The sequence below is a fragment of the Paraburkholderia rhynchosiae genome (assembly GCF_002879865.1).
GTDB classification, from domain to species: domain Bacteria; phylum Pseudomonadota; class Gammaproteobacteria; order Burkholderiales; family Burkholderiaceae; genus Paraburkholderia; species Paraburkholderia rhynchosiae.
In genome coordinates this window covers 57672-163497 of record NZ_PNXY01000016.1, presented here as the reverse complement: position 1 = coordinate 163497, position 105826 = coordinate 57672, and the positions used below count along the sequence as shown (strand labels likewise).

The following is a 105826-nucleotide window of genomic DNA, read 5'->3' as shown; positions in this document are numbered from 1 at the left end:
CACGACACGCGCGACGACAAAGACCGTGGGCGTGGGCGCCAGCGCCGCCGCAGCCATCATGGCCGAGAACAGCGCCACGCTGCCGAGTAATACCCAGCGCCGGCCGATCAGGTCGCTCACCGTGCCGGCACACATCGCGCCGATCATCATGCCCGCTAATGAGCAACTCGCAATCGCGCCCAACTGGAATGGCGAGAGCGACCAGTTCGTGCCATGGGTCAGCATGGGCAGCACGGCGCCGTAAATTGCGACGTCGTAACCTTCGGCGAGGATCATCGCCAGACAGATCGCGACGACGCGTATCGTTACCGGCAACGGTATGCTTACCGCGCCGGATTCGGTGTGATCGAGCGCCGTATCGTGCAAACGGGCCGCGCCCGCTTCACTGTTTCTGGATGACCAGGTATTCATGTTCGAGCGTCCCCTTTTGCACCACGCCTTTTTCAGGTCAGACCGCCATGCACAAATATTTGACGACGACATAATCGTCGATGCCGTAGTGCGAACCCTCGCGCCCCATGCCCGACTGCTTCACGCCACCGAACGGCGCGACTTCGTTCGAAATCAGGCCCGTGTTCACGCCGACCATCCCGTACTCCAACGCTTCCGCAACCCTCCAGACACGGCCAATATCTCGGCTGTAGAAGTACGATGCGAGACCGAACTCGGTGTCGTTCGCGAAGCGGATCACCTCGTCGTCGCTGCTGAATCTGAAGAGCGGCGCGAGTGGGCCGAAGGTCTCGTCTTTCGCGACTCGCATCGCCGGGGTGACGTCCCGGAGCACCGTCGGTTCGAAGAAGCCGTGGCCGAGCGCATGACGCTTGCCGCCCGTGACAACGGACGCGCCCTTCGCGAGTGCATCCGCGATATGGGCTTCAACTTTCTGCACCGCTGCCTCGTTGATGAGCGGGCCTTGCGCGACATCGGGTTCGGTGCCGCGTCCGACCTTCAGGCGGCTGACCGCTGCGGCGAGCTTTTCCGCGAACTGGTCGTACACCGTGTCGTGCACGTAGAAGCGGTTCGTGCACACGCACGTCTGCCCGCTGTTGCGGTACTTCGATGCGATGGCACCCTGGACGGCCGCATCGACGTCGGCATCGTCGAACACGATGAACGGCGCGTTGCCGCCGAGTTCGAGCGACACTTTCTTGACCGTCGACGCGCACTGGCTCATCAACAGGCGGCCAACCGGCGTCGATCCCGTGAACGAGAGCTTGCGCACGACGGGATTCGACGTCAGCTCCGCACCAATCGCCTTCGGGTCGCCCGTCACCACGCTGAACACACCGGACGGCACGCCCGCACGCTGGGCCAGCACGGCCAGCGCCAGCGCCGAGAACGGCGTCGCTTCGGCGGGTTTGACGACGATGGTGCAACCGGCGGCGAGCGCGGGTCCAACCTTGCGGGTAATCATCGCGGCCGGGAAATTCCACGGCGTGATCGCGGCGCACACACCCACCGGCTCCTTCACCACGACGATGCGCTTGTCGCTCGACGGCGTCGGAATCGTGTCTCCGTACACGCGCTTGCCTTCTTCCGCAAACCACTCGAAGAACGACGCGGCATAGCCGATTTCACCCTTCGCTTCCGCAAGCGACTTGCCCTGCTCCGTCGACAGGATCAGCGCAAGATCATCGGCGTTCTCCATCATCAGATCGTGCCATTTGCGCAGAATGGCGCCGCGTTCTTTCGCGGTCTTTTTGCGCCAGGCGGGCCAGGCCGCGTTCGCTGCGTCGATCGCCTGACGTGTTTCGCTCGCGCCCATCAAAGGAACGTTGCCGACGGTCGCGCCCGTTGCGGGATCGCGGACCTCGAATGTTTCTGCGCTCGCGGCGCTTTGCCATTCGCCGCTGACGTAAGCCTGTTGTCGAAACAGCAGCGGATCCTTCAACTGGGTTCCCAATTCCATGGTCATTCCTAAAGGGGTTGCGAAAAAGTGTCGCGCACCCCGATGCTGGTCAGGGCGCGCGATATCAAGCTGGGTCGAAACCGTGCTCCGCGCCAAGACGGAGCACGCTGCTATCAGAACTGGTGATACATTCCGATACGCACCGCGGTCTGATGATTGTTCGACGACGCCGATCCCACCGCGCCATCGAAGATGTCGGCATTCGACGCCGCGCCCGCTGCCTTTTGCCAGACGCCCATCGCGTATAGCGAGGTGCGCTTTGACAAGGCATAGGCCGTCGTGAGTCCCACCTGGTGGTAAATCGGAATCGACTGGTCGTAGCCGACGTTGCCGTGCGTGTACACGTACTGCGCACCGACGTACCACGCCGACGTCAGGTTGTAGCGGCCCCACGCTTCGTAGTTCGCAAAAATCACCGTGCCCTGCGTGCCGTTGGCGTCGTTGAACTTCGTGTTGGTGTAATCCAGACCGAGCGTCGCCGAACCCAGCGCGTAATTGATCGCCGCACCGAAGATCTGCTCATTGGCCGGATTGCCCACGTAGCTGAACGGGCCGCTCGCGCCAATCGCCGCGCCGGTGGTGTTGCTCACGTAATTTCCGTCGGTCAGAAGTGCCGCGGGATTCTTCGCGTACAGGTAAGCGCCCGCGATGTTGAACCCGCCAAAAGCGTAATTCGCCCCAAGGCTCCACAAGCCGGTCGTTCCACGGCCGGGCGCGTTCGTATTGGTGAACGAATAGAGGCCGCCAAATGTCAGGCCGCCGATCTTCGGACTCGCGTATTTGATCGAATTGTCGACGCGAAAAGAGTTGTCCGTGTTGTCGATGTCACCTGCATGAACGAGCGGTCCCCCGAGTTGTCCGGGCGCGGTGAGCGGTTGCAGATAATCGACCACCGAATCGTACTGGCGCCCGAGCGTGACCGTGCCGAGATGCGCATCCGAAAGCCCTACGTAGGCCTGACGGCCGAACAGGCGTCCGCCCTGGCGGCTTTGGCCGTTTTCCGTGCTGAAACCCGATTCCAGCTTGAACAGCGCGCTCAGACCGCCGCCGAGATCCTCGCTGCCCTTCAAACCCCAGCGGCTGCCATAGACGCCGTCATACGTACCGTCGCGCATGCGCCAAAGCGAATGGCCGCCGCTGTTGCTGACGTAGTCGATGCCCTCGTCGATCACGCCATACAGCGTGACGGACGATTGCGCGTGCGCGTTCAACGCGACGAAAGCGCTCCCCGCCAATAACCACATAGCAATGTTCTTCTTATCACGACGTTTCATGCCTTCTTCTCTCCTTGTCAAATGCGCTGTTAACCCGCCAAGAAACGTGGGGGCGTGTGGGTGAACGTGCTTTTTTCTTCTGAACGCTTCGTCGTACCGAGCCGTTTTATATTTTCTATCGCCGCTTCTGCGCAAGGAGCAACGGGCCCGAAGATTACCCCGCGCGTTTCAGGAGCAAGAGTCCCTGCCCTTCAACCAACAGCTTCCTGGCGATTTCCGCCACCCCGCTGATGTGCGTGACGGCGGCGCTGTGCGCGGCGACCGCGTCCCCCGCGCGTATCGCGGCCAGGATCTGACGCATTTCCAGAACTGCCTGGCTGCCGCGATCGTCGGACGCGATGGTCAACGCTCGCAGGCGGTTGATTCTTGCCGTCAGCGACTGGACGATTTCCCACGCGACATGTTTGTGGCCCGCGGTGAACATGCGCTCGTAAAACGCTGTCGTGAAGGACAGCACTGCGCGATAGTCCCGGTCGTCGAAAGCGAGCTGAATGCTGTCGATCAGTGCGTCCAGATCGTCGACGGTGCGTGTGTCGGCAAGCCGCGCACAGGCGGACGCCGCTTCGCCCTCCAGCAGGCCGCGAATTTCGTAAATCTCCGTTGCGGTCTTGAGATCGAGCACGGCAACGATGGGACCCTGATTCGGCAGGGTATCGACGAGCCCCTCCGTCTCCAGATGGCGCAGCACTTCGCGCACGACCGTGCGGCTCACGCCCAGCTCTTCACACAAGGTCCGCTCGACCAGCCGGGCGCCTGGCTGAAAACGCGCGTCCAGGATGGCGCTACGCATTTTCTCGAGCGCAAGCGCTCTGAGGGTGGTCGTTCGGCGCTCAACTTTCAGGGACGAGATCGGTTCGTGCATCGCTGTATCCGATCAAGCCTGCGCGAACAGCCTCGTGTCGCGCGCATCCCAGTCGATCCAGGCCTGCGTGCCGATGACGATCCCACTGTCCCGATGATCTCCCGCAGGCATCCGCACTGACATGTCCTGTGCCCACGGCGTCGTCACCGAGTAGTGCATGGCGTCGCCCAGATAGGTGATGTCTCGCACGGTAACTGGCAAGCCCGCCGTGTTTTTGGCCGCCCCGGCAGCGCGAATGCGGATCTGCTCGGGGCGAACCATTAGCGTGCCGTCGCCGCCCACCGAAAGCGTGGCATCGCCGGTGGCCGCGATTGCATGGCCGCTCGGGAAGACGGCGCTCGATTGCGCCGCGTCGCGCGCGGTGATGCGAACAGGCAGGAAGTTCGAATTGCCAATGAAGTTGGCGACGAAGCGCGAAGCCGGATTTTCATAGAGCTCTTCGCCGGTTCCGCATTGTTCGATGCAGCCCTTGTTGAACACAGCGATACGATCCGAAAGACGCAATGCCTCTTCCTGGTCGTGCGTCACGTAGAGAATCGTCACGCCGGTCTCCTGGTGGATGCGGCGCAATTCGAGCTGGATTTCCTCGCGAAGCTTCTTGTCGAGCGCGGACAACGGTTCGTCCATCAGCAGCACAGGCGGGTCGTACGCCAGCGCGCGCGCAATCGCCACTCGCTGTTGCTGGCCGCCCGAGAGCTGACCCGGCATGCGATCGCGGAACTCCGCGAGATGAAGCAGCGCGAGCATCTGCTCGACCTTCTTCTTGATCTCCGCCTCGGGGCGGCGGCGCACCCGCAAGGGGAAAGCCACGTTTTGCCCGACGGTGAGATGCGGAAACAGCGTGTAGCGCTGAAACACCATGCCAATGTTGCGTTTATTGGGCGCGACCGACAGCAGCGGTTTGCCGTCGAGCAGCACGCGACCCTCAGTCGGCTCCTGAAAACCCGCGACGATATAGAGCGTCGTGCTCTTGCCCGAGCCCGACGGCCCGAGGAAGGTCATGAACTCGCCCTTGCGCACATCGAGCGAAACCTGGTCGATGGCAACGACGTCGTCGTAGGTCTTACGCAGGCGCTGGATTTGCAGGAATGCGGAAGTCATGGCTAATCACCTCATTGTTCGGGCGTTATCGGGCGCGGCGCAGCACTGCGCCCGCCAACATCAAAACAGTCGTCAGTCCGACGAGCAGCGAGGATGCTGCCGCGACGACGGGAGTCAGGTCCTGCCGCAGCGTCGCCCAGATGCGCACGGGCAGCGTCTGCAAGGTCGGACTCGACATGAAGATCGACACCACCACCTCGTCCCACGACGCAAGGAACGCGAAGATCGCCGCGGCGAACAGGCCGAGCCGGATCGCCGGCAATGTCACGCGCAGCTTCACTTCGAGCGGCGATGCCCCGCAGATCAATGCTGCGTCTTCCAGTGCGGTATCGAAGCTCGACAGCGAGTTGCTGATTGAAATGATCGAAAACGGCAAGGCGATGATCAGATGGCCGATCACGAAGCCGGTCATCGTGCCGGTCAGGCCTATGCGCAGAAAGAACGCATAGAGCGCCACAGCCAGCACCACCACGGGCAGAACCATCGGCGTCAGAAAAAACGCCTTCACCGCGTTGCGGCCGCGAAACTTGCCGCGAACGAGCGCAAGCGATGCAAGAAAGCCGATCAGCACGGACAGCACTGTCACGATCACCGCAAGTTTGGCGCTCGTGAGCAGCGAGTCGAGCCATCCCGGGTCGGTGAAAAGCTGGCGGTACCACTCCAGCGTCCAGCCCGGCGGCGGAAAGATCAGCCACTGCGAATCGCCGAACGACAAGGCGACGATGAACACAATGGGCAACAGAAGGAAAAGTGCAACGGCAGCGCCGATTGCAAGCAGCGCCCAGCGCAACGCACCTAAACGGTCGAAATCGAGCAACATGTCAAAGGCCTCCAACAGTGGCGCGCGCGCCGCCTGTGAACCGCAGTTGAAGCGCGTAGAGCGAGAGCGTCACGGCGAGCAGCACGAAGGCGGCGGCACCGGCGAGACCCCAGTTCAGCAACTCCTGCACCAGCTGGGCCACCAGTTCGGCGAGCATCATGTATTGCGCGCCGCCGAGCAATGCTGGGGTCACGAAGTAGCCGAGGGCCATGACAAATACCATCAATGCGCCCGATGCGATGCCCGGCATCGCCAATGGCACAAGAACGCGCCAGAAGGCCTGCCAGCGACTCGCGCCGCAGACCGCCGCGGCGCGCAGTGTCGAGGGGTCGATGCTGCGCAGCGTCGCGTGCAGTGGCATGACGAGAAATGGCAGCATGATGTACGTCATGCCGATCGTCACACCGATCAGGTTGTTCACGAGCGGCAGCGGCTCGTGGATGAGGCCGATCGCCATTAACATGCGGTTGATCGGGCCCGTCGACTGAAGCAGAACCATCCAGGCAAACGTGCGCGCCAGCAGGTTGGTCCACATCGAAAGCAGCATGATCGAAAACAGCAGCGAACTCAGCCTGCGCGGCGCAATGGCGAGCAGCCATGCGGTCGGGAAACCGATCGCCACCGTCACCACGGTCACGACGGTCGCGACCAGGAACGTGTTGCCGAACACGCGCAGGTAGGTGGAAGAGCCGAGAAGCTGCTCGTAGTTGTGCAGCCCCGGTGTGGGCTCCAGCACGCTGCGCAGCAGGAGCGAAAGCACCGGCAGCATGAAGAAGATCACGAGGAGCACGAGCCCCGGTATCAACAGGCGAATGTTGCGCCAGTCGCGACGCCGACGTGTGGGTGTCGCCGGCGGATGGGCCGCGGTACTCAGAACATTGGGCATGGTATCTCCTGCATTCTCCAGTTGCTGCTACGCGCCTTCTGCCTGACCGCCGCTTCGGGGCACGCCTCTTTCGCTAACGCTTATTTCGATTGCCACGCGTACCAGCGCTTCGCGATCGCGTCGCGATTGTCCGCCCAGTACTTCATGTCCAGGTCGATCTGCGAGGTCTTGTACTGGTCCGGCATCGTCTTCGCGACTGCAGCGGGCATCAGCGCCGCCGACTTCACGTTGATCGGCGCGTAGCCCGTATCCTGCGCGAACTTTGCCTGCGCCTGCGGACTCGTCGCGACGGCGAGGAACTTCATCGCCTCGGCCTTGTGCTTCGCGCCCTTCGGGACCACGAGCATGTCCGCGGCAGTCAGGTTCTGGTTCCACGAAACGCCGACCGGCACGCCCGTCTGTTCGAGCGCATGCAGACGGCCGTTCCAGAACATGCCGACGGGCGCCTCTCCCGATGCGAGCAGTTGCTGCGACTGCGCGCCGCCGCTCCACCAGACGATGTCGCTCTTGATCGAGTCGAGCTTTTTGAATGCGCGATCGAGGTCGAGGGGATAGAGTTTGTCCGGCTGCACGCCGTCGGCAAGCAGCGCAATTTCGAGCACGCCAGGTGCGGACCACTTGTAGAACGTTCGTTTGCCGGGAAATTTCTTCGTGTCGAACAGATCGGCCCACGCCTGCGGCTGCGCGCCCTTGAAGCTCGATTTGTTATAGCCGAGTACGAACGAGTAATAGAAGCTGCCCACCGCATCGGCGCTCGAGAAGCGTGGATCGAGCTCGCCCTTCTTGACCACGGTGTAGTCGATAGGCTCGATCAGCCCTGCCTTTTGCGCGGCATAGGCAAAGTCGCCCTCGACGTCGACGACGTCCCAACTAACATTGCCGCTGTCCACCATCGCCTTGAGCTTGCCGTAGTCGGTCGGACCATCCATCAGCACGGTGATGCCGCTCCCCTGGGTGAAAGGCTGCGCCCAGTCCTTTTGCTGCGACGATTGCGTCGTGCCGCCCCAACTCGTGAACACGATGGGATCTGCGGCAAGCGCCGGCGTCGCCATGAACGCTGCCGCGCACAGCGCGAACAGCGGAGAAATCATCAGACTGCGGGTGCGGGTCATATCGGTATCCTTCAAGTCGGTTTGGTCGCGCTAAATTCAATGCGTGGTCGTCGAATCGGTCTTCTCTGCGGCCAACGGCGAAGAACGCGCTGGCTTCATGTTGCTGTTTTCCATCTTTTCCTTTGTCTCCCCACTGCGATGCTAGATTGATGGATCTTTTTGGTGGATTAACCCAAGACAAACCGGTCGTCGCAAAGCGTATCCGGATGACGGCGGCAGCCGTGCGACACCGGGCATCTCAATGTGCTGTCGCGAGCGTCTGGACTTGTCCTGCCTCTGTGTCGCCGACGTAGATGCCGAAGGCGTCTTCGCTGCGCTCGCGCACATAGCGCTGCAGCATCGAGCGCACGGCGTCGTCGCGCAGTTCGCTCCATGGAATCCGTGGCAGCGGGACGATGTGGATCGCGGTGTCCATCATTGCGGCGAGGCTGCTGCTCACGCGTCCCCGGTAATAGACGTGGACGCTCGCCGACGGACCACTACCCGATTCGAAAACGGCAAAAATGAAATCTAGATGCGCGATGAGTCCGAGCTTCGCCAGCACGCCGCGCAGGCTCCCCGCATCGCTTACGGGCTCGAGCTTGACGCCGGTCGGCAACTGCAAACCGTCTTTCGTTTCAAGCAGCACCACGCCGTCGCGATGTTCGAGAATTGCGCCCACCTGGGCGCGCGCGCCGGTTGCCGCGAGCGCGTCCTGCGAGAGACTGAAGTTCACGTACGCGCCGCGACAGTAACCCAACGGTGACGAATTCGTATGCACGAAGTCCACCACGCGCCCGATCAGAATGATGTGATCGCCGGCATCCACGACGTCGTGCGCCCTGCAATCGAACGTGGCCGCCGCGTTCTCCACGACCGGCGCGCCCGTTGCGCGGGCGCGCCATGAGACCTGCGCGAACTTGTCGACCGACTTCGACGCGAAGACGCCCGACACGGCCTTCTGGTCTCCCGCCAGCACGCTGACTGCGAAGTGATTCGCGGTGGCAAAGACCACATGGCTCGACGCGCTCTTCGCAATGCACACGAGGATCAGCGGCGGATCGAGCGAAACCGAGGCGAACGAGTTGGCCGTGAAGCCGCGCGGGGATCCATCCGGCTGGATCGTCGTGACAACAGTCACGCCGGTGGCGAAAGCGCCGAGTGCGCGGCGAAATTCGAGGGTGTCGAAAGTCTGTTCGACGCTCGGCTCAGACATGGTCGTCCCCCACGTTCGTTGCATTTGCCCCGTTTCGTTGCGCTGCTTCGGCGAAAAAAGCGAGCAGGCGTGCGGTGACTTCTTCTGGATGGCTAACGTTCATCATATGACGCGCACCCGCAATCACCTCGGCCCGACCGAACGGCGCGGCCTCTGCCATCGCCCACGACATGTCCGGACTCGAGTTCAGATCTAGCTCGGCGGTCAGGAACAAGGCGGGCACAGCGAGGCTCGTCAATCGACCGACGTGGACGTCGTCCGAGCAGGCGAAGAGACCGTAAGTCCGCGCATAGCCGACCGGATCGACCGAGAGCAGCAGGTGCCGCACCGCTTGCGCCGCCTGCGTCAGATGCGCCGGCACCGGATCGCCGAACCAGCGTTTGAGCGTGGCATCGACGCCAGCATTCCCGCCCCTATCTAGCGGTGCATCGCCCAGCGTCGCGGCGCGCGACATTACTGCTTCGCGTTGTGCAGGCGAGCGGTCGTAGACCGCGTTCAGTGCAGCGACGCTCAGCGTACGCGGCGCACGAGTCAGCGCGAACTCGAGTGCGACGAGTGCGCCCATCGAATGACCGGCGACGTGCGCCTGCTCGATGTCGAGGCCGTCGAGCAGGCGTTCGAGCTGGGCGGCGTAATCATCGAGCGTCGGCTCGGCCGGAGGCAGAGCACTGGCGCCATGACCGAGCATGTCGTAGACCACGACTTCGTAGTTCGCCGCCGTCAGCGGCTCGATCTGCGACGACCATACGCTCTGATTCATCCCCACGCCGTGAATCAGGACAACTGTTGCCGGCGCTTCGCCCGACTTCGGCGCATGCACGCTGTAGCTCGTCCCTGCAATCTCGCCGCGCGCTGCGGCAAGCCTGGGCGTCCGGTCAGGATTCATTCGGCTTATGCTCCACAAGATTATGGTATGCCATACTACAGCAAACTTTTCGCGTCAAAATATTATGGAATACCATAATTTCGAACGGAGAACTGGCCGGCATGGATGTTGCCAGCGGCACGCGGTTGACGGTCGGAGGCTCGCGCTGAAAAAACCAGGATCGCCTCGCGGCCGGGTCGAGCGAAGACAACGCCGCGAGGAACGGCGCGTTATGGGGAGTGGAGTGGGAGTGGTCTGGCGCTCGGAAGGAGCGCGCGGAGCGCGCCGCGGAACCGCGGCGCAGACAAGCGGTGGAGAATCGTCAGGCCGTTCGCGTCAAGCTTCGGCCGCCCCTTCGCTTCGTTGAGCAAGCGCCGCAAGCGCAAGCTCCGCCGTGCGCCTGATATGCGCGATCGAGGCGGAAGACGCGGCATCGCCGTCGCGCCGTTCGATGGCATCAAGCATCATGTTCATCTCGCGATTCGACTCCTGGCTGCGTCCCGGCGTGGCTATCGTGAGTGCGCGTAATCGATTAATCCGCGCATTGAGCGTCTTGACCACGGCCAGGGAGACGGTCCGTTGCGCGCCCTCGAACAACGCCTCGTAGAAGTGTTCCGTGTAGGCGAGCACCGCTGGCAAGTCTTTGACTTGGAACGCTGCTTCGATCTGTTTGCGGATCTCCCGCAGTCGCCTCACGAGTTCGGGTGTGGACTGCTCGGCACACGCGCGTGCGGCATTCGCCTCCAGTAGCCCGCGCAGTTCGTATATTTCGCTAACCTGGCCGGCATTCAGTTGCGCGACGACCGGCCCTTGGCGCGCGATAACATCCACCAGCCCCTCGGTCTCGAGGTGCCGCAATACTTCGCGCACAATCGTGCGGCTCACCCCCAACTCGTCGCACAGCGTGCGTTCGACGAGGCGTGCGCCCGGCTGGAAATACCCCTGCACAATTGCGTCGCGCAGCTTGTCCAGCGTTAGTTCACGAAGGGTTTTGGTTTCGCGGACAACTTTAAGATCTGACATAAGTAAAAAAGTGGACAGAGAAAGCTCGGGTCACACCATGGCGTGATCGGAGCGTGGAATGCCATATTATCCACCATAAAGGAAGAGTGTCCGATTATGAGAATGTTTGGTATCCCGCATAACGCGTCTCTGGGCCGGTCTTGCGATGGACCAAGCTGAACTGCTCACGGGTCGCGAGCTTGACATCATCTTCACATCTGAGCCTGGTGAAGACCAAGTCGGTTGGATATGACTCCGCTTGTCAAGAAGGGATCGGTTTTGGTTTGAGCTGCCATCTGGATTTCCTGAGGGCGACGTAGCAGTAAATCTCGACGGTGGATCATGATATCCGCGGATTCGTTACCGCATTACAGTCCGCCCAGCGAGCCTGCTGCTATCCAGTGTGCCGCAAGTCGAATCAAATCCGTTGCCTAACCGTTTCGCAGGTTGCTCGCGTACCGGGCTACACCGCATTCAGGAAACTCTTGCTCAGGTGGTGAGGTTGGTCTACATGTTGCTCAAGCCTTGCGTCACGCCATGCGCATCTCGGGCCGTACGGCAAGCCACATGGCGAGCTGGGTGCTGGCCCAAATGAAACCGGCGAGTTCGCGAGCGACCGCGACCACCGCAATATTCTTCCGCTTGCCGTGCGAGAAGCTTCCGGTAGCGCCGGAACAGGCGCATCTGCGGGTCGCAGGCGCGGTCAACGATGGGCTTGGCGATGCCTTCATGGCGACGCTGGATTTCGGGAGTCACGCGGGCCGGGTGCTGGTAGCTCTAGCCCGCTTCCACCAGCAACTTTCTTGCATAGCTGTTGCCGTTCTTGGTGATGCTGCCCTGACGGCGCTTGTCGCCCGATGAGTGTTCGGACGGCGTCACCCCCAGCCGGGCCATCAGCTGGCGCGGGTGGGCGAAGCGTGACAGATCCCAGAGCTCCACGAGCATGCCCGCTGCCGTGGTGAACTGCATGCCGCGCATCGTCTGCAGGCCCAACACGGCAGGGTAGAATCGGCAGTTGACGACGGCCTGGCGCAACGCGGCCTCCAGCCGGTCGCATTGCGCCAGGCGAGCCTCGATCTTGCGCCGGTACTCTTCGAACGCCAGTTGCTACCAGACGCTGTCGAAAGCATAGGCGCTCAGCCAGCGCCGGTGCGCAGGTCCCCAGTCGGCGCGGCCGGCATAGCGCACGCCATGCAAGAGCAGAAGGGCCTTTAGCCGTTGCCAGGCACGCTTAAGATCGTCCTTGGCGCTGACCCACGTGCGAGCCAGATCGCGGAATGCTTCGTCTTCCACGCTTGGCACGTACACCGCTGACAGGTCGCCGGCGGGCAGCGACCACACCAGCTTGATCGCATCACGCCGGTCAGTCTTGACCCCATCGCCCGGCTTTTTCGGAATCAGTGACGGCGCGCACACAATGCAGTCGGATCCCTTCTGCACGAGCTGACGGTAAAGTCCAAAGCCGCACGGGCCCGCCTCGTAGACGATGCGGACGTGTCGCGCCTTCGATTGCAGGCGCTTACATAGGCGATCAATATCTGCCTTCGTCGTGCCGATCTTGCTGAGCAGTTCAACCTCGCCTGTGCCCAGCGCATAGGCAACCGTGATCAAATCCATGTGGACGTCGAGCCTTGCGTACAGTGTGCTATCGTTTTCCACGTTGGCCTCCGTGATGGATATCGCACGGTGTGTCCCTGTCCACACCGTGCGGCTCTGGCAGAAATACCAACCCGCGTTTGAGTCCTCGCGGCGGGCCAGCCTCTACCTCGCCTAGTCATACTGACCAGTACGCCGGGAGTTATTCACCGAGCGGTTTGGCGTCGTTGCACCAGCAGCTTATCTTTCCGAGCTTAAGACGCTGGACCTGAAACGATTACCCTGTGGCCTCACTCTCATAAGGTTTGGCCCAAGGTCCAACTTCCAGGCGTCCATCGAGAGATATCTCCGTCGACGAAACATCATTCCCGAACGTCAGATTGAAATTGACGCGGGAGACGTCGCGATGGCAATGGTCGCCGGCGGTATGAGTTGGACAATTGCGACTCCCACTGTCGTGTTGCAGTATTGGTCGCACCTCCCCTCTCTCCGTGTCGCACAAATCGAAGGGCCGACGCTCCGGTGTCACGTCTTTCAGCTCTCGCGTGTTGGCGAAGTCGAGATCATGGCCACGGCCCTACATGAAGCAACACTCAGCATATTGAGAGAGGACGTCCAAAGGTGCGGAGGCTTTCTCCTCTGTCGTCAATCGATATCGCGTAACCGCCCAGGCGCATATTTGACCTCACTCTGTCTCGCGTACTGCGAGCTGCTTGAACACGGTTTCACAGGCACCGAGCCAAGCATCTGGACCTCCGCGTTCGCGCAACACCTCCAAGCCATTGGCAGTGTATGTCCCGGGCGTTGCAATCGACGCGCCCAGTTCGCCAACGGGAGTTTCGATTCGATAGTGCGAATAGGCTGCGCTATCCGCAACGCTACTGAGCACCAGTCGTCGCGCTGTTTCCGACGGTAGACCCTTCTTGCCGAGCCACTGCTGCATCTCGTCGATGAGGAAGTAGACCCAACCATTCATGCAGGCGCCTATCGTGGCGAGTTCAAAATCGCGCTCAGTATCCAGACTCACTAGCGTTCCAAGCGTTGACAACAGCTGCCCCGCCATCGATTGCGCTGGAAAAACGGCAACGGTCGACTGGTTGATTTCAGACGCGTAAGACAATATCGCGCGACTTACATCGCGCTCGCCAAAGAGACCAGTCAGCTGGCGTACCGTGACGCCAGCGGCAACCGAGATTATCGGCTGGCCGGTTCTTAGAACAAGCTGATGTGCCAGTTCTTCAAGCTGTGCCGGCCGGACACCGACAAGAACGACGTCCGCTTCATCCACGACCGCTTGATTACTCGTTCGCAATACGCACCCAAACTCTTCAACGAGAGCTATCGCCTTCTCTCTGTTTCGCCCCGATAGATAAAATGCGCTACCCGCAAACGCGCCACTGCGTATCAAGCCACGGACCATCTTTTCCGTCAGGTCTCCAACTCCCAAAATTCCCAATGTCGTCATGTATGCTCACCCAACTTGATTTACGTCGACGTGCGTCACTCGAAAGGGCGTTTTGTCGACTGGACGATAGTGACTTCCCAAAGAAACTCTGGAACTATCACGCTAGCCCGACGATGCCGAACAGCGCTATTCACTTTAGAAGCACGCGTGCGGAGAACCAGATGCCGGCCAGAACGAGCAAAGTACCCACCGCCTGCGACAACGGTGGCAGAGACTGATGATAGATGCAGGTATAGGCGATACCAAAATCGTCTCTAGGATTAGAAGCTGCCCCACAAGTCCCATGGGACGAGAGTGAGACGCGTAGTTGAACAAGGATGTGGCAAGCCACGACGTTCCAAAACCGAGAGCCAGCGAAACGACCACAAACAGAACCTTGCTTCGCTCATTGCCACGAAAATGAAAAACGGCGGCGCCGTCATGGGAGGCGGATATCGCAACGGCAATGCATACGAATGACAGAAGCAACGTCATTACACCTACGGCGCATGACCAGTGCGTTCCAGAAAGCGCCGGTTTTGCCTCAAAAAACTTTCATCAGACAGCGCGTACCACGTCCAAATCACAACCGTAGCCAACACCGCAGCGGCGCCATGTCAAGGAAAGCTGGCATGATGAGCCTCTCCGCCGCTCTGTACAAAAAGTAGTAGAGCCAGTCCAGTTACAAACACGCAAAACGGCAGAATCAGTCGCAGCCATTTGGCCAGCGGCAAAGCGCGGCTTCCAGCAAGCGAAACGCAAACCGGTAAGAATCCCGCGCTAGGAATAACAATCTCCGCCCCCGAGTCCTGAACGGCAAAGCTCAAGAGTACTGAGAGAGAATATTGCCTCCCATTGCGTAGATACCGCGCGGCACCATTCTGACCTGCTCAGCGGTCTGGCTCGATAACGCGCAAGCAGAAAACATACGGAGACTGACCCATAGCAGAGATAACGCGATAGCGTAATTTCAACCGGCGTGTATGCGCTCAGTAAAAGTGGTGCAATCAACGAGAAGGCCCATAGCGCAGTTGCAAAAGACCATTATGCCGGCCGCGCCTGCGTGTGACACTGGTTGGGGATGGCCTAACGGCGTAGCGCTCACATATCTCCCCACTCGGAGGACCGCCGAACCGGGAGGTCTTCGTCTATATGCGCCTGATACTCGCTAATCATGCAGCTTGGATAGACACCTGAGAGTTGTCCGATTACTCGTTCCTGCTGGCGCCAGCGCTCATAAAATTCAAACACAGCTGGCATCGTTCACAGATCTAATACTACGTCCGACGTTGGCGTGCTGCAACAAATCAAACACATGCCTTTGTCAATTTCTCTTTGACGGATCCCGCCGTTGTGTTTCATGTCGACAGTTCCTTCAAGGATGGACGTTTTACAGGTACCGCACATACCTTGACTGCACGACGACGCGACCTTTGCGCCCTCGCGCTTCGCAGCAACCAGGATGCTTTTCGCTCCATCCAGAGAGAAGGACTTTCCGGAGCGAGCCAGTCGAATCACGAAAGACTCTGAGGGAGCGATCGCCTCAGTTTTCGCTGACGACTCGGGAAAGTGAAGATTCTCGTATTCTTCCGCGTCTAGATTGAAGCTCTCTTCATGGTAGCGGGCCGGGTCGTGCCCACTCTTCTTCAGTATTTCTTTGACCGACTGCATGTACCCTGCAGGGCCGCAGATGAACACCTCTCGATTTCTAAAATCCGGCACCAACTGCTCCAGAAGCGTCGGAGTTAGCCGACCGATGCTCCCATTCCAATCTGGCTCCTCGCCTACTCCTTCGCAAACATGCAATATCTGCAGCCGGTCGGCTGTCGACAACGCAGCGTCAAGCTCACGACGGAAAACGATATCGAGAGGCGTGCGTGCGCTGTGCATGAAGACGATATCTCGGTCAAGCCCAAGGTCCATGCCAGCACGAAGCATCGACATCAGCGGGGTGACACCCGACCCTGCTGACAGGTAGAGGTACTTCGTCGCAGTCGGCGCGACCATCGGAGTAAAGGCCCCGGACGGCCCGTATGCCTCGACCGTTGTGCCCGGACGGATATTATCGTGCAACCAATTCGACACCATGCCGGACGGGACGCGTTTCACCGTGATAGAGAACGTGTGTGGCCGAGTTGGAGGCGAGGATATGGTGTAACACCGGTCTACCGCTTGCCCATCGATATTCAGCGACAAAGTCACGAACTGGCCCGGCTCGAAACTGAATGGGTGGCCGTCAAAGCCGGTAAAAAAGAAGCTCCTCACATCGCGAGTCTCCTGAACTACCCGGATGCAGACCAGAGGTTTCTTCTCTGCACTGCTCCAGCTTGCAGGAATCGCCGCCCATGTACCGCTCTCGGCCAATCGGTCGATTGCCGTCATCTGACTATGTGCCGTTTTAGAAATTTCAGTCAACATCGCTTGCCACTCAGATGCCATGCGCCTTGAGGCGCGCCGCGTACCAACGCGTGAATTGATAGACATATGTCTCGGTGAACGGCGAGTACGGCCCGGGTACGAATCCAGGGTCTTGCGTGCCCCGATGATTGACCGCAACAAGTCTCGCGTCTTGGGCATTTGTTGCCGTCCATACCTCGGTCAACCGATTGAGGTCGTAGTCCACACCCTCGACTGCGTCTGCGCGAACGAGCCACTTGGTTCGAACAAGCGTTTTGTCCGGCGAGAGCGGAATGAGGTACGAGATAACCGCGTGGTCACTCATCACGTGCGTCCACGAGTTGTGCGTCCAGAAGTGCGTGTCGCCGAGGTCAGGACGAGACAAATCGCCGAACAGTTTCGTGCAGGCAACCTTCGTGTCCATCGTCTGCGATTCGCCCGCTCCAGCGATTACGAGGCGCTGTGTTCGGAACTGCGTCGTCGCGTCCGCGTCCAAAAATTCAACAGCGGCGTGGATGTGGCCGCCCTCCTCCCAGCTTTGTTTGGTCGACACGTTGCGGGCATAGTACGTGTCGAGAGCTGCAAGCGACTCTTCGCTCATCTCTTCTTTGCTGAAGCCGAAGTCCTCAGGCAGGAACGAGACATTCAATTCGGGGTGCCCGGCGGAGCAATGGTAGCACTCGCGGTTGTTCTCAATCACCAACTTCCAGTTGCCGTTCTCGACAATCTCTGTCTCGTAGGCAATCTTTGAATTCTGGAGGTCGTAAGGAGCAAAGCGCGGCGCCATCGTTTCTTCAAGACGCGAAATATCGCTCGGGGTGTCTTCTGCGAAACAGACCAGAATATGTGCGCCAACAACCTTAACATGGACGGGGATGAGACTACGGCAGGTCTTATCGAAGTTCTTTCCCATGTGAGCGGCGTGGCGCAGTTCGCCCTCAAGGTCGTATGTCCATTGATGGTACGGACAGACCAACATCCCAACCGTCGATTTGCCGGGCTCTCGGAGGCGAGATCCACGGTGCCGACAGACATTTCGAAACGCGCGGATTTGCTCATCATCGTCCCGGACGACGATGACCGACGCGGACCCAATATCGACCGTTGAAACATCCCCCGGCTCGGGAACGTCTGCCGTCACACCGACCACAATCCAGTGCTTATTGAAAAAGATGTCTATGTCGCTTTCGAAGATATCCTGCCGTCCGTAGACGCCACCGGGCATTGCATCGCCCTCGTTCCGGTTGCGAAGCACTTCGCCATAGTTTTTCAAATCAGCCACAGACATGGAGGACCTCATAACAGTTCTTTTTGCCGAACTCGCTGCGCGGCTATCTGGAACCAGTATTGGAGAGTCGAAAAATGGTGTCAATGCGCTATCTTTTCCTTGTCCTATTACCGTAGCTTATGCGTCCATCGAGACCCTTCATGCGACGTGCTAACTACCCACTGCATGGTCACTAGCCTCTCGCCTCATCCAGTCAATCAGCTTTTCGACGGTCGGTGAAATGCTCCGTCCATGAGGCACGACTGCGTAGTACGCATCCTTTACCTTGAAAGACTCGTCGGTCACACGCACAAGCTCACCCGAGGCCAGCAGGTCTTGCAGCAGCCGCGCCCATCCGAGGGCAACGCCTTGCCCGTGACGGGCTGCCATAATCGCATCTGTGTACAACGTGCAGCGGAAGGAGAAATTCATCTGCGTCGGCACGGTTCCAACCGCCCTAAACCACTCCTCCCACGCCATCCAACCCTCGGATGTCGAGTCGTAGTCAATCAGGGAAGACTCCGCCAACTCTTTTAGGCTGCCGGGTGTTCCATGAGCCTCGAGCCACTGCGGCGAACAGACCGGGAAAACTTCTTCCTCAAAAAGCAGGAACGAGGTACCGTCCTGCCATTTACCATCACCATAACGGACGGCGACATCAATCTCTTTCTGTCGGAGGTCCGCCATAAACATCTGGGTGGTTAACCGTATCGTGAGATGAGGCATCAGTTCTCTGAGGCCACTCAGCTTCGTAAGAAGGCGGAAGTGAGAAAAGGCCGCCGTGGTGGCAAGCACAAGCTCTTGCGGCTCCGAGCCTCTACTTAGCCTGTCGAGGCCACCGGCGATGTTACGCAACGAGGTCGACACGATGTTGTAAAGCGCCTCGCCTTCCGACGTAAGGATGTTCGACCGGTGGAGACGGTGGAAGAGTCGAACTCCAAGGCCGTCTTCGAGCTCTCGAATCTGTCGACTAACGGCTGCCTGCGTGACGCCGATTTCGTTGGCCGCAAGTGTGAAACTTCCTAGACGGGCAACCGCCTCAAATTCGATGAGCGCTGTCATCGACGGAATCAAGCGTCGAAAACCCTTCGCTCCGTCAATCTCAGACTTCATAAGTCACAGCTATGTTGTATTTCTCGGAGAAAATCCAGGCAGCCATGCTTGATGCGGAACGGCCTTCATAACAGGCGGGAAGGACCACCGTGGCCGGCTCGGATGAGATTAGTCTCACGTGGAACCAAAAGTCAATCTATCAAAATGTAGTGTTAACCCGAGGCATCCTGCGCTTCGTAGAACAGTGAGCGTCATGGGGCGGCTCTTGAAGATTGCAGCCAGTTCCGTAGCGGTTGAATTTTGGGCAGAGCGGTCTTCCTGTTCGAGTAGACGAGGCAATACGCTGGTCCTTCATCCACCACGTCTTCAAACGGCGCCACTAACGTCCCAACCTCCTGGCACTCGTTCACAAGATTCATGTCGCCCAAGGCACCCCCATGCCCTCGAATCGCGGCCGATACTGCCAAGTCCCCGGTGTCGAACACGTGACCTTTACACGTCCTGCAGGCCATCGCCTAAATCGGCACCTACGGCCACCAATGGGATTTGGGAGCGGCGGCGGTAGGAACTCGTCTTGAGCGTTGGTCGCCACAAAAGGTGCACGTTCAGTCCGTCACTTCGCGAATCTTCGCAGCCAAGGCATCAGAAATTTCGACTTCATCGACCCGAGAACGAGTGCCCGGAATCCTCATGCCGTACCCCTTGAGACGTTCCAAGTGTGACTGAAGACGCGCAGCGAAGCCCGTAACCGGTGCGAGCGCCACAACAAACAGGCCAACCGCCGGCGACTCAGTCCCGACTGCAAACGACGGCGCGTCCAACGACCAATTGCCTCCGGTCAAGCCTGCAGCGAGGATTTCAATCATCAGCGCAATATTCGCGCCGCGCCAACCTCCAAACGGAAGCAAAGTACCCTCAACCGCATCGTCCGCATTCGTCGTCGGTTCGCCGGACTTGTCAAGGGCCCAGTCTTCGGGAATCGGCTCGCCATTAGCTGCCGCTTGCCTGACATTCACAAACGCTGTAGCGCTGCACGCCTGGTCTAAAACGAACGATGCCCCGTTCGTCATAGGTGCGGCAAAGGACAATGGATTGGTCCCATATACCGGCTGCCTGCTTTCAACGGTCCCCATGATTGCATGAGAATTGGTGCCTGCGATAGCGACAAGACCTTCCTCTGCCAATCGTGTCGTGTAGTAGCCGAGCTCGCCCGCGGTGTATCCGTTACTCTGCGCAAATACGCAAACGCCGTGCAACGTGGTGCGGCTCACCAATTGCTCAAAGGCGGAGTCAAAGCCGGCTTGAGCAATGCCGCCGCGAGCATCTACCTGAATCGAGGCATCGGTCGGAAAGCGAACCTCTGGCTGAGCCCGGCCATCAATGCGACCACGCGCCAAGCCATCGAGGTAGTCCAAAAGATGCTTGAATCCAACAGGATTCTTACCGCGCTCTTCAGCGGATACGGTGGCCCTCGCCAGCGAGGTTGCAACCTGCTCAGACGCTCCAGCTTTTCTGGCCGCCCGAAACGCAAATTCATGTGCGTCGTCAACGCTCAGTCGCATCTTTTTCATCGGCCCAACACGGCCCAAAATTGTCCAAATCCGCGGCTGTCAGGCTGAGTGTCAGTCGCTCGCAGCCTGAATGCGAGCGAGAGTACGGAGTCCTGCTTATAACGCTCGAAGAACGTGTTGTTTCGTCGCTTCGAGCGAATTTCATCAGAACTTGTGCATGATTGCGGCACGGACCAAGACCTGGTTGCTGCTGGACGACACATCCGCAGCGCCCGGTACATACGCAAAGTCAAGCACCGAGCCGTTCTTGTCGCCGCCCGCATGTTGATAGGCCGCTTGCAGATAAACGTCAGTGCGCTTCGACAGCAGATAGTCAAGCATCAAACCGCCTTGATGGTAGACAGGATGAGTGTTTGACGCGGACGTATTGAAACTCGCACGCGTGTAGGTGTAGACCGCGCCTAAGGAGAAAGCCGGCGTGAACTGATATCGGCCATTAACTTCGAAGTTCTGGAACCGCAGCGAGGACAGCGTGCCGACGGTCGGCGTAATGGCACCCACATAGCCAGAACTGACGGGTTGACCCACGTGCGTATTTGAGTAGGCAAACCCAAGCGTCGCTAGGCCAACGGTATAATTCACGCCCGCGCCAAAAATCCGGAGCCTTTGTCCGACAAAGTTCTCGTCGCCGCCATTGTTGATTGCGCCAGTCGCTGTGGCCGAAGGATTATTCGCCTGCAGGTAGGACGCTGCCACCAAGAGGCCACCAAGGGTATACTGCGCACCAACGCTGTACTGTCTGTTGTTCGCGAAATTCGTGTCGTTACTGAAGCTATATGTGCCGCCGAACTTCAATCCCGCGATTGTTGGACTTGTGTACTTCACGGTGTTGTTCACACGGAACGTGTTTGTGGCGTTGTCGTTATCGTACGGGTGAGCGAAGATATAGCCACCCCAGTTGCCGGTTACCGTCGTTTGTGCGAAGTAGTCGACTACTGAGTCATACTGGCGACCGAAAGTCACGCTTCCGAATTGGTCATTGACAATACCAACGTAAGCTTGGCGACCGAACTCAAGGCCTCCCTGTCCGAGTCGGCCAGTATTCAGGTCAAAACCGTTTTCGAGCTGGAACGTCGCTTTATATCCACCTCCAAGGTCCTCGGTACCCTTCAGTCCCCAGCGACTACCCGCCAAGTAGCCGCTTTCCATCTGATATGCTTTTTGCCCCTTTGCATTGTTGGTGTAATTGATACCCTCATCAACCAATCCGTACAGTGTCACACTGCTTTGCGCCATCGCAGGCGCAACGAACGCACACAAGACCGCTGCCGCGGCCAGATTTTTCTTCATCTCGTAATCTCCAAACTTGTGTTTTCTAAAGAAACTTGTGGTTAGTTTTGATTGTTTTAACTGGAACATCCATCCGTTGTACTAACTTAAATGCATAAAAAGACTTCAGTCCGGTAGCAAATTATCAGCTGGAAGATGGTCGGTAAACGAGCAGCACAGTACAGCCCGTTTCCGACCACGCGGTGTGGAGCGTCCCAGCTGCGCGGATGCAGTACTGCCCTTTGCCGTACCGGTTTCCCTCATCTGCGAACTCCCCATCTAAGACGAGAATCTCTTCCAGCGCTCCATGAGAGTGCGAGCCGGCGTATGCTCCGGGTGCGACTTTCATGAGCATTGTCGACTCGCCAGTTAGCCGATTCTCAAACAATGTCACAACCTCGAAACCGGCGACTTCCGACGTTTCCCACTCCAGGGAGGCCGGGTCAAGAAAGCGTGAACCGACCGTCTTTTCGTCAAACGCTGCTCGCGGCTCCATCATCTGCTCTCCCCGTTTCTTTCACTCAACCATACGCGGTGTGCCCACGTCACCCGCCGTCGGTTCCAGACCGTGCTCCTTCAAGATTCGCGCGATGTCGCCGGACTTGTGAAGCGCCTCGATATCAGCACTTAGAGCATCGCCGAGTGCTTGATTGGACTTGGTGAAGGGAAACGCGGTCTGACCCGGCTGGATAGATGCAGCGACTCGCTTATCAGGCTTGACCGTCGTAATCTTCATGCCCTTGTAACCTCCCTTTTTCTGGTTATACACAGAGACGGCGTAGCTGTCCGTGCCGACGTCAATACGGCCAGCCGCCAAGTCCTGCGCCATCGCAACGGGATTCGGATAAATTGTGAGCGAGCTAGAAAACACCTTTTGCAGGTCAGGCGTCCACAGATAGCCCTGCACAGCTCCCACTTTCTTGCCTTCCAAGGACGTAACCGTGTCGAGACCGTCCTTGGAAATGATTCCCATTTGGTCCAGATACATCGGTCCGCTCAATCCAAGTACCTTCGCGCGTTCAGCGGTCCGGTACCAATCGCCCATCGCAATGTCTGCCTTCCCGGACACGACGGATTGAATTACCGCCGCCGCATCCACGTTCGAGAACGACAGGGAGAGGCATTCTTTTGCTGCAATGAGCTTCAGAATGTCGCCGTCCACGCCCTTGACATCCATCTTGCTCACTGGAATCGAGTATGGTGCGAAGTCCCAACTTGCGACCGAGAGAACTCCAGGTTTGATGGTGGTGAATTTGTGTGCGGGGGTACACGCGTCGGCGGCATTAGCAGATGATGAAAGAGCGAAGGCACATCCTACGGACAACAACATAAAAAGTTTCGTTGCTTGATTCATGGTCTATCCCTTAAGGCGATTGGTTGGTGGATGTTGGGTATTGAACGAGTGGCCTTTACCGAATTGCATGTCGACCGAGTCGGCGCTCAAGCGCTGACACTGCAAACGTCGAGGGAACGCAGATAACGGCAAACAACAGGCCCGCGAGAATAAGAACACGCATGTACTCGAACGTAGCGGAGCCGATATTCGACGCCCGGCTCACGAGTTCGGGAAGTGCGATAGTGAAACACAGCGAAGTCGCCTGAAGCATCATGATTGAGAAGCCAAGCAGCGACGGTAAGGCTACCCGCATACCCTGCGGAACAATTACGTAGCGCAACGCGTCCAGACCGTTCAGCCCAATCACCAGCGCCGCTTCCTTCTGGCCGTATGGCACCGCATCAAATCCCGCCCGAATCATTTCACTTGTGTACGCACCGGTACAACATGCCAGCGCGACGACCGCGGAGGCGAACGAGGTAAGAGTCAGACCTGCAGTCGGAAGACCAAAATAGAAGAACTGCAGCAAAATCAGCGCGGGGGTGCCGCGACCAATCTCTACGAATGCCAATGCAACCGTTCGAACCGCTCGGGACTGCGCCGCTACCATGAGTGCAAGAGCGAGTCCCAGCGGAATCCCAATCGCCAAGCTCAGCCCAGTGACTTCAAGCGACAGTCGATACCCATCAAGCAGGCTAGGCAACCATTCTTTCCACTGTTCGAGAAGTCCATTCATCGTGACACCCGTGAACGAAGGCGGAGGTCGGCCCAGCGCGAAAGCCACGCAATGGGAAGGCTGAGAGCGATATACAGGAGCGCAGCTGCGCCGTAGACGCTAAGCCCTTGGAAGGTTTGCTGCGAAACGTGATATGCCTGAAACGCGAGTTCACTAACTCCAATCGTTGAAGCGACAGCTGAATCCTTTAACAAGCCAATCAGATAGGTAGCGGCAGTAGGCAGCGCGATGCGAATCAGCTGAGGAAAGACAACATCTCGGAACTGCTGAGCGCGGTTGAGATTGAGTACCCTCGCCGCCTCAAACTGTCCGGGATGAATCGCCGTCAAGGCTCCGCGATAGACTTCCGACATATTCGCTGCGGTCACAATACCCAGCCCCAGTGCTGCTGCAACGAACGGACTCATCGAAATGATGTCGTTGCCAATGCCGAAGAAGACGAAAAAGAGCCACACGATTGGTGGGATGGACCGGCAGATAACGACAATCCAAGTTGCAACCGCGCGAATCACGTAGAACTTCGAGAGTCGCATGGCGCAAAGGGGAAGGCCGAGGATCGCGCCAAGTAAAAACGTGATCGCCGTTAAGGCAACGGTCCATGGCACGCCTTCAATAATGGCCAAAATTGTGTCCTGCATTTATCGATCCCTCACGGCGTTGAGGAATTTGGCCGCCCGTTCAGTCGTCGGGCGACGCATTACCTGCTCACTCGGACCCTGCTCCAGTATGCGACCGTCCGCCATGATGATTACTCGGTCGGACACGCTTTCCGCGAAATGCATCTCGTGTGTCACGACAATCATGGTCATGCCCGAAGAAGCGAGCTCCTTCATCACACCGAGAACCTCCAATCCCAACTCCGGGTCAAGCGCTGAAGTCGGCTCGTCGAATAGCATGATTTCGGGCTCAAGCGCAAGCGCGCGAGCAATCGCGATTCGCTGCTGTTGTCCACCTGAGCAACGAACTGGGAACTGCGACGCCTTGCTGGCGAGTCCAACACGGTCCAGCAATTCGAGGGAGCGCTCATCCGCTTCTTTCCTGCTTCTACCCATAGTCCGCTCTTGCGCCAAGCTCACGTTTCGCAAGACCGAAAGATGGGGAAACAGGTTAAAGGATTGGAAGACCATCCCGATGCGACGACGCAGCGTCACCAACTCGCGGCGCGCTGGAGTGTGGCCCGCCTCAATGGTCACGTCCCCGATGGTTACTTTCCCCTCAGTCGGTGGTTCGAGTTGATTGATGCAGCGGAGCAACGTGCTCTTCCCCGAGCCGCTCGGTCCGATGATTGCAATCACCTCTCCTGCACGCATCTCGAAGCTCACGTCCTGAAGCACCCTGTGCGGACCGAAAGTTTTGCCGACGCTGTTGACACACAAGATGGGGGGACCCGAACTGACCTTGTGACTCCGTGCAGCTCCTGCATCAAGGAATGGGGATGCAATACTATTCATGACGCCTTCTCCATCAACCGATTCGCAATCTATGATCAAGCGAGCTGCTTGTTTGCACCGTTGTTATCGGCGTCTGCGGGGACGAAACATTTTCGAATTTCTCATGTCGACCTTTGACACCATTCGAGATGCATTGGACCCATCCAAAATACTTTGCTCAAGCGATGCTTTCGCATGACGTTGTGAATATTGCTCATCAAGTCAGTGGTTAGATATCCGAACTACACATACAACCTCGATAGCATTGGTCACCATTGGTGCCTCGAGCGCATCAACTTGTTGAGGATGAAGTCGAGAGTTTCACGCTCGTCCTTACTCAAGGAATCTAGCATTAAATTCTGGCGACTGACCGCGACGGGAAGTACCCGCTCGTACATGCGGCGACCGGCTTCGTTCAAAATGAGAACGCTCTCCCGTCGGTCACTGTCATTCGTCTTTCTCTTAAGCAGGTTCCTCTCTATCAAGCGGTTCACCGCTCGACTGATGCTGTTTTTTGGCCTTCCGGTAACGTCGCAAATTGTCCTTGCAACCATCGAGCCGTACGACGCAAGACAACTCAAAACGTTGAACTCGTCGCGACCCACATCGAACTCCAACGCTAATGCCGTAAAGATAGGCTCGTTGTAGCAGTTACCCCATAACGTCAGTCGCCATGCATCATTGATGGGCCCGTTCGTAACAACAGCATCGAACACTTCATCCACGTAAGTGGCGTTTTCACTGCTCTCAGCCACGACCGGGCCAAGCGATGTCTTGGGGTCACGCTCCATCTTCTTCCCTCCTTGTCCGGGTTGAGTGCGAGCGATTCTAGTACCTACGAATCCATATCGCGCAGTTGCCGCACGGATTGGACGACACTTCATACTAGAGTCGACTTTTAACGAACCAGGTTCCAATGCCACTTTCCAAGCCTGGAAAGCGGCAGCTCGGAAAGCGAATAGAGCTAGTTATTTTTCTGCTGTCCCTAGCTTTCACAGACTGAGAAGCGGGGTCTTTGCGAAGGGCACAGCACCTTTCGATGTGATCACAACTTGCTCCTCGAGCTTCACGCCTTCCTTTCCACCTTTATCACCGATGTAGCTCTCAACGGAGACCACCATATTCTCTTCCAGAATTCCGTCGTAGCCCCAAGCGTCAAAATCCACCGCATAGGCAATGCTCGGATATTCATCAACAAGGCCTACGCCATGGAGCATCATCATGTAACGATTGTGCAAGTAGCGCTCAGGCACTGGCCAGCAAAGCTCAGCAAACTCTCGGAAGGACATTCCGGCCTGCAGCAGACTGACGTTGTGCGCGATTTGGTCCGCTGCGAAGCCCAAAAGGTCGCGTTGCTCTCCCGATGCTTGCCGGCCAGGGCAAATAAATGTCCGCGAGATATCCGATAAGGCACCACCGGGCCCGACCATATCGGTGTCGAAGGCTACAACGTCGCCATGTTCGATGGCGCGGTTACTGGCATCTTGAAACCACGGGTTGGTCCGGGGGCCAGAAGTGAGTAGCCGCGATTCCGCCCACTCGCCACCATGGGCGATATTTGTCTGGTGGAAGACGCTCCATAGCTGGTTCTCAGTGATACCGGGTTGAAGAACCTGCTTCATTCTCGCAATCCCGAGGTCGCAAACCCGCATCGAAATTGCGTGTTGCTGGATTTCTTCGGGACCTTTGATAACTCGGGCTTGCTCGGTTAGAGGCTGCGCGTCAAACAGCTGAATACCCTTACTCTTCAACTTCTCGGCTCCCCACGGATCGCACCGGTCCACTGCAAGACGAAGATTCCCCCCTCCATAAGAGCGCACAACGTCGGCGATTTCTGTCGCCCACGCTTCGGCCTTCTCATCGACTCTCGGTCCTGCAAGAAAGTAAATCCAAGGCGTCGCTGGACGAATTTCGTCAATGGACTCTACGTGCGTGCTGTTGTGCTTACTGCTAGTGAAGTCGAACAAAATTACCGGTCCGTCAGTGGCAATGAAGACATAACGGCTCGGTGAATGCATCACCCACAGCCCAAGGTTGGTCGTGTCCGTCGCGTACCGAATGTTCAACGGGTCGGCCAGCAACATCCCCGCGTAGTCATGTTTTTTCAATTGCTCGCGCAGGCGATTCAATCGATAAGCACGCAGCCCCTTCCTGTCGACAGATACGTACTCAGCAATCAGCGAATTGTCCACAGTGCCAATTTGGTAGCCCTCAATGTGGGCCCACTGCGTCGCAGCGCAATTCTCTACGGAGGACGTCGCGTCGACGGAAACCATGTTGTTCACTTCAGCTCCTTGGGGGGACGAGGCTAGTCTTCTTGGCACGGACAAGCAGTTTCACGGTATGGCCAGATTAGTCCCACGTGGAACCAACGTCAACGAGTTAAAAAATGGTGTTTACCCGTGAGCCAACAAGCATCTGCGGTCGGCTGCTTGCGGCGGTTCGCGCCAAAGTTGCACTTTCCGCCATCCTTTAAACGTTCCGCGCCATTTACCACCAATGTCGCGATTGCATGAGCATCGCCATGCAATCATCCGGGCTTCCCCCAATCCAGAAAGTCACGGCAATGAAGACGAAAGCAGCTATTGCATGGACAGCAGGTCAACCGCTCACTATCGAAGAAGTCGACCTCGAGGGCCCCCGAGCTGGCGAAGTACTCATTGAAGTGAAGGCGACAGGAATCTGTCACACCGATTACTACACCCTGTCCGGGGCCGACCCGGAAGGTATCTTCCCTGCAATTTTGGGTCACGAAGGTGCAGGTGTGGTCGTAGATACGGGACCGGGCGTTGGCACACTGAAGAAGGGCGACCACGTCATCCCGCTCTACACACCGGAATGCCGCCAGTGCAAGTTCTGTTTGTCGCGTAAGACGAACCTCTGTCAGGCGATTCGCGCGACGCAAGGCAAGGGCCTGATGCCCGACGCCACCTCGCGCTTCTCTCTGGACGGCAAGCCTTTGTTTCACTACATGGGCACGTCCACGTTTTCGAACTACATTGTCGTGCCGGAAATCGCGGTCGCGAAAGTCCGTGAAGACGCGCCGTTCGACAAGATCTGCTACATCGGCTGCGGCGTGACGACGGGCGTCGGCGCTGTCGTGTATTCGGCGAAGGTCGAAGCGGGTGCGAACGTCGTCGTGTTTGGGCTCGGTGGCATCGGCCTGAACGTCATCCAGGGCGCAAAGATGGTCGGCGCCGACAAGATCATCGGCGTCGACATCAATCCGGGCCGCGTCGAACTGGCGAAGAAGTTCGGCATGACGCACTTCATCAATCCGAAAGAGGTGGAAAACGTGGTCGACCACATCGTGCAGTTAACCGGGGGGGGCGCAGATTACTCGTTCGAATGCGTTGGCAACACCAAGCTAATGCGCGAAGCGCTGGAATGCACCCACAAGGGTTGGGGACAGTCTTTCATCATCGGTGTTGCGGCAGCGGGACAGGAGATCAGCACGCGTCCGTTTCAGCTCGTGACAGGTCGTGAATGGAAGGGTTCGGCATTTGGCGGAGCGCGCGGCCGCACAGACGTGCCGAAGATTGTCGACTGGTACATGGAAGGGAAAATCAACATCGACGACCTCATCACACATCACCTCAAGCTCGAGCAAATCAACGACGGCTTCGATTTGATGAAAAAAGGCGAGTCGATTCGCTCCGTCGTCATCTATTAAGGGACGTGCAGAGATGTTGGAACTCGTGGAAGAGCATCGGTGCTTCGACGGCGTGCAGAAGATTTATCGGCATGAATCAAACGCCATCGGCCTGCCGATGCGCTTTTCAGTGTTTTTGCCAGGCCAGGCTTCATCGAATCTGGTCCCGGCTTTGTTCTATCTCGCTGGCCTGACTTGCACCGAAGAAACGTTTCCTATCAAGGCCGGAGCGCTGCGCTACGCGGCACAGCACGGCATCGCGCTCGTCTGTCCGGATACGAGCCCGCGCGGCGCCGAACTCCCGGGCGAAAGCGATGCATGGGACTTTGGAGTCGGTGCAGGGTTTTACGTCGATGCGACGCGCCTTCCCTGGGCATCGCACTACCGAATGTATTCGTACGTTACCGAGGATTTGCGCCACGCGGTTCTTGCGCACTGCCCAATCGATGAAAGACGTCTCGGCATTTTTGGCCATTCGATGGGTGGCCATGGGGCTCTTGTCCTTGCATTCCGCAACCCAGATGTCTATCGCAGCGTCTCGGCGTTCGCGCCGATAGCAGCGCCGTCGCTCTGTCCGTGGGGTGTAAAAGCATTTTCGGGATACCTCGGAGACGACCGTAGTGCATGGAAGCAGTACGACGCCAATGAACTAATCAAGGCGGGAGCAGCATCGCCCTTTTCTGGCCGCATCCTTATCGACCAAGGACTGGCCGACCAATTTCTCAGCGAACAGCTTCATCCCGATGTGCTCGAAGCGAGTGCCCGCGAGGCAGGATTGAGCCTCACGCTACGACGGCATGAAGGATACGACCACGGTTATTTCTTCATCACGAGCTTCATCGCCGAACATATGGCGCATCACGCGCAAATTCTTTTTTCAAAGTAGGCACTTCCATCATTTGGTGGGTATCCGCCAGCTTCTTTTTGGAGAAACACAATGACCGCATTTACTCATGTAACCGTAGGCACGAACGACCTGTCCCGTGCTCGTACCTTTTACGACGAAGTGCTCGGCAAGCTCGGTCTGTCCCGCGTCGCGGACCTTTCAGACAACGGCTCCATCTGGGGTGCCGGTGCTCCGTCGTTCTTCGTTCTGAAGCCTGCAAACGGCCAACCGGCGACCGTCGGTAACGGCGTGACTGTCTCCTTTGAAGCACCGAATCGCGCGAGCATCGACGAGTTTCATCGTGCAGCGGTGAACGCAGGTGCGAAGTGCGAGGGCGCTGCCGGCACGCGCGACTGGGCGCCTAATGCATATGCTGCATACGTCCGCGACCTGGACGGAAACAAGCTCGCGGCTTATTGCTTCAAAGCCGTGTAACAAAAAGGAGGGGTATGCAGAAGTGTGCCCTTCCTATTGACTCGTCAATATTACAAATCGCAACACATCTCAGCACGACACATCATCCGAGACGTCTATCCCATCGATATCCGCTCGGCCAGACGCCAAACGATAAGCGCGAGGTGAAACTCCAACACGCTCCAAAAAAACCTTGCGCAACGATGTGTAGGTCCCAAACCCGCTTCGACTTGCGATGGTTTTTATCGGGTGTGAAGTGCCTGCGAGGTCCCGGGTTGCCGCCTCGAATCGAACGTCGCAAAGATATTCGGACGGTGTCCTACCCGTCTCCCGCCGAAAAACTCGAACGAAGTTTCTTTCGCTCATTGCCGCCGCTTTCGCGATGTCTGACGTCCTAACGCGTTGGTGCGAGTTAGACAGAATCCACTGCTTGGCCCGCTCAATCGAATCGCAAATTGTTCGCGGATGATTTAAATGAGCGCTTAGTTGAGGTTCGGCACCCGGCCGCTTTGTGAAGAGAACAAGTTCCTTCGCGACGTCGGTAGCCAGTTGCAAGCCAAAATCCTCTTCGACGAACGCGAGGGCGAGGTCGATACCGGCCGTTACCCCTGCACAAGTCCACGCGTTACCGTGCCTGGTGAACAGGCGCCCCTCTTCAACCTGAATATGGGGGTGGGTCAATTGGAGCGACTTCGCGAAAGACCAATGGGTCACAGCAGGTCGCCCGTTAAGCATTCCCGCCTCGGCCAAAAGTAGCGTCCCAACACAGAGAGCACCGATGCGCTCGGCTCTGTGGCCTTCCCGTGCCAGCCATAATTTCAATTCAGACGCAGTTTCCAGCCCGAGAAACGAGACGTCAGTTGTACCGGGGATTATTACTGTATGTGCGACCAACGGTCCAAGTCCCTTGGTAGCGAAGACGTGAGTGTCGATATCGGAAGCCACAGTGCCAGTGCCGGTCGCCGCTATCTGGACGCTGTATCCCCCGGCTTGGTTTGTTTGCCGCAGACAGTCATTAGCCTGCTTGAACACCGTCAGGGGTCCAACTACCTCCAGTGCTCGAAACCCGGGATACACAACGATGTCTACAGAAACAGTTTTCATAGTTTGGGTCGCGCCGTCGGGCCTAACTCATCGTGAGACGAGAAGATTGGCGCGGCTGCGGAATCGCCCCTAGCGAAACTGCAGCCACGCTGCACGACCTGGACATTTCTCGAAAGGGTTACAGGTCTTTCGTCAGTCTCAGGGCATCGTATATTGCAGCATGCGTGTTGCGCGCCGACACTGCATCGCCGATGCGGAACAGTTGGAAGTGGCCATCCGGGTTCTTATCTTCGACCTGCGGCTTACCGTCGATAAGGTCCTCGTAGTTTACAGCCCCGAGGTTTCTCGACAACGGCTTGAGTTCGAAGTAAAGCTCATCCATCGGGATGGTCCCATGATTCACCACAATCTGGTCGTAGCGCTCTTCCTTCCGGATGCCACCGTAATCGCTCCCGATGGTCGCTACGAGATCGCTTCCTTCGCGGCGGACCGACTCGAGTCGATACGTCACCGTGAACTTCGTAGCCAGCTTCTGCAACGAGCGCATATACGGGACGAGGTTCATGCTCATCACTTCGGGCGAAAAAGTACGGTCCGGCGTCATGACTTCGACTTGCCCACCTGCCTGCGCAATCGTCTCGGCAGCCTGCAAGGCTGCGTGGTCGCCGGCGTCATCAAAAATGAGGACATTTGCACCTGGCTTGATGTCGCCCGAGATGATGTCCCACGACGAGATTACATACTCGTTTCCTTCGGCACATACCTCCGTATGGGGCATACCACCGGTCGCCACGATGACAACGTCTGGTTTCTCCGCGTTCACCACTCCAGCATCTGCAATTGTGTTGAAAACGAACCGCACGCCACGCTTTTCGCACTGGGCCATGCGCCAATCGATAATCCCCATCATCTCCTTTCGACGAAGATTCTGTGCCGTCAACCGAATCTGACCACCGGGATTGTTCATCGCTTCGAATACGACAACATCGTGGCCACGTTCGCCGGCAACTCGTGCCGCCTCAAGCCCGGCAGGACCGGCACCAATGATGACGACCTTCCGTTTTGTAGCGGCCGGTTTAATCGTCTGCGGCATCGTCACCTCACGACCGGTCGCCGCGTTGTGAATGCATAGCGCCATACCACCCTGATAAATGCGGTCCAGGCAGTAGTTAGCGCCAACGCACGGCCGAATGTCATCTTCCCTCTTCTCGATGATTTTTCGGACGATATGCGGGTCCGTCATATGCGCACGCGTCATGCCAATCATGTCGACCTTCCCGGCCTCGATTGCGTAGCGTGCAGTCGCAACGTCCTGGATACGCGCTGCGTGAAACGTCGGAAACTCCGTTTCCTTGCGAATTTCGCCCGCGAAGTCGAGGTGCGCCGCGCTCTTCATCCCCATAATCGGAATGATGTCGGTCAAACCTGCGTCAGTCTCGAGGTGACCACGAATGACGTTGAGGTAGTCGACGAGACCACTGTTCTTCAGTCGCTTCGAAATTTCAATACCCTCTTCCTTCGTGATTCCGCCCGGGATGATTTCGTCCGCCGTGTAGCGAATCCCGAGAAGGAAACGCTCCCCAACTCGCGCTCGAATCGCGCGCAGGACATCAAACGTAAAACGCAGACGATTGTCCAGTGACCCGCCGTACGGCCCCTCCAACGTGTTCGTGAGCGGGGACCAGAACTGGTCCATCAAATGGCCATACGATTCGATTTCGAGACCGTCGAGGCCTGCGGCCTTCATGCGCTCTGCCGCGTCCGCAAAGTCCTTGACGATGCGGTCAATGTCCCACTCTTCCATCTTCTTCGGGAACGCGCGGTGCGCGGGTTCGCGGTTGTGCGAGGGCGACACCGCCGGCAGCCAATCGCCCTTATCCCACCGAGTACGGCGTCCCAAGTGGGTCAACTGAATCATCACTTTGGCTCCGTGCTCATGACACTCATCCACGAGGTCCCTCATCCATGGCACAACTTCATCCTTATAGGCCAGGATGTTGTTGAATACCGGGGGACTGTCTTTCGAGATTGCTGCCGAGCCTGCCGTCATCGTCAACGCGATGCCGGCTTTGGCCCGCTCAACGTGATATGCACGGTAACGTTCTTTCGGCATGCCGTCTTCGGCGTACGCTGGCTCGTGCGACGTCGTCATGATTCGGTTGCGAAACGTGACGTGTTTGAGGGTGTAAGGCTGGAGAAGCGGGTCCGCGGACATGAGTGCCTCTTGGAGACGGTGGGAGCGATCACTGCTGTGAGTGACCGAAGATTAAGACCTATGTACACAGGTGTCAAGTGGAAGGACAATGTAGTACAGTCTGCATGACGGAGATGGATGACAGTTGCGCTGCGGCGCAGCAAAATGGAACTTTCGCTGCAGCACGGCAAGGCTCAATAGGGATCAGACGCAATGGAAGACGCACTCGACTCGGCAGACCAAACACTCGATTCCGTGCGCGGTTCGGCCGATTTGTGGCTTGAAGCTGCTTATGAATGTCTGCTCGAAGGAGGCGTCGACTCGGTTCGCGTTTTGACGCTCGGAAAGAAGCTCAACCTTTCACGCACAAGCTTCTATTGGTTCTTTAAGGACCGCAATGAACTCTTGGGTGCACTTCTCGATAAGTGGAAGCAGAAGAACACGGGTAACTGGATAGAGCGGACTGAGGCGTATGCCGAGAGCGTTGCCGAAGCGATATTGAACGTTTTCGATTGCTGGTTCGATGATGCAATCTTCGATTCTCGATTCGAAGCTGCAATCAGAAGCTGGGCTCAGCAATCTCCGGAAATCGCACGGAAATTGGCCGAAGACGATGCCGCTCGGATTACAGCGTTGACCGCCCTGTTCACGCGATTCAACTATGACCCGAAGGCAGCAGATGTACGTGCCAGAACCGCCTATTTCGTACAGGTCGGATACGTCTCCACACACCAGAGCGAGGAAATGTCGGTTCGCATGATGCGAATTCCAGAGTACGTCGAGGTGTTCACTGGCCGTCGCGCGAAGAAAAACGAACTTGAGCGCTTTTACTCACGACGCGGTTTTATATAGCTCGATTTTGACGCAGGAAAATCGGGCATTGCAATACGGCAGCTTTCTTAGAGAACATCAACTCGGTTATCAAGCAGGACGCAGAAGCGACAAATATGAAGCTCCGTTTTAGTTTGTCCAGGACGTTGAAAGTGCAGGATTTGCGAATCCCGGTTCCTATCCATTGGACACCGGAACATGGGACGCATCAGCTATCAGCCGAGAAAGCGCTCCGAAAGTGGCCAACAGAAAAAGGTTGGGCAGTGCCTGCCGAGATTCTGTTTTCCATTCACATTGAACCCGGGGTCCGCGGGTCTGCCTCGGGAACGCTGACCCTGTGCTCGTCAGACCTAGAGCGTGCCAACGGTCCAGATTGGTTTGCGCTCCATGATGCTTACCGACATAGCCGCTCGACATTTGGCAGCACTTTGGCTCGAGAGATGTTCCTGTTACCTGAACACCCATGGAACATTCAAGACGTGTCGGCGGTCATTGGGGTCATCCCGCGGGAATTGAGGTGCCGGCTTTTTCGTGAGGCTTACAGCTTTTCAGCATCATTACGACGTTGTCGCTTGCTCCATGTCTTCCTTTCCACACTCTCGCCAGACCACCCTTCTCGCGACCTGACCAAAGCGATGACATCCAATAGACATCATCTGGACACCACCTTCAAATCGACGCACCATGTGGCGCTCTCTTCCATTGCAAAGATGACCTTGCCCAACGTTTCGCCAGGGCATCTCCAAGAGCGCTTGCCACCGGCGACCAACGGCGCTTGTCTCCGTGGTTGAACGGTCGATTCGATTCTTTCGAAAGCGCATCCTAACGGTAAAAAGGTGCACCCAGGGCTGCAAAAAAAGCTGCTTTCCGACAATGTATCGCAAGATGCAAAGTCGCTGACTCGGCTAAGGAGTTACGCGCATGGAGAAATTTAGATAGTCAACGATGATTTAGAGTAGTTGACCATCTCAATGTAACTTGACGCGAGGCGCTGCCGCACGTCGCAGGAGCTGCGCGCACACGCTAAATACCATGCGCCTTACTCCTGAGACTGCAGCAATGTGCTTTCTGTAGAGTGATGCGTACATCAAGCGAGCGAGAAGCCCTTCCACGAGGATGTCTCTACCAATTATGCCGCCCATTAGACTGCCTACCGCGGATATGGAACCAAGCGAAACAAGCGACCCGTGGTCGATATACCGGAAATGCTTTACGGCGCGACCCGCGAGGCGAGCCTGCAGCGACTTCGCAAGATATTTCGCTTGCTGGTGTGCGGCTTGCGCGCGTGGAGGGACGAAGGTCTGTTCCGTCCAAACGCAACTGCAGCAATCACCGAGTGCGTAGACGCTCGCGTCGTGCTCGGCCTGTAGCTCACTGTTCACCTTGACCTGATTGATTCGATTGACTTCCAGTCCATCAAGCGACGAAAGGAAGTCTGGTGCCTTAATGCCAGCCGCCCAGATAGTGATATCAGCATCATGGCGTTGCCCGCTCTTCGTCACAACCGCATGCTGCTCGACTTTGGTGACTGCATCGCCTACTAGGACGGAAACCCCGAGCTTCTCCAGAAGTCGCGCCGTGGTCGCGGCAACACGTTCCGAAATGGCCGGAAGTATTCGAGGACCGGCCTCCATCAAAGTAACGCGAAAGCAGCTGTCATTCCCTCCAAGGCGCAATCCAAATTTCCGGAAGCCCTTTTCCATCCGAAGGAGCTCTGCTGAAAGTTCGACGCCCGTCGCTCCGCCACCAATAATCGCAACGTTCACCTGCTCTGGATTTCCGGCCTGGCTTGCATCGGTCCTTCGCATACAAAACTGTAGCAATCGACGCCGCAATCGCTCAGCTTGGTCCACCGTATCCAGCGGGACGGAGTGTATATCGGCGCCGGGAATCCCGAAAAAATGTGTTGAACTTCCCACCGCCAGAACCAGAGTATCGTAAAGCTGAATGCGTGGAGGCAACACTTCTTCATCGAAGTTATCGCCACCGACAACGGCTCCGATGGATAGTGTGCGGGTCTTTCTATCAAGCGCGACCATTTCTCCTCTGACAAAGTCGAAGAAATGCCAGTGCGCTTGTGCCGTGTAATCCAGCACATGTGTCTCGGTGTCAAGCGTCCCTGCAGCGACCTCATGAAGAAGCGGCTTCCATATGTGCGTGGGGTTTTTGTCGATGAGAGTAACGCGAGCCAACCCGCTTCGACCCAGAGTGTCTCCAAGGCGAGTGGCAAGTTCGAGCCCGCCGGCGCCGCCGCCTACTATTGCGATGCGATGCATGGACGTACCAAAACAGTTTAAGGAGAGAAACCCGCTTGGCTAAGTACTGGTTCTTGAGTGACCTAGCGGCTCTACATCTGCGAGCTACCGTATGCTCTCAGTTATATCCCCGAACTGCGGGATATTCTTCACCCGCGTCAGCCCCTTCTGCGGCGAGCCGCTCAAAGACCTTCGAAACGTAGCCTGGCGCCGCTGCAATCTGGGTAGAGAGGTGTTTGATTACTTCAAGCGGTAGTTCGTCGCCTACATCGTCCTGCATCGCAGTTGTCGCCATGTTTGCCTCCTGTCGTTCTGTTCGCACTGGTGTTGGGCGTGTCCTTAGACCGCGTAGAGCGAGGACACGTCGCTCCTTACGCGCTGAGTTTTGCAACCAATTGCGGCACGGCCTCGAAGAGGTCACCGACCAAGCCAACATCTGCTACCGCGAAAATCGGAGCTTCCGCATCTTTGTTGATGGCAATGATGGTCTTGGAATCTTTCATACCCGCCAAGTGCTGGATAGCACCCGAGATACCGACTGCTATGTAGACATCTGGAGCGACAATCTTCCCGGTCTGTCCTACCTGATAGTCATTCGGAACGTAACCAGCATCGACTGCTGCACGAGAGGCCCCGAGAGCAGCGTGGAGCTTGTCAGCGAGAGGCTCGAGCACCGCCTTGTACTGTTCGCCGGACCCTAACCCGCGGCCGCCCGAGACGATTACCTTAGCCCCCGAAAGGTCGGGCCGCTCAAGTTGCGTCAGCTCTCGCGAAACGAGCGAAGATAGACCTCTGTCTGCGGCCGCCTCGACCTTCTCAATGACCGCGTTCCCGCCGTTGTCACTGCCTCCTGCGAAAGCCGCAAGCCGCACGGTCAAGACCTTCACCTCGTCCAGCGACTGCACCGTTGCAATCGCATTACCCGCGTAGATTGGGCGCTCGAAAGTGTCTGCGCTGACAATGGTCGTGACGTCAGAAATCTGACTGGCTCCCAGCTTCGCTGCGACGCGTGGGGCAATGTTCTTGCCGAAGGCAGTCGCGGGGAAAACCAAGTGCGAGTACGCGGACGCAAGCGACGTCACGGTCGGCTCCACGTTCTCGGCAAGGCCTGCTGCAACATGTTCAGCGTCGGCAAGCAACACCTTTTCGACGCCTTCCAACTTCGCCGCCGCCGTCGCGACCTGACTTGCTTGATAGCCGGCGACAAGCACGTGGACTGGCTTGCCAATCTGGCGCGCTGCCGTCAATGCATGCAGTGTTGAGGCCTTGATTTCGATGTTGTCGTGTTCTGCAATAATTAATGTCGTCATTTCAAACCTCAATCCATCTTAACTGTATTTTTTACAGCGGTCGCCAGCGCGTCGGTGTCTTGGACAATCACACCAGCCTTGCGCTGCGGAGGTTCCGTGACCTTGAGTGTCTTGAGTCGTGGCACGATATCGACACCGAGTTCTGCAACCTCGACTACCGCAATCGGCTTTTTCTTCGCTTTCATGATGCTGGGAAGCGTCACATAGCGCGGCTCGTTCAGACGTAGGTCAGTCGTTACAACAGCCGGCAACCTGATGCTTACAGTTTCAGCACCGCCGTCGATTTCACGGCCAACCAGAACCGTGCCGCCCTCGATTTGAAGGCGTGATGCAAACGTCGCCTGCGGAAAGTCGGCCAAGGCGGCGAGCATCTGACCGGTCTGGTTTGCGTCGTCGTCAATCGCCTGCTTTCCGAGGATGATCAGGTCGGGGTTCTCGCGGGCAACAATCGCTTGGAGAATGCGTGCAACTCCAAGCTGCTGGAGTTCACCTTCCACCTTCACGTGAATGCCTCGGTCCGCGCCGATAGCCAAGGCGGTGCGAAGCGTCTCCTGACACTGCGCCGAGCCTGCGGAAACCGCTATGACCTCAGTCGCGCGCCCCGCTTCTTTCAGCCTGACCGCTTCCTCGACCGCAATCTCATCGAACGGGTTCATGGAGAACTTCACGTTCGCGAGTTCGACGCCAGATTGGTCGGCCTTGACTCGTACCTTCACATTCGCATCGACCACCCGCTTAACAGCAACCAAAATCTTCATTTCGAGCATCCTTTCGCGCAACTACGACTGGACAGATGAACTTTGAACTGCAAGCGCCTCGTCATACGCGCGCTTCAGCCGCCTAACACCCTCTTTAATATCTTCGACACCAGGGGCTGCGAACGAGAGCCGCAACGTGAATGGGTCAACCTTGTCTGCGAAAAAGGCCTTTCCTGGCACGAATATGACCTTGTTCTCGATGGCGCAGCTAAGTAGCGTCGCGGCGTCAACATCATCAATACGAGCCCAAACAAACATTCCACCTTCCGGCGGATGGAACTTAATGGCATCACCGAATTGGGCACGCAGCTCCCTGCAAAGCGCCTGGCTTTTGACACCGTACATAGAGGCGATACGAGACAGGTGGCGCTCAAGCCCGCCATCCATCAAATATTCAGCGACGGTTGCTTGGGTCCAGGGCGTGCTGCAAAGGTCGACTGTCTGCTTGGCCACAACGCAGCGTCGAGCGATTTCCGCAGGTGCAACCATCCAGCCGACCCGAAGGCCGGGCGCGACGATTTTCGAAAGGCTCGCGAAGTGAACAACCCAGTTTCGTGAGCCTTCCACTTGCGCAGTCAGCTCCAGAATCGACGGTAGCTTCTCGCCCGCAAAGCGAAGGTCGCCGTATGGGTCATCCTCCACGATAACGAACTTGTACTTCGCCGCGAGTTTGAGCAAAGCGACTCGACGTTCACGGCTTAAGCTCCCGCCAGTCGGGTTTGCGAAGGTTGGAACCGTGTACAACAACTTGGGAGCGTCTACCGCGCCCGATGAAAGAAGCGTCGAGAGTCGCTCTACGTCGAGCCCGGCGTTGTCCACGGGCACGGTAACTATTTGAGCCTGTTGAAGCTTGAACGCCTGCAAGGCCGCGGGATACGCTGGCTGCTCAGTCAATACCGCGTCACCAGGCGACACGAAGATTCGAAGCAAAAGGTCCAAACCTTGTTGAGAGCCGGTCGTGACGACGAGCTCATCGTTCGAACATGCAGTACCGCGACGGCCCATCAGAGCAAGGAGTTGGCTCTTAAGCTCCGGCAGACCATCGGTCGGCCCGTATTGCAGGCAGCGAGTTGGCGTCCGATACGCACGCGTGGCGGCCACATCAAGCCCCTGCACGTCGAAGAGGTCACTGGCTGGATATCCACCTGCGAATGAAATCATCCCAGGCAAGCTCAGATACTTGAACAGTTCGCGAATGGGAGAGCCTGAAGGGCTCTGGAACGGACTGGTGAACTCGTACATGAAATTACTCGATAAGTGACAAACGATGAGTTATGGCGTCGCCCTGTCTCAACTTCGTCCGGCGCAACACATTCAGACCCAACTCCGTCCGTCGACGCTTTTCGTATCAAACTAGAATTTGAGGATTCATTGTGAGCAGCCAATAGTCCCGTATCAAACGATATCTACGCACTATGTAATGCATAATCCTCATTACACGAACTGTGACGCGCAAGCCCTGTCGCAACGGTATTGAATTCAGGGGATAGGACCCACCCAGTCAATACCTTTCCTTTATAGCCGCACGGACTCGCGAACACCCTTGACATAAAACATTGGCCCGACGGAGTCGTGCCAACGCTTTAGCACTACTGAGAAGATGCTCGGATTAGACGACGTTCTTTTCAATGATTGGGCGATTCTCAAGAACTCGCTCCCAACTCAGCGAGGATAAATCGAGGCTGGAATACTTGCCGTTCAGAATCAATTCCGACACACCTCGGCCAGTTGCCGGCCCTTGCTGGAGCCCGTGTCCGCTGTAGCCATTGGCAAAGACGCAGTTGTCAATGTCCGGGTGGTATCCGATGATTGCGTTATGGTCAAACACGTTGTATTCGTAGTAACCAGACCAGCAGTTCTCGACGCGTAGCGCCTCAAACTCCGGAACGCGATTCGCAAGGGTTGGCCAAATGACCTCGTCGAAAATGTTGTGGTCAACTTCATCGAGCGGCAGGTCGTCGGGGTCGCTGTCTGCGGACGGGGAGGTTCCAGTGATGTACGTCTTGCCCTCTGGACGGAAATACACACCGGTCGGGTCAATCATCAACGGGGCATTCCTGAGACGCGCCGGCGACGATACGTTGAAGATGCTTCGGCGTCGTGCATAGACGGGAATGTTGATTCCCATCATCTCGGAAATCTTGCGAGTCCACGCACCGGCTGCGTTGACAAGCGTGTCGCAGGCATACTGCTGACCGTTGTTGGCAACTACGTGCGTGATTTTGTGACCTTGGCGCTCGAGTCCAATTACCTCGGCCGGCACGTAACGCGCACCCAGCGATTGAGCTTTCTTCCGAAGCGCTTGCACGAGTCCGTAACCGTCGAACCATCCTTCTCCACTCACGCCATATGCACCCGCCGCGAGGTCGTCAACGTTAAGCCACGGAAACTTATCTTGCAGCGCACTCGGCGAAAGAAAGTCAATGTTCGCGCCCAAGCTTCTTTGCAGGGCGTGGTTCTCGCGTAGGACGCCCTCGCCGGCAGGCGTCGCGAGGAACAGGTAACCACCTTCATGAAGGTCGATTGCAGGCTTGTTACCGTCAACCTCCAGAATGTCGCCAATGTTGCGTAGGAACCAGATTCCATACAGCGACATCTGAATGGAAAGAGGCGTTGAGAACTGCTGTCGAATGGATGCGGCCGATAACGCGGACGACGACCTCGCATAGCTCGGGTCCCGCTCAATCACTGTTACCTCAACTGCCGGGTCCGAAGCTCGCAAGAAAAATGCGATTGAACTGCCGATAACACCGCCGCCAACAATAACGACTCGAGAACTCACGTGTTACTCCATTTACCAATTGAAAACGCTCGTTATAGAGCGGAACGCAATCAATCACCGAACTGCGACTGCAAGTAGTTCAAGCATTCCCGGTAGCGAATGTCATTGCCTCCGGGAAAGGATGCTTAATCGATGTTGAAATCTATGCCTTGAGCCAGCGGAAGCGCCGACGAGAAGTTCACCGTGCTCGTCGCGCGGCGCATGTAACCCTTCCAGGCGTCGGAGCCCGACTCGCGGCCACCACCCGTTTCTTTCTCGCCGCCAAAGGCCCCGCCAATCTCAGCCCCGCTCGGGCCGATGTTGACGTTAGCGATTCCGCAATCACTGCCGGAGGCCGAGAGGAAGCGCTCGCTTTCACGCAAATCGGTCGTAAAAACACATGACGACAAGCCGTGATGCGCGGCGTTGTTCGCTTCGACGGCATCGTTGAATTCGCTGTACTTCATCACGTAGAGAATCGGTGCGAAAGTCTCTTGCAGCACGATTGAGGTTTGAAACGGCATCTCTGCAATCGCGGGACGGACGTAGAAGCCCTTCTCGTGTCCAGCAACCGTGTGACGCTCGCCGCCAAAGACTTTGCCGCCCTCGCTCTTCGCTTGCTCAAGCGCTGACTGCATACGATTGAACGACTGCTCGTCGATGAGCGGTCCCAACAGCATGCCCGGCTCCAGCGGATTACCAATCGCTACCTTGCCGTAGAACGTTTTCAGACGGTCAACTACCTTGTCATAGATGCTTTCATGCACGAAGAGTCGGCGCAGAGTCGTGCATCGTTGGCCAGCCGTACCAACTGCGGAGAACAAAATGCCGCGCAGCGCAAGTTCAATGTCTGCGGTATTCGAGACGATGCCAGCGTTGTTCCCACCGAGTTCGAGGATGGAGCGACCAAAGCGTCGGGCGACTTCGATGCCAACCGTGCGACCCATTTCGGTGCTGCCAGTCGCGCTCACGATGCTGGAGCGCGGGTCTGCGACCAGCTTGGCGCCGACGTCGCGGCCACCATTGATAAGTGCAGTGAGGCCATCAGGGGCGTCGCCAAAGTCCTTCAACGCATCCTTGAGAATCTGGTCCACCGCGAGCGCGGTCAACGGCGTCTTTTCCGAGGGCTTCCAAATGACAGCGTTGCCGCACACGAGAGCAAGTGCAGCATTCCAGGACCAAACCGCAGCTGGGAAATTAAATGCCGAAATGACTGTGCAAACGCCCATCGGGTGCCAGGTTTCAGCCATGCGATGGCCGGGACGTTCCGATGCGATAGTCAGGCCGTAAAGCTGACGAGACAGACCGATCGCAAAATCGCAGATGTCAATCATCTCTTGAACTTCACCAAGACCCTCTTGCAGGATTTTCCCCGTTTCGAGGGTAATGATGCTGCCTAGGGCCTGCTTGCGTTCACGGAGCTTGTTACCGAGCAATCGGACCAATTCCCCACGACGCGGAGCCGGCACGTTGCGCCAGACCTTGTAAGCCTTTTGTGCTTCCGTCAAAGCGGAGTCCACATCGGCCACAGTCTGACTTGCAACTCGGCCAACGAGGTCGCCATTGATGGGCGAATGAACAATGATGTCACCGGCTTCTGCCAGATGCGAGATGCGGAGGTCCGAGAGAATGGTCGATGCTTTCACGTTAATGCCCCTTATGTTTCCAATACGAAATTTCGGTAAGTTCGCAAACTCTACGCTTCCAACATTTACGCGACAACGCGAATTCAAGGTTTTCGCACGCTCGTTCGACAAGCCCCTCAATTGCGATGGGAGAACACTTGTTGAAATGGGAAACTGCATCTGCCGCGATGTAGATGTCCTTGAGGCCAAGGACGAGTGAGACTCGACACGAAGGGCTATGAACGAGCCTTACTTTTGCCTGCAGCGTGACAGCGCAAGTGCCCTGGGTCTTGAATACATCTCACCGCGTTGCCCCCGTTTTTGATGATTTGCTCGAGCTCTACCTCGCTTGTCGGTCCGACCCAGAAGCGCGCGCCACCGTACGTTGCAACTTCGAGCACCCCGATATTCTCGACCGTCTTGCCAGCCTTCACTGAATGCGCGCCGCAGGAATTATTGGCAATCATCCCGCCTAACGTACAACGACCATAAGTCAGTGGTTCCGGGCCAAAGGTCAGACCGTGCTATCGAGCCGCGTTCCGAAGAGTGTCGCAAATGACACTGGGCTGCATGATGGCTGTCTGCGTTGATGGGTCGACCGAGACGACTCGATTTACGTGCTTGCTTGAGTCCGCCACTGCTGCCACGTTGACGCACTGTGCATTCTGAGAATTGCCTCCTCCTCTCGTTAAGAAGGGAACGTCGTTGCGGCGGCAGACTTCCAACGCCTTAACGAGGTCGTCCACATCCGACGGCACGACCACATCAAGAGGAACCCGGCGACAGTTTGAGGCGTCAGATGCGTACAGGAACTTTGAGCCCGAGTCGAATCGAACTCAACTTGCTGCAGAAGTTTGCTCGCTTGCTTGAAACGGTGTAGCGACTTTCACATTATTTTGCTGCGTTTGCGGTCATCTTGAAGATACCGGTAGCGTTGCCTGCGTCAAAGCGCAGGTCCGTCTGCCAGCGATGTGACTGTTGGTCGAAGGTACGCTTGCGGGTGATGAACTCGTAGAACGAGCCAGGAACGTTGCGGCTCGTGAGCTTGCCGTCGGATGATTTGAACTGGCGCGTAACCATATCGGCTTTGTATGCGGTTTGGAACACCCGACCCGACCGCGACCGCTCAACATCCGGCTTCATCGGTCGGCCCTTCAGCTTCTCGTCATCGGAAAGCTTGAAAACGTCGTCCACGCGAGCCGTTGCATGATTGAACGCGTTGCCTTCTGTCGCAATCCAGGCCATCTCCGCCGACTCGAGAAGCAGCGTGTCATAGTCAACCTCATTTGGAAGGTCGTGCTGACGGGAGAACGCACCGACGATGACCGGCAAAAGCTGCTCAGCGGCATCAACAGGAAGCGACCCATCACGCTCAAGCTCAGACAGTTGCGATGCCGCCACCGGTGTAAGTGGGTCCTTCGATGAAGCGACCACGTTCGTGACCGCCTGCTGAAATTCCTTTGAGAATCGCTCAGGATGAAGCTCGCTAACGAAGAATTGTGCAATCTCGTCAGGCGCATCTTCGTGCGCGTAAGCGCGTCCGGTCATGCCCAGCTTGTCGAGCGGATAACGACCGTTCAGTTTGAACCCAAGCGGGCGGAGAATGCGGGTGAACGCAGCCTCGCCAGGCGGCAAAGCGCCGTTGCTCGACCAGCGGACCGTCCGCAATGCGCCGTGGTCGAAGAAAACCGAACCGCCGTTTGCTATCGCGTCCTTCGTGTAGATACGACCGTTTTCCGAACGCTGCAGCAAGTCTTCAAAGAGCGCCATGTTCATGGCCTGCGCCAGTTCAGCCCGAGTCACCGTCCCTTCTTCCCAGTCATCGAGAGCTGTCGGGAAGTTCAAAGTAGAAAAAAGTGTTTCGGTCTTCTCTTGACCAACCAGCTTCGTCAGAAGGCGTTCAACATTCGCATTGCGCATCGCTAATCTCTCGGGCACGCCCGCTCAAAAGCGGGAAAGGTTGAAAGAACAGCCTTTTGTTAGACAGGCGGTTCTGCATACCTCGAATTATTGAAAGACTTGCGCGCATAGTAAAGCGAGATTAAATTATCGCTTGATGAGTTTTAGGAACTAACATGCGTAGATTCAAGGTTCCCAACATGGGTGCGCTGATGGCTTTCGAGGCCGCCGCGCGTCATGAGAGTTTTACTCTCGCAGCGAAGGAACTTTTCCTGACTGAGAGCGCTGTCTCACGACAAATCGCCGCCCTAGAATCGAATCTCGCGGTCCGACTCTTTGTCCGGTCAAAGCAGCGGGTTGTATTGACTCGCGCGGGCGGCCTGTATGCAATGCAGGTACGCCGCTCACTTGAGACGCTGGACCGAGACACCCTCTCAATCATCGCTCATGGGACTGGCGGTGGTTTTCTCGAGCTCGCGGTTCTTCCCACATTCGCGTCGCAGTGGCTCATCCCCCGGCTAAGAAACTTCAATGACCGTAACCCAGATGTTCGCGTCAACATGAGCGTGCGAACGGACACGTTCTCGTTCGAGGACTCCCATTTTGAAGCAGCAATTCACTATGGAAAACCGACCTGGCCAGGAACGTCGTCCGACTACCTGTTCGGAGAAGAAGTCATTCCGGTCTGTTCGCCCTCGATCCTGACCAAGCCCCTCAAAAAAGCAAACGAGCTACTTGATTACCCGCTACTGCACTCCTCGACGCGGCCGGACGCTTGGCCGCAATGGTTTGCGAACGCGGGGATTGAAGACAACTCAACCATGCGAGGAGTCCGATTTGAACTTCACACTATGCTTATCGCAGGAGCAGCGGCTGGGTTGGGCGTAGCGCTTGTCCCTAAGTTTTTCGTTGAGGACCAACTTGAGCAATTGGGGCTCGTGATTCCCTTCCAAGCATCCGCAGTCACTGACTCAGCATACTACCTGGTCTACCCGACTGAGCTCAGTCACGGCACTCCACTCGAACTATTCAAGAACTGGCTTCTGGAGCAGGCGAGCACTTACAACGCCGCTCAAGGTCAGCCGACGTAGAGGTGCGTCGCGTCAATATCAGACGGTGTGTCGCGTCAATATCAGACCGGAAAAGGGGCCGCTCCACGAGAAATGTTCCTGTCGCCTGAGCATCCGCGGGCTATTGACGAAGTTTCAACGGTTATCGGAGTAACCGCTCGAGAATAGGGAGGCCGCCTCTTCCGCGAGACTTACAGCTTTTCAGCGTCGCTAAGACGCTGTCGCCTGTTGCATGTTTTCCTGTCCACCCTGTCGCAAGACTACCCGCACAGGGACCTGACGAGAACGATGACGGCCAACAGGCACCATCTGGATAGCATCTTCAAATCGACGCATCATGTGGCGCTTTCTTCCATTACAAAGATCACCTTGACCAATGTTTCGACGGTGCACCTTCACGAGCAGTTGCCGCCCGCGACCAATCAAGCGTGGCTTTTTAGTTGAACGCTCGGCTCTTTCCAAGGGCATCCAACGGAGTGCCGCTGTGCCTCGATACAGGCTTGAACGGCGGCAGGACACGTCTACGTGGCGAGAGCACTATTCTCGCCACTCCCGATCTGTTGAAGGTGTTCGGGTCCGCATGCCGGCCAGCGCAATGCCTCCGCCTTCGCTCAACGTGCAACCGTTGCCGTCTTTTTCGTGGATGTTTTCCGCTTCATTTGCTCGCACAGTTGTACGACATTCGGCACGTCGACGCCCAGCAGGGTATAGACATAACTGATGTGCTCCTGCGCGAAACGATCGTCGAGTGGACCATTTCCAACCAGCAGGCGCATGTAGACCGGCGCATACAGGAGTTCGCCCAACGTCTCGATGTTCGGCGGCACGCGCATGCGCGCCGAACTGCGCCACTCCTCGAGCATTTCCCGGATGAGCGCCCGACGTCCGTAGTGGAACCGCTCGCGGAATTCGCGCAGCACAGCTGGATCGGCCTGACCTTCGGCAATGATCTGTGCAACGATCCTGCCGGACCATCCGGCGTATTCGTGAATGAGCGAGATCAGATGCACCGCAATGGCCTCGCCGGGCGGCAAATTATGCGGCATCGGTGTCTTGACAACGTGGTGTTCGATGAACGCATCAATGACAACCAGGGCTTTCGAATTCCACCAGCGGTAGATCGTCGCCTTGCCGACGCCCGCCTCCTTGGCAATGGCTTCGATGGAGATCGACTGAATGGTGCGGGTCTCAAGCAGACGAACTGTCGCCGCAAGGATCCGCGTACGAGTTCCCTCGCTGCGCGGTCGGCCGACGCCTCGCGCGGCAGAAAGTGCTGTAACGGGACGCGGAGCGTTTGTCTTCATTTGCGTAACGGGAGGTCGGCGTGCAATATCGCCATAGTCTGGCGCACCGCCCGAGGCACCTGGGCGAAGGCGACAACAAGGCGGACAGTACATAATTATAAGACACATCGTATCTTAATTGCTTGTCGAACTGAAGCACACCCATCCGCAGCGTTCTCGCCGAACGTGCCAATGCCGCCAACGCGCCGCCTCAGGAAGGCGTTCGCGAAAGCGGCGGAGCATCGCGTGTACGTTCCGCCGCCCGCTATTGCTGAGGCCCCTGGCACGCACGGAGTCCGAAAATGGGCCGTGCGCCTTCTCCTGCGAGCGCCAAGCCTTCAAAGGCCGCCGAGCGCTACGTACTTGATCTCAAGATAGTCGTCGACACCATACTTCGAGCCTTCGCGACCGAGGCCGGAAGCTTTGACCCCGCCGAACGGCGCAACCTCCGTCGAGATCATCCCCTCATTAACACCAACCATGCCAAACTCAAGCTGGTCGACAACACGGAAGATACGCCCCACATCACGTGCGAATATATAGGAGGCGAGACCAAACGGGGTGTCGTTGGCCAGCGTGATGGCCTCTTCTTCCGTGTCGAAGCGGAACAGCGGCGCGACAGGTCCGAAAGTTTCGTCGTTGAAGATCAGCGCGTCGCGGGAGACATCGGCGAGCACGGTCGGTTCGAAGAAAAAGCCGCCGAGCGCGTGACGTTTGCCGCCTGTCAACACGCGAGCCCCCTTCGAGCGAGCATCGGCAATATGTTCTTCGACCTTCAGAACGGCGTCCTCGTTGATCAGCGGTCCCTGCGCCACGCCTTCATACATGCCATTGCCGACCTTCAGCGCGGCCGTCGCTTCGGCCAGCTTGCTGGCGAACGCATCGTAGATGCCCGACTGCACCAGCATGCGATTGGCCGCGACGCAAGCCTGCCCGGCGTTGCGATACTTGGCCGCGAGCGCGCCCTTGACGGCGGCGTCCAGGTCGGCATCGTCGAACACGATGAGCGGCGCGTTGCCCCCCAGTTCCATGCTGGTCTTCTTGATGGTTGGCGCGCACTGCGCTAGCAACTGCGCGCCAACCTCCGTCGACCCGGTGAACGAAAGCTTGCGCACCAGCGCACTCGATGTCAGTTCACCGCCGATCGCGCGCGCCGAGCCGGTGACGACGTTGCAGACGCCCCGCGGCAAGCCGGCCCGCTCGGCAAGCACCGCCAATGCCAACGCGGAGAGCGGCGTCTGGCTCGCCGGCTTGATGACGCCAGCGCAACCCACGGCCCATCCGGGGCCGGCCTTGCGCGTGATCATCGCGGAAGGAAAATTCCACGGCGTAATCGCGGCGAAAACGCCGATTGGTTCCTTCTGCACGAGAATGCGGCGGCCTTCGACGTTGCGCGGAACGATGTCGCCATAGACCCGCTTAGCTTCCTCGGAAAACCACTCGATAAAGCCCGCCGCGTACAGAATTTCACCGCGTGATTCGACCAGCGGCTTGCCTTGCTCCGCGGTCATGATGACCGCGAGGTCGTCGATATGCGCAAGCATCAGGTCGTAGAGCGCGCGCAGCACTTTGGCGCGCTCCTTCGGCAACGCCTTGCGCCAGCTTCGCGTTGCACGCGCTGCCGCTTCGATCGCGCGGCGCGCCTCGTCGGCGCCCCCATTCGGCACGCGCGCAAGCAGTTCGCCCGTCGCCGGATTGCGCACCTCGAGCGTCTCGCCGCTGTCGGCGTGCACCCATTCGCCGTCGATCAGCATGGCCTCGCGCAGCAGGCCAGAATCCTTCAACGGAAGCTTGACCGGTTGATTCATGACGTCGTCCTCACGATGGATTGCGCCCGACGAAGAAGGCCTCGTCGGGATCGCTGGTCGGATTGAGGCCGGCTAGTTCGAGCCCCTTGCGCAGGACGTTCATGTCGCGCTGAAACACGCGCTGCGTCGGATGCGGCATCGGCCCGCCGTTGTAGCCCTGCAACCATGCCTGATACTTCCACAGCATGCGGTTCAGCAGCCCGTTGGCCGCAATCGGCAAACTCGCAAAAGCCTTGCGCGCCGGGTCCATTGCGTACCAGAGCTGGGTCGCCTGATCATATTCGCCGGCGCGAATCAGCTTATGGATGCGCGGCAGCAGCGGTCCGTAGTAAGCGGAATAATTGGTGCCGCAAAACGGAATGTCCATTACCTGCGCGAGCGGCACGTATTCGTATTCCAGCGGCGACGAAATCACGACTTCCTCGTGGAATTCCCGATGCACTTCGATCGCCGACATGATATACGGCATGCCGCCTTCGGCCTTGATCGCGACGACGTTGGGAATCTCGTCGACCATCCGCCGGAGCACCGACAGCGGAATGTCGGCGGGATGCAGCCGCGAAAAGCCCCAGGCCGGCAGCGGGAAGACGATCACGCCGAGATTCGTCGCCGCGCAGATCGCCCTGGTGTACTCGAACACTTCGTCGTAGGACTTCGGATAGAAGTACGGCGGATAGCCGAGCAGCACGAGATCGGCGCCGGCCGCTTCCGCCAGTTTGACGGCCTCGATGTTGTCCTCGAGCGTGTTGAACACCGCGTGATGCACGACGATCAGACGGCCCGCAGCCTGGTCGGCCATGATGCCGCAGAACTCGCCATATTGCGCCTGCGTAATGGCGACTTCCGAGCAGGAAAGCGAGCCGACGAAGCCGTGTTCGATCGCCAGTTCGACGTCGTGGCGAATGGCTTTTTCGTTGATGTGCGTGAAGTCCCGGGTCATCGTCGGGATGGTCACGTTGGCGACGCCAACGAGGTGCTCGCGTGCCCATTCGCGGGCTTCGCTTCTGGTATAGCGAGACATGCTGTGCTCCCTTTGTTTCGTTCGTTGGTGTTGTGCCGAAGAACGTTGCGCGTATCAGCGCTTGGTTTCGAATTCGATCGGCAAGCGGGTCGCGAGCCCCGCCTCGATCGCCTTGTCGAGGATCAGTTCCGCCATGACTACGTCTTGCAGACCGCTGCCCACCGATTTGTACATGCGCGTTCTCGCACCCTGCAGCGGTTCATCGATGGCTCCGCTCATCAACTGGTCGAGACCGAACGATTTGTCGCGGAACGCGATGCCCGCTGCGTGAGCGGCGAGCATGTCGCCGGTTTCTTCGAGCACTTCGTCGAGCGTGTCGCACACAATGATGTCGCAGCGCTCGACCACCGAGACATCGATCTCGCGCTGCTCGGGAATCGTCGAGCCGATCGACACAACGGTCGCGCCAGTCTTGAGCCAGTCGCCGAAAAGGAGCGGCTGTTCGCCGTGCGAGCGGGCCGCGGCGAGCACGAGATCAGCGCCCTCCACTGCTTCCCGCGCCGAGGCCGCGCCGCGCGCCGGCACGCCGAGATCGCGCGTCACGGCTGCGGCGAAAGTGGCACGCCGCTCACGCGTCGGGCTGAACACGACGACCTCGTTCAGATCGCGCACGCTCGCGATGGCGCGCGTATGCATGGTCGCTTCGAGACCGCTGCCGAGCACAGCAAGGCGCGCGCTGCCGCGAGGCGCGAGCCGGTCCAGCGCGGCTGCGGAAGTCGCCGCCGTGCGAAATCCGGTCAGCAGATTGCCGTCGACAAACCCGGCGATGCGGCTGGTTTGCTGATCGAACAGCACGATCACGTACTCGACGCCGGGCGTCGCGGCGCCCATCGCCATCCCCATGATCTTCGCGCCGTAGTAGCGGCCGCCGACCGGCACCGCCGGCAGCGTGCGCAGCCATGTTTTGCCGGCGACGGCCACGGTGCGTGGCGGGCTCGAGCGCGGCGGAATCGGACGCGCATAGGCGGACTGCAATGCGCGTATCGCATCGGTCCAGACGAACACCGCGCGTGCGGCGTCGCCGGAAACGAATGCAGGAGCAAATGAAGTAGTGGTCATGAGCAAAAGTAAAGAGTGACTGGAACGATGCGGCGACTGACGTTCAGAATGGCTGCGCCAGCACGCCATATCCTTCGAACAGGAGTTCGACGGCACGCGCTCCGTCGCCGTGCGGGTCCTGCTCGACCGCGCAGATGGCGAGCGAGATATCGAAAACGCGCTTCACCCGCCCGCTGCGCCGCTGTCCGTACGCGAGCAGCGCATCGTCGATATTCGCGCAGCGGGTCAGTTCTTCCGTGAGCACGACCGCATCCTCGATCGCCATGCCGCCGCCAGAGGTCAACTGCGGCGTGACCGAATGTGCGGCATCGCCGGCCAGGACGATTCGCCCGCGATGCCACGGCTGCGGCATCAACAGAATGTCGAAGGGACGGTAGCTGATGTAACGCGTGCCGTCGCAACGCTCGAGCGCCGCGCAAAGATCGGGAGCCGAGAATCCGTCCAGACGTTGCCTGAACATGTCGACGAGCTTTTCCTGCGGCATGTGGGCGTGAAGCTTCGCGTTCTCGAGGAAGAAGTAGTAGCAAAGCTTGTCCGACAACGGCAGCCCGCCGACCATACGGCCGTCGTCATGCTTGTACAGAACCAGCCCGTCGAAACCCGGCGGACGCTCGACGGTAAAGCGCCACGCACCTTGTCCCGCATATTCCGGGCGATAGTGCGCGCCGAATACCTTCGAACGCGTTTTTGAGTATGTGCCGTCGGCGATCACCAGCAGATCGCAGCGCCCCGCTTCTCCTGTCGAGAGCCGATATGAAACGCCATTGCCATCCTGCTCGAGATCGTCCACGCTCGTGCCATAGTCGATGCGCGCACCGCTCGCGAGCGCGTGCCCTTCGAGCACCTCGGCCAGCTTCGGCCGCATGATGCCGATGGCGCCCGGAGCATCGGCGCGAAACGTGCGCGGCGGACGCCGCTCGTTGACGACCTCGCCGGCACCGTTGCGCACGCTTACCGTGTCCCAGCCCGAACCCGCCGCCATACAGCTATCGGCCAGGCCGACGCGATCCAGTGCGCGCAGCGCGTTACCGAGCAGCGAAATGCCGGTTCCCTGCTGATCCGTTCGATGGCTGCATTCGACCACCCTCACGTCCGCGCCGTCGCGCGCGAGTCCGTGAGCGAGTGTCATTCCGCTGATCCCGCCGCCAACGATAAGCACCTTATGCTGTGAAGCCATGACTGTGTCTCCTTGAAATTGTTGTCGGGCGAGCTCACATGAAGGGCGCGCGCTCCTTCGGCCACCACAATCCCTTCTGCGGCTGTCCCATGCGGTTGCGCAGAATGCCGATGCCGCCCACTTCGAGTTCTACCACGTCGCCAGGCTGCAGCTTGCGATCGAGTTCGAGCGCGGAGCCGCCGCCCATCGTCCCCGAGCCGATCACGTCGCCCGGCTCCAGCACTTCGCCGAGGCTGACCCACGCGATCAGTTCGTCGACGCTCCACAGCTTGTTCGCGCTGGTGCCCTTGCCCCATGTCTCGCCGTTGACCCGCACTTCCATTGCGATGGCGTCGAGATCGGCAAATTCGTCGATCGTCGTGATCCACGGACCGACTCCATAAGCGAAATCCTTGCACTTGGTCGGGCCCATCTGGATCGGCATTTCAATCGACTGGCGATCGCGCGCGCTGAAGTCGTTGAACACCGTGATGCCGAACAGAAATGGACGCGCCCGCTCCGGACTCAGATTGCCGCCGCGCCGGCCGATCACGTAGCCGAGTTCCAGTTCGTAATCCATACGCTCGATGTAGCCCGGCCACGGCACTTCCGCTTCATGGCCGATAACCGTATGCGGCGTGCCCTTGAAATAACCCGGCACCTTCAACAGGCTCTCATGCGGCTGATGGCCGATCTTTTCGTGGAAACCCTTGATATGGCCGACGAACGTCAAGCCGTCGCGGACGACGGACGGATCGCTCGCCGGTAGCCATTTCACGTCGCCGATCGGCAACGATGCTGCTTCGGGACGCTCCTTGTCCGCGCGGCGGGCCGCATCGAGAAACCGTTCGCCGAGGCCTATCGCGGCCGACATGCTGCCGGGAAACAGCGCGTCCGATAACCGGCGCGCCGACTCCGCGGTCGCGCCCTGCTTCTCCAATGCGAGGATCGACGCGCGTTTCAGATCGATGACGCGCCCCTCTTCAGGCAATACGAGTACGAGACGCGCAACCTCTCCGTCCGGCCCATTCACAGCGATTCGACCCAGCTTCATTCTTCGGCTCCAGTTTGTGAGTTGCACACGTCGCGCCGGCATCACCGGTACGACCACGGCATCGCGTTAGCAATCGATCCACAATATATACGATACGCGTCGTATCGTAAGCGAGGGTTTTCCTCATGCAGAAATGCACGGGACAAACCCCAACTGGTATTGCACGACAGAGAACAACGGGAATATTATGATCCGTACCGTATCGTATTAATCAATGGCGATCTTCTCTCATCAACAGGACGATTACAGTGAGAATCCTTGGACCTGACACACTGGTTTTCGGCGTCGACGACGTCGAGCGCTGCGCAATCTTTCTCACCGACTACGGACTCGCGCCGAAGGGCGACGGCGCATTCGAGGCGCTCGACGGCACCGGCGTCGTGATTCGCCACAGGGACGACCCGGCGCTTCCCAAGTGGCCGCTACCGACGGCCAATCAACTGCGCAAGACAATTTACGGCGTGGAAGATCGAGCCGTACTCGACGAAATCGCGCAGGAGCTGGGCAAGGATCGCGAGGTCAAATTCCTGCCGGACGGTTCGATTGAAGCGACCGACGACAGCGGATTCGTGCTTGGGTTTCAGATATCCGTGCGTCGTGCGCCGGCGCTTCCGGCCGAGCAGATCAATGCGCCCGGCGACGCGCGGCGCGGCGTCAACGTGCTCGGCGCACCGGCCAGCTTCGACGAACCGCCGCCGCTTCCCAGGACACTTTCGCACGTCGTCTATTTCGTGCCCGACACCGACAAGGCCGAGGCGTTCTATGTGAACCGGCTCGGGTTTCGCGTCAATGACCGGTTCGACGGAATGGGCCCATTCCTCACGCCACAAGGCACGCTCGATCACCACACACTGTTCCTGATCCGAACCCCGCCGGTGATGCAGGGGTGCGATCACTTCACCTTCCACATGGGCGGCCCGTCAGAAGTGCTGCGCGCCGGCTACGCATTCGCCGCGAAGGGCTACGAATCGTTCTGGGGGCCGGGACGTCACCGGTTCGGTTCGAACTGGTTCTGGTATTTCAACAGTCCCCTGGGTTGCCACATCGAATACGACGCGGACATGGATCAACTCGACGATTCGTGGGTGCCGCGCGTCGCACCGGCCATCCCCGAGAACTCGCAGGAGTTCCTGTTCCAGTGGCGCGAGACGTGGGCACCGGGAGGTCCGCCCACGGCGCAATCCTGAGCGTCATCCGCCATGTCGGAATCGGGTTCGCTGTTCCGGCTGCGCTGGGTGCGCCTGTGCGAACTGGACGCGCTTCCTTCGACGGGCGCACAAGGATTCGATTTGAACCGACGCGGCGTTGACGATCTCTTTGTCGTGCGCCGCGACGGGCTGCTGCGGGCATATTTGAATTCGTGCCCGCATTGGCCCGGCGCTTCGCTGCCGTGGCGAAAGCACGGCTATCTCGACCAGGGCGCGAACCACATTGTTTGTCACGGCCACGGCGCGATATTCACACTTGATGACGGCCTGTGTATCGCCGGACCGTGCATAGGTCAACACCTGCAAGCGGTGCCCTTGAGACTCGAAGCAGACAGTCATCTCAGCGCGCTATGTCCCGTGCCGCTTTGACCAGAATAGCGGCCATGCGCCGCGGCCTTCTGACGGAACATAGCTGATTGCGCAACAGGAGACGATCGGCTTCGACTTATAACTTCGTATAACTAACTATAAATCGTATAACTACAGGAGACATTACAATGAAGCGATACACGATTTACGGCGCTATCTGCGCCGCGGCGGGTCTTGCACAGAACTCTGCTTTCGCGCTCGAAAACGGTACCAGCAGCTACCCGTCCGGGATCATGACCGTCATGAGCGGCGTACTCGGCGGACCCGGAAATTATCTCTACAGCTACAACCGCTTCGAGGACATCACGTCGCTGCGCGACGGCGGCGGCAATACCAGCCCGCCGGGCGCCAACGGCGGCGTGCAGGCTCATGCGCTGCGAGCGGTGCACGTGTTCGGTACGCCGCCGATTTTCGGTGCCAACATTGCCGTGCAGGCCGCCCTTCCCTACGTCGACGGTACGCTGCATTTCCCGTCGTACGGGATTTCCGGTGGCGGCCGCGGTTTCGGCGACCCGCTCTTTGGTGTACTGCTCGGCTGGCAGTCGCCGCAGTATTTCCAGACCTTTGAGGTCGACGTAGTCGCGCCGACTGGCTCCTATGACAAGACCCGGCTGTTCAATCCCGGCACCAACGTCACGAGCCTGTATCTTGCATACGCGTTCACCTGGATGCCGGTGCGGCAGCTAGAACTAAGTTCCAAGATCAACCTGAACTACAGTAGCGTAAATTCGGCGACGCACTATCAATCGGGCGTTCAGCTGACTGCCGACTACGGCGTCAACTATCACATCAACCAGACCTGGCTTGTCGGCCTCGGCGGATACCTGAATACGCAGCTCAATGACGACAAGATCAACGGGCAATCCGCATTCGGCGACGGACATCGCACCAACGAGCTGGCCTTCGGGCCGCAGGTAGGCTATGGAACGCAAAAGTGGGGGGCGATGCTGCACTGGCAACGTCATATCTATGCGCGCAATGCGGCTTACGGCAATGCGCTGTGGCTAAACGCGTACTTCAAGTTCTAGCAGTGAGGGCGGCGGGAAATGGCTGGCTTGTCGGGCGTTGCATTTGAATCGCCCGGCGCCTGTCCTCGCTCCAGCACGCGCGCAAAAGCAACGGCAAGTGCGAGCACCCCGATCCCACAGCCGACGAATACATAGCGCACTGAAGCGTGACCGACCCACCAGGCGCCAATCGAAATCCCGAATGATTGCCCCAGAAACAGCACGCACGAAAACAGCGAAACAGCCGTGCCGCTCGCCTGCGGCGCCATCTGTGCGGCGTGGTTCTGCAAGACGTTGTGAAGAGCGTAAAAGCCGAAGCCGGCCAGCGCACAGGCAGGCGCGCAGCACCACCAGCGCGGCGAGGCCGTGAGCGCGAGCAGCGATACGGCGAACAGCAGCCCGCCCGCGCGCGCAAGGTGTGCATCCTTGAAACGCCGTATTACCCGCTTTGCACTCAGACTGAAAATCAGCCCTCCCACACCGTAGCTGGATGCAATCAGGCCGGCCCGCGACAAGGGCAAACCGAACGCCGAATTCAGATACGTCGGCATGAACGCCAATGCACAGTAGGCAAAACTTCCTTCGATGAACGTCGCAAGCAACACGAGCCGAACCCACCTTGCGCGCAGAATATCGCTTGTTTGACGGACGAATGTGAGTTGCCGCAGCGCCGCCTTTTGTGCAGTGCGCGGCGAGGCGCTTGCCGTCATCAGCGCGCCGAGCGCAAACGCAGCGGCAATCGACAGGAACGAAGCTCGCCATCCCAGGGACGCGGCCAGCGCCGCGCCACCCCATTGCCCTGCGATCATGCCGAGCACGGTTGCGCTGAGCAGGCGCGCAAGCGCCTCCTGACGCTGCTCATCCGCCGTGTTATCGCCGATCCACGCCATCGTGAGCGGCACGATGCCGGCCGCTGCAGCGCCGGAAAAAAACCTCGCTGCAAGCAGTTGATCGAGGTTGTTCGCCAAGGCAGCAGCGACGTTGCCGAGCGCGCAAGCAAGAGCCGCGAGCGCGATCATGCGCGTCTTGCCGAGCCAATCGCCGAGTGGTCCCGAAAAAAGTTGAAATACGCCATAGGCAAGCGCGAACAGCGAGATGGTTTGCGGCGCGCGTTCGACAGGCATCGCGAACTGCGCCGCGAGAATGGCCAGCATCGAATCGCATAGACGCATTGACGCCATGCTCGCGAAGCAGCACAGACAGCAACACGCAAAGAGCGGCCATTGCGCGCGGCGGATCATTGCCCGATTCGTACCCGATGGCATCCGGCTTCTCGAACGGTAAGGTGGCTGCCTGGCAAATGCCGCTGCTCGCACTCAGCCGCGCACGTCGAACACCGCGAACGGCGCAGTGGCGCTGGCAACACGCCGGGCGCGGGTCGCGTCGTAAAGGTCGGCCTCGACAAACGACACGCGGCCGCCGAGACGCTTGACCCGCGCATCGGCGATAAACTGGCCGACATACCCCGGCTCGATCATGTCGACGTTGAGGCTGATGGTCGCGCATGTGCGCCCCTGCGGCAGCTTCGAAAGCAGTGCGAGAGCCATCGCGAAGTCGAGCATCGAAGCCAGCGTGCCGCCGGATACCACGCCGTTGCCTTGCACCGAATGCTCGGGCGCGGTGAAGCCGATCGACAGCGAATCCGCGTTGCCCATCAACAAGGTCGCGCCAAGCGAGATCAACGCAGGATTCATGTGAAGCGCGACATTGCGCGCTTGCGTCGACAGAAGGTCGTGCAGCAACGCACGGTCGGGATTGTCGCGAGCTACCGTCGTTGCGCTTATTTCAGCCATAGCTCAGCCACGTTGTTGTGCGATGCAGATTTGCCGCTGACGGCCCAGTCCTTCGATTTCGGCTTCCATTACGTCGCCGTCGCACAGAAAGCGGTTGTAGTGCGTGCCGTTGCCGGCCGGCGAGCCGGTACAGATCACGTCGCCGGGCAACAGGCGCGAATAGCGCGAGATGTATTCGATTTGCCGTTCGATGCCGAACAGCATGTCGGCGGTCGTTTCGTCCTGCATGACCTGCCCGGAGACCGTCAGCCGCATCTTCAGGCGATGGGGATCCGGCACAAACGCCTTCGGCACCAGGTATGGCCCAAGCGGCAGAAAACCAGGCTGCCCCTTTGAGCGCAACCAGTCGGTGCCAAGCATCTTGTAGTCGGTGCGAGGAATCAGATCGCGCGCCGAGATGTCGTTGACAATCGCATAGCCAGCTACATGGTCGAGCGCCCGTTCGCGTGAAATCTGGTAGCCGCCTCGACCTATCACAACGGCCAGCTCCAGTTCCCAATCCGGCTTGTTTGTGGTGCCCGGCAGCACTAGCGGATCGAAGGCGCCGGAGACAGCGGAAACCGGTTTGGTAAATGCGTAGGGCTCGCCGCTCGCAAGCCGCTCGTCCATCATCGCTTCGGCCCAGCGCCGCAGTGCGGCCTCGTCGAGTCCTTCGGGGCCCACCTTCGCATCGACGGTGAGATCGACGACGTGCTTGCGATAATTCGCGCCGGTGCAAAAAATCTGGCGCGGCAGATCGATGGCCGGATGCGTGTGCAGTTCGGCAAGCGCATGCCATTGACCGTCGTTTTCCGCGACCTTGTCTGCGAGACGGGCCAGGGCCGGCTCATTCGTCGACCAGTTCTCCAGCAGCGCTAGCACGGTGGTCGCCTGCAACAGTTCAGACTCACAATGAACCGCCGCCAGTCCGACGAGCGAAGCCACGCGCTCATTCATGACAAGGCCGACAAAGCGGGCACCGTCGCCCGCCGAAAATGTTCCGAGCGCATATCGCTTCACCTTGCTCCTCCGGTGCATTTGCCAATCATCGAATCGTCGACGATGGTGGAATAGTCATTGTCCGCGCCAACCAGACCGAGCGCCCGCCGATGGGCGACGAGTAGCGCGACGCCCACGCGGCTCGGGTACAGCGAGTCGGGATTGAGCGCAATCATTGCCTCGGCCGCCGCTGCGGGTAAGCCGGCGGCGAGCACAGCCTGCCTCGCAAGCTCATCGTTCTCGCCGACGCGACGGCGAGCTTGCTCCAGCGTTCGCAGCCATGTCGCGACCTTCGGGCTCGCCTTGCTGCCGGTTCGTACCACGACGCCCTGGCCGGGAAAGTCGGGATAGCTGTCCTGCACGCTCGCGATACGCGTCAAACCCGATGCCGCCGCCATCGAATCGAATGGCGGCCCTAACAAGGTCGCGTCGCCCTGCCCGGCCATGAGCGCATCGAAACGCTCCTTGACGCCGCCCGCAGGCGTCAAGCGGACCGCGCCGGGTTCGATGCCCGCCTCGCGCAGCATCGCTCTCAGCGCAACCACGAAACCGTTCCCGGTCGCATCGACCAGCAGGCTGGTGCCGCGCAGGTCGCTCAACTTGCGCCATTGCGGCTGCGCGACCAGCGTCAGCGGCGTGGCTCGCTCGATCTGCGCGACCACGCGAAAGTCGCGCGGCCCCTCGCGGCCATTCCAGCCGATCACGTTGTCCATCGACGTCACGACCGCGTGCACATCGCCGGCCACGAGCGCGTCGAACTGCTCATCGGACGAACGGTTGCGCGTGGCCTCGACTGTCATTGCCTGTTCCTCCTGACGCGCGACGATGGCCAGCAGCGGCGGCACGAACCACATCACGCGAATCCTTTCTGTCTCCATGAATCTAGACCGTTGTTGTTTGAGTGCCTACATTACAAAACGGACCGTTCACATTTGTCAAGGCGATCTTGAGCCATATTCCCCGATCATGGCTAAGTCTTTTCCCTATTGACAGTCCATTCCACCTAATTAACGATACGATACGATTCGACTCGTTAATGGAAGGAAAATGGAGACTCTGGTAACTCATCGCGACCCGCAGCAATTTGGCGCCAACGACTGTCGCCCAGTCCGCCGAATCGTCACGGGCACCAATGCGCTAGGCGGATCCTGCGTCGTTTCAGACGGACCCACATTGAACAGGACGAATCGTCCCGGATTGCCGATTGCGCAAGTCGTCTGGGCGACCGGCGAGGCGCGCGCGACCGGCGACGAACCGGCGCCGCCCGGCCATGCGTTTGGTTTTCATTCGAAGGGCGGCTCGCTGCTGCGCATCGTCGATTTCCCGCCCGATGAGAATTACGACGAAGCGCAACTGAAGCAATTCCTCGACGACAGCGGCGTGCGCGACAAGTCCGGCGCGCGGCATTTCTGGTTTCACAAAACCGAATCGCTCGATTACGCAATCGTGCTCGACGGCGAAATCTGGGCGCTGCTGGACGAAGGCGAAACGCTGATGCGCGCTGGCGACGTGCTGATCCAGCGCGCGACCAACCATAGCTGGGCAAACCGCTCGGGCAAGCCGTGCCGGATGGCCTTCGTGCTGCTCGACCTCGTTGAAGGAGAACCGCTGTGAGCAAGGCGATCATCACCTGCGCGGTGACGGGCGGCGCGCATACGCCGTCGATGTCGCCGTTTCTGCCCGTCACCCCGGAACAGATCGCGGCGGAATCGATCGCGGCCGCCGAAGCCGGCGCCTCGATCATTCATCTGCACGCGCGCAATCCCGACGATGGCCGCCCTTCCGGCGACCCCGAGATCTTTCGGCGCTTCGTGTCGGCCATCAAGTCGGCGACCAACGCGATCATCAATATTTCAACGGGCGGCGGTGGCCCCAATATGCCTATCGAGGAACGCGCGGCCGCCGGCCGCGCGCTAAAGCCCGAGATGTGCTCGCTCAACATGGGCTCGCTGAATCTGGTGCTATCGGAGATGGCAAAGCGCGAGCGCGAATGGCGCCACGACTGGGAAGTGCCCTTTCTCAAGGGCACGCGCGGGCTCATATTCAGGAATACCTACGACGACATCGAATGGATTCTGGAGCACGTCGGTAAAGCCGGCGGCACGCGTTTCGAGTTTGAGTGCTACGACGTCGGCCATCTGTACACGTTGCAGCACTTCCTTGAAAAGGGGCTCGTGAAGCCGCCGCTTTTTGTGCAGACCGTGTTCGGCCTGCGGGGTGCAATAGGCGCGCATGCGGAAGATCTGCTGCATCAGAAGCGTACCGCCGACCGGCTGTTCGGCAACGATTATCACTGGTCGGTGCTGGCGGCCGGCAAGCATCAGATGCCGGTTGCGACGATGGCGAGCCTGATGGGCGGCAACGTGCGGGTCGGGCTGGAAGATAGCCTGTACATCAACCGCGGCGAGCTTGCGCAAAGCAACGCGGAGCAGGTCCGCAAGATTCGCCGGATTCTCGGCGAGCTTGGCATCGAAATCGCCTCGCCCGACGAAGTGCGACGCATGCTCGATCTGAAGGGCGGCGACCAGGTCGCCTTCTAGCTGTGCCGGGTATCGATCGGGCCGGCTCGCCGCGATGCAAGCGGCGGCCAGCAGGAGGCGATCGAGGTCGGTTGATGGCTCGCGCAGGCGAGCGCGTGCGCACGAACACCAAACACATTGGAGACGACATGATTCAGATTTCCCCTGGAGCCCGGTCCGCGCGCGTCGCTGGCAACGGGCATGGTTGGCTGTTAATGGCGAGTTGCTGGCTGGCATCGACCGGTGCCGTGCTGATCGCCCCTGTCCTTCCCCTGATGCGCCACAACTTCGCCGGCATTCCGAACGCCGATGTGCTGACGTTGATCGTGTTGGTGATTCCCGCGTTGATGATCGCGCTGTTCAGCCCGCTCGTAGGATCGCTGGTCGACGCGTTCGGGCGCAAACGTCTTTACATGACCGCGGTCGCAATCTATGCGGTTGCCGGCGTTCTGCCGTTCTGGCTGACGAACCTGTACGCGATCGTCGTCTCACGCGCGGTCATCGGTCTTGCCGAGGCGGCAATCGTCACGGTGGCCACTGCGCTGGTGGCCAACTATTTTTCAGGGGTGCAGCGACAGAAGTGGCTGACGATGCAGCACGCCTCGGCCTCCGTTGTAGCCGCCTTGATGTTCTCGGTTGGCGGTGGGCTCGGTAGCCTGGCTGCGGGCTGGCGCACGCCGTTCCTGGTCTACGGATGCGCGTTTCTGTTCCTGCCGTTTATCGCGGCGCTGATCTGGGAACCGGAAGAAGCGCACGCTGAACATGTACACGCGCAAAAGATGCCATTTCCGTGGCGCGCGATCGGCCACCTCTGCCTGCTGATCCTTTTCGCATCAGTTATGTTCTTTGTCGTGCCGGTTCAGATCAGCTTTTTGCTGAGCGCGCGCGGCGTCACCGCGCCGGCGGTCCTTGGTTTCGGCGGTGCGATCGCCAACGCCGGCATTCCGGTGGGTTCGTTCATTTTTCACCGGCTCGCACGGTGGCCGATCAATCGCCTTCTGGTGGCCGCCTTCGGACTGCTCGCATCAGGCTTTTTTATCATCGCATTGTCCGCAGGTGTCAACGCGACGATCGGGGGCGCTTTTCTCGCCGCAGCAGGCGGCGGCATGGCACTTCCGCTTCTTGGGACGTGGGCCCTCGCACGAGTGCCGTTCGAGCAAAGCGGCCGCGCCACCGGCGGGTATATGGGAGCGTTCTTCCTCGGTAATTTCCTGAGCCCGCTCGTCGTCGAGTCAATCGGCAGGTTCTCCGGTGGACTCATACAGACGATTGGGTGGATGGCCGTTGTATGCGCGGGAGCCGCTGTCGCAATCCTCGTCCTGACGCTTGCGAAACTTGGACCCATGGAGTCCGTTCACGCAGCACAGGCAAACCGGGTCTCGGTCGGTTGACGTTCCCACCGACCTCACAGCGCTCTCAAGGCAAACATCGCCATCACCGTTTCGAGGCGGTTGAATCGATTGCTGCACAGGGTGCATTTTTGAAATGCAAAAACGTGCCATTGCTCTTGTCCGACGCAGCTATCAGAATGGGGGACCATAGGGAAAGCGATCGGTCGACAGAGGAGTGTTAATGATCACAGCAATCCGGATTACCGACACAGGCTCGCCAGATGTGATGACAGTCAGTACAGGTGAGAAGACCGACCCGGCAGCAGGTCAAGTCTGGCTGGAACAGGATGCGATCGGCGTGAACTATCTCGATGTCACGCAGCGAAACGGCGCCGTGCGAATCCCGCTACCATCCGGACTGGGTCTTGAGGGTGCAGGTCGGGTCGTAGCAGTCGGCGCGGGGGTCGACAACGTCAAGGTCGGGGAGCGAGTCGCGTATGCGACCGGCCCGATTGGCGCATACACAAGCGCACGGCTATTTCCTGCCGACAGACTCGTGCCCCTTCCCGACGACGTTTCCTGCGAAGATGCAGCGGCGGTGCTATTCAAGGGCATTACGGCGCAATATCTTTTGAAGTCAACGTTTCCGGTTACGCGGGGAACAACTGTCCTTCTTTACGGCGTGGCTGGCGGCGTGGGCCAGATTATGGCCTCTTGGGCAAAAGCGCTGGGGGCAACAGTGATCGGCGTCGTGTCGAAGGCCGCGAGTGTTCAGGTCGCAAAGAACGTAGGCTGCGACGACGTGATTGTGTTTAATCCCGCTACGCTTGCCAATGAAGTTGCAAAGGCAACCGAAGGCCGGAAGGTCGACGTCGTCTATGACCCGATTGGTCGGATCTCATTCGACGCTTCACTGAACAGTCTGCGACCGCGCGGTCTTCTTGTGTCATTCGGAGCATCGAGCGGCGCTCCGGGTCCGGTGGACGTATCCACGTTGAACGCAAAAGGCTCGCTCTTCCTGACGCGCCCTTCGATTGTGGCCCATACGAGCACCGCAGCTGAATACCAGAAGCGCGCGAGGGATGTACTGTCTGCGCTGGCGGCAGGTACAATTTCGGCGCGCATCTGGCGCACTTACGCGCTGGCAGATGCAGCAACGGCACACGCAGACCTCGAAACCGGTGCGTCAGCAGGAGCGATTATTCTGAAACCATGATCCCGACTACGCTCGATACAACCCACGCAGACGAGATTGCCGCGCTACTTGCTGTCGCTTCCGCAGGTTCCTTTGTCGCGGCCGGCCGGCAACTGGAGCGTCATCCAACGGTGATTTCAAAGCGGCTCGCCGCAATGGAAAAACGGTTGGGTGTGCGGTTGATCGAGCGGTCTACTCGACATGTCAGGATGACGGATGCCGGTGTGGCGCTCGTCGAGCGCCTCCGGTCTGCCATTGGCTCGATCATGGAGGCAGAACAGGAAGCGTCATCAGGCGCCGCCGAAGCCCGAGGCGTCCTGCGTCTCGCCCTTCCTGCTGCAATGGGACGCCTCTGGATCGGTCCGATGCTACCCGAGTTTCTTGAGAAGCACCCGCAAGTCTCCATCATCGCCGATTACAGCGAGCGATTCGCTGATCTCATCGGCGAGGGGTTTGACGCTGCCATACGTATCGGTGAGCTCAGTGACAACCGGCTGATTGCGAAGAAACTGTGTGACCACCACCGCATCCTCTGTGCTTCGCCAGAATATGTGGAACGACATGGTTCACCTGACGCTCCCAAGGACCTCCTTCGACACAGCTGTTTGAGGTTCACGCGGCTCGCAACTTTCCCGGAGTGGCGTTTGATTCAAGGAGACCTGCACGAAACAATTGTGCCGAAAGGCTCGCTGACCGCGAACGACAGCGAAACTTTGCTGGCCGCAGCCCGCGACGGCGTGGGCATCCTCGGGGCAGGAGAGTGGCTCATGAGCCGTGATCTGAAGAGCGGCAAGCTGGTCCGGATTCTTCCAGAGTGGCAGCTCGATGGCTCCGGAGCGGTCTATCTTGTAAGGCCTTCTGCGCGATTTTCACCCGCCAAAACTCTCGCGTTCAAAGACTGGCTGGTGTCCAAATTCGAAAATGGTCCGATATGGGACCATCCATTCCCTGGGTGCGCGTTCCAGCGCCTCATCCAGTAATCTCAAACCTTGTACGGTGTTGTTTTGCTCAGGTTCGGTATCGCTTGTTCATTAGCTTCATCAGCTCTCTTCGCTGGGCTTTACTTCTATGCGACGCTCCTCGTCCCTCTTGATGGGAAAGAGATCTTTGCCTGGCGCATGCTTCTCACGCTGCCGTTTCTCACCATGCTGATGGTGGTAGGAAACGAATCACGATACATCACAGCTCTCTTCGCGCGAATCAAAAAAGAACCTTGGCTCCTCGTTGGACTTTGCGCAAGCAGCGCGCTGCTCGGCTCACAACAATGGCTTTTCCTCTGGGCTCCCATCAACCAGCGCGGGATGGACCTGTCGCTCGGGTATTTCATGCTCCCTCTGACCCTGCTGCTAGTGGGACAGATCTTTTACCGTGAGAGGTTGTCGCTGCTGCAGACTATCGCGACGGTGAGTGCTGCGCTCGGCGTGCTGCATCAGCTTTACTTCGTCGGCCACTTTTCGTGGCTCTCCCTTTTTGTGGCTGCGGGCTTCCCACTCTATTTTGCCGCGCGAAAGAAGCTGCGAACCGATAATCTTGGCGGTCTCTGGTTCGACATGCTCCTCACGTTCCCTGTGGCGGCTTATTTCATTTTTAAAGATGCCGATATGGGCGCGGCCTTCCAGCGCGCGCCCGGCCTTTACGTCCTTGTGCCGTTATTGGGTATGCTCACCGCGGCCGCGTTCATGACCTACATCCTCGCGAGCCGCAAGCTCCCCTTCAGCCTGTTCGGCCTCCTCGGGTATGTTGAACCGGTACTCATTGTTTTCGTGGCGCTCGCGATCGGCGAGCGGATCAAGCCGGACGAAATGATGACCTATATTCCAATCTGGACCGCTGTCGGGCTACTTGTTGTAGACGGCGCGTTACATGTGCGTAGGCAGTTCTTTGGCTCACCAGCCTAGCTCTATCGTTTCTTGACCTTGAGGTGGGTGGGTTACGCCGCCGGCGGCTTCATACCACCTCGTTACCGAGATCGCATGCGCCGGTAGGGAACGGCTGACGGAACAGCCGGTTTCCTCGCTGGGACAGGCCAGCTGAAACAATCCTCTACGCGACCTCACGTCGCACCCATACATGATGTCTAGTTGATTGCCAGGAGCCAGTCGCGAAAAGCAGCGATCGACGGTAAATCTGCCTTCTGAGTGGGGTAGGCAAAGTAATAGTTGAGCCCGCTGACATAGGGAGCTTCAAAAGGCACGATTAGATTGCCTGACTGCAACTCCTCCTCAACCAGGCATCGCGGAACCAGACCGACCCCAATACCTGTCGCCACTGCCTGGATCAGATGCGATGTCAATTCGAAGGTTGGTCCTAGATAGGAGCCGCGTAGCTTGACGTTGCAAGCATCGAACCACTCCTGCCAAACGTTCGGCCGCGTAGCGACCCTCAGCAGCAACAGCGAACCCAGGTCGCGTGCCAATTTGATGGGATGTCGGGCCAACAAGTCTGGACTAGCGACAACAACGAGTTCCTCTTCGAGCAGGCGATGAGATATAAGGCCAGGCAACTCGCCGTTGCCGACGCCTATCACCGCATCCACGCCTGCCGTTTCGAGATCGAAATATCCGATTCTGGAATGCATGTGAACGATCACGTTCGGATTTGCGGCGTAAAACGAATGCAAGCGCGGCATCAGCCAACGCGCGCCGAAGGTAGGCAGCACCGCCAGATTCAGGATACCGCCCCCCGACCGATACGCGATGGCCTGCAACGTCGCATTCCGTAGACCCGTAATCGCGACACCCACGCCGCGCATATACATTCGTCCAACATCGGTCAGTTCGATCCGTCGTCCTTTGCGCTGAAATAGCCGGACCTCGAGAAGCTCCTCCAGTGCTTGCACCTGGCGGCTGACCGCACTTTGCGTCAGGGAGAGTTCCTCGGCAGCCCTGGTGTAGCTCTGGTGCCGCGCCGAGGCCTCGAAAGCTAGCAGGAGGGACATAGAAGGGGTAAGAGTACGAGGATTCATTCATAGAACTCATGCTTAGGCGGAAAATAATACGCTTTTTGGCGTCGCCACGGCAACATAGACTGGCGATACACAAGTTTAGCGTAGGCTTCAGAGCGCCTGCCGCGCGTGAAAATCACGCGCGGTCGCGGGATGATCCCCAATGTTTCAGATGGAGGCGACAGATGAACGAACCGACCCATAGTGAGTCGGCACCGCCGTGCGCCGCACCGCACGACGAGGTTGAGCTCCCTGCCTTCGACGTACCGTATGGCGCGGTCGATACCCACGCCCACGTAATCTCTGGCGATTCTGCCTATCCGATGGTGGCTGCAGCCGCACGCAGCTATACACCGCCGCCAGCTACTGAAGGCAAATATCTGGCCATGCTCGACGCTCTGCACATGACCTACGGCGTACTGGTCCAAATCAGTGTGTATGGCACGGATAACCGCTGCATGCTCGAAGTGCTGCGGCGCCACGCAGACCGCCTGAGGGGCGTCGCCGTCGTGTCTCCCGACGTCACCGACCGGGAGCTGGAAACGCTGCACGAAGCCGGCGTGCGCGGTCTGCGCATCAATGTACTGTTCGGTGGCGGCATCGGCTTCGCGGCGATGGAGACGCTCGCCCAACGCATCAAGCATCTTGGCTGGCACATGCAGTTCCTGATGGACGTTCGCCACCTGCCCGAACTGATGCCACGCATGGCGAGCCTGCCAGTCGCGGGCGTCATCGATCATCTGGGGCACATGCCCGTAGCCGCCGGCCTCGAGGATGGGGGCTTTGCCGCGCTGCGGCGCCTTGTCACCGATCACGGTTACTGGGTCAAACTGTCGGGCGCCTATCGCATCAGCGACCGCTTTCAAACCTTCGAAGACGTCACTCCTTTCGCCCGGACGCTGATCGACGACGCGCCGGACCGCATGTTGTGGGGAAGCGACTGGCCGCACGTATCCTTGAACCGCACGCCGGACACCGGCAGGCTGCTCAACCTGCTCGCCGAATGGGCGCCAGACGCAGAAATTCGCCGACGCATCCTGGTCACCAATCCCGCTCGCCTCTATGGCTTTTCGTGAGCCTCGAGAGCCGCGCCACCTGATTTCACAAGCACAAGCAAGGAGACAAGGACATGAGTTCCTATCGTCAAACGAACCCGGCCGAACGGCGCGGGTTCATCGCCGAAATGAGTCAGACCGAACGTCGCACCTTTATCGCCGCATTCGGCGGCTGGGCACTCGACGCTTTCGATTTCATGGTGTTTACCTTTGTCATTTCGACGCTGGGTACCATTTTTCACATCGACAAAGGGCAGGCCGGCATGCTGGCCACCGTTACCCTGCTTTTTTCGGCCGTTGGCGGCTGGCTGGCCGGCATACTGGCCGACCGCATCGGACGCGTGCGTGTCCTGCAGGGCACCATTCTCTGGTTCTCGGTGTGCACGATGCTGATCGGCTTCGCCCAAAGCTTCGATCAGATTCTCGTGCTGCGCGCGCTGCAAGGGTTGGGTTTCGGCGGGGAATGGGCAGTCGGCTCAGTACTGATCGGAGAAATGGTCCGCACCGAGTACCGCGGCCGCACTGTCGGCACGGTGCAAAGCGGCTGGGCGATCGGCTGGGCAGTGGCGGCCGGGATCTACACCGTCGCCTTTTCCCTGCTGCCGGACGAGTATGCCTGGCGCGTCCTGTTCTGGATCGGCGTCGTCCCCGCAGTGCTGGTGCTGTTCATCCGCAAAAACGTTCCGGAACCCGAACTGTATCAGCGCACGCGCAAGCAGGAAGTGGCCAGCGAAAAACCGATGTCCGCTTGGTCCATCTTCTCGCCAAGACTGCTCAAGACGACGGTACTGAGCGCATTGCTCTGCACCGGTGTGCAGGGTGGCTATTACGCCGTGACGACCTGGCTGCCCACGTTCCTGAAGACTGAGCGCCACCTGTCGGTCATTGGTACAGGCGGTTACCTGTCGGTGATCATCCTGGGATCCTTTATCGGTTATCTGGTAGGTGCAGTTCTGACCGACCGCCTGGGCCGCCGGGCCAACCTGCTGATTTTCGCTGCACTCTCGAGCGTCACCATTTACATCTACACCCGCGTCGCACTCTCGAACGAGCAGATGCTCTTCCTGGGCTTTCCGCTTGGTTTCGCGGCCTCCGGCATCTTCAGCGGCATGGGAGCGTACCTAACCGAACTCTTTCCCTCCGCCGTGCGGGCCACCGGTCAAGGCTTCGCGTACAACTTCGGTCGCGGCATCGGCGCGCTCTTCCCGAGCCTGGTGGGCTATCTCGCAAACACGAGTGGACTGGGCGCGGCCATCGGCATGTTCGCCGGTGGCGCCTATTTCATCGTCCTCCTCGCCGCAATCTTCCTGCCCGAAACCAAAGGCAAAGAAATCTCCTGATGTCGTCCACCCATCCTTCTCGAAGCCGAAAACCCGTAACGGAGCAGCCCCTCATGATTCCGCGTCTCGATCGTCTTCCGCAGATCGACAATCTTTATCTGGAGTTCGCGACGGAACTGCGGATGCACGGTTTCGAGGGAGACATCCGCGGTGGGCACGCCGACCGTACGGCACTGGCTACCGACAACTCTATCTACCAGATCCTGCCTGCGCTGGCGGTCTTTCCCAGGACGCAACAGGATCTGATCAGGATCGCCCGTCTGGCCTCGAATCCGCGATTTCATTCCCTGCGGCTGTTTCCCCGAGGAGGGGGCACGGGCACGAATGGGCAGTCCCTCGGTGACGGCGTTGTCGTGGACCTGTCGCGCCACATGAACCGCATAGTCGAGATCAACGTCGAGGAACGCTGGGCGCGGGTCCAGGCCGGTGTCGTCAAGGATCAACTGGAAGCGGTACTCAAACCGCATGGGCTCTTTTTCGCCCCGGAACTCTCCACCTCCAATCGGGCCACCATCGGCGGCATGATCAATACCGACGCCAGCGGCCAAGGCTCGTGCCGATACGGCAAGACTCGCGATCATGTGCTGGAACTGGTCACGGTGCTGTCCGACGGGACGCCCTGGACCTCCGCTCCTATCGACGATGAGGAGTTGGCGGAGATCAAGGCGCGCCCTGATCTAATCGGACGTTTGCACCGTACCGTCGACGAAATTCAGAAACGCGATGCCGAACTCATCCAGCATCACTTCCCAAAACTGAACCGTAGCCTGACAGGCTACGATCTCGCTCATATCCGGGATAGTCGAGGCCAGTTTGACCTCAACAGTATCCTATGCGGCTCGGAAGGCAGTCTCGGCTTCGTCGCCGAAGCGAAGCTTAACCTGTTGCCCATTCCACTGTTCACGGCGCTGATTGTAGTCAGCTACGCGAGCTTCGATGCAGCCTTGCGCGATGCACCGCGACTCCTGAGACTGAATGCGACCTCGATCGAAACGGTCGATGCCGTCGTCCTACACCTGGCACGTGAAGACAATACCTGGCCTGCGATCCAGCGCTTTTTTCCTGATGCTGCTTCACCGCTTGAAGGTGTGAACCTGATCGAATTTGCCGCAGACGATTCTGATGCCCTGAACGCATCGCTGAGCGCTGCCCTCGCTTTGTTCAGCAGCGCGGGCAGCGCTTCTGGCGTGCTCGGCCATTCGATTGCCAACGGCCATGCAGAGGTTGAGATGGTCTGGGGTATGCGTAAGCGCGCGGTCGGTCTGCTTGGACGCCTGAAAGGCGCACGGCGCCCGATTCCATTCGTCGAAGATACTGCCGTGCCACCCGAGAATCTCGCTGACTATATCGCCGAATTCCGCGCCCTGCTCGACGGAAGAGGTCTGGTCTACGGCATGTTTGGGCATGCCGATGCCGGCGTCCTGCATGTCCGTCCAGCCATCGACATGAAGGATGCAGAGCAAGAAGAGCTCATTCGCTCGATCACCGACGAAGTGGTGGCCCTGACGCGCAAATATGGAGGCGTGCTGTGGGGCGAACATGGCAAGGGGCTGCGCTCTGAATACGCGCCGGCCTTCTTTGGGCCGTTGTACAGCCGGCTGCAGGACATCAAAACGGTGTTCGATCCACACAACCAGTTCAATCCCGGCAAGATTGCCGCGCCCGCCGGGCAGGCACTCCTGCGTCTGGACGAGGTTTCGACGCGCGGCCAACGCGACCGCGTCATTCCGATCGAACTGCGCCGGTCATTCCCGGATTCACTGCATTGTAACGGCAATGGAGCCTGCTTCAACTTCGATCCCGATGACGCAATGTGCCCGTCATGGAAAGCGCTCCGTGATCGCCGCTTCTCGCCCAAAGGCCGAGCCTCGCTGCTGCGCGAATGGCTATACCTGCTAAGCCAGCAGGGACAAGGCGATGATCTTAACGGGCAAATGGCGGGTGGCTTGCGATGGATCGCATCTCTTCCAGCGAGGTTTCGCCATACCGTCGCCAAACTCGGAGGCGAGTACGACTTTTCGCACGAGGTGAAGGAGGCGATGGATACCTGCCTGGCCTGCAAGTCGTGCGCGGGACAATGCCCGGTTAAGGTCGACGTGCCCGCCTTTCGGTCCAGATTTCTGGCCTTGTACCACACGCGTTATCTACGCCCAATCAGGGACTTGTTGCTGGCATGGCTGGAACCTGCTCTGCCACAGCTCGCCAAGGCACCCTGGCTTGTAAACGCGCTGCTGGCGAGCCGCGTCGTAAAATCACTGCTGTGCCGCGTCGGCCTGGTCCGCGTGCCGATGCTGAGCGGTGTCGACCTGATCGCCGAAGCGCGCCGCGCCGGCTTCGCGATAGCGACCCCGGCCAGTATCGCTGCTGTCGAAGCTCAAGCGCGCCGGGCTGTCATTGTCGTGCAGGACGCGTTCACCAGCCACTTCGAAACCGGCCTGGTTCTCGACACCCTTCGCCTGCTCGACAGACTTGGATTCCATCCGCTGCTCGCTCCTTTTCTGCCTGGCGGCAAACCTCTCCACGTGCATGGATTCCTCGGTCAGTTTCACCGCACCGCGGAGAAGAATGCGACGATGCTCAAGCGCCTTGAAAGCACCGGCACTCCCCTGATCGGCATTGACCCAGCGATGACGTTGATCTATCGCTCGGAATACAAGGAAACGCTCGGCGAGGCAAATTCGCCGCATGTCTATCTGCTTCAGGAATGGCTGGCCCAAGCGCTCGCATCAGCCGGGAGCCACATTTCGGACGACGTCGAACCGTATTTCCTGCTTCCTCATTGCACTGAGCGGACGAATGCGGCAGCTGCAATGGACAACTGGGAACGCGTTTTCACGGCTTGCGGCGCCCAGTTGAACGTCCTGCCCGTCGGCTGCTGTGGCATGTCCGGCACCTACGGGCACGAAGCCCAGAACCGCTCAACCTCCGAAACGATTTACCAGATGAGTTGGGGGCCGACGGTGGCACGGCATTATGCCGGTGGCAGGCTGATGGCGACCGGCTACTCTTGCCGCTGCCAGGCGAGCGCCATTGATGCGGTCGCCCTGCCCCACCCGGTACAAGTCCTGCTCGCACTGGTCGGCAGCAGAGCCGCGGTGAAATCCGGTCGATGACTTATCCTGGCGTTGTCACATTACCGGTCACCCGGCGAATCATGGGCGGGTAATCGGTAATGTGACAACGCCCGGTGGGGCATTGCTCCCGAGTTCAACGGTATGGTCCCGCGTGCGGCGCACCTAGAGTTGCCGCACACACGACATCCCCCTATTTAGAGAGTGTCAGCAAAAAAGCGCTCGCTGCACCACTAGACACCGTGAACTTTCCGCCTTCCCCCGTGATCGTTTCTCCGTACTCTACTCCCACAGCCTTTCCGTCCTGGCTACCGTCGAACGTCTGCCCGCCAAGCGTAATACCCGTCTTGGAGCTGAGAGTCGGCGCTATCATCCGGGTTACGACACCCGAGCTGTATCCAGGGATTGTAAGTGAAACTACACCGGAGGCAGATTGGTCCTTATTGAGCACCAGAACGTTAACCTTGTTTGTCGTTGGGTCGATTGTCGCCCATGCTTTGACATTCGTGTTTGTCTGCAGGTCCACAGGCAGCAATTTCGACTGATGACCTGTTGACTCCGCGAATAGCAACATTCCATAGTAAAGAGACTGTACTTCGCGAAGCGAGTATTGCTGCGAAAACTGCGTGCCGCTCGGTGGCGCGATCGACTTGGACGCAAGGTACTGCGACTCGGGGACGTTGAAGTGGAACGCCCCATATGCGTCCCATTGATTAAAACTATTCCAATTGTTGCTGTGGAAGTTAACCCCTGAAATTCCGACGTTCGCAAATTCAAACATCGTGTCAACAGCCCAGAGTGCTGCTTCAAACGCGTTACTCACACCATCCTGGCCCGACGACGATAGAGAATTCATCTCGGCCATTCGAAAGGGCTTCCCCGCGGCAGTGGCAAGCGGCACATACGCTGCGACTAACGATGGCTTGAGGGTCGAAGAGGTCGGCTGAAGCAAAAAGCCTGACGGAACCGTATTGCCTGCGTTAGCACCGGCCGTAACGTAAGCGTGCCAACTCACCAATGCAAGCGAGGATGCTTCTTGTTGAATAAATGTATTCAACTGATCCGTCGTAGCGAAATCGGTTCGCGGTGGAAGACGCTTCGAAAGTTGTGTGTTTGGGAAACGAGCAATGGACGGACCCATAAGCAGAGTTCCCGGATTCGCAGCTTGAATGCTATGACCAAAAGTCTGGAAGTCCGTCAGGAATTGAGAAAACGGATAAGTCGTGTTTTGATAAAGGTCAGGTTCGTTGCCAATTTCAACTGCCTGCACAGATCCACTAGGCATCGACTTGAGATATGCCGTTGCCTGGTCCGTTGCTAGCGTTACGTTCCCCGCTTTAAAGTTGACCCCGAGAATAAACGAAACGCCTGACGGCATGCTTTTGCTGTCTGCATACATCTGCGCAAAGGGTGGAACAGTATTAGCGTCGGGCTCTCCGGTACTGTCCGTCGAACTGCCGCCAATCCGTAAGGAGACAGGTCCGCCTCCATATTGCTCAAGATTCGCGATCAGCTGTCTATAGACGGGATTCGGAACTGCTGGTGATCCCAATAGCAGTTGCGCTTGACCCCACTCATGCGAGAACCCTAAGAATCCCGAGGGGATAGCCCTTCCCGGTTGTGCGGGATTCACAGTGACGCTTCCGACAGTCGTTGCAGGCGCAACGGTCACTGTCACGTCTCTGGTCGTTGACTTACCGACTTCACTGGTTGCCGTCAGATGGTATGTCGTCGTCTGCGAAGGCGCCACGACAGCCGAGGCTACAGGCGTCGCCGTGACACCACTCAGTGAAACGGACTTTGATCCGGAGGCCTGCCACGATAACGTGGTGATTTGTCCCGCCGTAATAGTGGGTGAACTGGCAGCAAATCGTTGAATTAGCGACGGGTCATCACTGCTTACTCCGCCGCCGCACCCCGCGATGGAAAGAGTGCCCAGAATTGGAAATAACATGAATAGACTTGCCCTGCTTTGACAGGTAAAGCCGATCGATTTTTCATGGATGCGACTGACATTTGATTTTTTCATGACATTCGTCCTCAAGTGTTTGAATAGCGCTAACAACATGGAGTCGCCATTCGATATCCGATTCAACAAATTGGGTGGATCCGAAGCATCGGGTGTAAGACGTGCAGGCCTACGGCGCATCGTCCAAGATCCTCTTCCAGTTGAAAGATGCGTTCGCCCCGTTAACCCTTGACGTCATACAAGAGCTGATTGCCCGTCACGTAGACCCCAGGACCGCCGTAGGCACAGCTTTATTGAGTGATCGTCCCAGCCGTAGCGAGCGTTCTGGAGGAATTGCCGACATACACGGTTGATCCTCCGCTGGCGGCTTTCCACTGCTGTGCGTCCTTGTCCCAAATGCTTAACGGGTGATTATTTCCATTCGGATCAATGTTCACCGTCACCGTTTGAGACGCACCCGCGTTCAGGAAAACTTTCTGGAATCCGACCAGGCGTTTCGGCGGCTCACCCGACGATGAAGGCAAGCCAACGTAGACCTGCACTACTTCCGCACCGGCAATCTTCCCTGTGTTGGTTACCGACGCGGTGACGTTATAGATTCCGTTGCTTCCTGAAGAAACGGCAGCATTCTGGACTGAGAAGGTTGTATAGGAAAGCCCGAACCCAAACTCAAAGGCGGGATTCTTGCCCATAGCGTCGTACCACCGATAGCCCATGTTAAGTCCCTCAGCGTATGTCACGGTCGGAACTCCGTTGACTGAGATACCCGGATATTGGGCGGCATTAATTGAATCCATGAACCCCTGGCCCACTTGCGGGAAGGTAACGGGCAACTTCCCCGATGGGTTCGCCACACCGAACAACAGGTCCGCGACGATATGCCCGTCTTCCTGGCCGGGGAACCAGGCTTCGAGTATTGCAGCTGGCGCCGACGCTCCCCCTTTGAGCAGCGTCGGATCGATTGCTTCGACCGCATTGTCTTTCAGAACGAGTACGGTCTTCTTATTTGTAGCGACAATGCTTTGAACCATGGCAAGTGTATTGCTGCTCTTCACCGTACCGGTTGTCGTAAGAGAACTGGCCTTCGGCCCGTACCAGTCAAGCGTGTTGAGATATTTGTCGGGGTCGACGCTCAAGCCGGAAGCGTCGGTGAAAGTAGCCTGATCCGCCCCTTCTTCGGAGATCGAACCGGCCATCACCACGACGGCATCCGCGCTCGCTATCAAGGTCTGAACGGCGGCGAAGGTCGAACTGGCTCCGTCGATAGTGGCGTTCGTGTTGGTATCGTCAACAAGAACAAGATGAACCTTCGCAGTTGAATTACCGAGACTCGCGAGTACATCCTGCATTCCCTGTAGCGGCGAAACCGTGTACAGCGCGGCAACGTCTGAACTGCCCCCGCCCGAACCCATTGGGTTTCCCACACTGCTGCCGCCCGCCACCGCCTGCTGCGCGAAGACCTGGGAGGCTTTGCCGACAATGGCCACATTCTGAACCCCCTTGCTCAGAGGCAGCGTTCCGTCATTCTGCAGAAGTACCGCTGATTGCTCGCCTATCGACTTTGCGACCACACCGTCGGTAGCTGCATCAATCGCCGTTTGAACGAGCGGACGGTCAAATATCCCGGCCTTGAACATCTGCGTGTAGCGACGGGCCAACGCCGTATCAATGTCCGATGTCTTGATCAGACCCGACGCGAGCGCTGCATTCAACTTGTCGGGGGTCCACCATGTCGTAACACCGGGAATACTTACTCCAGGCATCTCATTATCGAGCCCGGCGAGCATGGTCTGAGCCGTGCTATGCGCGGCAAAAAAGTCTGACTGCACGTAACCATCAAAACCCCACTGTCCACGCAGCACGTCCGTCAGGATATGCCGGTTCTCGCACATCGAAAATCCGTTTACGGAGTTGTATGAGCACATCACCGCGCCTACCCGTCCGTCCTTCACCGCCATTTCGAATGGCAGCATGTAAAGTTCGTGCAATGTCCTGTCATCGACGTTTTCCGAAATCGTCATCCGGTTCGTCTCCTGTTCATTGGCCACAAGGTGCTTCGCCATCGCGATCATCCCGCGGGACTGAACTGCCCGAACTTCGGCCGTACCCATCGTGCCCGTGAGATATGGGTCCTCTCCCATATATTCAAAGTTTCTCCCGCCGACGGGTAACCGGGCCAGGTTCATGCCAGGCGCTTCAAAGATATGGAGGGCCAAGTTCGTCCCCTCCTTCCCGATCACGTCGCCAAATTGCGTCGCCACAGCGCGATCGAATGACGCAGCAACCCCGATGGCAGATGGCAACGCAGTTGCCCTGGCGGAGTTGGGACTCGTTAATGCAGCCACACCGCCGCCGGCCGAAGACGAGGGAACGCAATCGTTCTGACCTATGCCGACTGGTCCATTCGTAATCCGGAGCGTGGGGATGCGGTATTTCGGGAGGCCGGGGATATGACGGGCTCCGTAGCATTGAGGAAGTTCAGCAACCACTCCGGCCGCACCGACCAGCTGCTCTTCCTTGTCAGGCAAAGCCATCGCCCCAACAAGCAGGGCGGCGCGTTGCTCGGGTCTCAATGACGTGTCCATCCACGGAGTCGGATTGCTTGCCGAAATCGTACCGCTATTGCTGTCACCACCGCATCCGTTCAATAGCAGACTGAATCCCACCATCATCGATACACCCGATTTCATCAGTAGCTTTTCCATGTCTCTCTCCTTTATCTCCATAGATCGCTTCATAGAGATTGACGTTAATGCCTCGTCAATTTCGTTTCGCAATCCTATTTGTAATTTTTACTGTCTCGCGGACCCACGCCATCAAATCGACTATTTTTTGTGCCTCACCCGGCTAACGATCTGTGTCGGGCTCACGAACTGCAGCGCAATCAGCACCCAGATCAGCGTAATCGCCATATAGATCATCGCCATCGCGTCGATCGATTGCGGCGCACGCACGCCTGTCGAGAATACGGCGTAATACAGCGCGACGACGAGCGTCTGCGTCGCCGGTCCCGCCGTGAAGAATGTCAGCTCGAACATGCCGATGGTACGCACCAGCACCAACAGACCCGCCGCGAGCATGCCGGGCACGAGCAACGGCAGCAATACGTAGCGGAAATAGCGCAATGTGTTCGCACCGAAGATACGTGCCGCCGATTCCAGATTCGGATCGATCTGCTCGATGAACGGCGTCATTACGAGGATCACGAAAGGCAACGCCGGCACGAGGTTCGCGAGAATCACGCCTGCGAGCGTGCCCGCGAGCCCGATCTTGTACATCACGGTCGCCATCGGAATGCCGTACGTGACGGGCGGCACCATCAGCGGCAACAGGAAAACCAACATCGCGAATGGCTTGCCGCGAAACTGTACGCGAGCGAGCGCATATGCGGCGGGCACACCGAGCAGGATCGACAGCAGCACGACCGCGCCGACCACTTCAACCGTCACCCACAACACGGCCGCGAGCTGGAAGTCCCTCCATGCCTGTCCATACCAGCGCAGCGTGAAGCCCTGTGGCAGCAACGTGCCGAACCAACGTGTCGCGACCGAGTTGATTGCGACGGTCGCGATCAACAGCACGATGTTCAGCAGGAAGAAGATCATCGCGCCCCAGACGAGCGCCTTGTACACACGGTCGCGCAAACTGACACGCGGTTTCTCGGATTTCACCGTGTGCTCCTGCGGCGCCGCAGGCCACGGACGGACAATTTCACTTTCGGTTGCCATCAGCCTTTACCTCCCGTCGCCGGTCCACTGTAGAAGAAGCGGCGCGCGCCCAGCATCGCGGCGACAATCACCAGTTGCACGAATCCCATCACGATCGCGATCGCAGAGGCGAGCGAATAATCGTAGCTCTCGAACGCGGCTTCGGCGGCGGCAATCGACATCACGCGCGTCGGCCCAGCCGGCGCGCCGAGCAGCACTGCCGACGGGAACACCGAAAACGCCTGAACGAACGACAGACACGCGGCCATCGTCAGACCGGGCACGAGCAGCGGCAGATAGATCCGCCGGAACTGTTGCAAAGGGTCGGCGCCGAGCGTCGCGGCGGCGCTCGCGAGCGTCGGATCGATGCCTGTCACGTATGACAGTGTCAGCAGAAACGCGAACGGAAAGCCCGACACGATCAGCGAAATCAGCACGCCCCAGAAGTTATGCGTGAGGCGCACTTCGTCTGTGTAGAGATGCAGCCCCTGCAGCACTTGCGGAAACCAGCCGTTCGGACCGAAGTATGAAAGCATGCCATCAGCGATCAGCACCGTGCCGAGCGTAACGGGAATCACGAGCAGCGTCGTCACGAACTTCTGATACGGCGACGGACGGCGCAGCGCGAACGCGACAGGCACCGACACGCCGACGTTGATCAGCGTCGCCGGTCCGGCGAGCTTCAGCGTGACGACGATGGTCGGCCACATCGACGTGTCGCTGAAGAACTTTGCGTAGTTCGCCCACATGCCGCCGCCTTCCATCGGGCTTAACGACAGCGTGAGGCCGTAGATGAACGGATAGACGAACAGCGCGAAAATGAACAGCAAGGCGGGTGAGACGAGCCACGCCTTGCCGTCGCGCGGTGCGCGCACCGCGACGGGCGTCAGTGTGCTCATGACGGTTCTCCGTCGTAGACCAGCGTGCGCGACGTCGACACGCGCAGCGTAATGCCCTCGCCCTCGCTGAATTCGCCCGCGACGCGCGCCCACAGTTCGCCAAACGCGCTCTTCACGCGAATCAGCGAATCGCGGCCGCCGTATTCGACCGTCGTCACCGTTGCATCGAATGCGTTCCCCGTGCCGGGCGCGGCGCGCTCCATGTCCTCAGGACGCAGCGCAACGGAAACGCGCTTGCTATCGAAACCGTCCATTGCCACGCCGACGAGGCGCACGCCGTTCGACTCGACCGTCGCGCCTTCGCCCTGCACACCTTCCAGCGTGAAGGGCAGAACGTTGCGATAGCCCATGAAGCGCGCGACGTGCAGATTCTTCGGCCGTCCGTAGACTTCTTTCGGCGTCGCGACCTGCTGCACGACACCCTCTTTCATTACAACGATGCGGTCGGCCATCGACAGCGCTTCGTCCTGATCGTGCGTTACATAAATGGTCGCACGATCCAGTTGCGTATGAATGCGGAGAATCTCGGCGCGCATTTCGATGCGCAGCTTGGCATCGAGATTCGACAGCGGTTCGTCCATCAGGATGAGCGGCGGCTCGATCACAATGGCGCGCGCAATCGCGACGCGCTGCTGCTGCCCACCCGACAGTTGCCCCGGCAGCTTTTTCTCATGACCGACCAGTTGCACCAGTTGCAGCGCTTCTCGCGCGCGCTTCACCGTTTCCGCCTTGGGGATGCCGCGCATCTTCAAGCCGAAGCCAACGTTATCCAGCACCGACATGTGCGGAAACAGCGCGTAGTTCTGAAACACCATGCCGAAGCCGCGCTTTTCCGGCGGCAGCCCGTCGATGCGTTCATCGTCGAGCCAGATGCCGCCGTCCGTGAGCGGCTGCAGGCCCGCGATGCAGTTGAGCGCCGTCGACTTGCCGCAGCCCGACGGACCCAGCAGCGCGATAAATTCGCCACGGCGGATATTCAGATCGAGGCCTTGCAACGCAGCCACCGATTGCCCTTCAGTATTGACGAAACTGCGGCAGACGGAATCCAGGCGCAGCTGTTCGAATTGGTGCTTCATGATCGCTTCCCTACGATGTTGGCCGCAGCGCCGCATGGCGCCACCTGCCGTCAAGATCTGCCAATATGCGCGATACGCACGACGTGTGCGGAATCGATTGATTGACTTTGCTGCGGTCACCAATACGCTGTTGCACCTTATCTGTTCTTCTGGGAGCCGACTTCGCGGTCCCACTTCTGAAACGCCGCCACCATCGCCTCCGCGCTGAGCGGCAGAACATGCGGACGATCGGCGAGCAACTTCGCGTACTCAGGCCGCCCGTACTTCTTCAGGACTTCCTGGCTATGCGCCGTTGCCTGCTCGACAGTTACGCCTTTGATCGCCGGGCCGGGATAGAAGTAACCGTCGTCGTAAGTCATGGCCTGCTGCGCGGGTTCGAGCATGAAGTTCATCAGCTTGTAGATCACGTCGAGCTTTTCCTTCGGCACGCCCTTGGGAATCACCATGTAGTGCGCGTCGTTCACCCACGTCATGTTGTCGAATGCCTGAACGCGAAAATCGGCCGGCACGATACCGAGCGCGCGCGGATTGATGTCCCAGCCCGTCACCGTCACGGTCATGTCGCGGGTGCCTTCGCCGAGTTCCTTCATGACCGCCGACGTGCCGCCTGGATAGTAAGGAATGCAATCGTTCAGCTGCCTGAGGAACGCCCACGTCTTGTCCCAGCCGTTGGTGGGGTCTTTCGGATCTTTATCGCCGAGCACATAGGGCAGCCCCATCAGGAACGTGCGGCCCGGGCCCGAGTTCGCGGGACGCGCATAGATCAGCTTGTTCGGGTGCGCCTTGCACCATTGCAGCAGTTGGTCCGGCGTTCTGGGCGGATCACTGACTTTGGCCGGGTTGTATTCGATCAGCGGGCCAGCCGGCATGTACGCGACCTCAAGACCGAAGCCTTGCGCGAGATCCTGCATCTTGCGCGGACCGGGCGCGTACTTGTCGAGCGCGCCGGGGAACGCTGTGCCGTTATCCGGCAGCAACCTGATCCACAGCTTCTGCTCGATGCCGGCGGCGAGCGCGTCGGTGCCCGTCAGCACGAGATCGATGTCCGAACGGCCGGCCGCCTGCATCGCCTTGATCTTGCCGGGCAATTGCGGCGCGGGTGCGTTCGTGTATGTGATGTTGGAAACGAGATTCGGGTATTTGGCCTTGAAGGCTTCGAAACCCTTTTGCGTCAACTGAAGATCGCCGGCAACGTCGACAATGTTGATCGCGACCGGTTGACACATTGCCTGCAACGACATCGAGAGGAAAAAGGTCGCTGCGATGCCGCCGCGGAATCTGGTAAATAAGCTCTGTCTCATAGTTTTCAATTTTTCCAAGCCGTGGATCGATAAAAAGTTATGCGTTCAGCTTTGCGGGTGACACGCGGAATAGCAGATGCACGATCGCGAACGCAGCAAGACAAGCCAGTGCGCCGATTCACAAGCGATCCCGCATCGGCTGGCTTACTGCTTGCGGAACGCCATGGACAGCAGACTGCATGTAAGTCTCCGTTGGGAGTCATCGCTTTGCGCGCCGCACCTTGTCGTTCCGATAGCGAGTGATGGGTACGCTCAACGTGCCGCAGTTTGGGATTCGGCGTGGGAAAACGTTTTTCCAAGATTAGTGCCTTCCCCTCTGTTTGGCTAGTAAGTATTAACGCTGAGTTACCCGAAAGAAGGCAGCGGGCGGGGAACCGCACCCGTAATTCGAACGGTTATTCGTTTGTTGTCAGTTGACGCAGAAGAGGAGCGAGCGGCCGCTTCGGCCGTGCGAAAGCAGGATTTAAAGCCGGGCTCGGCAGCTCCGGCAAAGCAACGTTGGGCGTCGGGACTCTTTCCGTCTACGACGATTGTGAAGGTGGCGGTGAGACGTTTTCGAAGAGTCAGGTCTTACCGGCCGCCAGATCCGTACAGACCGAAGTGGAGTCCCGGACGATCAGGCGAGGCTCAAGGATCAGGTGCGCGGTATCAGCTCGACCAGCGAGCGCGTCTACCAGCTTGAGAGTCGCAAGTTCACCCATCTTCTCACTCTGCGTATCAACAGTGGTCAGCGTGGGCTCGGCATACTCCCCATAGGGAGCATTGTCGATGCCCGTGACTGAAACGTCGTTGGGCAACCGGAACCCAAGCGCCTTGGCCTCTTTCATAAAGCCAAGGGCGATCAGATCGTTGTAGCAGATCACCGCCTGTGGACGCTGCGGACCCAACAAGACCTTTGAGCAGACCTGTTCGCCCGCCTGTGCCGTGGGCGCATGAGCATCGTACAGGTCAAGCGACAGGCCAACCTCTGAAAGACAATCACGCACACCGCCGATACGCTCATCGTTAATCGACGCCTGGCCAAACCCCAAATAGGCTATTCGCCTGTGCCCAAGATTCAACAGGTGCCGGGCCAGCATGTAGGTTGCAAGGCGGTTGTCGATGCCAACCGTCGGGATCGTCAGTTCATGCGAATGGCGCAGCATCACCACCGGCTTGTTCAGTTCGAGCATCCACGTCGATTCTTTCTCCGAAAGGCGCGAACTGATGACAAGCCCGTCGACGCGCTGTGCAAGTGCCTCAATCAGCGCACGTTCCCGCGCCGGGTTTTCTTCGGTATCGACAAGAAGCAAAGTGTAGTCGTGCTCAAGCGCCACCCGGTTTGCGCCCTTCACCACATTCGTAAAGTGCGGGTTGCTTATATCGAGGATTGCCAGCCCGATGGTACGCGTGCGGCCTGTAATCATCGACCGCGCAAGGGGGTTCGACCGGTACCCGAGCTTTTCGATCGTTTCCTTCAGCCGGGATTCGACCTCGGGCGAAAAGCGTTTGGTGCCGTTGACGTATTTCGACACGGTCGCAACAGATACCTCTGCTGCCATGGCGACGTCGCGGATCGTGGGGGACGCGTTCTTCATGAAAAAGGAGGTTTGAGAATTTGGCGATGCGATTGTCGCAGAAAGAAGGCAAGCACAGGGAACAGCGCCTCAACGCATCTGACGTTCTCCAAGCGTAGTTGAGCATTGACGCCTCCATCGCTCACGGCTATATTGGGAAAACGTTTTTCTTTTGACTAAGCCCTTTATGTCCCAGCAGCCCCTCTCACAGAAACCGTTTGGCCGCCTCCTCCTCACGGGCGCAGCTGGCAACCTCGGCCGCCAGCTGCGCGCCAGTTTGGCCTCCTGGGCCGGAGTCGTGCGCCTCACCGACATCGTGGACGTGGGCGATGCAGCGTCGGGCGAAGAAACAAGCATCGTCGACCTGGCGGACCGGAGTGCGGTGATGAAGCTCGTTGATGGAGTAGATGCCATCGTTCACCTGGGCGGAATTTCGGTTGACGCTCCCTTCGACGATCTCCTTGAAGCGAACATCCGCGGCACGTACAACCTGTACGAAGCGGCGCGCAAACACGGAGTGAAGCGCGTCGTGTTCGCGAGCTCGAATCACGCAATCGGTTTCCATCCCGTTACCGAAGTGCTCGACAAGGATGCGTCGCAACGTCCGGACAGCCTCTACGGCGTAACGAAGTGCTTTGGCGAATCGCTGTCGCGCTACTACTTTGACCGCTTCGGTATGGAGACGGTGTGCCTGCGAATCGGGTCGTCGTTCGAAGAGCCGAAGAATCCGCGCATGCTCGTCACGTATCTGAGCTATCGTGACTTCATCGAACTGGTGCGCTGCTCGCTATTCACGAATCGCGTGGGCCATGTGGTCGTCTATGGCGCATCGGACAATCCGATAAAGTGGTGGGACAACACAAAGGCCGGCTTCCTGGGCTTCCGTCCGCGCGACAGTTCGGCGCAATTCGCCGACCGTTTCCCGGTGACGGCGCCGACGGCCGAATTGCCCGATCCAGAGCAGCGGTTCCAGGGAGGCCCGTTCGTCCTCGGAGAGCCGATGCAATGAGCCAGTCAATAAGGGGCGGCAATAAGGTGTCGCGTCGGTGACAGACGACGCCATCCTGACGCCAGGTCGAGCTTCAAAATAGCTTTCCCATTGCGGGTGGAACGTGTTGGCGGCAGCCTTGATTTTCCGGTGCCTTCGGATCGGCGTGCTGGCAGTATCGTATAGTGTCAGGAGTTAGGCTTTTCCGTGCTGAGCGTTTTGCCGGTGGTCGTTCCAAAGACGCAGCGTTGTCCGCCAACGGTACAGAAATATTTCCGTTGAACCCAGCGTGCGCCTTTGTTCGGATGCCGCCGCCACGCCCACTGCCATACACATTACAAGATCGTGTGACCAATTGAGCTGAAGATCTGTTTCGCCGCCGCAACATGACTATGATAGCGGCCCGCATGCCGGGTACAGCACCGCCAACACTACATCGCTGGCTCAACCATGGCTTCGCCGCCGACGAACAACCGACGCCCGGTCCCCATTACCGACGCCCTGTGTAGCCACTTCGTTGATAACAGTCCCGACGGGTAGTCCTGCCGACCGCAACGCGGCGCTTCCCGTCAAACGGTGTTGCAGCGTGTAAATCTCGGCAAGCGTTGCGGCGTGTAAAGCGCGGCAAGCTCGACGCCGTCCTGGGTCGTGGCGGACGATGCAAAGGCTTGCGCATGAAGGTCTCCAACGATCCGCGCCGAACTTCTTCGAACACACTTAATTGCCCAGATGGCATTGCTATGAGCGATCCAAGCAGCTACGGATATCGGCCTCCCGAATCCACCGCGCGCACTGGGGGCGCCCCAGCGCTGTGAAGCATTGCTCGATTGCGTCTGCGGCGGACCGGCGAAGCGGAATCCATACGAATTCGGGTCCGCCCCTGTCTCAGCGACGGACTCCGAGGCGAGCAAATGCAGCGCCTGCTGCGACTGCTGCGCCCTGTCGACCATGCATGAAATTTCTAGCGGCCGCATTTTTGTCCCATCGCCCTCTGGGATGTATAACCGTCTCAGCGGCCATGGCCGGTGGCCACCCCGTTTGCGTGACGACGCTGCTTCGAGTCCGGACTTCTGTGTAGACCATGTGATGCCGTCCACGCCCGATGTCCGTTTCCCCCCTGATTCCGAGTCACCCGTTTGATGGCGAGTACCTTGCCTCAGACCAACCACCGCTTGATCGCCTCAACCATCGTCGACGTGGAAATTCCGTAGCGGTCATGGAGCGTAGGTAACGCACCGGCAGCAAGGAACGCATCCGGCAGTCCCACCTGCCGGAACGGATAGGACACGCCCGCGCGCATCAGTTCCGCCGCCACCGCTTCGCCGAGACCGCCAATTACCGTGTGATTCTCCGCTACCACCACGAGCCGACCCGAGCGCTTCGCTTCGCTTCGCGGAGAATCGTCTTGGTGTCGAGCGGCTTGACGGTCGGTACGTGCAGCACGCCCACGTCGATCCGATCTTTTTCAGACGCCTTCGCCGCTTCAAGTGCGCGCATCGTCATGATGCCGGAGGAGATGATCAGCACGTCGGCGCCGTCGCGCAGCATCTTCGCTTTGCCGAAGGTGTAGTCGTATTCGTCGAGCACAGCAGGTACGTTGCCGCGTAGCAGGCGCGCGTATACCGGTCCTTTATGTGCGGAAATCGCCGGCACCATCTGCTCGATATCGAGCGCATCGCACGGGTCGATCACCGTCATGTTCGGCATCGCGCGCATCAACGCGATATCTTCAGCCGCCTGGTGGCTCGGACCATAGCCAGTAGTCAGACCCGGCAATGCGCAGACGATCTTGGCGTCGAGGTTGTCCTCGGCGATGGCCTGATGCATGAAGTCATAGGCACGGCGCGTAGCGAATACCGCATAGGTCGTGACGAACGGTTGGGCGCCCGCGTGCGCAAGGCCGGCCGCGGCGCCCATCAGCAATTGCTCCGCCATGCCCATCTGGTAGTAGCGCTCGGGAAACTCCCTGGCGAAAATGTGCAGGTCGGTGTACTGCTTCCAGTGGCTGGCCGACATGACGCCTTCTCAGATCGCGCCTTCATCCAGTTCGCCGTCAGAGAACAGCGTGTACACGAACGAAGCAGAATGCTTGCGCTTGAGTCCGAGGCACCGTCCGACCGCGATGGTCAGGCCGTGGCCGAGCGAACCGCCGGACATCTCCATGCCAGGCGTATAGCTGGCCATGCCGGACATTGGCAAGCGGCTATCGTCGCTGCCGTAAGTTTCTAGCTCTTCGGCCGGCAGAATGCCTGCTTTGAGCAGCGCCGCATACAGCGCGATCGCGTAATGTCCGTTGGACAGCAGGAAGCGGTCGCGGTCCTCCCACTCAGGGTCGTCCGTGCGATAGCGCATCGCGCCAAAGTAAGCAACGGCCAGCACATCGGCGATGTCGAGCGCCTGCCCGATGTAGCCTTGTCCCTGGACTTCGCCCATCAACAGGGCGTTTCTGCGGATACGGTAAGCGTGCTCGGCAAGCGATGCCGTCGAGGCATTGGATGGACTGTTCATCTCGTCTCCTGTGATCAGTCGGAATGGGTGAAGGAGGTTCAGCGGTTCACGGTTTTAGCGGGCACCAGGAAGACAAGGCAGGCACCGAGCGTGATAGCGGTCGAGATGAAGATCAGCCCCGCTGTTGACTTACCTGTCAGGTCGTTCAGCCAGCCCACGATCGCTGGAGAAAAGAAGCCGGCGAGATTGGCGACGCAGTTCACGGCAGCTATTCCGACTCCGCAGACATGCCGCCTAGCAAGGCTGTCGGCAACGACCAGAACTGCGACGACGAGGCGAGGATGCCTGCTGCCGCGATACTCAAACAGACGATCGAGGCGGGGATGCTGCCGAGCGTGGGCAATACGGCGAAGCCCGCGGCGGCGACCAGCATGGGAATCGCCAGGTGCAGCCGGCGCTCGCGGCGACGGTCAGCGCTCATGCCGATCAAGGGCAGCGCGATGATGGCGCACCGATACGGGATCGCAGTGAACAGTCCCACCCACAGCGGATCGGCAACGCCGGACTTGCGGATGATCGTCGGCAGCCAGAACGTCAGACCGTACTGGCCGAGCACGATGCAGAAGTAGATCGCGGCCATAAGCCACAAGCGACGGTCCCCAATGAACGATCTGACCGAGATGTGGGCGGTCTTATGCGCGTTATCGCTCGCGACATTGCGTGCGCGACATTGCGTGCGAGCAGGGTCTTTTCCGATTCGGTGAGCCACTTTGCCTTGACAATGCTGTCATCGAGATACAGCAGGATCGCTATACCGAGCACGAGCGAGGGCAGCGCTTCGAGCAGGAACAGCCATTTCCAGCCGGCCATATTCAGCGTGCCATGCAGCGAGTGCAAAATCCAGCCCGCAAGCGGCCGCCGATTATGCCGGCCAGCGGAATTGCCATAAAAAACAGCGAGAGCGCCTTCGCTCGGCGAGCAGCCGGAAACCAGTAGGTCAGATAGAGAATTACGCCAGGTGCGAAGCCCGCTTCAGCGACGCCCAGCAGAAATCGCAACACGTAGAACGCCGTCGGTGATTACACAAAAACGAAGCTCGCGGAAATCACCGCCCACGTGAGCATGATTCGCGCGAGCCATTTGCGCGCGCCGACACAGTGAAGGACGAGGTTGCTCGGCACATCGAACAGAAAATAGCCGAGAAAGAAGATGCCCGCGCCCATGCCGTAGACGGTCTCGCTAAAGCGCAGATCGTTGAGCATCTGAAGCTTCGCGAAGCCGACGTTGACCCGATCGAGATATGCGCCAAGGTAGCACAGCATGAGGAATGGGATAAGCCGACGGCTTACTTTCGCGTAGGTCTTCGATTCGAAGCTGGGCGAGTCGGCAAGGGGCAACACGCCGCCTTCGATGGGCGAAGCGGTATTCTTGGATTTCATGTTTTGTCTCCATCCACCGGCCCCGGGTTCGCCCGGGTACCTGCAATTCAGCGCCCTCTCTCGGGCGCACGCTGTCAGTCAATGAATAAGCATGGCGCCGTTCACGTCGAGTGTGATGCCGGTGAGATACGTTGACAGATCGCTCACCAGAAAGAGGCACGCGTTTGCGACATCGGCAGCATCGCCAAACCGGCCAAGCGGAATGCCTTTGATGATGTCCACGCGCATCTCCGCGGTGAGTTTGTCGCCGGTAATGTCGGTCTGGATCAGACCGGGCGTGATCGAGTTGATGCGAATGCTGTCGGGACCGAACTCTCGCGCCATCGCACGGGCGAGACCGATTACGCCGGCCTTCGCGGCGCTGTAATGGGGGCCGCCGAAAATACCACCGCCTCGTTGCGCGGACACCGACGACATGCACACGATGCTGCCACCCTTCTGCTCTTTCATCGCCGGCAATACGGCCTGCGACATGTAGAACGTGCCGCGCAGATTGCCGTCGACGATTGCGTCGAAGTCCTCGGCGGTGATGTCCAGCGTGCGCACTGGCTGCGTGATGCCGGCGTTGTTGATGAGGCCGTCAATGCGGCCGTATCGCTCGAGCGTCTCCTTCGCGCAGGTCGAGGATCACGATGCGCGCGCCTTGCTCGGTCAGTGCTTTGGCGGTGGCTTTGCCGATTCCGCGCGGTGAAGCCGCGCCCGTGACGATAACGACCTTGTTGTCGAGCAGCATGATTGTCTCCTGGGTGTTGATGTGATGGCGCAGTGTCCGGCACGCGGTCACTCGCATCAACACCGTGGCGCTCAACTATGCTTGAGAAATTTTCAGGTAACCGGCTGCCAGCCCGCGAGGCAGGCTGGGTCGCTCTGTCGACTCGCCGCAACAACCCGCATGCATGCGCGTACTGGAATACCCTGGTGCCGATTCGGCGCAGCCATTACGCCGCACGGTCCCCGTGACCGATTTCCCGCTCGATCCAGGCGATGAACCGCGCAACGCGTGGGAGCTCCGCGTTCTGGGGCGGATAGACCAGATGATGCGCGCCCACTTCGACAGAGTGCGAATCAGCGAATACCGGCACGAGCGCGCCTTCCCTGATCCGTACCGACGCGAGCATCAGGCTTTCAAGCGCAATGCCGAGGCCGAGTGCGGCAGTCTCGAGCGACATGTACGAGCTCGAAGGGTCTTGTGCGCAGCGGACACGCCGGTGCGTCCGAACCACTGCTTCCACTGGACGAGCTGCGTCTCCGAATAGATCAGACGATGCGCCAGAAGGTCTTGCGGCGTTCTGACCGGATGGCTTTCCAGATATCTCGTCGAGGCGAGCGGCGCGATGAATTCATTGCGCAGTGTCCTGACCTCGATATCGCGCCAGTTCGCATAGCCGTGCCGCATGTCGATGTCGTAGTAGCCACTGGTAAACGATACATCTTCATACGAGCAGGCCAGATTCAACTGGATATCGCCGTTGGCCTGCTGAAACGATTCGAGCCTGGGCAACAGCCACATGAGCCCGAAGCTGGGGCTGGAATGAACACGCAGGATATCGACGTCGGCGCGGCTCGATGCGCGCTCGGTCGCGCGGCTCAGATCAGCAAGAGAGCCCGTCACGTCCGACAGATAGCGCTCGCCTGTCGGTGTCAGGACGAGACCCCGGCCCGATCGATAGAAAAGTGGTTGGCCGACCGCAGAAGCGGTCAGACCAACTTCCTCGGATGCACGGCTGACACTCCTGGTTCGGGCCACGCTCTCGAAAGCGACGATAGCTTTCGCGGTGGGATGCGCATAGTGAAATTTATTTCAGTCGAAGTTGAATGAAACCGCCTTGTTAGCACGCCATGCGCACTGCCATTCTGTGGGCAAGCCGCTTATCCCGGGCCCGTGAAGTTTGCTGATGCTGACCGCGCCAATGCACGGGCAGGACTGCGGTAAACAATAGACATATATTGCGCAGCGCAACAACTGCGCAGGAGACAGCGATGAATTATCCGTCCTTTCTGCTGACGGGACGTTCGATCGTCAAAAGCTTCGGACCTACGAGCGTGTTGAAGGCTTTTAATATCTCAATCGCCGCAGGCGAAGTGCACGCGTTTCTGGGCGGCAACGGCGCAGGCAAATCGACGCTCATCAAAATCATCTCCGGCCAGTTCGACCGCGACGGCGGCTCGCTCGAATTCGACGGACAGGACATCGGCGCATCCGTGGGCGCCCATGTCGCCGCCGGCACCATTGCCGTGGTCAATCAGGAACTGGCGCTGCTGCCGCATCTATCCGTCGCCGAAAACATCGCGATGCCGCGCTTACGGCGCGGGTCCGCCCGCTACAGCGAACGGGCTTCGATGGCCATCGCCATCGAAGCGCTCTCGCTGATCGATCCTCACTTCGCGCGCGAATTGGCAGGACGGCTCGTCAGCGGTCTGACCCTGCATGAGCGCCAACTGGTGGAGATCGCGCGCGCGCTCGGCTCAGGGGCGAAGTTGTTGCTGCTCGACGAACCGACCGCCAATCTGACTGCGGCGGAAACGGGCCGCCTCTTTGCTGTGATACGCCGGCTGATCGCCGACACGCGGCTCGCTGTACTGTTCGTCTCGCACCGGATGCGCGAGATCCGCCAGATCGCCGATGTCTGCACGATCATCCGCGATGGCAAGACAGCGGTCGACCGAGCGGCGCTCGACGCGATCACGGACCGTGAAATCATTGAATGCATGGGGCAAAGCGTTGTGGTCGACGAAGCGGCGGAAAGGGTAGCGGAGTCGGCGCAGTTGACACAGGCCGCGCCGCTCGCCGACCGCGAAGCTCACGATGGCGCCAAGGTTCAGTCCGCCGGCGTGCTTCGCATCGAGCGTGATGGCGTGGCGATCGAGGTTCCCCAAGGCGCGATTGTCGGTCTCGCTGGCGCACCTGTCGGCCCATCGTCGCTTATCGATGCGCTAACCGGTATCGCACCCGCCGGAGCGTGGGCCATCACGCGTGACGGCAGCCGCGTAAGCTACGCTCACCCCTCCGCCGGCGCACGCGACGGCGTCGGCTTTGTCTCCGGCGACCGCTCCAACAAAGGCATCCTCGCCACCCTGCCAATCGTTGACAACCTCGTTGCCGCTGCGCGTGTCGTCGGGCGGCGCCATGTCGTGGATCGCGCGGAGACCGAACAAAGCATCCAACTACTTGAAGCACTGAAAATCCGCGCCGCTTCGCTGTGGGACTTGCCCGCGACGCTCAGCGGCGGCACCCAGCAGAAACTGCTGGTGGCCCGCTGGCTATTGCTGCGACCCAGGCTGCTGGTGCTCGAAGAACCGACACGCGGCGTGGACATCCGCACGAAGCGGGAAATCTACGCGCTGATCCGCAAGATGGCGCAGCAGGGCACGACGATTGTCTGGTGGTCGACCGAATACATCGAGCTCGTCGAGTTGTGCGACACGGTGCTGGCTTTCGACCTCGACGGTAAGCCAACCGAAGTATTGCGCCACTCCGACGTGAATGAAACGCAACTGGCCGCCGCAACCGGCATGGCCGCCTAGACCGCCTGGCAAAACGATATTTATCTGGAGACAGTCATGAAATCAGTCACCCACGCGATCGCGGGCGAGCATCGCCAGCCCGATGGCGCATTACGCCGCTTGCTCTCGACTTATCGCACGGAAATTGCCATTGCAATCGCCATCATCGTCATCGAGCTGGCGGTTGGCATGATCGTGCCCGCAGCGCTGTCCGGCGGCAACATTTCCAATGTGACGCAAGCGGCCGCGCCGCTCGTAATCATGGCGTTCGGCGTACTGCTCGTGATTATTACAGGCGGGATCGATCTGTCCGTTGGCTCGGTGTTTTCGCTGACCGGCATGGTCACGGGCCTTGCCATGGTGCACGGTTATGGCGCAATCGTCAGCAGCCTCGCGGGATTGTCGGTCGGGGTCGTGATCGGTGCACTCAACGGTGCGCTCGTGACCTTCGTCGGGCTGGCGCCGTTCGTCGTGACTCTGAGTACGTACGCGATCGCGGGAAGCCTTTCGTTCATCGTTACGGACGGCCATTCCCTGCCCATTTCCGATCCCAACTACTACCTGCTGAATTCGGGAACGCTGATTCCCGGCCTGCCGAACTACGCTCTGTGGTGCGTGCTGCTGCTCGTCGCGATCGAGTACTGCCTGCGCAAGGTCGTCGCGGGGCGGTGGCTATATGCAATCGGCAGCAGCAGTTCGTCGGCCCGCGTGATCGGCATCCCGGTCAATCGCGTGCGGCTCGGCGCCTATCTGCTGTCGGGGCTGTTCGCTTCATTCGCGAGCATTGTCAGCGTGTCCTACATCAGCAATGCGGAAGCGACTGCGGGCTCGAGCCTGATGTTGCAGGCGATCGCGGCGGTCGTGATCGGCGGAGCGAGCCTCTTCGGCGGAACAGGCTCCGCGATCGGCGCGCTGCTTGGCGCACTCATGATCACCATCATTCAGAACGGCGCGAACCTCATCGGTGTCAACAGCTTCTGGCAAGGCACCGTCACAGGCGTCGTCATTCTCATTGCGGTCCTCGTCGACCGCGTTACCAAAGCCCGGCGTTAAGCACGGGTTAGCTCAGGAGACAGAGATGGACAAGCATACGTTGCACTCAGCCGGCAGGTTGTCAGACCGTCCGCTCGGACGGCTGGTCGCGGCATCGGCATTGGCGCTCAGCATGGCCTTCGCGTCGCAGACGTTGTTCGCGGCAGACAAGCAGACTGTCGCGTACATCGCGCCGTCACTGGATATTTCCTATTGGCAGTGGGTGGCCCACGGGGTGAAGCAACGGGCGAAGGAACTCGGCATGGATTACATCGAGTTCACCTCCGAGAATTCACCGGCCAAGCAGATGGACAACGTCCGCACGGCGATGACACGCGGTGTCAGCGCGATCGTCATGGGGCCGGTCAGTTCGACCAGCACGCCACCAGTGTTGCGTCTGTTGAAGTCGAAGTCTATCCCGGTCGCATTCACCGGCATCGGGCCGCAAGCCGGTCAAACCGACTATACGTCGGCGGTCACCGCCGACAACTACAATACCGGCAAGGCCGAGGGCACCTATGTCTGCAAGCTCGCGAAGGAGCGTGGCGGCAACAAGGTGGCGGTGCTGTCGCTGCCGCAGGATCGCGAGAACGCGCAGAAGTATTTGAAGGGCGCGCAGGAGTCGTTCAAGGCCGATGGCTGTGAAGTCGTACAGGTGTTAGAGACGCACGGCCTGACCGTCAACGAAGCGGTCACTCAGGCGAACGACGTGCTGACGGCGCATCCGGACGTCAAGGCAATCTACGGCATGTACGACGAGGCCGCTACCGGCGCCGCGAAGGCGTTGCAAACGCGCGGCATGGTGGGCAAGGTTGCCGTCGTAACCGCCGACGGCAGTCCGACGACGATTAAGCTGCTGCGCGATGGCGCGGTCCAAGGGATATTTCTGCAGGAGGCAGTCGGGCAGGGAATCGACGCGACCACGCAGGTCTTCAATGCGCTGAACCATAAGCCGACCACCCAGCAGCTGGCGCTCAAGGAGCCACTCGTTACGAAGGCAACGATCGATCAGCCGGAAGCACAGGCGACGGTAAAACGAGTCTATCCGCCGTCAGCGGGTAACTACTGATACTTCAGTGAGGTCGTGGCGTTGACGTTCGTACGCCGCGAGCGGCAACGCATTCCGGCTTACTCTAAACGGGAGACATCATGGACAATCTGCCGATCATCGACCCGCATCATCATCTCTACGATCTCAAAACCGGTAACTATCCCTGGCTGCAGGGGCCGATGCTGGAGCGCGTATTCGGTGACTATTCGGCCATTCGCCGCGACTATCTCATCGACGATTTCCTCGCCGACATCAGGAACCAGAACGTCGTGAAGTCGGTCCACCTGCAGGTCGAATATGACCACAACGATCCTGTCGCCGAGACGCGTTGGCTCCAGGGCGTCGCCGATGTTCACGGTTATCCGCACGGTATCGTCGCATTCGCGGACCTCGCCGCGCCGAACACGCAGGCTGTGATCGAGGAACACTGTCAGTTCGCCAACGTGCGGGGCATCCGTCAGTGTCTGAATTTCCACCGCGATCCGGTGAAGACGTTTATCGCTAACCCAAATCTGATGAGCGATCTGCAATGGCGTCGAGGCTATGCTTTGCTCAAGCGCTACGACCTGTCGTTCGACCTGCAGCTCTACTACACCCAGATGGAAGAGGCCTTATCTCTCGCACGGGAGTTTCCCGATACGCCGATGGTGCTCAACCACACCGGCATGCCAGTCGACCGGACACCGGAAGAGATCGAAGGCTGGAAGCAGGGCATGAAATCGCTCGCATCGGCTCCGAACGTTTTCTGCAAGATATCCGGGCTGGGCATGGGTGACTGGAAATGGACGGTGGATAGCATCCGGCCGTTCGTCCTGCACGCGATTGAAGCGTTCGGGTCAAACCGCTGTATGTTCGCGAGCAATTTCCCGGTCGACAAACTGTTTAGCAGCTATGACGCGGTTTTCAACGCATTCAAGGAAATTACGCAAGAATTTTCGTCCGACGAGCGGCGCGCGCTATTTCACGACAATGCGGAGCGGGTGTATAGGCTCTGACATCAGCGATACTGCGATCTGGTTCTCCACAGATGCAGCCCCGATGCGCGTTTGTCTTTTTGGCAATGACTGAGCGTTTTTCCGGCTTGCTGCGAAAAGCAACCTGCCGAGGGGGTACTTCGGGACATGCCCGACTTGCCGATGTGCCGCAATTGGGGTCGTGAACTGCCGTTCGCAGGCGCCCGGCGACAGTCTGTACCGGAGCGCGAAAAACCCTTCGGAACACTGCCCGGTCGCGGGTCAGCGGGAACACCCCGCTCGCGCAAATAAACCTGTAACTCCCGGCGTGCAGGTGCAATATGTCAGCGAGCGCTGTCATACAAGGCACAGATGGCATTTTCCATTTCAAATAAAGTCGTAACCTCCGGGACGGAGATGGCCGGGCACAAGCGCTTCACCGTCGCCACCAACATTGCCGTCTACTTCTGCGACCCGCAACATCCCTGGCAGCGTGGGTCGAATGAGAACACGAATGGACTATTGAGGCAGTACTTCCCGAAAGGTACCGATCTGTCAGTGCATTCGCAGGCCAAACTCAACGCTGTGGCAAGACGACTGAACGAGCGTCCAAGAAAGACACTGGACTACGAGACGCCCGCCGAACGATTCCAGCAAACTATTGCATCCGCCGGTCGAATCCGCCCTCCTTGGTCAAACCATCACTTCGCCCAGCCGGACGAAAGCCGATAACACTCAATGGAACGCGGCTGCGCCGGGTTGCGTCGCTGATGGTTCACCCTTTATGAACGCATAAAAAATCTGAACATCCCCTGACTTCCCTGCGGCACGTGTGGACGCAGGGGAACCGTAACCTGAAACATCCATCACTGTATCGTTGACCCAGTGTTGCGTTTGCGCAGAAAACGTCACAATTTCAAGCGACCGCAAATGAGTACATAAAAAAGTACGTTTTAAGGGGACTTTGAAAACAAATCGTTAAAAAATCAAGGTATTACAAGACAAATGCGAGTCCTCTCCTGGAGTCCAAAATCAAATGAGGAAGTACAGAGAAGGCTGAGCACCTCATAACCCATTGATTCGATAGCTTTCTCCCAATTACCACTCGATCCGGAATCTCGCATCGCAGAGCAAGTGATAACCGCGACCGGAAGCGTCGACGGCAAGCATCGCGTCGGCGCGTCGCAATGCTCCGTCAACTGGCGCGCTCTCCCCCCGGGACCGGCTGAACCAGGCTCCGCCGCGCCGCTGCCATGACCAGTGCGCTGATCGTCGCGAGCGGCTCGGGCTCCTGCGCCCAGTGATGCCAGTAAAGATCGATCATCAGGTCGTGCCCGGGTGCGAGCGCCACCAGTCTGCCGCCACGGATCAGCGGCTCGGCCTGCATGGCGGGGACCAGCCCGTAACCGAGGTCGTCCAGGATCGCATTGAGCAAGGCCGCCGGCGAAGGAAAATAGTGTCTGGGGTACCGGCCGACCGTCACCCCGAAATGCAACCCGAAAAACACATCGTGCAGGGTGTCCTTCCGGTCAAACAGGATGGCGGTGGCCTCGAGCACGCCCGGCAAGGTCAGGCCCCCAGCGAAATGCTCGCGGGCGAATCCGGGCGTGGCGACACACTGGTAGCGCATCTGTCCGACCGCCTCCGCCACAAAACGGTCGACAACCGGTTCCGGTTGCGTGGACAGAAAGCCCTTGACGTCGCCGCGCGCCAGCGCCTCGAGCGTATGGTCCTGATCGTCCACGACGATCTCGAGCGCCACATGGTGTTGCGCCAGCTCACGCGTGACCGGCTCAAACCAGGTGGCAACGGAATCGGCGTTAACGGCAAGGGCCAGCGCTGTTGTCGACGCCCTCCCCGGCGTGACACGCCGCAGCAGGTCATCTTCCTGCAGCCGGACGGTCATGAAATGACGAAAGACTTCTTCGCCCGCTTTCGTCGGCATCACCGCCGGTTCGCGGACCAGGAGTAGCGCCCCGATCGACTGTTCGAGCCGCTTCACGCGGCGCGTCGCTGCAGCAGAGGAGATGTTCAATGCAACCGCCGCCTGCGTGAAACTGCGATGTTCGACCACCGCGGCAAACGTCTCCAGCTCGACCATGTTCAACATCGCACCCACTTTCATGAAAACCCTTTCATCCACGTTCCGCAGCGATGTCTGGTGCGGAGGGACCTGAATAGAGATAGCCCTGAAGGCAGGTCGCCCCGCACTCCCGCGCCTGTTGCGCGTCGTCCTCAGTCTCGATGCCTTCGATGATGACGCTCGCCCCGTAAGTCTTCGCGAACTGGATAAGCGGACGCAGACCCAGGGGACTTCGGGTGCCGCCTTCCTGTCTCAGGCAACGCAGATCGATCTTGACGATATCGACGCCAAGCCCGATCAGGGCGATCAGATTGTTGTGGCCTTTGCCCAGGTCATCCAGTGCCATCTGGCAGCCCAGCGCCTGGAACGTCCTGACGAAGTTCCGTGCCTCTGTCGTCGAAGTCAATGCGGCTGTTTCCGTAATCTCGATCGTCAGCCTCGAAGCAAGGCATCGGTCTGCATGCAACTGTGAGGCGATCGGTGTCCACCACGCATCGAGTGTGGCGCTATGCCCGGACACATTACAGCCGAGTCGAAGCGCAGGATTGCGGCGCAATGCGGCGATCGTCGAGCCGACCACCCATTCGTCGAGCCGCCTCACCATTCCCAGGCGCTCAACGGCCCCCACGAGACTACCGATACGGATGCGCTGGCCGTTCCTTATCTCGCAAAGCAGTACCTCGTAGTACGTCACATCCTGCGAATCACCGGCGGCGCAGACGGGTTCCCGATCGAAATCGAGCCTTTTCTCCTCCAGTGCCGCGAAGACGGCAGCAGCCACCACCATATCGGCCCTGTACCGCTCACACCAGTGATGGCCCGCAGTCGCCAGGTTTGCCGCATCGATGAAATTTTGAAATGGTTGATACCCGGAGCGCATCGCTGACGCGCGTACCACAGGCATGATGGCCGCGTCTCCCAGTGGTACGGCGTGCGCGCCAAGTACCTTGACTACCCGGTGCTCGATGATGGGCCCGCATAACTCCACCGGTGTGTTGCCCTTGTAGGACAGCCAGGACAGGTCGAAGATAAAAACGATATGCGCACCGGTTGTTGCAACGGTAGCCCTCCCTGATCGTGAGAGCGCCCGGGCCCGCTCATATACAACATGCCGCACGGCAAGTGCGGTCGTCTCGCCATACACCTGCTCAATCTCGCGCAGATTTATGATCGTTGCGACGACGCAGAGCTCCCCGACCGATCCCGCAGACTCCGCCTGCGCGTCGGTTCGAGTGAACATCGACCACTGGTAAGAACGTGGACGATCTTCCGTCTGTCGCTGATCATCGAAACTCTCCTTGCACGCGTCGCCCTTACTATCACAGGCCGCCCGCCCGGCAGGCCGGATCGACGCGGATCTACTCAGCTCGTGAGCAGGATTTTCGGACGGCTCCATAGTCACCTCGGTATGCTAAACGTCCACAGTACCTTTCGCTGCACGCCGCGTAGCCACGCCTGGCGCGGAACACGCATTCACCGGTTCCCGGTCGACACGTGTTCGATGATCGCAGCGAACTGGCCACGCAACCACGAATCAGGACGTGGAAAAACTGACCACCATCAACGACGTTCACCCACAGCACACGAAGAAAGTCCCTGGAGCATGGTCGGTGGCACCGACCATGCTCCGAGTGTTCAGCCTGACGTCTGGTTTCACCGTCAGTCCCGCGCATACTAAACTTCAGCGATGCGCATCGCAGGCCTCTCTGGATCGGGTGGGAAAATGCACCATTTTCCGTTTTGGTGTCGAAAAAATAACATCGCCTTTGACCCGCTTCCATTGTCTGCGACGACGCACACATATCGCCCCCTGCTGGATCGTCCGTAATGGCTAACTCGAAATCCTCTCTTGGGGTCGGGGGCCAGCCAATCCTGAACCATACTTCTCAACGACATTCCTACAATCGCCATGAATTCCCCCATCCTTTGAAGGTTACAGCGGCGCCACTATGCTCGGCCGCACTGACCGATGCAACGCATACCGCAATCAGGCTACTTCTTCATTTCTCCATTCGATACGTACTGCTACCTATCGATCTATTATCGACAGCATTAACATTCTTATCATCCTTGCTCCACTGAGGTGTGTCTCGCATAGTAACGGGAGGATCAACGGAGGAAAGACCGGCCACCTTTCGACGGAGCCGCAAGATGGCATCTAACCCAAAGTCATGGACTTCCGGAACTCGGTCGCCCCGCCCTTCGGCGACAACCGAGGCGATGCGGAGGGCGTTTGCACGCTCGCGCATCAGCAAGTCGAGAGCTTCCACCAAAAATGCGCGTTCACTCGGGGATACGATTGCGCCAATCGTCTGGTCGTGGGCAGACATATCAGATCCTATTCGGACCACAAACCGTCCACGAAGCTCCCGAACGGCCCGCCATCCGTTAGCGAGCGGATCCTTGGTCACGCTTACATCGTACGCATTTGTGATCGAGAGACACGCCTCCCCAAACTAAGACGGAGAGCGGCATAGCCAACACGGTTCCGCAGGCGAGCCACCTTGAACCGTGTATCTGAAAAGGCGACATTTAACCTTCACAAGCGATGAGACGAAGACCATCGCCAGCGATCTGCCCAAAAACCGAGCTTCGCCAATTGTGAAGGAACCCCGTCTTTCTATGCTCTACTCGCCAATCGATAAGCAATAACGAGTTGACCAAACCATGAGAAGAGTTCTGGGCCGCCTGCGGATCTTAGTAAAATCCTGTCGGATTCGGATCATGGCTCACAATTACGTTCTTGATGTTTTGGTAGTGGTTTAGCATCATCTTGTGAGTCTCCCGTCCAATGCCCGACTTCTTGTAGCCGCCGAAGGCTGAGTGAGCAGGATAGAGGTGGTAGCAGTTGTTCCACACGCGACCAGCCTGGATGCCCTTACTCATACGGTGTGCAACCGAAATATCACGTGTCCATACCGCGGCAGCGAGACCATATTGCGTGTCGTTCGCAATATGCAACGCCTCTTCCTCGGTCTTGAAGGTCGTTACACCGGCAACCGGACCGAAAATCTCTTCTTGGAAGATGCGCATTTTGTTTTCGCCGCGGAAGATTGTCGGCTCAATGTACCAGCCTCCTTTCAGCTCGCCTGCAAGGTCCGAAGTCCGCCCCCCGCTGAGACATGTCGCACCTTCATCGAAGCCAATCTTGATGTACGACATGATCTTGTCGAACTGTTCCTTAGATGCTTGCGCACCGATCATTGTGGCCATGTCGAGCGGGTTACCGATCTTGATAGCTTTGATACGCTTGACCGCGCGTTCGATGAAACGTTCATACACTGACTCTTGCACCAGATACCGCGACGGACAGGTGCAGGCCTCACCCTGATTTAAGGTGAACATCGCAAAACTCTCAACAGCTTTCTCGAAGAGCGCATCGTCTTTGGCCGCAACGTCGTCGAAATAGATACTCGGCGACTTTCCGCCCAGCTCCAAAGTCACCGGGATCAAATTTTCCGCTGCATACCCCATGATCAATTGACCCGTCGTGGTCTCTCCTGTAAATGCAATCTTCGCGATTCGCGGACTGCTAGCCAGCGGCTTCCCGGCCTCAAGTCCGAAGCCATTCACAACGTTCAAAACGCCAGGGGGCAGAAGATCCTGAATTAGTTCGACCAACACCAAGATCGAAGCGGGCGTCTGCTCCGCCGGCTTCAGAACGATACAGTTGCCCGCGGCCAATGCGGGCGCGATCTTCCACGCCGCCATCAACAGCGGAAAGTTCCAGGGAATAATTTGACCGACCACTCCGAGAGGCTCTTTATAATGATAGGAATAGGTCGAATTATCGATCTCTGAAATTGTCCCCTCTTCCGTGCGGATGCAAGAGGCAAAATATCGGAAGTGGTCGATAGCAAGCGGAATATCACCAGAAATGGACTCGCGCAAAGGCTTGCCTTTGTCAACAGTTTCCGCTACTGCCAGCAGCTTCAGATTTTCTTCCATTCGGTCGGCGATCTTAAGCAAGATCGCAGCGCGTTCCGTCGGCGACGTTTTCGACCATGTAGCCTTTGCCGCGTGTGCAGCATCCAATGCTGCCTCGATGTCACTCGCGTTCGAACGAGGCACCTCGCAGAAAACCTGACCAGTGATCGGCGTCACGTTCTCGAAGTATTGACCGGAAAGCGGTTCTTGCCACTTCCCGCCGATGTAGTTTCCATAACGTTTCTTGAACGGATTTTGAACGCCCAGATTCGATGCTTCGATAAGATTCATGCTCATCTCCAAAATGTTCAATTTTCTGAAACGCAGTGTCGAGAAGACCGTGCTCATCTAAGGTTCGACCAGGCGCAGCAGGCTTTTTTACTATGTTAATGACAGTTGCGGCAGTGGCCGCCTCTTCCGTCTATTGCAGGTTACTAAGCGTCTTCGGCACGCACTAGGACTTTTCAGCCATTTCTACGTTGACGGTTAGAGCGACCTTCCTTCGGCACAATGGATTGAAGCGACGGGCCTGCCGATCCAGCAAGTCGATCTTCCGGGCATGTCTTTTCGGGTAGTGGACTTTGCGTCCGGCTAACGGCGCTCGTACACCGTTAATAGCGGTAGGCCCGATCGTCTATCGGTCCCATTAAAGTCAGGCTTTGAGCGCTATTCCATTAATGAACGTCGATGCGCAAGCAGCGCCATCAGTCGGCGATCTCGCCAGCGACTGCGTTCCTCGATTCGATCACGCGAAAGCACGGTGCGACGCTCGGCATCAAGTTCGTCGAGCGTCTCTGCGCCCCAATCAAACGGCATACGCGTTGCTGCGATGTTGCGGTAAGTGTCTCTGTAGCGGGACGCGTAGTCAGGCACGCCGCCCGGCGCGTTAAGGTCGATGGTCTCGAACGGTCCCATGAACGACCAGCGCATCGCGAGACCGTCGCGCATCACGGTGTCAAGATCTGCTGCGGTGGTATAGCCCTGTTCATAGAGGCTTAGCGCTTCGTCGAGCACGGCTCCTTGCAGACGGTTGAGTAAAAATCCCGCGATTTCTCGCCGGAGAATTACGGGCTTTTGCCCGGCCTGCTCGTAAAATTCGCGAGCACGCTCTAGTGCTTCCGGGGAAGTCCACGGTGCACCGCACAGCTCTACAAGTGGCACCAGCGACGGCGGATTCACTGGATGCCCAACGAAGCAGCGAGCGCGACCATGCAGCTCCTTTGTGAACGTCGATGCCGGCAAGCCGGACGTCGAACTGGCAAGCAGCGCGTCGGGCTCGACCAGTCGATCTAAATCGGCGAACAACGTACGCTTTGCTTCAACGACCTCGGCGATATTCTCTTGCACGAGCGCGGCATCCGCGACGGCTTCCTCGAGGGTGCTGCATGCGGTGATGCGCGCGACGATCGCATCCACAGGTTCGTCTACAAGGCCAAACGACGCGAGATCTTCTACACTCTGACGAATGGCGGGAAGCGCACCCTTTAGCATGTCCTCGCAGGCATCGTAAATTCTTACCGTGGCGCCGCTGCGCGCAAATACGATTGCCCACGCGCGCCCGATACGCCCCGCGCCGATTACTGCTGTTGTCTTTGTTTGCATGAGACTCATCCTGACTAGTTTGACTCCGCCTGCCACATGCGGCCGGACGCGCAGACCGCCATTCACTTGGTTCCACTGCGACCCACCTGTGATGCAGTCGATGGCGCGCCCCTGAAACTAGGACGCCAGATATCATCACCGCCCTATCCAACATCGCGCCATGCGAAGTTCTCACTGGGCGCAGCGATACGTTTTCGCGGGAGCGGGAGCGGCTGCGCTTCAACGATGAAAGCTGTTGCTTTTCCCCTCACAGACACATCGACCCAGGAAAGCGGTTGCCCGGGTATCCCGCTTTAGCGACCGCCGGCCGCTGAAGCGGTTGGTGGCTCTTCCTTAAACCCCTCCAGTCATGAAGCGATATATAGGCCACCATTGATGTGGATGGTTTCGCCTGTCAGAAAACTCGCGCCATCGCTGCACAAGAAAGAGACCACGGTGGCTACTTCGCGCGGATCACCCATTCGCCGGAGCAGCGTGCTGGCGAGCCATGCATCGCCGTCGCTATCCATGATCGCGCGGACCATCGGGGTATCGATGATGCCCGGCGACACGGAGTTCACGCGTGTACGCGGTGCCAGTTCTTTAGCGAGGCTGCGCGCAAAAGAGAGCACACCGCCTTTGGCCGCGCCGTAATGCGAATGCCAGATAACGCCGGCGTGGCCCGCGAGCGAGGCGACATGCACCATTGCACTGTTGTCACGTAGATACGGCATGACGGCTCGCGAAATATAAAACGTGCCGTCGAGATTGATCGCAATGATGTCGCGCCACTCTTCGTCCGTCATGTCGCGCGTGGGGCTCCTCGGAAAGTGCCCCGCAGCCGTTACCAGAAAATCTATTCCACCGAAGCGCTCGTTGCACAGCCGGGCCGCCGCGTCGGCATTCGCCGATTCGGTGACGTCCACTTTCGCGACGACGATGCGCTCGCCCGACGGGTCGAGTTCCTGAGCGAAGTCACCCAATGCCTTCTCGTTAAGGTCCGTAAGAACCATGTTTGCGCCGCACGCGTAGAACTCCGCTGCGATGGCGCGCGAAATACCGCCATTCGCACCAGTCATCAGCAAGGAACGCCCTTTGAAGTCATACATTGTCCGTCTCCTTAATAGGGTTCACCACGACGTGTAACCGCCGTCTACCGAGAGAATCGTGCCAGTGCAATAACTCGCTGCATCGCTCGCGAGGAATAGGACCGTGCTTGCGATCTCGTGGGTCTGGGCAAGCCGGCCCATCGGCGTCATCTCTTTCCAGCAAGCAATCCAGTCCGGATTGCTATCGTACAGAGGCCTAACCATCTCTGTCTCGACATAGCCCGGTGCGACCGCGTTGACGCGCACGCCAGTCTTCGCGAGCGCGCAGGCCATCGCCTTCGTCGTCATGTGAATCGCGCCCTTGCTCGCCATATACGGAATTGGGTTGTGCGGCTTGGTCACAATGTATCCGCACATCGAGCCGATATTGACGATGCTGCCTGCCCCGCGCTTCACCATATGGCGGCCGAATTCTCGGCCACACCAGAACGCAGCGTCAGAATTGACCTGCATCGTGCGAGTCCAGACGTCGTCGGGGGTATCGAAGAAATCGGTGACTAACGCGATGCCTGCATTGTTGATGAGAATGTCTACGGCGCTTTCGTCGTTCAACTGACGTGCTAGCTCGGCGACAGCATTTGGCTGCGTGACATCGATCTGGCACGCTGTCGCGTCGATGCCCAGGCTCTTGAGCGTTTCCTCGGCGGTGATGCCAGTGTCGGGATCCAGCTCGGCGATGACGACGCTCGCGCCCGCCTCGCCCAGCGCCTTGGATATCTCAAGCCCGATGCCGCGCCCCCCGCCGGTCACAACAGCCCGTCGGCCTTTCAAACCAAACTTGTCTAAATACATGTTTCATGTCTCCCTTTTGTGTAAATAACATTGCGACGCTGACGAACCTCATGAAAGATGATGCACATCTTCGATGCCGTACACCGGCGTGGCGATGCCTTCCATCCGCGCCTTCAGCTGAATGGCAAGGTATTTGGAGTAATGTCGTGACTGATGCAGGTTACCTCCGTGAAACCAAAGGGCTTCCTGCATTGTCGGCTTCCACATATTGCGCAACTCGCCTTCCCAAGGCCCAGGATCACGAGTGGTGTCGGAGCCCAGTCCCCACACCTTGCCGACATTGTCGGCTACCTCCTGCGAGATGAGATCGGCGGCCCATGCGTTCATGGAGCCGTAACCGGTCGCGTAGACGATCAGGTCCGCTTCGAGTTCGCTGCCGTCGCTGAACTCCACCGAATGCTCTTTGATCTGCTTAATGCTTACTCCCGACTTGAGTTTGATCTTGCCGTCAGCGATGAGCTGCGACGCGCCAACATCAATGTAATAACCCGAGCCGCGTCGGAGATACTTCATAAATAGTCCCGAATCATCCTCGCCAAAATCGAGCATGAAGCCGGCGTCTTCGAGTGAGCGATAAAACGCCTCGTCTTCCGCACGGATGCGTTGTGTAACCGGTTTGTGCATTTCGCTCAGCAACCGATATGGAATCGACGCGAAAATGAGATCGGCTTTCTCAACGCCTATGCCACGCTGAACTGCGCTTTCCGAGTAAAGTGGCTCAAGTGCGTGCTTTATCTGGGTAGCCGAGCGGACGACGAGGGTGCTAGAGCGTTGTACCATCGTGACATCGGCACCTTCTTCCCAGAGCGCAGCGCAGATGTCGTGCGACGAATTGTTGGAACCGACAACGATTGCCTTCTTGCCGCTCCAACCTTCCGCCCCGGCGTGCTGCGAGGAATGCTGCTGCACGCCCTTGAACACTTCCTGCCCTGGATAAACCGGCATATTTGGCTTGCCGGACACGCCTGTCGCAAGTACGAGTTGCTTCGGACGCAGCGTGACTGTCTCGCCGTTACGATCTACGACAACAGTCCATTCCCGCGTGGCATCGTCGTAGGAAGCCGAGCGGGCGGTCGTTGACCCCCAGAAATTCAGCTCCATGATGTTCGCGTACATTTCAAGAAAGTCGCCGATTTTGTCTTTTGGGGTGAATACCGGCCACGTCTTCGGAAACTCGATGTACGGCATATGGTCGTACCACACCGGATCGTGCAAACAGAGCGACTTGTACCGTTTTCTCCATGAGTCGCCGGGTTTTTCGTTGCGCTCGATGATGAGGGTCGGTACGCCGAGATGCCGCAGCCGCGCCGCGAGCGCCAGCCCGCCTTGGCCACCCCCGACAATCAGGGTGTATGGCTGCTTCGAAACGCCAAGTTCATCGATTTCCTTCTGCCGCTTCTCGCGCCAAGTTTGCCGATCCTCGCGTGTGCCGTGCTCAGCGCCGCTAGGCCGGCGCGTGCCGGATGCTTCCTCATGTCCCTTCAATTCGTTGACCAGCGTCAGCAGCGTCCAGGCCTTGCCATCTTTTAGCCGCACATGGCCAATGCAACGCGCCACCGACGTCTCGAAGGTTAGCCATGACTCGATTACGCCGTCCGCTTCGATTGGATCCTCGCTCGCCGTAAAGGCGTGAGGCCGCGCAGTGCCAAGCGTTGCAGTCAGCATCTCTTCGACGGCAGGCCGTCCTTCGACGGTCTTGATGTTCCACGTGAGCGCGAGCATGTCGCGCCAGAAGCAATGCTCAGTAAATAGACCCGCCACTCCAGCGGCATTCCCAGCGGCGAGTGCATCGTTGAATTCATTCAGCCATGCGCTCAGGGCGACGTGCGCCCGCTCGAGTGACGTCGATGGTTCGAAGTCGGTTACTGCGTTCATATCATCTCCTCCTCATAGAACTAAAAATAAATCTAACCGACCACCGAGTTCTCTGCATCGCCGACGATGGATCGCTTGAGCGGCGCCGCGTTTTGCTGATCGGCCGCTCTTGCGAGGGCGAGCCGCCGGTTGCGGCGCAGGATCAGCACGCGCGCAAGCGTCACCGCGCCCACCAGCACCACGCCGTTGAAGACGGGCTGCACGTAGGAATCCGCGCCAAGCATGAAGAGGCCCGTGGTTCCCGTGCCGACGAGATAGACTGCGAGGAAAGCGCCCCAGACGTTGTAGAAACCAAGTCGGAACGAAGTGGCGCTTAGAAAGGCCGCGGCGAACGCGGGCAGCAGGAACGCTTGCGCGGCGGTCGGGTGTCCGGCGCCGAGCCGCGACACCTGAATGAATCCCGCCAACGACGCGAGCGTGCTCGACACGACGAACGACATCGCGATATAGCGCGGCAGATTCACCCCGATAAGCTTCGCCGCGTCCGGACCACCGCCGACCGCGTAAAGCCGCCGTCCGAC

Annotated in this window: 82 protein-coding genes and 9 pseudogenes (1 of these 91 running past the window's edge); 24 read left to right on the top strand and 67 right to left on the bottom strand. The window is 58.8% G+C overall.

The genetic code is table 11. The features are described from left to right. The 12 genes and pseudogenes from C0Z16_RS22390 to C0Z16_RS22335 form a co-directional block, all read right to left on the bottom strand. Positions 1-411: MFS transporter (locus C0Z16_RS22390; RefSeq protein ID WP_158244512.1), on the bottom strand; the 411-nt coding region annotated here is incomplete at its 3' end. A gap of 37 nt (positions 412-448) precedes the next feature. Beyond that, on the bottom strand, positions 449-1909 hold the full coding sequence (gene gabD / locus C0Z16_RS22385) for an NADP-dependent succinate-semialdehyde dehydrogenase (RefSeq protein WP_407070692.1): 1461 nt from the start codon (positions 1907-1909) through the stop codon (positions 449-451). 113 nt (positions 1910-2022) lie between these two features. Then, positions 2023-3183 (bottom strand): porin, encoded by a 1161-nt coding sequence (locus C0Z16_RS22380; RefSeq protein WP_102634262.1) that lies wholly within the window; start codon positions 3181-3183, stop codon positions 2023-2025. A 154-nt stretch (positions 3184-3337) separates the two neighbouring features. Continuing rightward, positions 3338-4045, bottom strand: a complete 708-nt coding sequence (locus tag C0Z16_RS22375) for a GntR family transcriptional regulator (protein WP_102634261.1) — start codon at positions 4043-4045, stop codon at positions 3338-3340. A gap of 12 nt (positions 4046-4057) precedes the next feature. Further along, positions 4058-5146, bottom strand: coding sequence for an ABC transporter ATP-binding protein (locus tag C0Z16_RS22370; RefSeq protein WP_102634260.1), 1089 nt, complete (start codon positions 5144-5146; stop codon positions 4058-4060). 25 nt (positions 5147-5171) lie between these two features. After that, positions 5172-5966, bottom strand: a complete 795-nt coding sequence (locus C0Z16_RS22365; protein ID WP_102634259.1) for an ABC transporter permease — start codon at positions 5964-5966, stop codon at positions 5172-5174. A gap of 1 nt (position 5967) precedes the next feature. Beyond that, positions 5968-6852 carry an ABC transporter permease gene (locus C0Z16_RS22360; RefSeq protein WP_102634258.1) on the bottom strand — a complete coding sequence of 295 codons (885 nt, stop codon included), beginning with the start codon at positions 6850-6852 and terminating at the stop codon, positions 5968-5970. An 80-nt stretch (positions 6853-6932) separates the two neighbouring features. Next, on the bottom strand, positions 6933-7964 hold the full coding sequence (locus C0Z16_RS22355; protein ID WP_102634257.1) for an ABC transporter substrate-binding protein: 1032 nt from the start codon (positions 7962-7964) through the stop codon (positions 6933-6935). 238 nt (positions 7965-8202) lie between these two features. Further along, a complete protein-coding gene (locus C0Z16_RS22350; RefSeq protein ID WP_102634256.1) occupies positions 8203-9159 on the bottom strand; it encodes a flavin reductase family protein in 957 nt (318 codons plus the stop codon). Beyond that, complete coding sequence (locus C0Z16_RS22345) at positions 9152-10045, bottom strand: alpha/beta fold hydrolase (RefSeq protein ID WP_102634255.1); 894 nt, start codon at positions 10043-10045, stop codon at positions 9152-9154. The genes C0Z16_RS22350 and C0Z16_RS22345 overlap by 8 nt, the downstream gene beginning before the upstream one ends. A 315-nt stretch (positions 10046-10360) precedes the next feature. Beyond that, the gene (locus C0Z16_RS22340) at positions 10361-11047 is read right to left on the bottom strand and encodes a GntR family transcriptional regulator (RefSeq protein ID WP_102634254.1); all 687 of its coding nucleotides are present in this window, start codon (positions 11045-11047) and stop codon (positions 10361-10363) included. Between the two features lie 509 nt (positions 11048-11556). After that, a pseudogene (locus C0Z16_RS22335) lies at positions 11557-12685 on the bottom strand (IS110 family RNA-guided transposase). A 142-nt stretch (positions 12686-12827) separates the two neighbouring features. Here C0Z16_RS22335 and C0Z16_RS39595 point away from each other — a divergent pair. Continuing rightward, positions 12828-13145, top strand: a pseudogene (locus tag C0Z16_RS39595) (LysR substrate-binding domain-containing protein); the annotation flags it as partial. A 162-nt stretch (positions 13146-13307) separates the two neighbouring features. On the opposite strand, the gene C0Z16_RS22325 reads toward C0Z16_RS39595, so the two are convergent. The 13 genes from C0Z16_RS22325 to C0Z16_RS22265 all read right to left on the bottom strand — a co-directional run bounded on the left by C0Z16_RS22325 (position 13308) and on the right by C0Z16_RS22265 (position 27401). Continuing rightward, positions 13308-14087: an NAD(P)-binding domain-containing protein gene (locus C0Z16_RS22325; protein WP_102634252.1), complete on the bottom strand. Its 780-nt coding sequence runs from the start codon at positions 14085-14087 to the stop codon at positions 13308-13310. 1242 nt (positions 14088-15329) lie between these two features. Continuing rightward, positions 15330-16484 (bottom strand): hybrid-cluster NAD(P)-dependent oxidoreductase, encoded by a 1155-nt coding sequence (locus C0Z16_RS22320; RefSeq protein ID WP_407070691.1) that lies wholly within the window; start codon positions 16482-16484, stop codon positions 15330-15332. A gap of 10 nt (positions 16485-16494) precedes the next feature. Beyond that, positions 16495-17751 carry an aromatic ring-hydroxylating oxygenase subunit alpha gene (locus C0Z16_RS22315; RefSeq protein WP_102634251.1) on the bottom strand — a complete coding sequence of 419 codons (1257 nt, stop codon included), beginning with the start codon at positions 17749-17751 and terminating at the stop codon, positions 16495-16497. 150 nt (positions 17752-17901) lie between these two features. Beyond that, positions 17902-18792 (bottom strand): LysR substrate-binding domain-containing protein, encoded by an 891-nt coding sequence (locus C0Z16_RS22310; protein ID WP_244201316.1) that lies wholly within the window; start codon positions 18790-18792, stop codon positions 17902-17904. Between the two features lie 596 nt (positions 18793-19388). Then, positions 19389-20354, bottom strand: a complete 966-nt coding sequence (locus tag C0Z16_RS22305; RefSeq protein WP_244201315.1) for an Ldh family oxidoreductase — start codon at positions 20352-20354, stop codon at positions 19389-19391. Between the two features lie 144 nt (positions 20355-20498). Next, on the bottom strand, positions 20499-21644 hold the full coding sequence (locus C0Z16_RS22300; protein WP_102634249.1) for a porin: 1146 nt from the start codon (positions 21642-21644) through the stop codon (positions 20499-20501). Positions 21645-21768: 124 nt separating this feature from the next. After that, a complete protein-coding gene (locus C0Z16_RS39590) occupies positions 21769-22119 on the bottom strand; it encodes a cupin domain-containing protein (protein WP_407070694.1) in 351 nt (116 codons plus the stop codon). Between the two features lie 21 nt (positions 22120-22140). Further along, on the bottom strand, positions 22141-22977 hold the full coding sequence (locus tag C0Z16_RS22290) for a substrate-binding periplasmic protein (RefSeq protein ID WP_102634247.1): 837 nt from the start codon (positions 22975-22977) through the stop codon (positions 22141-22143). A gap of 55 nt (positions 22978-23032) precedes the next feature. Next, complete coding sequence (locus C0Z16_RS22285) at positions 23033-23695, bottom strand: amino acid ABC transporter permease (protein ID WP_102634246.1); 663 nt, start codon at positions 23693-23695, stop codon at positions 23033-23035. Continuing rightward, the gene (locus C0Z16_RS22280) at positions 23692-24333 is read right to left on the bottom strand and encodes an amino acid ABC transporter permease (RefSeq protein WP_102634245.1); all 642 of its coding nucleotides are present in this window, start codon (positions 24331-24333) and stop codon (positions 23692-23694) included. Before C0Z16_RS22280 ends, C0Z16_RS22285 begins: the two co-directional genes overlap by 4 nt. Continuing rightward, positions 24334-25146 carry an amino acid ABC transporter ATP-binding protein gene (locus tag C0Z16_RS22275; RefSeq protein ID WP_102634244.1) on the bottom strand — a complete coding sequence of 271 codons (813 nt, stop codon included), beginning with the start codon at positions 25144-25146 and terminating at the stop codon, positions 24334-24336. Between the two features lie 248 nt (positions 25147-25394). Further along, positions 25395-25916 (bottom strand): MarR family winged helix-turn-helix transcriptional regulator, encoded by a 522-nt coding sequence (locus tag C0Z16_RS22270; RefSeq protein ID WP_158244511.1) that lies wholly within the window; start codon positions 25914-25916, stop codon positions 25395-25397. A gap of 201 nt (positions 25917-26117) precedes the next feature. Then, on the bottom strand, positions 26118-27401 hold the full coding sequence (locus tag C0Z16_RS22265) for a M24 family metallopeptidase (RefSeq protein WP_102634271.1): 1284 nt from the start codon (positions 27399-27401) through the stop codon (positions 26118-26120). 290 nt (positions 27402-27691) lie between these two features. On the opposite strand from C0Z16_RS22265, the gene C0Z16_RS22260 reads away from it, so the two are divergent. The 3 genes from C0Z16_RS22260 to C0Z16_RS22250 are packed head-to-tail and all read left to right on the top strand — an operon-like array spanning position 27692 to position 30098. After that, a complete protein-coding gene (locus tag C0Z16_RS22260) occupies positions 27692-28798 on the top strand; it encodes an S-(hydroxymethyl)glutathione dehydrogenase/class III alcohol dehydrogenase (protein WP_102634242.1) in 1107 nt (368 codons plus the stop codon). A gap of 13 nt (positions 28799-28811) precedes the next feature. Further along, a complete protein-coding gene (gene fghA / locus C0Z16_RS22255) occupies positions 28812-29663 on the top strand; it encodes an S-formylglutathione hydrolase (RefSeq protein WP_102634241.1) in 852 nt (283 codons plus the stop codon). Positions 29664-29714: 51 nt separating this feature from the next. Continuing rightward, the gene (locus C0Z16_RS22250) at positions 29715-30098 is read left to right on the top strand and encodes a VOC family protein (RefSeq protein ID WP_102634240.1); all 384 of its coding nucleotides are present in this window, start codon (positions 29715-29717) and stop codon (positions 30096-30098) included. 69 nt (positions 30099-30167) lie between these two features. Here C0Z16_RS22250 and C0Z16_RS22245 read toward each other — a convergent pair whose 3' ends face one another. Beyond that, complete coding sequence (locus C0Z16_RS22245; RefSeq protein ID WP_102634239.1) at positions 30168-31181, bottom strand: GlxA family transcriptional regulator; 1014 nt, start codon at positions 31179-31181, stop codon at positions 30168-30170. A 118-nt stretch (positions 31182-31299) separates the two neighbouring features. Next, positions 31300-33336 carry an NADH:flavin oxidoreductase gene (locus C0Z16_RS22240; protein WP_102634238.1) on the bottom strand — a complete coding sequence of 679 codons (2037 nt, stop codon included), beginning with the start codon at positions 33334-33336 and terminating at the stop codon, positions 31300-31302. 192 nt (positions 33337-33528) lie between these two features. Between C0Z16_RS22240 and C0Z16_RS22235 the strand changes: the two genes are divergently transcribed. Next, positions 33529-34167, top strand: coding sequence for a TetR/AcrR family transcriptional regulator (locus C0Z16_RS22235; protein WP_102634237.1), 639 nt, complete (start codon positions 33529-33531; stop codon positions 34165-34167). A gap of 947 nt (positions 34168-35114) precedes the next feature. Here the strand turns inward: C0Z16_RS22235 and C0Z16_RS22230 are convergent. The 9 genes and pseudogenes from C0Z16_RS22230 to C0Z16_RS22195 form a co-directional block, all read right to left on the bottom strand. Next, entirely contained in the window at positions 35115-36422 is a 1308-nt protein-coding gene (locus tag C0Z16_RS22230; protein ID WP_102634236.1) for an NAD(P)/FAD-dependent oxidoreductase, read from the bottom strand. Between the two features lie 97 nt (positions 36423-36519). Beyond that, the gene (locus tag C0Z16_RS38225) at positions 36520-36696 is read right to left on the bottom strand and encodes a hypothetical protein (protein ID WP_167403551.1); all 177 of its coding nucleotides are present in this window, start codon (positions 36694-36696) and stop codon (positions 36520-36522) included. A gap of 76 nt (positions 36697-36772) precedes the next feature. Beyond that, positions 36773-37711, bottom strand: coding sequence for an electron transfer flavoprotein subunit alpha/FixB family protein (locus C0Z16_RS22225; protein WP_102634235.1), 939 nt, complete (start codon positions 37709-37711; stop codon positions 36773-36775). Positions 37712-37719: 8 nt separating this feature from the next. Continuing rightward, complete coding sequence (locus tag C0Z16_RS22220) at positions 37720-38469, bottom strand: electron transfer flavoprotein subunit beta/FixA family protein (RefSeq protein ID WP_102634234.1); 750 nt, start codon at positions 38467-38469, stop codon at positions 37720-37722. 21 nt (positions 38470-38490) lie between these two features. After that, on the bottom strand, positions 38491-39711 hold the full coding sequence (locus C0Z16_RS22215; protein ID WP_102634233.1) for an aminotransferase-like domain-containing protein: 1221 nt from the start codon (positions 39709-39711) through the stop codon (positions 38491-38493). 367 nt (positions 39712-40078) lie between these two features. Next, positions 40079-41251 (bottom strand): NAD(P)/FAD-dependent oxidoreductase, encoded by a 1173-nt coding sequence (locus C0Z16_RS22210; RefSeq protein ID WP_102634232.1) that lies wholly within the window; start codon positions 41249-41251, stop codon positions 40079-40081. Between the two features lie 125 nt (positions 41252-41376). Further along, positions 41377-42876, bottom strand: coding sequence for an L-piperidine-6-carboxylate dehydrogenase (amaB, locus tag C0Z16_RS22205; RefSeq protein WP_102634231.1), 1500 nt, complete (start codon positions 42874-42876; stop codon positions 41377-41379). A gap of 109 nt (positions 42877-42985) precedes the next feature. Then, positions 42986-43664: pseudogene (locus C0Z16_RS22200) on the bottom strand (FAD-binding oxidoreductase); the annotation flags it as partial. Between the two features lie 82 nt (positions 43665-43746). Continuing rightward, entirely contained in the window at positions 43747-44775 is a 1029-nt protein-coding gene (locus C0Z16_RS22195; protein ID WP_102634230.1) for a DUF1338 domain-containing protein, read from the bottom strand. Positions 44776-44930: 155 nt separating this feature from the next. Between C0Z16_RS22195 and C0Z16_RS22190 the strand changes: the two genes are divergently transcribed. After that, complete coding sequence (locus tag C0Z16_RS22190) at positions 44931-45845, top strand: LysR substrate-binding domain-containing protein (protein ID WP_102634229.1); 915 nt, start codon at positions 44931-44933, stop codon at positions 45843-45845. Between the two features lie 590 nt (positions 45846-46435). Here the strand turns inward: C0Z16_RS22190 and C0Z16_RS22185 are convergent. The 6 genes from C0Z16_RS22185 to C0Z16_RS22160 all read right to left on the bottom strand — a co-directional run bounded on the left by C0Z16_RS22185 (position 46436) and on the right by C0Z16_RS22160 (position 53205). Continuing rightward, the gene (locus C0Z16_RS22185) at positions 46436-47221 is read right to left on the bottom strand and encodes a TetR/AcrR family transcriptional regulator (RefSeq protein ID WP_244201314.1); all 786 of its coding nucleotides are present in this window, start codon (positions 47219-47221) and stop codon (positions 46436-46438) included. A 224-nt stretch (positions 47222-47445) separates the two neighbouring features. After that, positions 47446-48915: an NAD-dependent succinate-semialdehyde dehydrogenase gene (locus C0Z16_RS22180; RefSeq protein ID WP_102634227.1), complete on the bottom strand. Its 1470-nt coding sequence runs from the start codon at positions 48913-48915 to the stop codon at positions 47446-47448. Positions 48916-48925: 10 nt separating this feature from the next. Continuing rightward, entirely contained in the window at positions 48926-49936 is a 1011-nt protein-coding gene (locus C0Z16_RS22175) for a dihydrodipicolinate synthase family protein (protein WP_102634226.1), read from the bottom strand. 54 nt (positions 49937-49990) lie between these two features. Further along, positions 49991-50995: an ornithine cyclodeaminase family protein gene (locus tag C0Z16_RS22170; protein ID WP_102634270.1), complete on the bottom strand. Its 1005-nt coding sequence runs from the start codon at positions 50993-50995 to the stop codon at positions 49991-49993. 43 nt (positions 50996-51038) lie between these two features. After that, positions 51039-52172 carry an FAD-dependent monooxygenase gene (locus C0Z16_RS22165; protein ID WP_102634225.1) on the bottom strand — a complete coding sequence of 378 codons (1134 nt, stop codon included), beginning with the start codon at positions 52170-52172 and terminating at the stop codon, positions 51039-51041. A gap of 34 nt (positions 52173-52206) precedes the next feature. After that, positions 52207-53205 carry a fumarylacetoacetate hydrolase family protein gene (locus tag C0Z16_RS22160; RefSeq protein WP_102634224.1) on the bottom strand — a complete coding sequence of 333 codons (999 nt, stop codon included), beginning with the start codon at positions 53203-53205 and terminating at the stop codon, positions 52207-52209. Positions 53206-53453: 248 nt separating this feature from the next. On the opposite strand from C0Z16_RS22160, the gene C0Z16_RS22155 reads away from it, so the two are divergent. The 3 genes from C0Z16_RS22155 (at position 53454) to C0Z16_RS22145 (ending at position 55810) form a co-directional block, all read left to right on the top strand. Next, positions 53454-54392 carry a VOC family protein gene (locus C0Z16_RS22155; protein ID WP_102634223.1) on the top strand — a complete coding sequence of 313 codons (939 nt, stop codon included), beginning with the start codon at positions 53454-53456 and terminating at the stop codon, positions 54390-54392. 12 nt (positions 54393-54404) lie between these two features. Continuing rightward, positions 54405-54782, top strand: a complete 378-nt coding sequence (locus tag C0Z16_RS22150; RefSeq protein WP_102634222.1) for a Rieske (2Fe-2S) protein — start codon at positions 54405-54407, stop codon at positions 54780-54782. A gap of 128 nt (positions 54783-54910) precedes the next feature. Further along, positions 54911-55810, top strand: a complete 900-nt coding sequence (locus C0Z16_RS22145; protein WP_102634221.1) for a SphA family protein — start codon at positions 54911-54913, stop codon at positions 55808-55810. Here the strand turns inward: C0Z16_RS22145 and C0Z16_RS22140 are convergent. The 4 genes from C0Z16_RS22140 to C0Z16_RS22125 form a co-directional block, all read right to left on the bottom strand. Next, positions 55807-57030 (bottom strand): MFS transporter, encoded by a 1224-nt coding sequence (locus C0Z16_RS22140; RefSeq protein ID WP_102634220.1) that lies wholly within the window; start codon positions 57028-57030, stop codon positions 55807-55809. The two genes, C0Z16_RS22145 and C0Z16_RS22140, sit on opposite strands and share 4 nt — an antisense overlap. 75 nt (positions 57031-57105) lie before the next feature. Continuing rightward, a complete protein-coding gene (locus tag C0Z16_RS22135; protein WP_102634219.1) occupies positions 57106-57582 on the bottom strand; it encodes a PaaI family thioesterase in 477 nt (158 codons plus the stop codon). A gap of 3 nt (positions 57583-57585) precedes the next feature. After that, positions 57586-58581: a fumarylacetoacetate hydrolase family protein gene (locus tag C0Z16_RS22130; protein WP_244201312.1), complete on the bottom strand. Its 996-nt coding sequence runs from the start codon at positions 58579-58581 to the stop codon at positions 57586-57588. Continuing rightward, positions 58578-59438 carry an ABC transporter substrate-binding protein gene (locus tag C0Z16_RS22125; protein WP_102634217.1) on the bottom strand — a complete coding sequence of 287 codons (861 nt, stop codon included), beginning with the start codon at positions 59436-59438 and terminating at the stop codon, positions 58578-58580. The genes C0Z16_RS22130 and C0Z16_RS22125 overlap by 4 nt, the downstream gene beginning before the upstream one ends. Before the next feature lie 295 nt (positions 59439-59733). Here C0Z16_RS22125 and C0Z16_RS22120 point away from each other — a divergent pair, with 295 nt between their 5' ends. From C0Z16_RS22120 to rarD, 6 genes are all read left to right on the top strand, one after another. After that, the gene (locus tag C0Z16_RS22120; RefSeq protein ID WP_244201311.1) at positions 59734-60174 is read left to right on the top strand and encodes a cupin domain-containing protein; all 441 of its coding nucleotides are present in this window, start codon (positions 59734-59736) and stop codon (positions 60172-60174) included. Beyond that, a complete protein-coding gene (locus C0Z16_RS22115) occupies positions 60171-61100 on the top strand; it encodes a BKACE family enzyme (RefSeq protein ID WP_102634215.1) in 930 nt (309 codons plus the stop codon). The genes C0Z16_RS22120 and C0Z16_RS22115 overlap by 4 nt, the downstream gene beginning before the upstream one ends. Positions 61101-61228: 128 nt before the next feature. After that, positions 61229-62470 (top strand): MFS transporter, encoded by a 1242-nt coding sequence (locus C0Z16_RS22110; protein ID WP_158244510.1) that lies wholly within the window; start codon positions 61229-61231, stop codon positions 62468-62470. 181 nt (positions 62471-62651) lie between these two features. Then, positions 62652-63626: a quinone oxidoreductase family protein gene (locus tag C0Z16_RS22105; RefSeq protein WP_102634213.1), complete on the top strand. Its 975-nt coding sequence runs from the start codon at positions 62652-62654 to the stop codon at positions 63624-63626. Then, entirely contained in the window at positions 63623-64585 is a 963-nt protein-coding gene (locus C0Z16_RS22100; RefSeq protein WP_102634212.1) for a LysR family transcriptional regulator, read from the top strand. The genes C0Z16_RS22105 and C0Z16_RS22100 overlap by 4 nt, the downstream gene beginning before the upstream one ends. 9 nt (positions 64586-64594) lie before the next feature. Further along, the gene (gene rarD / locus C0Z16_RS22095; protein WP_244201310.1) at positions 64595-65503 is read left to right on the top strand and encodes an EamA family transporter RarD; all 909 of its coding nucleotides are present in this window, start codon (positions 64595-64597) and stop codon (positions 65501-65503) included. A 179-nt stretch (positions 65504-65682) separates the two neighbouring features. Here the strand turns inward: rarD and C0Z16_RS22090 are convergent, their stop codons facing one another. Further along, entirely contained in the window at positions 65683-66570 is an 888-nt protein-coding gene (locus C0Z16_RS22090) for a LysR substrate-binding domain-containing protein (protein WP_102634211.1), read from the bottom strand. A 164-nt stretch (positions 66571-66734) separates the two neighbouring features. On the opposite strand from C0Z16_RS22090, the gene C0Z16_RS22085 reads away from it, so the two are divergent. The 3 genes from C0Z16_RS22085 to ydiJ are packed head-to-tail and all read left to right on the top strand — an operon-like array spanning position 66735 to position 72057. Continuing rightward, positions 66735-67625, top strand: a complete 891-nt coding sequence (locus C0Z16_RS22085) for an amidohydrolase family protein (protein WP_102634210.1) — start codon at positions 66735-66737, stop codon at positions 67623-67625. A 53-nt stretch (positions 67626-67678) separates the two neighbouring features. After that, the gene (locus C0Z16_RS22080; RefSeq protein WP_102634209.1) at positions 67679-68944 is read left to right on the top strand and encodes an MFS transporter; all 1266 of its coding nucleotides are present in this window, start codon (positions 67679-67681) and stop codon (positions 68942-68944) included. Between the two features lie 53 nt (positions 68945-68997). Then, positions 68998-72057 (top strand): D-2-hydroxyglutarate dehydrogenase YdiJ, encoded by a 3060-nt coding sequence (ydiJ, locus tag C0Z16_RS22075; protein WP_102634208.1) that lies wholly within the window; start codon positions 68998-69000, stop codon positions 72055-72057. Positions 72058-72208: 151 nt separating this feature from the next. On the opposite strand, the gene C0Z16_RS37465 is transcribed toward ydiJ, so the two are convergent. The 7 genes from C0Z16_RS37465 to C0Z16_RS22040 all read right to left on the bottom strand — a co-directional run bounded on the left by C0Z16_RS37465 (position 72209) and on the right by C0Z16_RS22040 (position 82544). Next, positions 72209-74044: a glycosyl hydrolase family 79 C-terminal domain-containing protein gene (locus C0Z16_RS37465; protein WP_158244509.1), complete on the bottom strand. Its 1836-nt coding sequence runs from the start codon at positions 74042-74044 to the stop codon at positions 72209-72211. Between the two features lie 230 nt (positions 74045-74274). Further along, the gene (locus C0Z16_RS22065; RefSeq protein WP_102634268.1) at positions 74275-76689 is read right to left on the bottom strand and encodes a beta-glucosidase family protein; all 2415 of its coding nucleotides are present in this window, start codon (positions 76687-76689) and stop codon (positions 74275-74277) included. Between the two features lie 120 nt (positions 76690-76809). Further along, a complete protein-coding gene (locus tag C0Z16_RS22060; protein WP_102634206.1) occupies positions 76810-77712 on the bottom strand; it encodes an ABC transporter permease in 903 nt (300 codons plus the stop codon). After that, positions 77712-78590, bottom strand: coding sequence for an ABC transporter permease (locus tag C0Z16_RS22055; protein WP_102634205.1), 879 nt, complete (start codon positions 78588-78590; stop codon positions 77712-77714). The genes C0Z16_RS22060 and C0Z16_RS22055 overlap by 1 nt, the downstream gene beginning before the upstream one ends. Then, entirely contained in the window at positions 78587-79666 is a 1080-nt protein-coding gene (locus tag C0Z16_RS22050) for an ABC transporter ATP-binding protein (RefSeq protein WP_102634204.1), read from the bottom strand. The genes C0Z16_RS22055 and C0Z16_RS22050 overlap by 4 nt, the downstream gene beginning before the upstream one ends. Positions 79667-79803: 137 nt before the next feature. Next, positions 79804-80907, bottom strand: a complete 1104-nt coding sequence (locus C0Z16_RS22045) for an extracellular solute-binding protein (RefSeq protein ID WP_175130641.1) — start codon at positions 80905-80907, stop codon at positions 79804-79806. 623 nt (positions 80908-81530) lie between these two features. Then, positions 81531-82544, bottom strand: a complete 1014-nt coding sequence (locus tag C0Z16_RS22040; protein ID WP_102634202.1) for a LacI family DNA-binding transcriptional regulator — start codon at positions 82542-82544, stop codon at positions 81531-81533. Between the two features lie 166 nt (positions 82545-82710). Between C0Z16_RS22040 and C0Z16_RS22035 the strand changes: the two genes are divergently transcribed. Continuing rightward, the gene (locus C0Z16_RS22035; RefSeq protein ID WP_102634201.1) at positions 82711-83532 is read left to right on the top strand and encodes an NAD-dependent epimerase/dehydratase family protein; all 822 of its coding nucleotides are present in this window, start codon (positions 82711-82713) and stop codon (positions 83530-83532) included. A 1135-nt stretch (positions 83533-84667) separates the two neighbouring features. On the opposite strand, the pseudogene C0Z16_RS22030 reads toward C0Z16_RS22035, so the two are convergent. The 5 pseudogenes from C0Z16_RS22030 to C0Z16_RS22010 all read right to left on the bottom strand — a co-directional run. Then, positions 84668-85506 (bottom strand): annotated as a pseudogene (locus tag C0Z16_RS22030) (transketolase family protein); the annotation flags it as partial. Between the two features lie 33 nt (positions 85507-85539). Further along, positions 85540-86019 (bottom strand): annotated as a pseudogene (locus C0Z16_RS22025) (transketolase); the annotation flags it as partial. 38 nt (positions 86020-86057) lie between these two features. Then, positions 86058-87398: pseudogene (locus C0Z16_RS22020) on the bottom strand (MFS transporter). 78 nt (positions 87399-87476) lie between these two features. Beyond that, positions 87477-88131 (bottom strand): annotated as a pseudogene (locus C0Z16_RS22015) (SDR family NAD(P)-dependent oxidoreductase). Between the two features lie 205 nt (positions 88132-88336). Further along, positions 88337-89145 (bottom strand): annotated as a pseudogene (locus C0Z16_RS22010) (LysR substrate-binding domain-containing protein). A gap of 233 nt (positions 89146-89378) precedes the next feature. Between C0Z16_RS22010 and C0Z16_RS22005 the strand changes: the two are divergent. The 5 genes and pseudogenes from C0Z16_RS22005 to C0Z16_RS21985 form a co-directional block, all read left to right on the top strand. Then, the gene (locus C0Z16_RS22005; protein ID WP_102634200.1) at positions 89379-90923 is read left to right on the top strand and encodes an ATP-binding cassette domain-containing protein; all 1545 of its coding nucleotides are present in this window, start codon (positions 89379-89381) and stop codon (positions 90921-90923) included. 36 nt (positions 90924-90959) lie between these two features. Next, positions 90960-91955 (top strand): ABC transporter permease, encoded by a 996-nt coding sequence (locus tag C0Z16_RS22000; RefSeq protein ID WP_102634199.1) that lies wholly within the window; start codon positions 90960-90962, stop codon positions 91953-91955. Between the two features lie 25 nt (positions 91956-91980). Further along, positions 91981-93003, top strand: a complete 1023-nt coding sequence (locus C0Z16_RS21995; RefSeq protein ID WP_167403550.1) for a substrate-binding domain-containing protein — start codon at positions 91981-91983, stop codon at positions 93001-93003. Positions 93004-93092: 89 nt separating this feature from the next. Continuing rightward, positions 93093-93980, top strand: coding sequence for an amidohydrolase family protein (locus C0Z16_RS21990; RefSeq protein ID WP_208638640.1), 888 nt, complete (start codon positions 93093-93095; stop codon positions 93978-93980). A gap of 366 nt (positions 93981-94346) precedes the next feature. After that, positions 94347-94670 (top strand): annotated as a pseudogene (locus C0Z16_RS21985) (IS30 family transposase); the annotation flags it as partial. A 463-nt stretch (positions 94671-95133) separates the two neighbouring features. Here C0Z16_RS21985 and C0Z16_RS21980 read toward each other — a convergent pair. The 8 genes from C0Z16_RS21980 to C0Z16_RS21935 all read right to left on the bottom strand — a co-directional run. Continuing rightward, on the bottom strand, positions 95134-96063 hold the full coding sequence (locus C0Z16_RS21980; RefSeq protein WP_102634197.1) for an HTH-type transcriptional regulator ArgP: 930 nt from the start codon (positions 96061-96063) through the stop codon (positions 95134-95136). Between the two features lie 10 nt (positions 96064-96073). Continuing rightward, positions 96074-97261, bottom strand: a complete 1188-nt coding sequence (locus C0Z16_RS21975) for an EAL domain-containing protein (RefSeq protein ID WP_158244508.1) — start codon at positions 97259-97261, stop codon at positions 96074-96076. 1457 nt (positions 97262-98718) lie between these two features. After that, positions 98719-100239, bottom strand: a complete 1521-nt coding sequence (locus C0Z16_RS21960) for an aldehyde dehydrogenase family protein (RefSeq protein WP_102634266.1) — start codon at positions 100237-100239, stop codon at positions 98719-98721. A 375-nt stretch (positions 100240-100614) separates the two neighbouring features. After that, positions 100615-101550 carry a 3-hydroxyacyl-CoA dehydrogenase gene (locus C0Z16_RS21955; protein WP_102634193.1) on the bottom strand — a complete coding sequence of 312 codons (936 nt, stop codon included), beginning with the start codon at positions 101548-101550 and terminating at the stop codon, positions 100615-100617. Positions 101551-101897: 347 nt separating this feature from the next. Beyond that, positions 101898-102638, bottom strand: a complete 741-nt coding sequence (locus C0Z16_RS21950) for an SDR family NAD(P)-dependent oxidoreductase (RefSeq protein WP_102634192.1) — start codon at positions 102636-102638, stop codon at positions 101898-101900. A gap of 21 nt (positions 102639-102659) precedes the next feature. Further along, positions 102660-103430, bottom strand: coding sequence for an SDR family NAD(P)-dependent oxidoreductase (locus C0Z16_RS21945; RefSeq protein WP_102634191.1), 771 nt, complete (start codon positions 103428-103430; stop codon positions 102660-102662). Between the two features lie 48 nt (positions 103431-103478). Further along, on the bottom strand, positions 103479-105305 hold the full coding sequence (locus C0Z16_RS21940; protein WP_102634190.1) for an NAD(P)-binding domain-containing protein: 1827 nt from the start codon (positions 105303-105305) through the stop codon (positions 103479-103481). 32 nt (positions 105306-105337) lie between these two features. After that, a protein-coding gene (locus tag C0Z16_RS21935; protein ID WP_102634189.1) for an ABC transporter permease crosses the window boundary here: on the bottom strand, positions 105338-105826 show its end. 555 nt of this gene lie beyond the right edge of the window; only the last 489 of its 1044 coding nucleotides appear in the window; its start codon lies off the right edge, out of view — the gene reads right to left on this strand; it ends in the stop codon at positions 105338-105340.

What these genes read in the sequence shown, in the direction of transcription:
- C0Z16_RS22300 (WP_102634249.1), bottom strand. Translation starts at nt 21,644, where the DNA reads ATGAAGAAAAATCTGGCCGCGGCAGCGGTCTTGTGTGCGTTCGTTGCG.
- C0Z16_RS22225 (WP_102634235.1), bottom strand. Translation starts at nt 37,711, where the DNA reads ATGACGACATTAATTATTGCAGAACACGACAACATCGAAATCAAGGCC.
- C0Z16_RS22340 (WP_102634254.1), bottom strand. Translation starts at nt 11,047, where the DNA reads ATGTCAGATCTTAAAGTTGTCCGCGAAACCAAAACCCTTCGTGAACTA.
- C0Z16_RS22365 (WP_102634259.1), bottom strand. Translation starts at nt 5,966, where the DNA reads ATGTTGCTCGATTTCGACCGTTTAGGTGCGTTGCGCTGGGCGCTGCTT.
- C0Z16_RS22100 (WP_102634212.1), top strand. Translation starts at nt 63,623, where the DNA reads ATGATCCCGACTACGCTCGATACAACCCACGCAGACGAGATTGCCGCG.
- C0Z16_RS22165 (WP_102634225.1), bottom strand. Translation starts at nt 52,172, where the DNA reads ATGGCTTCACAGCATAAGGTGCTTATCGTTGGCGGCGGGATCAGCGGA.
- fghA (WP_102634241.1), top strand. Translation starts at nt 28,812, where the DNA reads ATGTTGGAACTCGTGGAAGAGCATCGGTGCTTCGACGGCGTGCAGAAG.
- C0Z16_RS22060 (WP_102634206.1), bottom strand. Translation starts at nt 77,712, where the DNA reads ATGGCAACCGAAAGTGAAATTGTCCGTCCGTGGCCTGCGGCGCCGCAG.
- C0Z16_RS22045 (WP_175130641.1), bottom strand. Translation starts at nt 80,907, where the DNA reads ATGTCGTTGCAGGCAATGTGTCAACCGGTCGCGATCAACATTGTCGAC.
- C0Z16_RS22040 (WP_102634202.1), bottom strand. Translation starts at nt 82,544, where the DNA reads ATGAAGAACGCGTCCCCCACGATCCGCGACGTCGCCATGGCAGCAGAG.
- C0Z16_RS22220 (WP_102634234.1), bottom strand. Translation starts at nt 38,469, where the DNA reads ATGAAGATTTTGGTTGCTGTTAAGCGGGTGGTCGATGCGAATGTGAAG.
- C0Z16_RS22375 (WP_102634261.1), bottom strand. Translation starts at nt 4,045, where the DNA reads ATGCACGAACCGATCTCGTCCCTGAAAGTTGAGCGCCGAACGACCACC.
- C0Z16_RS21955 (WP_102634193.1), bottom strand. Translation starts at nt 101,550, where the DNA reads ATGCAAACAAAGACAACAGCAGTAATCGGCGCGGGGCGTATCGGGCGC.
- C0Z16_RS22240 (WP_102634238.1), bottom strand. Translation starts at nt 33,336, where the DNA reads ATGTCCGCGGACCCGCTTCTCCAGCCTTACACCCTCAAACACGTCACG.
- C0Z16_RS22235 (WP_102634237.1), top strand. Translation starts at nt 33,529, where the DNA reads ATGGAAGACGCACTCGACTCGGCAGACCAAACACTCGATTCCGTGCGC.
- C0Z16_RS22175 (WP_102634226.1), bottom strand. Translation starts at nt 49,936, where the DNA reads ATGTCTCGCTATACCAGAAGCGAAGCCCGCGAATGGGCACGCGAGCAC.
- C0Z16_RS22190 (WP_102634229.1), top strand. Translation starts at nt 44,931, where the DNA reads ATGCGTAGATTCAAGGTTCCCAACATGGGTGCGCTGATGGCTTTCGAG.
- C0Z16_RS22250 (WP_102634240.1), top strand. Translation starts at nt 29,715, where the DNA reads ATGACCGCATTTACTCATGTAACCGTAGGCACGAACGACCTGTCCCGT.
- C0Z16_RS22055 (WP_102634205.1), bottom strand. Translation starts at nt 78,590, where the DNA reads ATGAGCACACTGACGCCCGTCGCGGTGCGCGCACCGCGCGACGGCAAG.
- C0Z16_RS21950 (WP_102634192.1), bottom strand. Translation starts at nt 102,638, where the DNA reads ATGTATGACTTCAAAGGGCGTTCCTTGCTGATGACTGGTGCGAATGGC.
- C0Z16_RS22350 (WP_102634256.1), bottom strand. Translation starts at nt 9,159, where the DNA reads ATGTCTGAGCCGAGCGTCGAACAGACTTTCGACACCCTCGAATTTCGC.
- C0Z16_RS22090 (WP_102634211.1), bottom strand. Translation starts at nt 66,570, where the DNA reads ATGAATCCTCGTACTCTTACCCCTTCTATGTCCCTCCTGCTAGCTTTC.
- C0Z16_RS22085 (WP_102634210.1), top strand. Translation starts at nt 66,735, where the DNA reads ATGAACGAACCGACCCATAGTGAGTCGGCACCGCCGTGCGCCGCACCG.
- C0Z16_RS22140 (WP_102634220.1), bottom strand. Translation starts at nt 57,030, where the DNA reads ATGATCCGCCGCGCGCAATGGCCGCTCTTTGCGTGTTGCTGTCTGTGC.
- ydiJ (WP_102634208.1), top strand. Translation starts at nt 68,998, where the DNA reads ATGATTCCGCGTCTCGATCGTCTTCCGCAGATCGACAATCTTTATCTG.
- C0Z16_RS22050 (WP_102634204.1), bottom strand. Translation starts at nt 79,666, where the DNA reads ATGAAGCACCAATTCGAACAGCTGCGCCTGGATTCCGTCTGCCGCAGT.
- C0Z16_RS22245 (WP_102634239.1), bottom strand. Translation starts at nt 31,181, where the DNA reads ATGAAAACTGTTTCTGTAGACATCGTTGTGTATCCCGGGTTTCGAGCA.
- C0Z16_RS38225 (WP_167403551.1), bottom strand. Translation starts at nt 36,696, where the DNA reads ATGGCGACAACTGCGATGCAGGACGATGTAGGCGACGAACTACCGCTT.
- C0Z16_RS21975 (WP_158244508.1), bottom strand. Translation starts at nt 97,261, where the DNA reads ATGTTCACTCGAACCGACGCGCAGGCGGAGTCTGCGGGATCGGTCGGG.
- C0Z16_RS22080 (WP_102634209.1), top strand. Translation starts at nt 67,679, where the DNA reads ATGAGTTCCTATCGTCAAACGAACCCGGCCGAACGGCGCGGGTTCATC.
- C0Z16_RS22345 (WP_102634255.1), bottom strand. Translation starts at nt 10,045, where the DNA reads ATGAATCCTGACCGGACGCCCAGGCTTGCCGCAGCGCGCGGCGAGATT.
- C0Z16_RS22105 (WP_102634213.1), top strand. Translation starts at nt 62,652, where the DNA reads ATGATCACAGCAATCCGGATTACCGACACAGGCTCGCCAGATGTGATG.
- C0Z16_RS22180 (WP_102634227.1), bottom strand. Translation starts at nt 48,915, where the DNA reads ATGAATCAACCGGTCAAGCTTCCGTTGAAGGATTCTGGCCTGCTGCGC.
- C0Z16_RS22005 (WP_102634200.1), top strand. Translation starts at nt 89,379, where the DNA reads ATGAATTATCCGTCCTTTCTGCTGACGGGACGTTCGATCGTCAAAAGC.
- C0Z16_RS22285 (WP_102634246.1), bottom strand. Translation starts at nt 23,695, where the DNA reads ATGAATGGACTTCTCGAACAGTGGAAAGAATGGTTGCCTAGCCTGCTT.
- C0Z16_RS22160 (WP_102634224.1), bottom strand. Translation starts at nt 53,205, where the DNA reads ATGAAGCTGGGTCGAATCGCTGTGAATGGGCCGGACGGAGAGGTTGCG.
- C0Z16_RS22195 (WP_102634230.1), bottom strand. Translation starts at nt 44,775, where the DNA reads ATGCGCAATGCGAATGTTGAACGCCTTCTGACGAAGCTGGTTGGTCAA.
- C0Z16_RS22380 (WP_102634262.1), bottom strand. Translation starts at nt 3,183, where the DNA reads ATGAAACGTCGTGATAAGAAGAACATTGCTATGTGGTTATTGGCGGGG.
- C0Z16_RS22315 (WP_102634251.1), bottom strand. Translation starts at nt 17,751, where the DNA reads ATGTCTGTGGCTGATTTGAAAAACTATGGCGAAGTGCTTCGCAACCGG.
- C0Z16_RS21995 (WP_167403550.1), top strand. Translation starts at nt 91,981, where the DNA reads ATGGACAAGCATACGTTGCACTCAGCCGGCAGGTTGTCAGACCGTCCG.
- C0Z16_RS21940 (WP_102634190.1), bottom strand. Translation starts at nt 105,305, where the DNA reads ATGAACGCAGTAACCGACTTCGAACCATCGACGTCACTCGAGCGGGCG.
- C0Z16_RS22290 (WP_102634247.1), bottom strand. Translation starts at nt 22,977, where the DNA reads ATGAATCAAGCAACGAAACTTTTTATGTTGTTGTCCGTAGGATGTGCC.
- C0Z16_RS22170 (WP_102634270.1), bottom strand. Translation starts at nt 50,995, where the DNA reads ATGACCACTACTTCATTTGCTCCTGCATTCGTTTCCGGCGACGCCGCA.
- C0Z16_RS21945 (WP_102634191.1), bottom strand. Translation starts at nt 103,430, where the DNA reads ATGTATTTAGACAAGTTTGGTTTGAAAGGCCGACGGGCTGTTGTGACC.
- C0Z16_RS22305 (WP_244201315.1), bottom strand. Translation starts at nt 20,354, where the DNA reads ATGAAAAAGATGCGACTGAGCGTTGACGACGCACATGAATTTGCGTTT.
- C0Z16_RS22355 (WP_102634257.1), bottom strand. Translation starts at nt 7,964, where the DNA reads ATGACCCGCACCCGCAGTCTGATGATTTCTCCGCTGTTCGCGCTGTGC.
- C0Z16_RS22230 (WP_102634236.1), bottom strand. Translation starts at nt 36,422, where the DNA reads ATGCATCGCATCGCAATAGTAGGCGGCGGCGCCGGCGGGCTCGAACTT.
- gabD (WP_407070692.1), bottom strand. Translation starts at nt 1,909, where the DNA reads ATGGAATTGGGAACCCAGTTGAAGGATCCGCTGCTGTTTCGACAACAG.
- C0Z16_RS22110 (WP_158244510.1), top strand. Translation starts at nt 61,229, where the DNA reads ATGATTCAGATTTCCCCTGGAGCCCGGTCCGCGCGCGTCGCTGGCAAC.
- C0Z16_RS22125 (WP_102634217.1), bottom strand. Translation starts at nt 59,438, where the DNA reads ATGGAGACAGAAAGGATTCGCGTGATGTGGTTCGTGCCGCCGCTGCTG.
- C0Z16_RS22325 (WP_102634252.1), bottom strand. Translation starts at nt 14,087, where the DNA reads ATGACGACATTGGGAATTTTGGGAGTTGGAGACCTGACGGAAAAGATG.
- C0Z16_RS22150 (WP_102634222.1), top strand. Translation starts at nt 54,405, where the DNA reads ATGTCGGAATCGGGTTCGCTGTTCCGGCTGCGCTGGGTGCGCCTGTGC.
- C0Z16_RS21960 (WP_102634266.1), bottom strand. Translation starts at nt 100,239, where the DNA reads ATGAATCTTATCGAAGCATCGAATCTGGGCGTTCAAAATCCGTTCAAG.
- C0Z16_RS22320 (WP_407070691.1), bottom strand. Translation starts at nt 16,484, where the DNA reads ATGTTGACTGAAATTTCTAAAACGGCACATAGTCAGATGACGGCAATC.
- C0Z16_RS22280 (WP_102634245.1), bottom strand. Translation starts at nt 24,333, where the DNA reads ATGCAGGACACAATTTTGGCCATTATTGAAGGCGTGCCATGGACCGTT.
- C0Z16_RS22000 (WP_102634199.1), top strand. Translation starts at nt 90,960, where the DNA reads ATGAAATCAGTCACCCACGCGATCGCGGGCGAGCATCGCCAGCCCGAT.
- C0Z16_RS22065 (WP_102634268.1), bottom strand. Translation starts at nt 76,689, where the DNA reads ATGGAAAAGCTACTGATGAAATCGGGTGTATCGATGATGGTGGGATTC.
- C0Z16_RS22360 (WP_102634258.1), bottom strand. Translation starts at nt 6,852, where the DNA reads ATGCCCAATGTTCTGAGTACCGCGGCCCATCCGCCGGCGACACCCACA.
- C0Z16_RS22185 (WP_244201314.1), bottom strand. Translation starts at nt 47,221, where the DNA reads ATGTACTGTCCGCCTTGTTGTCGCCTTCGCCCAGGTGCCTCGGGCGGT.
- C0Z16_RS39590 (WP_407070694.1), bottom strand. Translation starts at nt 22,119, where the DNA reads ATGGAGCCGCGAGCAGCGTTTGACGAAAAGACGGTCGGTTCACGCTTT.
- C0Z16_RS21980 (WP_102634197.1), bottom strand. Translation starts at nt 96,063, where the DNA reads ATGAAAGTGGGTGCGATGTTGAACATGGTCGAGCTGGAGACGTTTGCC.
- C0Z16_RS22260 (WP_102634242.1), top strand. Translation starts at nt 27,692, where the DNA reads ATGAAGACGAAAGCAGCTATTGCATGGACAGCAGGTCAACCGCTCACT.
- C0Z16_RS22215 (WP_102634233.1), bottom strand. Translation starts at nt 39,711, where the DNA reads ATGTACGAGTTCACCAGTCCGTTCCAGAGCCCTTCAGGCTCTCCCATT.
- C0Z16_RS22265 (WP_102634271.1), bottom strand. Translation starts at nt 27,401, where the DNA reads ATGGTTTCCGTCGACGCGACGTCCTCCGTAGAGAATTGCGCTGCGACG.
- C0Z16_RS22310 (WP_244201316.1), bottom strand. Translation starts at nt 18,792, where the DNA reads ATGACAGCGCTCATCGAATTTGAGGCGGTTGCCCGTCTAGGAAGTTTC.
- C0Z16_RS22035 (WP_102634201.1), top strand. Translation starts at nt 82,711, where the DNA reads ATGTCCCAGCAGCCCCTCTCACAGAAACCGTTTGGCCGCCTCCTCCTC.
- C0Z16_RS22145 (WP_102634221.1), top strand. Translation starts at nt 54,911, where the DNA reads ATGAAGCGATACACGATTTACGGCGCTATCTGCGCCGCGGCGGGTCTT.
- C0Z16_RS22135 (WP_102634219.1), bottom strand. Translation starts at nt 57,582, where the DNA reads ATGGCTGAAATAAGCGCAACGACGGTAGCTCGCGACAATCCCGACCGT.
- C0Z16_RS22275 (WP_102634244.1), bottom strand. Translation starts at nt 25,146, where the DNA reads ATGAATAGTATTGCATCCCCATTCCTTGATGCAGGAGCTGCACGGAGT.
- C0Z16_RS22370 (WP_102634260.1), bottom strand. Translation starts at nt 5,146, where the DNA reads ATGACTTCCGCATTCCTGCAAATCCAGCGCCTGCGTAAGACCTACGAC.
- C0Z16_RS22270 (WP_158244511.1), bottom strand. Translation starts at nt 25,916, where the DNA reads ATGGAGCGTGACCCCAAGACATCGCTTGGCCCGGTCGTGGCTGAGAGC.
- C0Z16_RS37465 (WP_158244509.1), bottom strand. Translation starts at nt 74,044, where the DNA reads ATGAAAAAATCAAATGTCAGTCGCATCCATGAAAAATCGATCGGCTTT.